General features: G+C 67.0%; 93 protein-coding genes and 1 tRNA gene (1 of these 94 running past the window's edge). 36 read left to right on the top strand and 58 right to left on the bottom strand.

Annotation, left to right across the window (positions count from 1 at the left end; translation table 11 throughout):
- From MTR65_RS07560 to MTR65_RS07550, 3 genes are all read left to right on the top strand, one after another.
- Positions 1-1,385, top strand: partial view of a TonB-dependent receptor gene (locus tag MTR65_RS07560; protein WP_243798735.1) — the 3' portion only. 772 nt of this gene lie to the left of the window's left edge; the window shows 1,385 of its 2,157 coding nt (coding positions 773-2,157); the start codon falls outside the window, past its left edge; its stop codon occupies positions 1,383-1,385.
- A gap of 102 nt (positions 1,386-1,487) precedes the next feature.
- Positions 1,488-2,441: an alpha/beta hydrolase gene (locus tag MTR65_RS07555; protein ID WP_243798733.1), complete on the top strand. Its 954-nt coding sequence runs from the start codon at positions 1,488-1,490 to the stop codon at positions 2,439-2,441.
- Between the two features lie 154 nt (positions 2,442-2,595).
- Entirely contained in the window at positions 2,596-2,919 is a 324-nt protein-coding gene (locus MTR65_RS07550) for a hypothetical protein (protein WP_243798731.1), read from the top strand.
- Between the two features lie 72 nt (positions 2,920-2,991).
- On the opposite strand, the gene MTR65_RS07545 is transcribed toward MTR65_RS07550, so the two are convergent.
- The 8 genes from MTR65_RS07545 to MTR65_RS07510 form a co-directional block, all read right to left on the bottom strand.
- Complete coding sequence (locus MTR65_RS07545) at positions 2,992-3,222, bottom strand: hypothetical protein (protein ID WP_243798729.1); 231 nt, start codon at positions 3,220-3,222, stop codon at positions 2,992-2,994.
- 67 nt (positions 3,223-3,289) lie between these two features.
- Positions 3,290-3,553, bottom strand: coding sequence for a DksA/TraR family C4-type zinc finger protein (locus MTR65_RS07540; protein WP_226633606.1), 264 nt, complete (start codon positions 3,551-3,553; stop codon positions 3,290-3,292).
- Positions 3,554-3,648: 95 nt separating this feature from the next.
- Positions 3,649-5,982: a TonB-dependent receptor gene (locus MTR65_RS07535; RefSeq protein WP_243798727.1), complete on the bottom strand. Its 2,334-nt coding sequence runs from the start codon at positions 5,980-5,982 to the stop codon at positions 3,649-3,651.
- Between the two features lie 146 nt (positions 5,983-6,128).
- Complete coding sequence (locus MTR65_RS07530) at positions 6,129-6,998, bottom strand: acyl-CoA thioesterase (RefSeq protein ID WP_327194323.1); 870 nt, start codon at positions 6,996-6,998, stop codon at positions 6,129-6,131.
- A complete protein-coding gene (locus MTR65_RS07525) occupies positions 6,988-7,383 on the bottom strand; it encodes a MerR family transcriptional regulator (protein ID WP_243798816.1) in 396 nt (131 codons plus the stop codon). The genes MTR65_RS07530 and MTR65_RS07525 overlap by 11 nt, the downstream gene beginning before the upstream one ends.
- Before the next feature lie 41 nt (positions 7,384-7,424).
- Complete coding sequence (locus MTR65_RS07520; protein WP_243798725.1) at positions 7,425-9,134, bottom strand: long-chain-fatty-acid--CoA ligase; 1,710 nt, start codon at positions 9,132-9,134, stop codon at positions 7,425-7,427.
- Positions 9,134-10,432, bottom strand: coding sequence for an OmpP1/FadL family transporter (locus MTR65_RS07515; RefSeq protein ID WP_243798721.1), 1,299 nt, complete (start codon positions 10,430-10,432; stop codon positions 9,134-9,136). The genes MTR65_RS07520 and MTR65_RS07515 overlap by 1 nt, the downstream gene beginning before the upstream one ends.
- Positions 10,433-10,491: 59 nt before the next feature.
- Positions 10,492-10,926 carry a DUF2147 domain-containing protein gene (locus MTR65_RS07510; RefSeq protein ID WP_226632761.1) on the bottom strand — a complete coding sequence of 145 codons (435 nt, stop codon included), beginning with the start codon at positions 10,924-10,926 and terminating at the stop codon, positions 10,492-10,494.
- A gap of 224 nt (positions 10,927-11,150) precedes the next feature.
- Between MTR65_RS07510 and MTR65_RS07505 the strand changes: the two genes are divergently transcribed.
- From MTR65_RS07505 to MTR65_RS07495, 3 genes are read left to right on the top strand one after another with little or no spacing between them, the layout of a single operon-like run.
- Entirely contained in the window at positions 11,151-12,287 is a 1,137-nt protein-coding gene (locus tag MTR65_RS07505; protein ID WP_243798718.1) for a thiolase family protein, read from the top strand.
- On the top strand, positions 12,284-14,608 hold the full coding sequence (locus MTR65_RS07500; RefSeq protein ID WP_243798716.1) for a 3-hydroxyacyl-CoA dehydrogenase/enoyl-CoA hydratase family protein: 2,325 nt from the start codon (positions 12,284-12,286) through the stop codon (positions 14,606-14,608). The genes MTR65_RS07505 and MTR65_RS07500 overlap by 4 nt, the downstream gene beginning before the upstream one ends.
- 52 nt (positions 14,609-14,660) lie before the next feature.
- Positions 14,661-16,451: an acyl-CoA dehydrogenase C-terminal domain-containing protein gene (locus tag MTR65_RS07495; protein WP_243798714.1), complete on the top strand. Its 1,791-nt coding sequence runs from the start codon at positions 14,661-14,663 to the stop codon at positions 16,449-16,451.
- A gap of 121 nt (positions 16,452-16,572) precedes the next feature.
- On the opposite strand, the gene mdoH is transcribed toward MTR65_RS07495, so the two are convergent.
- Genes mdoH through MTR65_RS07475 form a run of 4 tightly spaced genes read right to left on the bottom strand, consistent with a single transcriptional unit; the run spans position 16,573 to position 22,612 of the window.
- Positions 16,573-18,417 carry a glucans biosynthesis glucosyltransferase MdoH gene (mdoH, locus tag MTR65_RS07490; protein WP_243798712.1) on the bottom strand — a complete coding sequence of 615 codons (1,845 nt, stop codon included), beginning with the start codon at positions 18,415-18,417 and terminating at the stop codon, positions 16,573-16,575.
- Positions 18,414-19,988: an OpgD/OpgG family glucan biosynthesis protein gene (locus MTR65_RS07485; RefSeq protein ID WP_243798710.1), complete on the bottom strand. Its 1,575-nt coding sequence runs from the start codon at positions 19,986-19,988 to the stop codon at positions 18,414-18,416. Before MTR65_RS07485 ends, mdoH begins: the two co-directional genes overlap by 4 nt.
- 46 nt (positions 19,989-20,034) lie before the next feature.
- The gene (locus MTR65_RS07480; RefSeq protein WP_243798708.1) at positions 20,035-21,243 is read right to left on the bottom strand and encodes an efflux RND transporter periplasmic adaptor subunit; all 1,209 of its coding nucleotides are present in this window, start codon (positions 21,241-21,243) and stop codon (positions 20,035-20,037) included.
- Positions 21,236-22,612 carry a TolC family protein gene (locus MTR65_RS07475; protein ID WP_243798705.1) on the bottom strand — a complete coding sequence of 459 codons (1,377 nt, stop codon included), beginning with the start codon at positions 22,610-22,612 and terminating at the stop codon, positions 21,236-21,238. The genes MTR65_RS07480 and MTR65_RS07475 overlap by 8 nt, the downstream gene beginning before the upstream one ends.
- Before the next feature lie 161 nt (positions 22,613-22,773).
- On the opposite strand from MTR65_RS07475, the gene MTR65_RS07470 reads away from it, so the two are divergent.
- The 4 genes from MTR65_RS07470 to MTR65_RS07455 all read left to right on the top strand — a co-directional run bounded on the left by MTR65_RS07470 (position 22,774) and on the right by MTR65_RS07455 (position 26,616).
- On the top strand, positions 22,774-23,190 hold the full coding sequence (locus MTR65_RS07470) for a secondary thiamine-phosphate synthase enzyme YjbQ (protein ID WP_243798702.1): 417 nt from the start codon (positions 22,774-22,776) through the stop codon (positions 23,188-23,190).
- A 20-nt stretch (positions 23,191-23,210) separates the two neighbouring features.
- Positions 23,211-24,059, top strand: a complete 849-nt coding sequence (locus MTR65_RS07465; RefSeq protein WP_243798700.1) for a cytochrome b/b6 domain-containing protein — start codon at positions 23,211-23,213, stop codon at positions 24,057-24,059.
- Positions 24,056-24,841: a molybdopterin-dependent oxidoreductase gene (locus MTR65_RS07460; protein ID WP_243798698.1), complete on the top strand. Its 786-nt coding sequence runs from the start codon at positions 24,056-24,058 to the stop codon at positions 24,839-24,841. Before MTR65_RS07465 ends, MTR65_RS07460 begins: the two co-directional genes overlap by 4 nt.
- A gap of 260 nt (positions 24,842-25,101) precedes the next feature.
- Entirely contained in the window at positions 25,102-26,616 is a 1,515-nt protein-coding gene (locus MTR65_RS07455; protein ID WP_226632774.1) for an alanine/glycine:cation symporter family protein, read from the top strand.
- A 113-nt stretch (positions 26,617-26,729) separates the two neighbouring features.
- Here the strand turns inward: MTR65_RS07455 and MTR65_RS07450 are convergent, their stop codons facing one another.
- The 4 genes from MTR65_RS07450 to MTR65_RS07435 all read right to left on the bottom strand — a co-directional run bounded on the left by MTR65_RS07450 (position 26,730) and on the right by MTR65_RS07435 (position 30,378).
- The gene (locus tag MTR65_RS07450) at positions 26,730-26,930 is read right to left on the bottom strand and encodes a hypothetical protein (protein ID WP_226632776.1); all 201 of its coding nucleotides are present in this window, start codon (positions 26,928-26,930) and stop codon (positions 26,730-26,732) included.
- A 135-nt stretch (positions 26,931-27,065) separates the two neighbouring features.
- A complete protein-coding gene (gene wecC / locus MTR65_RS07445) occupies positions 27,066-28,385 on the bottom strand; it encodes a UDP-N-acetyl-D-mannosamine dehydrogenase (protein ID WP_243798696.1) in 1,320 nt (439 codons plus the stop codon).
- A complete protein-coding gene (gene wecB, locus MTR65_RS07440) occupies positions 28,369-29,502 on the bottom strand; it encodes a non-hydrolyzing UDP-N-acetylglucosamine 2-epimerase (RefSeq protein WP_243798693.1) in 1,134 nt (377 codons plus the stop codon). Before wecB ends, wecC begins: the two co-directional genes overlap by 17 nt.
- A gap of 249 nt (positions 29,503-29,751) precedes the next feature.
- Positions 29,752-30,378 carry a spermidine synthase gene (locus MTR65_RS07435; RefSeq protein ID WP_243798814.1) on the bottom strand — a complete coding sequence of 209 codons (627 nt, stop codon included), beginning with the start codon at positions 30,376-30,378 and terminating at the stop codon, positions 29,752-29,754.
- 331 nt (positions 30,379-30,709) lie between these two features.
- Here MTR65_RS07435 and dcd point away from each other — a divergent pair, with 331 nt between their 5' ends.
- A complete protein-coding gene (gene dcd, locus MTR65_RS07430; protein WP_226633614.1) occupies positions 30,710-31,264 on the top strand; it encodes a dCTP deaminase in 555 nt (184 codons plus the stop codon).
- Here dcd and MTR65_RS07425 read toward each other — a convergent pair.
- The 3 genes from MTR65_RS07425 to hisC form a co-directional block, all read right to left on the bottom strand.
- Positions 31,245-32,036: a transglutaminase-like domain-containing protein gene (locus MTR65_RS07425; protein ID WP_243798691.1), complete on the bottom strand. Its 792-nt coding sequence runs from the start codon at positions 32,034-32,036 to the stop codon at positions 31,245-31,247. The two genes, dcd and MTR65_RS07425, sit on opposite strands and share 20 nt — an antisense overlap.
- 69 nt (positions 32,037-32,105) lie before the next feature.
- The gene (locus tag MTR65_RS07420) at positions 32,106-33,032 is read right to left on the bottom strand and encodes a prephenate/arogenate dehydrogenase family protein (RefSeq protein ID WP_243798688.1); all 927 of its coding nucleotides are present in this window, start codon (positions 33,030-33,032) and stop codon (positions 32,106-32,108) included.
- Positions 33,029-34,147, bottom strand: coding sequence for a histidinol-phosphate transaminase (gene hisC, locus MTR65_RS07415; protein WP_243798686.1), 1,119 nt, complete (start codon positions 34,145-34,147; stop codon positions 33,029-33,031). The genes MTR65_RS07420 and hisC overlap by 4 nt, the downstream gene beginning before the upstream one ends.
- A 256-nt stretch (positions 34,148-34,403) precedes the next feature.
- On the opposite strand from hisC, the gene metX reads away from it, so the two are divergent.
- The 4 genes from metX (at position 34,404) to MTR65_RS07395 (ending at position 37,289) form a co-directional block, all read left to right on the top strand.
- Positions 34,404-35,510, top strand: a complete 1,107-nt coding sequence (gene metX / locus MTR65_RS07410; RefSeq protein WP_243798684.1) for a homoserine O-acetyltransferase MetX — start codon at positions 34,404-34,406, stop codon at positions 35,508-35,510.
- The gene (locus MTR65_RS07405) at positions 35,507-35,944 is read left to right on the top strand and encodes a GNAT family N-acetyltransferase (RefSeq protein ID WP_243798682.1); all 438 of its coding nucleotides are present in this window, start codon (positions 35,507-35,509) and stop codon (positions 35,942-35,944) included. Before metX ends, MTR65_RS07405 begins: the two co-directional genes overlap by 4 nt.
- Entirely contained in the window at positions 35,941-36,537 is a 597-nt protein-coding gene (metW, locus tag MTR65_RS07400) for a methionine biosynthesis protein MetW (protein WP_226632790.1), read from the top strand. Before MTR65_RS07405 ends, metW begins: the two co-directional genes overlap by 4 nt.
- 80 nt (positions 36,538-36,617) lie before the next feature.
- Positions 36,618-37,289: a glutathione S-transferase family protein gene (locus MTR65_RS07395; RefSeq protein ID WP_213500896.1), complete on the top strand. Its 672-nt coding sequence runs from the start codon at positions 36,618-36,620 to the stop codon at positions 37,287-37,289.
- 186 nt (positions 37,290-37,475) lie between these two features.
- Here MTR65_RS07395 and MTR65_RS07390 read toward each other — a convergent pair whose 3' ends face one another.
- The gene (locus MTR65_RS07390) at positions 37,476-38,432 is read right to left on the bottom strand and encodes an SDR family NAD(P)-dependent oxidoreductase (RefSeq protein WP_243798679.1); all 957 of its coding nucleotides are present in this window, start codon (positions 38,430-38,432) and stop codon (positions 37,476-37,478) included.
- A gap of 297 nt (positions 38,433-38,729) precedes the next feature.
- Here MTR65_RS07390 and MTR65_RS07385 point away from each other — a divergent pair.
- A tRNA-Leu gene (locus MTR65_RS07385) sits at positions 38,730-38,816 on the top strand.
- 111 nt (positions 38,817-38,927) lie between these two features.
- On the opposite strand, the gene MTR65_RS07380 is transcribed toward MTR65_RS07385, so the two are convergent.
- The 21 genes from MTR65_RS07380 to MTR65_RS07280 all read right to left on the bottom strand — a co-directional run bounded on the left by MTR65_RS07380 (position 38,928) and on the right by MTR65_RS07280 (position 67,485).
- Positions 38,928-42,527: a DUF6519 domain-containing protein gene (locus MTR65_RS07380; RefSeq protein ID WP_243798677.1), complete on the bottom strand. Its 3,600-nt coding sequence runs from the start codon at positions 42,525-42,527 to the stop codon at positions 38,928-38,930.
- Complete coding sequence (locus MTR65_RS07375; protein ID WP_243798675.1) at positions 42,524-44,977, bottom strand: YmfQ family protein; 2,454 nt, start codon at positions 44,975-44,977, stop codon at positions 42,524-42,526. Before MTR65_RS07375 ends, MTR65_RS07380 begins: the two co-directional genes overlap by 4 nt.
- Positions 44,974-47,592 (bottom strand): baseplate J/gp47 family protein, encoded by a 2,619-nt coding sequence (locus MTR65_RS07370; protein WP_243798672.1) that lies wholly within the window; start codon positions 47,590-47,592, stop codon positions 44,974-44,976. Before MTR65_RS07370 ends, MTR65_RS07375 begins: the two co-directional genes overlap by 4 nt.
- The gene (locus MTR65_RS07365; protein WP_243798670.1) at positions 47,585-50,080 is read right to left on the bottom strand and encodes a baseplate J/gp47 family protein; all 2,496 of its coding nucleotides are present in this window, start codon (positions 50,078-50,080) and stop codon (positions 47,585-47,587) included. Before MTR65_RS07365 ends, MTR65_RS07370 begins: the two co-directional genes overlap by 8 nt.
- Complete coding sequence (locus MTR65_RS07360; RefSeq protein WP_243798667.1) at positions 50,077-50,451, bottom strand: GPW/gp25 family protein; 375 nt, start codon at positions 50,449-50,451, stop codon at positions 50,077-50,079. Before MTR65_RS07360 ends, MTR65_RS07365 begins: the two co-directional genes overlap by 4 nt.
- Positions 50,448-50,783 carry a hypothetical protein gene (locus MTR65_RS07355; RefSeq protein ID WP_243798665.1) on the bottom strand — a complete coding sequence of 112 codons (336 nt, stop codon included), beginning with the start codon at positions 50,781-50,783 and terminating at the stop codon, positions 50,448-50,450. The genes MTR65_RS07360 and MTR65_RS07355 overlap by 4 nt, the downstream gene beginning before the upstream one ends.
- A 74-nt stretch (positions 50,784-50,857) precedes the next feature.
- A complete protein-coding gene (locus tag MTR65_RS07350) occupies positions 50,858-51,373 on the bottom strand; it encodes a phage baseplate assembly protein V (protein ID WP_243798662.1) in 516 nt (171 codons plus the stop codon).
- Positions 51,370-52,482, bottom strand: a complete 1,113-nt coding sequence (locus MTR65_RS07345; RefSeq protein ID WP_243798660.1) for a hypothetical protein — start codon at positions 52,480-52,482, stop codon at positions 51,370-51,372. The genes MTR65_RS07350 and MTR65_RS07345 overlap by 4 nt, the downstream gene beginning before the upstream one ends.
- Positions 52,475-52,792, bottom strand: coding sequence for a hypothetical protein (locus tag MTR65_RS07340; protein WP_243798658.1), 318 nt, complete (start codon positions 52,790-52,792; stop codon positions 52,475-52,477). Before MTR65_RS07340 ends, MTR65_RS07345 begins: the two co-directional genes overlap by 8 nt.
- Positions 52,789-53,445: a hypothetical protein gene (locus MTR65_RS07335; protein WP_243798656.1), complete on the bottom strand. Its 657-nt coding sequence runs from the start codon at positions 53,443-53,445 to the stop codon at positions 52,789-52,791. Before MTR65_RS07335 ends, MTR65_RS07340 begins: the two co-directional genes overlap by 4 nt.
- 3 nt (positions 53,446-53,448) lie before the next feature.
- Complete coding sequence (locus tag MTR65_RS07330; protein ID WP_243798653.1) at positions 53,449-56,817, bottom strand: DUF4157 domain-containing protein; 3,369 nt, start codon at positions 56,815-56,817, stop codon at positions 53,449-53,451.
- On the bottom strand, positions 56,810-57,052 hold the full coding sequence (locus tag MTR65_RS07325; RefSeq protein ID WP_243798651.1) for a hypothetical protein: 243 nt from the start codon (positions 57,050-57,052) through the stop codon (positions 56,810-56,812). Before MTR65_RS07325 ends, MTR65_RS07330 begins: the two co-directional genes overlap by 8 nt.
- Positions 57,049-58,983, bottom strand: a complete 1,935-nt coding sequence (locus MTR65_RS07320) for an ATP-binding protein (RefSeq protein WP_243798649.1) — start codon at positions 58,981-58,983, stop codon at positions 57,049-57,051. The genes MTR65_RS07325 and MTR65_RS07320 overlap by 4 nt, the downstream gene beginning before the upstream one ends.
- Positions 58,980-59,726, bottom strand: coding sequence for a Pvc16 family protein (locus MTR65_RS07315; RefSeq protein WP_243798646.1), 747 nt, complete (start codon positions 59,724-59,726; stop codon positions 58,980-58,982). Before MTR65_RS07315 ends, MTR65_RS07320 begins: the two co-directional genes overlap by 4 nt.
- Positions 59,723-60,559 carry a hypothetical protein gene (locus MTR65_RS07310; protein WP_243798644.1) on the bottom strand — a complete coding sequence of 279 codons (837 nt, stop codon included), beginning with the start codon at positions 60,557-60,559 and terminating at the stop codon, positions 59,723-59,725. Before MTR65_RS07310 ends, MTR65_RS07315 begins: the two co-directional genes overlap by 4 nt.
- A gap of 10 nt (positions 60,560-60,569) precedes the next feature.
- Entirely contained in the window at positions 60,570-61,295 is a 726-nt protein-coding gene (locus MTR65_RS07305; protein ID WP_243798642.1) for a hypothetical protein, read from the bottom strand.
- A 10-nt stretch (positions 61,296-61,305) separates the two neighbouring features.
- Complete coding sequence (locus tag MTR65_RS07300) at positions 61,306-61,827, bottom strand: phage tail protein (protein WP_226632821.1); 522 nt, start codon at positions 61,825-61,827, stop codon at positions 61,306-61,308.
- An 18-nt stretch (positions 61,828-61,845) separates the two neighbouring features.
- Entirely contained in the window at positions 61,846-63,885 is a 2,040-nt protein-coding gene (locus MTR65_RS07295) for a phage tail sheath C-terminal domain-containing protein (RefSeq protein WP_243798639.1), read from the bottom strand.
- 405 nt (positions 63,886-64,290) lie between these two features.
- On the bottom strand, positions 64,291-65,238 hold the full coding sequence (locus MTR65_RS07290; RefSeq protein WP_243798637.1) for a hypothetical protein: 948 nt from the start codon (positions 65,236-65,238) through the stop codon (positions 64,291-64,293).
- A 228-nt stretch (positions 65,239-65,466) separates the two neighbouring features.
- Positions 65,467-66,846: a purple acid phosphatase family protein gene (locus MTR65_RS07285; RefSeq protein WP_327194324.1), complete on the bottom strand. Its 1,380-nt coding sequence runs from the start codon at positions 66,844-66,846 to the stop codon at positions 65,467-65,469.
- Between the two features lie 156 nt (positions 66,847-67,002).
- The gene (locus MTR65_RS07280; RefSeq protein WP_243798633.1) at positions 67,003-67,485 is read right to left on the bottom strand and encodes a MarR family winged helix-turn-helix transcriptional regulator; all 483 of its coding nucleotides are present in this window, start codon (positions 67,483-67,485) and stop codon (positions 67,003-67,005) included.
- An 84-nt stretch (positions 67,486-67,569) separates the two neighbouring features.
- Here MTR65_RS07280 and MTR65_RS07275 point away from each other — a divergent pair, with 84 nt between their 5' ends.
- Complete coding sequence (locus MTR65_RS07275) at positions 67,570-67,893, top strand: DUF3861 domain-containing protein (protein WP_243798631.1); 324 nt, start codon at positions 67,570-67,572, stop codon at positions 67,891-67,893.
- A gap of 25 nt (positions 67,894-67,918) precedes the next feature.
- Here MTR65_RS07275 and MTR65_RS07270 read toward each other — a convergent pair whose 3' ends face one another.
- The 3 genes from MTR65_RS07270 to MTR65_RS07260 all read right to left on the bottom strand — a co-directional run bounded on the left by MTR65_RS07270 (position 67,919) and on the right by MTR65_RS07260 (position 70,856).
- A complete protein-coding gene (locus MTR65_RS07270) occupies positions 67,919-69,118 on the bottom strand; it encodes a pyridoxal phosphate-dependent aminotransferase (protein WP_243798628.1) in 1,200 nt (399 codons plus the stop codon).
- Entirely contained in the window at positions 69,100-69,810 is a 711-nt protein-coding gene (locus tag MTR65_RS07265) for a TetR/AcrR family transcriptional regulator (protein WP_243798626.1), read from the bottom strand. Before MTR65_RS07265 ends, MTR65_RS07270 begins: the two co-directional genes overlap by 19 nt.
- 89 nt (positions 69,811-69,899) lie before the next feature.
- A complete protein-coding gene (locus MTR65_RS07260; RefSeq protein ID WP_243798624.1) occupies positions 69,900-70,856 on the bottom strand; it encodes an NAD(P)-dependent oxidoreductase in 957 nt (318 codons plus the stop codon).
- A gap of 251 nt (positions 70,857-71,107) precedes the next feature.
- On the opposite strand from MTR65_RS07260, the gene MTR65_RS07255 reads away from it, so the two are divergent.
- The 3 genes from MTR65_RS07255 (at position 71,108) to MTR65_RS07245 (ending at position 73,727) form a co-directional block, all read left to right on the top strand.
- A complete protein-coding gene (locus tag MTR65_RS07255; RefSeq protein WP_226632844.1) occupies positions 71,108-71,896 on the top strand; it encodes a class II aldolase/adducin family protein in 789 nt (262 codons plus the stop codon).
- 488 nt (positions 71,897-72,384) lie between these two features.
- Positions 72,385-72,600: a hypothetical protein gene (locus MTR65_RS07250; protein WP_243798622.1), complete on the top strand. Its 216-nt coding sequence runs from the start codon at positions 72,385-72,387 to the stop codon at positions 72,598-72,600.
- 203 nt (positions 72,601-72,803) lie between these two features.
- Positions 72,804-73,727: a hypothetical protein gene (locus MTR65_RS07245; RefSeq protein WP_226632848.1), complete on the top strand. Its 924-nt coding sequence runs from the start codon at positions 72,804-72,806 to the stop codon at positions 73,725-73,727.
- 81 nt (positions 73,728-73,808) lie between these two features.
- On the opposite strand, the gene MTR65_RS07240 is transcribed toward MTR65_RS07245, so the two are convergent.
- The 4 genes from MTR65_RS07240 to MTR65_RS07225 form a co-directional block, all read right to left on the bottom strand.
- On the bottom strand, positions 73,809-79,595 hold the full coding sequence (locus MTR65_RS07240) for a beta strand repeat-containing protein (protein ID WP_243798620.1): 5,787 nt from the start codon (positions 79,593-79,595) through the stop codon (positions 73,809-73,811).
- A 512-nt stretch (positions 79,596-80,107) separates the two neighbouring features.
- Entirely contained in the window at positions 80,108-80,503 is a 396-nt protein-coding gene (locus MTR65_RS07235; protein ID WP_243798618.1) for a c-type cytochrome, read from the bottom strand.
- A gap of 5 nt (positions 80,504-80,508) precedes the next feature.
- Positions 80,509-82,125, bottom strand: coding sequence for an FAD-binding oxidoreductase (locus tag MTR65_RS07230; protein WP_243798616.1), 1,617 nt, complete (start codon positions 82,123-82,125; stop codon positions 80,509-80,511).
- Positions 82,122-82,529, bottom strand: coding sequence for a hypothetical protein (locus MTR65_RS07225; protein WP_243798614.1), 408 nt, complete (start codon positions 82,527-82,529; stop codon positions 82,122-82,124). Before MTR65_RS07225 ends, MTR65_RS07230 begins: the two co-directional genes overlap by 4 nt.
- 125 nt (positions 82,530-82,654) lie before the next feature.
- Between MTR65_RS07225 and MTR65_RS07220 the strand changes: the two genes are divergently transcribed.
- On the top strand, positions 82,655-83,293 hold the full coding sequence (locus tag MTR65_RS07220) for a TetR/AcrR family transcriptional regulator (protein WP_243798612.1): 639 nt from the start codon (positions 82,655-82,657) through the stop codon (positions 83,291-83,293).
- 11 nt (positions 83,294-83,304) lie between these two features.
- Here MTR65_RS07220 and MTR65_RS07215 read toward each other — a convergent pair whose 3' ends face one another.
- The 5 genes from MTR65_RS07215 to MTR65_RS07195 all read right to left on the bottom strand — a co-directional run bounded on the left by MTR65_RS07215 (position 83,305) and on the right by MTR65_RS07195 (position 91,546).
- Complete coding sequence (locus MTR65_RS07215) at positions 83,305-83,982, bottom strand: hypothetical protein (protein WP_243798610.1); 678 nt, start codon at positions 83,980-83,982, stop codon at positions 83,305-83,307.
- Positions 83,983-84,089: 107 nt separating this feature from the next.
- Positions 84,090-85,568, bottom strand: coding sequence for a TolC family protein (locus MTR65_RS07210; protein WP_243798608.1), 1,479 nt, complete (start codon positions 85,566-85,568; stop codon positions 84,090-84,092).
- 2 nt (positions 85,569-85,570) lie between these two features.
- Positions 85,571-86,635, bottom strand: a complete 1,065-nt coding sequence (locus MTR65_RS07205; RefSeq protein ID WP_243798606.1) for an HlyD family secretion protein — start codon at positions 86,633-86,635, stop codon at positions 85,571-85,573.
- Complete coding sequence (locus tag MTR65_RS07200; RefSeq protein ID WP_243798604.1) at positions 86,632-88,314, bottom strand: ATP-binding cassette domain-containing protein; 1,683 nt, start codon at positions 88,312-88,314, stop codon at positions 86,632-86,634. Before MTR65_RS07200 ends, MTR65_RS07205 begins: the two co-directional genes overlap by 4 nt.
- Positions 88,315-88,546: 232 nt before the next feature.
- A complete protein-coding gene (locus MTR65_RS07195) occupies positions 88,547-91,546 on the bottom strand; it encodes a TonB-dependent receptor domain-containing protein (RefSeq protein ID WP_243798602.1) in 3,000 nt (999 codons plus the stop codon).
- A gap of 164 nt (positions 91,547-91,710) precedes the next feature.
- On the opposite strand from MTR65_RS07195, the gene MTR65_RS07190 reads away from it, so the two are divergent.
- The 5 genes from MTR65_RS07190 to MTR65_RS07170 all read left to right on the top strand — a co-directional run bounded on the left by MTR65_RS07190 (position 91,711) and on the right by MTR65_RS07170 (position 97,486).
- Complete coding sequence (locus MTR65_RS07190; RefSeq protein ID WP_243798600.1) at positions 91,711-92,625, top strand: LysR family transcriptional regulator; 915 nt, start codon at positions 91,711-91,713, stop codon at positions 92,623-92,625.
- Between the two features lie 113 nt (positions 92,626-92,738).
- Positions 92,739-94,151 carry a serine hydrolase domain-containing protein gene (locus MTR65_RS07185; protein WP_243798597.1) on the top strand — a complete coding sequence of 471 codons (1,413 nt, stop codon included), beginning with the start codon at positions 92,739-92,741 and terminating at the stop codon, positions 94,149-94,151.
- Positions 94,148-95,761: an N-acyl-D-amino-acid deacylase family protein gene (locus MTR65_RS07180; protein ID WP_243798595.1), complete on the top strand. Its 1,614-nt coding sequence runs from the start codon at positions 94,148-94,150 to the stop codon at positions 95,759-95,761. The genes MTR65_RS07185 and MTR65_RS07180 overlap by 4 nt, the downstream gene beginning before the upstream one ends.
- A 68-nt stretch (positions 95,762-95,829) precedes the next feature.
- On the top strand, positions 95,830-97,122 hold the full coding sequence (locus tag MTR65_RS07175; protein ID WP_243798593.1) for an FAD-dependent oxidoreductase: 1,293 nt from the start codon (positions 95,830-95,832) through the stop codon (positions 97,120-97,122).
- A gap of 16 nt (positions 97,123-97,138) precedes the next feature.
- Entirely contained in the window at positions 97,139-97,486 is a 348-nt protein-coding gene (locus MTR65_RS07170) for a RidA family protein (protein WP_243798590.1), read from the top strand.
- Positions 97,487-97,703: 217 nt separating this feature from the next.
- Here MTR65_RS07170 and MTR65_RS07165 read toward each other — a convergent pair whose 3' ends face one another.
- From MTR65_RS07165 to MTR65_RS07150, 4 genes are all read right to left on the bottom strand, one after another.
- Positions 97,704-98,942 carry a dicarboxylate/amino acid:cation symporter gene (locus MTR65_RS07165; protein ID WP_243798588.1) on the bottom strand — a complete coding sequence of 413 codons (1,239 nt, stop codon included), beginning with the start codon at positions 98,940-98,942 and terminating at the stop codon, positions 97,704-97,706.
- A gap of 212 nt (positions 98,943-99,154) precedes the next feature.
- Entirely contained in the window at positions 99,155-101,344 is a 2,190-nt protein-coding gene (locus tag MTR65_RS07160; RefSeq protein WP_243798586.1) for a TonB-dependent receptor, read from the bottom strand.
- Positions 101,345-101,471: 127 nt separating this feature from the next.
- A complete protein-coding gene (aptA, locus tag MTR65_RS07155; protein WP_243798583.1) occupies positions 101,472-102,773 on the bottom strand; it encodes an omega-aminotransferase AptA in 1,302 nt (433 codons plus the stop codon).
- A 174-nt stretch (positions 102,774-102,947) separates the two neighbouring features.
- Positions 102,948-103,493, bottom strand: a complete 546-nt coding sequence (locus MTR65_RS07150; RefSeq protein WP_039388413.1) for a cupin domain-containing protein — start codon at positions 103,491-103,493, stop codon at positions 102,948-102,950.
- A gap of 197 nt (positions 103,494-103,690) precedes the next feature.
- Here MTR65_RS07150 and MTR65_RS07145 point away from each other — a divergent pair, with 197 nt between their 5' ends.
- The 10 genes from MTR65_RS07145 (at position 103,691) to MTR65_RS07100 (ending at position 113,080) form a co-directional block, all read left to right on the top strand.
- Positions 103,691-104,848, top strand: a complete 1,158-nt coding sequence (locus MTR65_RS07145; RefSeq protein ID WP_243798581.1) for an amine dehydrogenase large subunit — start codon at positions 103,691-103,693, stop codon at positions 104,846-104,848.
- Positions 104,845-105,414: a MauE/DoxX family redox-associated membrane protein gene (locus MTR65_RS07140; protein ID WP_243798579.1), complete on the top strand. Its 570-nt coding sequence runs from the start codon at positions 104,845-104,847 to the stop codon at positions 105,412-105,414. Before MTR65_RS07145 ends, MTR65_RS07140 begins: the two co-directional genes overlap by 4 nt.
- A 3-nt stretch (positions 105,415-105,417) precedes the next feature.
- Positions 105,418-106,029, top strand: a complete 612-nt coding sequence (gene mauD / locus MTR65_RS07135; protein ID WP_243798577.1) for a methylamine dehydrogenase accessory protein MauD — start codon at positions 105,418-105,420, stop codon at positions 106,027-106,029.
- Positions 106,030-106,057: 28 nt separating this feature from the next.
- A complete protein-coding gene (locus tag MTR65_RS07130) occupies positions 106,058-106,588 on the top strand; it encodes a methylamine dehydrogenase light chain (protein ID WP_039388406.1) in 531 nt (176 codons plus the stop codon).
- A 34-nt stretch (positions 106,589-106,622) separates the two neighbouring features.
- Positions 106,623-107,183, top strand: coding sequence for a c-type cytochrome (locus MTR65_RS07125; RefSeq protein WP_243798575.1), 561 nt, complete (start codon positions 106,623-106,625; stop codon positions 107,181-107,183).
- Positions 107,180-108,289 carry a P1 family peptidase gene (locus tag MTR65_RS07120; RefSeq protein ID WP_243798572.1) on the top strand — a complete coding sequence of 370 codons (1,110 nt, stop codon included), beginning with the start codon at positions 107,180-107,182 and terminating at the stop codon, positions 108,287-108,289. The genes MTR65_RS07125 and MTR65_RS07120 overlap by 4 nt, the downstream gene beginning before the upstream one ends.
- A 43-nt stretch (positions 108,290-108,332) precedes the next feature.
- A complete protein-coding gene (locus tag MTR65_RS07115; RefSeq protein WP_243798570.1) occupies positions 108,333-108,623 on the top strand; it encodes a hypothetical protein in 291 nt (96 codons plus the stop codon).
- Complete coding sequence (locus MTR65_RS07110) at positions 108,623-110,053, top strand: sodium:solute symporter family protein (protein WP_243798567.1); 1,431 nt, start codon at positions 108,623-108,625, stop codon at positions 110,051-110,053. The genes MTR65_RS07115 and MTR65_RS07110 overlap by 1 nt, the downstream gene beginning before the upstream one ends.
- A 24-nt stretch (positions 110,054-110,077) precedes the next feature.
- Positions 110,078-111,577 (top strand): CoA-acylating methylmalonate-semialdehyde dehydrogenase, encoded by a 1,500-nt coding sequence (locus MTR65_RS07105; protein WP_243798565.1) that lies wholly within the window; start codon positions 110,078-110,080, stop codon positions 111,575-111,577.
- Between the two features lie 99 nt (positions 111,578-111,676).
- Positions 111,677-113,080: an amidase gene (locus MTR65_RS07100; RefSeq protein ID WP_243798562.1), complete on the top strand. Its 1,404-nt coding sequence runs from the start codon at positions 111,677-111,679 to the stop codon at positions 113,078-113,080.
- Between the two features lie 61 nt (positions 113,081-113,141).
- Here MTR65_RS07100 and MTR65_RS07095 read toward each other — a convergent pair.
- A partial coding sequence (locus MTR65_RS07095; protein WP_243798559.1) for a TonB-dependent siderophore receptor occupies positions 113,142-115,343 on the bottom strand: 2,202 nt, incomplete at its 5' end.

The raw sequence follows: 115,343 nt of genomic DNA, 5'->3' as shown, positions 1-115,343 counted from the left end.
AGAAGGTGCGCGTCGATCACCTGCGCCCGAAGCTCACGCTGTCCACCAGCGAACTGCCCGAGATTCCCTCGGCCAGCTACAACTTCGCTCAGGACTACACCTATACCGACCTGCGCGACGTCTTTGGCGTCTTCAATTTCGAGTACGACTTTGCGCCCAACGCCACGATGTGGGTCAAGGCCGGTGCTCGTGACGGTTCGGAAGAGGGCATCTACGGCGGCTTCAACCTCTACGACGCCCAGACCGGTGACGGCTACCTGACCGCGCTTTACGTCCCGCGCACCGACAACAACGAGGCGGTCGAAACCGGTGCGCGCGTCACGCTCGGCAGCGCAATCACGCAGGAGATTGTGATCGGCGCCAATGCCAGCTGGCAGGTCAACCGCAACGCCTACGATTTCCGCTATGGCACCGACTTCACGGGCGTCGCCAGCAACTATTACGATGCCGTGCAGATCGATCTGCCGGACTCGGTCTATGTCGGCGGCGACCTCGACGATCCCTATCCCATCTCGAAAATCAACACCTTCTCGACCTTCGCCTCGGACACGGTGGGCTTCTGGGACGACCGCATTCTCGTCACCGGCGGCCTGCGCCTCCAGAAGCTGGAAACGAAGAGTTACTCGGCCTTCGGTGGCGAGCTCACAGGGACCCAGGAGCTCAACAAGATCACCCCGGTCGCCGGTCTCGTGGTGAAGCCCGTCGCGGGTCTTTCGCTCTACGCAAACCGGATCGAATCGCTGCAGCAGGGCCCGACTGCGGGCTTCGGCGCCAGCAACTTCGGCGAGGTCTTCCCGCCCTACGTCTCGACCCAGTACGAAGTGGGCGGCAAGCTGCAGATCGGAGCGATGTTTGCCAGCCTCGCCTGGTACCAGATCGACAAGCCCTACGGTTACACCGACGTCGATACGCTGGTCTACGCGATCGCCGGAACGCAGCGTAACCAGGGCGTGGAATTCACCCTCAACGGCGAAATCCTGCCCGGCCTGCGCCTGATCTCGGGCGTCAGCCACGTGGACGCCAAGCTTCTGGAATCCACCGATCCCAGCGCCGGAACCACGCCCAAGGGCGTGCCCGACTGGACCGCGAACGCCAATGTCGAATGGGACACGCCGCTGCCCGGCTTCACCCTGACTGGCCGCGTGACCTACACCGGCAAGCAGTGGGTCGATGTGGCGAACACGTTCAAGCTCCCGAGCTGGACCATCTTCAACGCGGGCGCACGCTACGTCTTCGCGGCGGGCGAGGTCCCCGTCACCCTGCGCTTCAACGTCGATAACATTGCCGACAAGGCGTACTGGGCCTCGGCCTACGACAGCTTCTCGTCCGCTGTCCTCCAGGGCCAGCCCCGTACCTTCAAGGCGTCGATCTCCGCCGACTTCTGATCGACCTGTCCCTCAAGCAGCGAGGCCGGTTTCCACACGGGCCTCGCTCCCTTTGTACAGGACTTGCCATCTCCTCGACCTCCACCGCCAAGGACACTTCCAATGCCCGCCACCTTCTTCCAGGACGACGATGTCGATCCCGAGATCCGCGACTGGCTCTCGCAGATGTTCGCGGCATCGGCCGCCTTGGGATCGCGACCGGGCCTGGAGGTCGCGCAGATGCGCGCCATTGCCGAGCGGCAGCGTGAACCCTGGCGTCGTGCAGGTCCCGTGATGTACGCCAGCGAAGAACTGCACGTCGGCCCCCATGCGCTGCGCGTGCGCATCCACCGTCCGGTGGCGGAGGATGTCCTGCCTGTTCTTGTCTATCTTCATGGAGGTGGCTGGTCGCTCTTCAGCATCGACACTCACGACCGGCTGATGCGCGAGTACGCCGCGCGCGCCGGGATTGCCGTGCTCGGCCTCGATTACAGGCTGGCCCCGGAAAATCCTTTCCCCGCCGCGATTGAGGACGTCGCCGAGGTTCTCGCCTGGCTCGATACGGAAGGGCCTGCCCACGGTCTTGACCCTGTCCGCTACGCGCTTGGCGGAGATAGCGCCGGTGCCAACCTGGCCTTGTGTGGAACGCTCGAACGCCGCGCTGCCGGCAAGCCGCTCCCGCGCGCGATGCTCCTCAACTACGGCGCCTTCGACCGTGCCGAGCGCCCCAGCTACGAACGCTACGGCGATGGCGAACGCTACATGCTCACCGCCCCGGAAATGGCCGATTTCTGGACCACCTATCTGGGCGCGGGAGCCGTTCAGGACCCACGCGCCCTCCCTATGCTAGCCGATCTTGGCAGGCTGGCTCCGGCCTGGCTGTGCATCGCGCAATGCGACGTCCTGCTGGACGAAAACCTGGAAATGGCCCGAAGGCTCGCCGAAGCCGGAAACCCCGTGGAAAGCCGTGTCTACGAAGGCGCGACCCACAGCTTTCTCGAAGCGGTCGCGGCCTCTTCCCTCGCCGACCGCGCGATTGCCGAGGCTTCGGAATGGCTCGCCAAGCGGCTGAAATAGAGCTGGCACCTGCGGGCCTGGGCCGGTAGGCGAATGTCGGGTCTTGGCAACCGCCCGTAGGATATCTGCCGCTCCGACAAAGCGCCCATTGTGGGCATGTAGCGTAGTGCAAGGTTGGCATTGCCTCCCTTGGCACTCACCGTATATTGCCACGATGAGCTTTTCGCGCCCGATAGAACTGCCTCGTTGGCCCGAATTTTTGTGCTTCGCAATCGCCATATGCACTGCAATTGCCGCCCTTGCCTATCTCTTCGATGCTCATTTTAGAGGCTTGATCAAACTTCGAGACTTGCCGGTTTATTGGTTGGGCTTTTTAGTCGGCGCCATCCCGATCGTGGTCTGCGGCATGTTCTTGCGCCGTCGGCGTCTCAGCAAAACGGCGGCACGGCTAGAATACGACCGAGTTTTGGCTTTCGGCTCTGCAGAGGGCAGTTGGCAGCTTTCCGTTGATCACGAAGGCGGCTTCAATGACGACTAACGTGGCTGCTGAAGGTCGTGAACGGGCGCAAAGCAGCCTCTTTCTAGCTGGTGCCGCAGTCCTGCGCTGCGCTTAGCCGGCTTCCACGAAGGCGCATTCAAGCCGCACTTCGTCGAGCAGGCTTTCGATGGCGGCGCGATGGGCATCGGTGCCACCAGGCCTGACTTCCCAGTTGCAATGCGGGTGCGTCTTTCTGTCGCGCACAATGACCTTCCCGACGGCTCGGCGCCAGGTCTGGGTGGTGCCGCCATTTTGGCGGACGAGGCGTGTTATCAGCAGGTGTTCGAGATCGGATGCCGTCATGCCCGCCGCATAGCTGTTCGTGGCGGCTATTCCAACACGGGTGCGCGCAGGCGCTCGGGCGCTGGCGTCAGCGCAATTGGCTGTCCTTGCTGCCGCGCCGGTTGATGCGGGAATGGGCGATCGTCTTGTCGCGTTGTCCCTGGCAGGCGACGCAGGTGCGCACGCCCGGCAGGGCTTCGCGCCGACGGGGAGGAATGGCCTCGCCGCATTCTTCGCAGTATTCGAGCCCCTCGCCAGCGGGCATCCGGGCGCGGGCGCCGCGCACCGCGTCGCTTACCGTGTCATCAATCTGATCCTGCACCGCGCCATCGCGCGACCATCCACCGGCCATATCCATTCCCATTCGTATCGTGAGTTAGGACGTGGGGACCCGATGCGGGCGATTCAATACATGGGATGCCCAGGCCGCGCGGCAGGGCGTGGGCGTCAGAAACGGGCGCGCAGGCCCAGGGTCCAGCGGCGGGGCGCGCCGGGGCCATAGGCGCGCGGGTCCGAGGCATCCGGGGCTTCGGCAAGGTCGACCTCGTCGACTTCGCTGAACGTGCCGAAGGTGGCGTAGTCGCTGTCAAGCAGGTTGCGCACGTTGGCAAAGAGCGAGAGGCCCGGGACCACTTCCAGGCTGGCGCGCAGGTGGACCAGGACATAGCCGGGGACACGCGGCGTGAGGTTGGCCTCGTCGCCCACCAGTCCCTGACCCGAACGGGCAAGGACATCGCCGCCGACCGAGAAGGTCCGGCTGCCCAATGCGCCTTCGTAGTCGGCGCTGAGCGTGGCGCCGTGACGCGCGATGCCGGGGAGGCGATCTCCGGGGCGGACCTCGATCTGGCCGTCTTCGTTGGCGAGGGGATGCGAGGGGCTGGACACGGCAAGCGCCTGGCGGAAGGTCGCGTCGGTAAAGGCATACCCGGCTGCGATGCGCCAGCCGCCGTTCTGCGCCTTCAGCGTCAGTTCCAGGCCCTGGCGGCGGGTCGAGCCCATGTTGCGGAAGTAGGCCCGGCCGCGCACCTCCGAGGCGACGTACTGGATGTCGTCGGTGTTGGTGGTACGCCAGCCGCTCGCCAGCCAGTCGAGGGTCCATCCGCCCTGCGCGATCTGGCCCGCCGCGCCCACCTCGAAGGTCTTGGCAACGACCTGCTTCAAGGGCGGGTCGGCGACGAAGAAGTTGGTGAGGCTGCACGGCGCGTCCTCGTCCGCGCAGGAAAGTTCGGCCGGGGTGGGCGTGCGGTTGGTCTCGGTGTAGCCCGCGCGCAGGGTGAGGGTGGGGGCCACGCGCCAGTCGAACTCGATCCCCGGGTTGAGGCGGGAGAAGTGGTGCGTGCCGTTTAGTGCGGTGCCGATACCGTCGATCAGCTCGATCCGGGCGCGGTTGTAGCGAAGGCCGATCTCGGCGCGCAAGCTGTCGGTAAGCGGCAGGCTGTCGGCGAGGAATAGGCCCCAGTAGCGGGTCGTGGCGGTGAGGCGAATAGGCGCGATGGCGCCGTCCTCCTGCACGATCTGGACGCCCAATCCCTCGACGCTGCGATCCTCGGTCAGGAGGCCGAGGGTGGTGTCCGCGCCAAAGGTGCTGGTGCTGGTGTCGTAGCTGAAGCCGAGCGCGAGGTGGTTCTCGCCTGTCCAAAAGGCGCGCTCGTCGATGATCTGGGCCAGCACGCCCATCGAGCGGGTATGGACATTGCCCCGGTTGAGAACACCATAGCCATCAACGCCCGGCACGGCAGAGATCGGCTGGCCGGCAGGGTCGGTCAGGACCCAGCTTTCCTCACCCCCATCATCGTCATCGTCGTCGTCATCGCCTCCCGCGCCTTCGAGGCAGAGCAGGGCCTCGTCGTCCTCGCACGGCTCGATGTCGGCGACATCGCCGTTGAGGGTCGAGACCTTGAGGCGCTGGCGATAGGCCGTGGCCTCGATGCGCGTTTCGGCGCCGAGGGCGACCCAGGGGTGGACGCTGATCCGGCCATAGCGGCTTTGCGAATTGTCCGGCCAGCTGAAGACAGAGCGGCGGCGCGCGGCGAGCAATTCGACAGGCGCCACGCCGTTGCCGGTGAGGTCGGTGTCGGCTGCGATGAATTTCACATGGACGCCCGCATCCGCGCCATCAAGGCCGAGGTCCGCGTAGCCGTTGACAAGATCGGACGGGCTGAAATCGCGCCAGCCACGCTCACGCCGGGACTGGAAGGCGCCGAAGTAGCTGAAGACGCCGGTTTTGCCCCCGGCCGAGAGGCTGACCGTGCGTTCGCCAAAGCTGCCGGCGGCAAGCGAGGCGTCCATACCCGGATCGGTGCGTCCGGTCGCGGTCTGCAGCACCATCGTGCCACCCAGTGCGTTGAGGCCGTAGGCGGGGCTGGGGTCGGCCAGCGTGACGCTGCGGATCGCGGCGTCCGGGATGAGGTCGAAGCCGACCGTATCGCCGAAGGGCTGGTTGAAGCGGGCGCCGTCCAAGTAGACCGCGATGCCCTGCGCCTGGCCCTGGAGCGGGGAGGCGACGAAGCCGCGGTAGACGAGATTGGGCTGCCAGGGATTGCCCTGCGCGTCCTGCAGGCTGGCGCCGGGCAGGGTGCGGGTGAGCGCGCCCAGAAGGTCCGGCGTACCGTTGCGGGTAATGTCGTCCGCGTCGAGCTGGATGGCATCGTCGAGATCGAACCGTCCGCCGGGCGCGGTGACGACGATGGTCGGGGCCTCATCGCCATAAGTCTGGGCAAGGGCTGCGGTGGCGAAGTTCGCGCACCACAGGCTCGCCGCGATCGCGGAGCATCTGCGCATGATCCTTGATCTCTCCCTGGATCGAATTCGTGGGGAGAGCCTAGGAAGGCGCGCGCGATCCTCGCAATTGGACCTAGGACCAATCTGGAGCGATATGTGGGGGCCGCAGTAGCCTTGCGCAGATTAGTCGTGCCGCCGCAGGGACTTCAGCCCTCGACCGGGCGGATGAGACCTTCCTGCGTGGCGCTGGCGACAAGCGTGCCCTTGCGGTCGAACAGGGCGCCGCGCGCATAGCCGCGGGCGTGCCCGGCCCAGGGGCTGTCCATGGTGTAGAGCAGCCAGTCGTCGACGTCAGGATCGGTGTGGAACCACATGGCGTGGTCCAGGCTCGCGGCCTGGAGGCGGGGCGAGAAGAATTGCGTTGGGTGCGGCAGCGAGGTCGTGCGCAGCAGCGCGAAGTCGCTGATATAGGCCAGCAGCACGCGCTGCAGCGCCGGGTCGGCTTGCATCGGGCTTGCCATGCGCACCCAGTAGTGCTGCGCGGGCAGGGCCTCGTCCTCGCCCGAGCCACTGACTTCCGGCGCGACACGTACCTCGAAGGCGGCGAGCTTGACCAGCGAGCCCGACGAGATCGCCTGTCCGCTGGCGGCGAGGGCCGTCACCAGATCGGGGCAGTCCTCGGGCGCGGGCAGCTCGGGCATGGTCTGGGCGTGCGCGAAACCTGCCTCGGCGCGGTGGAAGGAACTGGCAAGGTTCAGGATCGGGCGCCCGTCCTGGATGGCAACGACGCGGCGGTGCGTGAAGCTGCCGCCGTCATAGTCGCGCAAGGTGCGGTAGATGATGGGCTTGCGCACGTCGCCTGCGCGCAGGAAGTAGGCGTGGAGCGAATGGCACTGGCGGCCGTCTTCCACGCTGTGGGCGGCGGCGCGCAGGGCCTGGGCCACCACCTGGCCGCCGAAGACGCGGCCCGGCTCTGTGTCGCTGGCCGGAACGCGGTAGAGGTCGGTGTCGAGCCGCTCGATGGTGAGCAGGTCGCCCAGCGCTGCCACGGCAAGGGACGAGGGGTTATCCAGCATCGTCGGTCTCCGTGTCCGGTCGGGCCCTGGTAATCCAGTCGCTGGCTTCCGCTTCGATCGCGACGAGTTCGCCCAGCGTCTGTTCGATCGCCTTCTTCTGCTTGCGCAGGTCCTTGATGCGCTCCTGCACTTTCTGGCGCAGGTTGCGCATCTGCTCGACGTGTTCGGGATCGACTTCGTAGAGGTCTAGGAATTCCTTGATCTCACGGATCGTGAAGCCCAGCCGCTTGCCGCGCAGGATGAGCTGCATGCGTCCGATCTCGCGCCGCGAATAGATGCGCATGGTGCCCGCACGCTGGGGCGAGATCAGGCCCTTGTCCTCGTAGAAGCGCAAGGTGCGCATGGTGACGCCCAGCTGGCTGGCCGCCTCCTGGATGCCGAGCATGTCGGGGGCGGGATCGCCGCCGGGCTGCGGCTCCAGCGCGTTCACGCAGCCTCCCCGGTTTCGCCACGGCGCGCCTTTTCCTCGGCGACGAGCTCCTTCTTGGAAAGCTTGCCGACAAGGGTCTTGGGCAGGGAGTCTCGAAATTCGATCGCGGAGGGCATCTCGATCTTGTTAAGCCGTTCGCGCAGGAATTCCAACAGTTCCTCGTCCGAAAGCGTGTCACCGGGATGCAGCGCGACGAAGGCCTTGGGGGCCTGCCCGCGATAGGGGTGAGGGATGCCGATCACGGCGGCCTCGTTCACCATCGGGTGCTCGTAGATCGCCTCCTCGATGATGCGCGGGTAGACGTTGTAGCCTCCGCACAGGATCACGTCCTTGATGCGGTCGACAAGGAACAGGTAGCCGTCCTCATCGACATAGCCAATGTCGCCGGTGCGCAGCGCGCCGTGGGTGAAGGTCTTTTCGCTTTCCTCCGGGCGGTTCCAGTAGCCGGACATGACCTGGGGGCCGCGTGCGCAGACTTCGCCCTTTTCGCCGATACCGCAGATCCGCTCCAGATTGTCGGGATCGCGGATTTCGATGGTCGTGCCGGGGAAGGCGGGCCCGCACGAGTTGTCCTTGACCTCACCCTCGAGCGGGTTGCAGGTTATGATCGGGCTGGCTTCGGAAAGGCCATAGCCTTCCACCACGCGAACGCCAGTGCGTTCCTCGAAGGTGTGGCGCACTTCCAGCGGCAGCGGCGCGCCGCCCGAGATGCACACCCGCACGCTGGAAAAGGCGCCGTGGGTCTCCTCGCCGTTCAATGCGGTGTAGAGCGTGGGCACCCCGAAGAACTGCGTTGGCTTGGTGCGCAGCGCGGTCTTGAGGAAGGACTTCATCTCGAAGCGCGGCAGGAGGATCATCTCGGCCGCGGTGTCGATGGAGTAGTTGAGCACCGTCGTCAGCGCAAAGACATGGAAGAGCGGAAGGACGCCCAGCGTGCGCTCCTGCGTCTCGGGCATGTGGCCCACGTGGGCGAGCATCTGCGCCGAATTTGCGGTGAGGTTCGCGTGGGTGAGCATTGCGCCCTTGGGCACGCCGGTGGTGCCGCCGGTGTACTGCAGGACGGCGAGGTCATCGGGATCGCGGGCGACGGGATCGGGCGCGACGCGGCGCGCGACAAGATCGTCGTAGGCGATGAAGCGCAGGTCATGTTCGGGGAAGGGCACGATGTCGCCGCGCTTGAAGAGCAGGAACGCGCCGCGCTTGAGCGAAGGCAGGGCATCGGCAAAGGAACACACGACGACGCGCTTCAGCTGGTGCTTGCCCAGAAGGTCCGCGACCTTGGGCATGGAGACCTGCAGGTCGGCGGTGACAAGGATCTCGCAGCCCGAATCCTCGACAAGGTGCGCCATCTCGCGCTCGGTATAGAGCGGGTTGAAGTTCACCACCACGCCGCCCACGCGCAGGATCGCGAAATAGAGGATCACGTAATAGGGCGTGTTGGGCAGGCACAGGCCGACCCGGGTGCCCTTGACGACGCCCAGGTCCTGCAAGCCGCGCGCCGCACGCTGCGCGCGTTCGCCGATCTCCTCGTAGGTCCATTTGCGGCCCATGAAGTCGACGGCGTGCCAGTCCCCGTGGACCTCGACAGCGTGGTCGAGCAGGTCGGTCAGCAGGCGCGGCGCGATGGGGGGCATCTCGTCCGCCGCGGGGAGGGAGGAAGTCTCTGCCAGGCGGTCCATGCCGCCCATCTGCGCCGCGCGTGTCATCAGAAGGTCATCCTTGCGCCAAGAGAGAAGACGAGGGCGGAGGCATCGGTCAAGGTGCCGTCCACCAGGATCGGGGTCTGTACGGGTGTTCCCGCGTAAGAGGCCGTGGTGCGGTCGATCGGCGCGTCCTCGAAGCTGATGTACGAGGCGGCGAAGTCCACCGTCAGGTTGCGCGTGGCCGCGTAGCTGGCACCGGCCGAGAAGTTCAGGCGGTCGCTGTCGGGCACGCGCGCATCGCGGTGGCCATCGCGCGTGGGCGTCTGCCCGTACTGGACGCCGCCGCGCACGGTGAGCTTGGGGTTGAGGGTATAGTCGAAACCGCCAGCCAGGCTCCAGATGTCGCGGTAGCCTTCGGGGATCGAGGTGTTGATGGGTGCGCCCAGGTCAATCGAGTCGAACTCGCTCCAGCCCACACGCACCGCCTGGAAGTTGAGCGTGAGATCGGGCGTCGCGCGGTAGCGAACCGAACCGATCGCCTGCCAGGGCGTGGAGAAAGTCGCGCTGGTCGCCACTTCCATGTTCTGGCCAGCGAGCGGCCCCAGCAGTCCCGAATTGGTGAGCGTGCCGTCGAGCTTGTGCTTGATCGCCGACTTGTAGGCGAGGCCGAGCGAGACAGGGCCGCGGTGCATCTGTGCGCCGACCGACCAGCCGGTGTTCCAGCCATCGCCCTTGAGGCGCTGGTGTCCATCGGGAAGCGCGGCGGAGAGGTTGGGCAGGTAGTTCGACAGTTCGGCCTTGGCGTGCTGGACGTTGAGGCCCGCGCCCAGGTGAATGCCCGGCGCCAGTTCGACCGCGATGGTCGGCTGGATGTCGATGGTGCGCAGCTCGGTCTTGTCGGCGGTGTAGCGCGCCCAGCTGTCTTCCGAATAATCGGTGGTGAAGTTGTAGGGGGCGCTGACCGCAAGGCCGAAGGCGAACTTGCCAAAGCCATAGGCAATCGCGCCAGACGGCAGGACGCCGGTATTGATCGGGTCCTTGGCGACCGGATCGCCGCCAACCGGGGCCGGCGCGGTGCCGGGGCGCACGATCAGCGTGTTCTCATCGCGCACCTTGCCGCGCGGCAGGATGGCGCTGGCGTGGAGCGAGGCTTCGCCCCCTTCCATCCCGGCAATGGAAGCCGGGTTCCACCAGATGGATTCGACGCCCGTGTCGGCCGCTTCGCCTGAAAACGCGCGGCCCTGTGCGCGCACCGACTGCTCCTGAAGATAGAAACCTTGCGCATGGGCCGTGTGTGCTGCGCCCAGAGCGCCCAGCGATACCGCCGTGCAAAGGGCGACCCGCCCTGTCATTCGTGTCATGTGTCTTCTCTCCCAAGAAGGATATTTTGTTGTCGTAAGACGTTAACGCGCGAAGGGGCCTAGTCGATCCGCGTCCAGGTCTGGGTCTTGCACAAGGGCCACACGATGCAGCCCTTGAGCTTGAGCGTGTCGGGTCCTTCAAGCGAGATCGTGGCCTTGTAGGTGCCCCCGTCTTCGGGGTTGTAGATCGAGCCCTTTTCCCACTTGTCGCCGTCCTTCTCGAAGCCGCCGATGATCTGCAGGCCCATCAGCTTGCGGTCCCGCTTGGCTTCGTCCTTGTTGTTGACGTCGCGCAGGTTCGGGTTCTTCTTCAGGTTGTCCGAGCTGACGAGGCGGCCGCAGATCGAGGCGCCGCAGCGCGAAATCTCGATCGTGCCGTTCTTCGATGGGGTGCGCCAGGTGCCGAGCGCCGAATCGGCGCTGGCCGCCTGCGCAGGTGCGGCCAGGCCAAGCCCGGCAGCAAGCGCAAGAAGCGCGGATTTGCTGGTGTGCATGCGCAATCTTTCATCCTCTCTCTTCCCACGGTCTCGACCGTGACCCGGGTTGGGAACCGGGCCACGGCCTGCCGTGTTGAGGATTTGATAGCGCAAATTTTGCTTGACGTATAGGGAAAGAATTGCACCCTTAGGGAAGACATCGACAAGATTCAGATCCGGACGTTGACGGAATCGCCGCAAGAGGGATTCGAACGAACCGGGTTCGCCTGTGGAGAGAATGCATGGATAGCGTCGTCATTGCGGGGTACGCCCGCTCCCCCTTTCACCTGGCTAACAAGGGCGCGCTGGCGCGCGTTCGTCCCGATGACCTGGCGGCGCAGGTCGTGCGCGGCCTGATCGCGAAGACCGGCGTGGAAGCCGCCGACATCGAGGATCTCATCGTCGGCTGCGCCTTTCCCGAAGGCGAACAGGGCCTCAACGTCGCGCGCCTGATCGGCCTGCTTTCGGACCTGCCGCTCTCGGTCGGCGGGATGACCGTCAACCGCTTCTGTGGCTCGTCGATGAGCGCGATCCACATCGCCATGGGCCAGATCGCCGTGGGTGCGGGCGAGGCCTTCATCTGCGCCGGGATCGAATCGATGAGCCGCGTGCCGATGATGGGCTTCAACCCGATGCCCAACCGTGCGCTCGCCGAAAAGTCGGCCGCCTACATGGGCATGGGCGAAACGGCTGAGAACGTTGCCACCAAGTACCAGATCCCGCGCGCCGAGCAGGAAGCGCTTGCCGTGGAAAGCCAGAAGCGGGCCAGCGCCGCGCGCGATGCGGGCAAGTTCGTCGATGAAATCGTGCCCATCGAGACCAGGGACGGTCTGGTCGAGCAGGACGGCACTATTCGCGGCGGCACCACCGCCGAGGATCTGGCCGGGCTCAAGCCCGCGTTCGACGCCAAGGGTTCGGTGACGGCGGGCACCTCTTCGCCGCTGACCGACGGCGCGAGCGCGGTGCTGGTTACGACCGAAAGCTACGCCAAGGCGCATGGCCTCCCGATTCTGGCCCGCATCAAGTCGGTCGCGATCTCGGGCTGCGCGCCCGAGACGATGGGGCTTGGTCCGATCCTTTCCAGCCAGAAGGCGATGGAGCGCGCCGGGATCACCGCGGCCGACCTCGACGTGGTCGAACTGAACGAGGCCTTCGCCTCGCAGGCCATCGCCTGCATCAAGGACCTGGGCCTCGATACCGCGAAAACCAATATCGACGGGGGCGCCATTGCCATCGGCCATCCGCTCGGCGCAACCGGCGCGCGCATTGTCGGCAAGGCGGCCTCGCTGCTGAAGCGTGAGGGTGGCAAGTACGCGCTCGCCAGCCAGTGCATTGGCGGCGGGCAGGGCATCGCCACGGTTCTGGAGGCGGTGGAATGACCCAGCCTATCCAGAAAGTCTGCGTGATCGGGGCTGGCACCATGGGTGCCGGTATCGCGGCGCAGGTCGCCAACGCCGGTGTCCCCGTGCTCCTGCTCGATATCGTCCCCAAGGACGGAGCCAACCGCAACGCCATTGCGCAAGGTGCCGTGGCGAAGATGCTCAAGACCGAGCCGGCTCCCTTCATGAGCAAATCGGCGGCCAAGCTTGTCGAGACCGGCAATATCGAGGACCACCTGGAGAAGGTTGCGACCTGCGACTGGATCATCGAGGCGGTGATCGAGCGGCTCGACATCAAGCAGGGCCTCTACGAAAAGCTCGAGGCGCTCAAGAAGCCGGGCACGGCGGTTTCCTCGAACACCTCGACGATCCCGCTCGCAAACCTCGTCGAGGGGCGCTCGGAGGCCTTCAAGGCCGACTTCCTCATCACCCACTTCTTCAACCCGCCGCGCTACATGCGCCTGATGGAGATCGTGACCGGCCCGGCGACCGCGTCCGATGTGGCCGCGAAGGTCGAGGAATTCGCCGATGTAAAGCTTGGCAAGACGGTGGTTGCAGCCAAGGACACCCCGGGTTTCATTGCGAACCGCATCGGCACCTTGTGGATCCAGCTTGGCCTCAACGCCGCGTTCGACATGGGGATCTCGGTGGAACTGGCCGACGCGGTGGCGGGCAAGCCGATGGGCGTTCCCAAGACCGGCATCTTCGGCCTTGTCGATCTGGTCGGCATCGACCTCATGCCGCACTTGCAGGCCAGCCTCACCTCGACGCTGGCCAAGGACGACCCCTACCAGGCCATCGCGCGCGACATTCCGCTCATCCAGAAGATGATCGCGGACGGCTACACCGGCCGCAAGGGCAAGGGCGGGTTCTACCGCCTCAACAAGGAGAAGGGCCGCCAGAAGGAGGTCATCGACCTTGCCTCGGGTGAGTACCACGCCGTCACCCGTCCAGCGGGCCCGCGCGGCGCTGCGGCCAAGGGCAACCTGCGCAAGCTGGTCGAGACCAAGGGCGGGATCGGCGAATATGCCTGGGCGATCCTGGGCGGAACGCTGGCCTATGCGGCGAGCCTCGTGCCCGAAGCGGCGGACGATGTGGTCGCCATCGATGATGCGATGAAGCTGGGCTACAACTGGAAGCAGGGCCCCTTCGAGATGATCGACGTTCTGGGCGCGGCCTATCTGGCCAAGCGCCTGGAGGAAGAGGGACAGCCGGTTCCCGAGATCCTCAAGGTGGCGGGCGAGCGCAGCTTCTACCGTGTCGAGAACGGCGTGCGTCAGCACCTTGGCCTTGACGGCGAATACCACGATATCGTGCGCCCCGAGGGCGTGCTGCGTCTGTCGGATGTGAAGCTGTCGTCCCAGCCGATCCTCAAGAACGCCTCGGCCGCGCTCTGGGATATCGGCGATGGCGTCGTCGCGCTCGAATTCACGGGCAAGATGAACGCTTTGGATGGCGAGGTGATGAAGCTCATCACCAAGGCGCTCCCGCTCGTCCAGGAGAAATACAAGGCGCTCGTGGTCTACACCGACGCCGACAATTTCTCGGCAGGGGCCAATCTGGGCCTTGCCATGTTTGCGGTGAACATCGCGGCCTATTCGGAGATCGAGAAGCTCGTGGCGGGCGGGCAGATGGCCTACAAGGGCCTGAAGTACGCCCCGTTCCCGGTCGTCGGCGCGCCGGCGGGCATGGCGCTGGGCGGGGGCTGCGAGATCCTGCTCCACTGTGATGCGGTCCAGGCCCATGCCGAACTTTACACCGGCCTTGTCGAATGCGGCGTCGGCCTTGTCCCCGGCTGGGGCGGCAACGGCGAGATGCTGCTGCGCGCACGCAACGCGGCAAAGATGCCCAAGGGCCCAATGCCGCCCGTTGCCAAGGTCTTCGAGACCGTCTCGACCGCGACTGTCTCCAAGTCGGCCGCGCAGGCCAAGGAAATGCTGTTCCTGCGCCCCGATGACGGGATCACCATGAACCGTGACCGCCTGCTCTACGATGCCAAGCAGAAGGCGCTCTCGCTGGTCGAAGGCTACACCCCGCCCGAAGCGCCCGAGTTCCGGCTCCCCGGCGATAGCGGCCGCGTCGGCCTTTCGATGGCCGCAGAAGGCTTTCACAAGCGCGGGCTTGCAACCGAGTACGACCTCGTCGTCTCGGATGCTCTGGCCCAAGTGCTGACCGGCGGCGAAGCGGATCTCGTCGATACCGTGAGCGAGCAGGAACTGCTGAAACTGGAGCGCGACGCCTTCATGAAGCTGGTGCGCGAGCCGCGTTCGATCGCCCGCGTCGAGCACATGCTCGAGACCGGCAAGCCGCTGCGCAACTGAGTGAAAATAACAGGGGGACGCGCGGCGCGTGTCCCCCGCGAGGAGAGTTGAGATGCAGGTATACGAGGCCCCCTTGCGCGACATGGCGTTCGTGCTGAACGAGCTTCACGCCGACGACGGGTTCGGCGATCTGGAGGCGCTGTCCGAATTCACGCCGGACCTGACCGGTGCCATCCTGGAAGAGGCGGCCAAGGTCGCGCAGGAAGTGCTCCTGCCCCTGAACCGCAGCGGCGACATCGAGGGCTGCACGCTGGAAAACGGCGTCGTACGCACGCCCAAGGGCTTCAAGGAAGCCTATGACATGTTCCGCGAAGGCGGCTGGTGCGCGCTTGCCTCGGACCCCGAATGGGGCGGGCAGGGCCTGCCCGAGGCGGTCAACAAGCTGACCGAGGAGATGATCTGCTCGGCCAACCTCTCTTTCAGCCTTTACCCTGGCCTGACCCACGGCGCGACGACCGCGATCGAGGGCTATGCCAGCGACGAATTGAAGCAGGCCTACCTGCCGAAGATGGTTTCCGGGGAATGGTCGGGCACCATGTGCCTGACCGAGCCCCACTGCGGCACGGACCTTGGGATGTTGCGCACCAAGGCCGTGCCGCAGGATGACGGATCCTACAAGCTCACCGGCGCGAAGATCTTCATCTCGGCGGGCGAACATGACCTGACCGAAAACATCGTCCATCTGGTTCTGGCGCGCATGCCCGATGCCCCTCCGGGCGTGAAGGGGATCAGCCTGTTCCTGGTGCCCAAGTACCTGCCCAAGGACGATGGCACGCCAGGTGCGGCCAACGGCGTCTCGGTCCAGGCGATCGAGCACAAGATGGGCCTCAAGGCGTCTGCCACCTGTCAGCTCAATTTCGAGGACAGCGTGGGCTGGCTCGTGGGCAAGCCGCACAAGGGCATGGAAGCGATGTTCACGATGATGAACACCGAGCGCGTCTCGGTCGGCATCCAGGGGCTGGGCGTGGGCGAGGCGGCCTACCAGTCGGCGGTGTGGTATGCGAAGGACCGCGTGCAGGGCCGCTCGCTCTCGGGCGTCAAGAACCCCGATGGCCCGGCCGATCCGATCATCGTCCACCCCGACGTGCGCCGCATGCTGATGACGATGCGCGCCTACAACGAGGGCAGCCGTGCGATTGGCGCCTGGGTCGCCCGCGCGCTCGATGCCGAGCGCTATTCGAGCGATCCTGAGGTCAAGGCCCGCGCGCAGGACTTCATCGCGTTGATGACCCCGGTCGTGAAGGCGCTCTTCACCGACCTTGGCCACGAGGCCGCGCATCTCGCCGTTCAGGTCTATGGCGGCCACGGCTATATCGCGGAGAGCGGGGTTGAGCAGTTCGCCCGCGATGCGCGCATCGCGATGATCTACGAGGGCACCAACGGCATTCAGGCGCTCGACCTTGTCGGGCGCAAGATGCCCGCGCACATGGGCCGGTACTTGCGTTCGTTCTTCCACCCGGTCGCCGCTTTCGTCGAGGCGAACAAGGAGGACGCGGACTTCGCAAAGATGATCGAGGGGCTGGAGAAGGCCTTCGGCGCGCTGCAACTCTCGACCGGCACGATTGCCCAGAAGGGTATGAAGGACCCCGAGGAAGCCGCCGCCGCCGCCACCGACTACCTGCGCCTGATCGGGCTGGTTGCGATGGGCTATACTTTTGCCAAGGCCGCGCTGATCGCGCGCGCCAAGCTGGCCGAGGGCGCCGAGGACGCGGCTTTCTACAAGGCCAAGATCACGACCGCGCGCTTCTTCTTCGACCGCCTGCTGCCCCAGGCGACCGCCGCGTTCCTCGCGATCAAGTCGGGCAAGAGCTCGATGATGGAATTGGAGGCCGACGCCTTCTGACACTCCAGCCGGTTCCCGCCGCAGTCCTGCGCGGCGGGATAAGGATGGGCCAACCGGTCGGGTCGCGCCAACCGAAAGGAGAACACCCGGGATTGCCTGCAAGGGCGGTCCCGGGTGTTCGTCATGGGGCGTGGTTGGTTTCCGCGCTGGTTTTCGGAGCGGCGGGCACGGGATGCGCGCGCTTCTCGGCCTGGTCGTCGATGGTGGGATCGGGGACCTTGAAAAGCCGGGTGGGCTTTTCCAGCGCACCTTGCGAGGAATGCGAGGTCAGGCTGATGAACCAGGGCGAGGCGAGCAGGCCCAGCGTCAGCGGGGAGAGCCAGATCGCGGTGACCGGATCGAGGAAGGCGGTCGCGGCGAACAGGAGGCCAAGCGCAATGTGTTCGCGAAGGTCGGGGATGATCTCGCGCACCGAGATGCGCCGCGCCTCGCGCGCCTGCGTCGACCAGCCTGCCGAGATGCCGAAGAGCAGGCCCATCAGCGCCTTGGTCTGGGTGACCATGGTGATCGGCGCGAAGAGCACGGCGAGCGGGACTTCGGCCGCCACCGAACGCAGGATCGTGCCCGTTCCGCCAAAGGCCGCGCGGCGCTTGGCATCGGAAAGCATCCAGACAAGACCCATCGCCTTGGGCCCGAACAGCAGCACAACGGTCAGCCACAGCACGCTGGGCGGCGCGGTGCCGACGAACCCGGCGCCCATCTGGCCTGCCGTCTGCGCGATGGTGACAATGAGCAGCAGCAGCCAGCCGGGGGAGGTCAGGTAGGCCGAAGCGCCCACCAGCAGGTGCAGACGGTGCGTCCAGGTGAGGCCCGAACTGGCCAGCAACTGGAGGTGCTGCAGGTTGCCCTGCATCCAGCGCCGGTCGCGGATCGCCATGTCGACGACGGTGGGGGGGAACTCTTCGTAGGAGCCGCCGATCATCACCATGTGGACCGCCCAGCCACGCCGGCGCAGAAGCGCGGATTCCAGCATGTCGTGGCTGAGGATGTGCCCGCCGAAGGGGCCCTTGCCCGCCAGTTCGGGAAGCCCGCAGCTTTCGGCAAAGGCGCGCGTGCGCACGATGGCGTTGTGGCCCCAGAAGTTCGATTCCGAACCTGACCACCACAGGAGGCCTGCCGAGGCGATGGGGCCGTAGGCTTCGCTCGCGAATTGCATCCAGCGCTGGAACAGGGTGCGCGCGTTGATGATCATGGGGACGGTCTGAAGGAGACCGATGGAAGGGCGCTCCTCCATGATCGAGGCCATGCCCACGATCGAATCCCCGCTCATCATCGAATCCGCGTCGAGCACCAGCATGCACTCGTAGGCCCCGCCGAAGCGGCGCACCCATTCGGCGATGTTGCCGGGCTTGCGCGCGATGTTCTTCTCGCGGCGGCGGTAGTAGACGTTGATCGGCGCCTCGGCGGCGACTTCCAGCCACTCGGCGTATTCGCGCTTGCCGGACAGCTCGTTGGAATCCGACAGCACGAAGAAGTCGATCCACGGCGCGCCGCCCGCCTTCTCGATGGAGCGGGCCATGGCGCGCACGCGCGCGAAGACCTCTTCGACGCTCTCGTTGTAGACTGGCATCAGCACGGCCGTACGCTTGGAGAGCGACTGCGCGGGGCTGGGGATCGCGGTGAAGCCGGGGTGCTCGCCCGAGATGAGCTTGAGGAAGCCGACCGTCGAACTGACGAAGCCGAAGGCGATCCAGGTGAACAGCGGAATGAAGAAGACCAGGAGCGCGACCTCGAAGGCATCGAGCCCGTCGCGCGAGAAGGCAAAGCGCAGCTCGCTCGAGGCGGCGAGGCCGATCACCGCGGTGAGCGTGATCAGGAGGAGGCGCTTCATCGCCATGCCCGGCGGCTGCGTCTTCACCTCGATGGAGCCCGGCGGCGGGCCATCGAGGCGCTGGATCGGCATCTCCAGCGGCGCTTCATCGGGAAGCGGGCGCGGGGGCTGCGCGGGCGGCGGGGCCATGGTCATACGTTCAAGGTCTTTATCACGGTTTCGGACAGGGCGTTTTCGCCCTGCCTCAGGAACAGGCGCAGGTCGATCGGGTTCCCCCGGCCTTGCGCGTCGCTCATGCGCACGTCGAGCTTGACGCGCCAGGTGTTCTCCTGGCCGACCACCGGGTGGACTTCGCGCGCGAGGATCGCCTCGGGCGGCGCTTCGGCGACGACCTCGACCCCGCTTGTACGGTCAAGCCCGGCCAGCGAGGGCCCTCTAAAGTCGAACACGAACTTGCGCGCGCCCGCAATCGCCGGGCCATCGGCCAGACCGGCCTTGCCCTGCCAGTCGTTGACGCACCGGGCGATGGCGCTCTGGCTGGGATCGTCGGAGGTCCAGGTGAGGCGGTAGCCGAAGGCCATCTCGTCGCCCGTGCGCACGGGCTTCGCCGGGGTCCAGAAGGCCGCGACATTGTCCTGGTTCTCGTTGTCGGTGGGCATTTCATAGAGCCGCACCGCGCCCTTGCCCCAGTCCGAGGTCGGCTCGATCCAGAGCGAGGGCCGCCTGTCGTACCAGGAGCCATCGTCCTGGTAATGGTCGAAGGTCTGGTCGCGCTGGAGCAGACCAAAGGCGGACGGATCATCGGCGGTGAAGCTGAAGGTGATCGGGTGGAGCGCGTTTTCCAGCGGACGCCAGACCTGCTCGCCGTTGCCCGCGCGGATCAGCAGGCCGTCGCTGTCGTGGACTTCCGGGCGCCAGTCGGGCCCGCGCGGCGGTCGCGGATAGGACCGGCTGGCCTGGTCGAACCAGAACATGCTCGACATCGGCGCGATGCCCAGCTGCTGGACGTCCTTGCGGAAGAACAGCTGCGCCTTCACGTCCTGGACCACGCCCGCATCGCCGCCCCCGCGCGTGTCGATGCGGTAGGCTCCCGCGACCGAGGGACTGTCGAGAAGGGCGTGGATCACGAAGTGGTCGGCGCCGGCCTGTTCGATCCAGAAGTGGGTGAAGCGGGGAAATTCCTCGCCCGAGGCCAGGCCGGTGTCGATGGCAAGACCGCGCGCCGAAATACCGAACTGGTCGCGCGATCCCGAGGTGCGGAAATAGCTGGCCCCCATGAACGAGAGCCAATCGGCGTGGCCATCGGCGGCCATCACCCGAAAGCCGGCGATGTCCGCGTCTTCCTTGCCCACGAAGAGGCTGGAATTGTCGACCACGGGCCGGGCCAGACCATCGCGCACGATGTCGATGCCCACCGCATAAGGGGAGACGGCGGTTGCGGTCGGGAAGAAGCGCACGACGTCGGCCACGGCATGGGCATCGCCGTAGGTAAGGCGCGCCAGGGTGTCGAAGTCCTGCGCCGCGCGGGGCGAGACTTCGGGCTCCACGTAGGCCGCCTTGGCAAGAGCGCGGGCACGCTTCACGAGGATATCCCACGAGAACGGCTCGGGATCGCCCAGCATGGTGGCGGGCTCGGTTGCGGCCAGCGCGGCGCGCGGGAAGGCGCCGCCTGCAAGGACCGTGGCGAGCCCCAGCAGCAGGCCGCCTGCCTCGCGGCGATTGAGCGGGAGGCGGGCAGGGGTCTTGGAAGAGGATTTGGTCAGCATAAGGCTCGTGAACTCCGGTCTGGTGCCCCCGGTTTCATGGCTTGCGTCAGGTCCCTGTTGCGGCGGGCGCCTGGGGCGCCTCGCGCCAGCCGATGATGACATCATCACCGGCCTCAAGCTGCGACGAGAACACCTCGGTGCGCCCGCCGTCGCTGCCCCCCGCGGTCACGAAAACGCGGCGCGGGTTGCCATCCTCTCCCACGAGGTAGATCGAATCGCGTCCGTCCATCGCTTCGCCCGCGTTGTCCGGGCGGAACTCCAGCGCAGCGTCGGGAACGAGCAGGACGTTGCTGCGCGGCGCCAGCGCCACCTCGACGCGCGCGGCCATGCCCGGCTCGACGCCTTGGGTTTCGCCGGTCAGACGAAAGTGCGCCACGCGCTGGCCACTTGCATCCTCGATCCGGTCGAGGACGGCGGTGTGGGTAGCATCGGGCTGGGCTTCGAGCCGCACGCTGGCCTCGGCGCCCGGCTCCAGCGCCATCGCCGCCTCGCTGGCAAGCGGCACGCGTAAGGTCAGCTGGCTGCCGGGATGGACCAGCGTGAAGAGCAGCATGTCCTGCAGCACGCTCTGGCCCTGGCTGAGATCGTGGACGACGACCTTGCCGTCGAAGGGCGCGCGGATCACACGGCCACGGGCGCGCTCCTTCTCGGCCTCGACGTCGCTTTGCGCGGCATCGCGGCGTCCTTGCGCGGCGGCAAGGCCCTCACGGGCGCGGCGGGCGTCGGCGCGGGCACCTTCCATTTCGTTGGTGGAGGGCACGCGGTGGTCGGATTCGCGCCAGACCCGCTCGAAGCGGGCCAGACGCGTCGATGTCTCCGAGACGGAGACTTCGGCGGCCGCGACATCGGCCTGCGCCGAAGCCAGGCGCGCCTCGTGGGCGGCCAGCGTCTCGTCCCCGCCGGGGGCTTCGATCCGGGCAAGGATCTGTCCGTATTTTACCATGTCGCCGGATTTCACCGGCAGATCGGCGAGGCGTCCATCGAGGCGCGCGCGGATCGGCAGTTCCTCGGCGCCGTGGACCATGCCCGCTTCGGAGAGGCGTGGAACGAAATCGCCGCTTGTGATGCTGGCGATGTAGTAGGGATCATCGTTGCCCGCGACGAAGCGCACGAAGAGCGTGGCAATCGCGATGACGGCGAGGACGAGGACGACAAAGCTGATGAGCTGGCGGCGGCCCCGGCGGGGCGCTGCGCCCAGGAACGTGTCGAGCGAGCTGTCCGAGCTCTGGGTACCGGGCGTTTCGGGATTACTCACAGACCAGCACCTCCGGGCCGTCGGCGGGAGGGGCGGGGGGATCGAGGTCGGCCTCGGACCAGCCTAACCCTTGCGCATCCCAGCTGCCGATGGTCGCCTGCGCGCGGGCCGAACGCGCGGAAATGCGCGCGTCGCTCAGTTTGCGCATGGCGTCCTCCGCGACATAGAGCGTGGCCATCGTGCCGGTGCCGGTGCGATAGGCCAGGCGCGCGTCCTCGACCGTGTCGCGAGCCCTGCTCATGGCGTCTTCCAACTTGGTCTGCCGCTCGGCCGAGAGCGCCATGCGGTCGCGGCTGGTGGCCAGTTCGTTGAGCGCGGCGTCGCGCGCTTCGCGCCACTGGCGGACCACCGCGCGCGCAGGTGTCGCGGTGTCGGTTTCGGTTGGCACGGCAGGGTCCTTCAGATCGGCCAGCGCGGCGGCGAGGTCCTCGTCGCTCACCCTGCTTTCGATCAGATGCGCGATGAGGCGGCGTTCGAGCGCGAGGAGGTCCGCGCGCCGCGCAATGTCCTCAGGGGTGGTCTCTTCGGGCGGGAGCGTGCCAATGTCGGGCACCTGTCCGGTTTCGCCGAGCTTGGCCTCCAGCGCCACGTCGCTGAGGCCGACCAGCTGCGCGAGCGCATGGCGGCTCTCCTCGTAGCGGATCTGGAGGGTGCCGATATCATCGTTGCTGGCCGCCAGCGCGGTTCCGGCAAGACCGGTGTCGACGCCCGAGACGAGGCCGGCTTCCTCGCGGAAGGCGGCGATTTCGGCATTGTCGCGGGTGGTGGCGAGGGTCTCTTCGTGCGCGTCCAGCATCTCCTGCAGCTCGCGCGTCGCGATGTAGCTGCGGGCGATCCGTGCGGCGAGGTCGGCGCGCCGGTCGGCATAGGTAAAGGCGCGGGCGGCCTCCTCGGCGGTGTCGACATCGGTGCCGCGCGTGTCGAACAGGCGCCCGATACGCGTGTCGATGCGCCGTGCGTGCGTGCGGGCGCGTTCGTTGGCGCGGCGCAGCGAGAGCGCCTGGCAGGTGAGGTCGCGGTTCTGCGCAAGGCCCGTCTCGACCAGTTCGGCGAGCAGCGGATCGCCCGCGCTGCGCCACCAGTAGAGCTCTGTCGGTTCGCGCGCGGCGGCGGGCATCGGGGCCAGCGTGGAGGCGGGCGTGGTGCGCTCGGTGGTGCCCGCGCAGGCGGACAGGGCCAGCGCGCAGGTCAGCGCAAGAGCGGCAGGAGCAAGGGAAGGGCGGGGGAAGGGGGACTTGCAGGCGTAGGGCACGATGCTGCGATAGCGAAATTGCTTTCCAAGGCAATCGCCCTTGCGGAAAAACCCCGCGATGCGCGAGGCCTGTTCGACCGACCGTGCCGGGCGTGGGGCCCGATTGCCGTGTATCAAGGTGAATGTCCCCCGAGAGCTTGCGCGCAAACACGGAACTCAGCGGTTCCGGCTCTTGGGGTTAGACACATGGAGACCGCAAATGGTTCCACCAAATGGTCAAAAATGCACGAAGCGGGGTGCTTGCAGGCGCGCGCGGGGGCAGGCACACAGGACAGATCATGAAACAGGCAAGCGACATTCTGACTTTTGCAACCGCCGGATGCGGTCTTGTCGAGATTACCCGCGAGGTGGTGGACTGGGCGCGCGGCGCGCAGGTGGAGCAGGGGCTGCTCACGCTGCTGTGCCGCCATACCTCGGCCTCGCTGCTGATCCAGGAAAACGCGGCGCCCGAAGTGCGCCCGGACATTGTCGATTGGCTGGAGCGCCTCGCCCCCGAAGGTCCCCACTACCGCCATGACGACGAGGGGCCCGATGACATGCCCGCGCACCTTCGCGCGATTCTGACCGGTGTGAACCTGCAGATCCCTATCGTGCAGGGCCGTCTCGCGCTGGGCACCTGGCAGGGCATCTACCTCGCCGAGCACCGCCGCCGCCCGCACCACCGGCAAGTCGCGGTTCATCTGATCGGGGCATAACAGGGCACAAAGGAGCAAGCGTGGCAGGCACCGAGGCACAGGACAGCGCGCAGGATGGGGGCAGGGTGATCCTGCGCCACCGCCTCTCCACGCGGCTGTGGCACGCGGTCAACGCGCTGACTTTGCTTGTCCTCCTGATGAGCGGGCTGATGATCTTCAACGCGCACCCGCGCCTCTACTGGGGCGAATACGGTGCGAACTACGATGCGCCCTGGTTCAAGGTCTCCTCGGCGCGGATTGGCGCGCGCGAGTTCGGTTTCGTGCAGATCGCCAATTCCCGCGTCGAGACAACCGGCGTGCTGGGATTGTGGGAGGATCAGGACGGACGCCTGCAACGCCGCGCCTTCCCCTACTGGATGACGTTGCCCTCGCGCTACAGCCTGGCGCTGGCGCGGATCTGGCATCTGGCCTTCGCCTGGGTGCTCGCGCTGGGGCTGCTGGGCTATCTCCTCTGGTCGCTGGTGAACGGCCATCTGAGGCGCGATCTTCATATCACGCGCCGCGAATGGCACCCGCGCACGCTCTGGCAGGACGTGAAGGCCCATGCGCGGCTGCGCTTTCCCAAGGGCGAGGCCGCGCGGTATTACTCGGTCCTGCAAAAGCTCGCCTATGCCGGTGTGCTCTTCATCCTGCTGCCGGGCATGATCGCAACCGGGCTTGCCATGTCGCCGGGCACGGACGCCTGGGCGCCGCTCCTGACCCAGGCCGTGGGCGGGCGTCAGACCGCGCGGTCGCTGCACTTTCTCTTCGCCTTCGGCCTTGTGCTCTTCTTTGGTGTGCACATGGCCATGGTGGTGCTGGCAGGCCCTCTCAAGCATCTGCGGGCCATCGTGACTGGGCGGATGCGACTTGAGGAGGGCGCGACGTGAGCCGGATCCTGCGCCCCCGTGGCGGTCTTGCCCTCTCGCGCCGGGGCCTTCTTCGTGGCGGCGCCGTGGCGGCAGGCGGCCTTGCCCTGTCCGGGTGCGATGACCTGTGGCGCGCGGACGCGGCCAAGGATGTCCTCACCCGCGCCGAGGACCTGCACCGCTGGAGCCAGCGCGCGCTTGGCGGCGAGGCACTGGCGCGCGAGTACAGCCGCGCCGACCTCTCGCCGCGTTTTCGTGCCAACGGCAGTCGGGGCGTGGCCGATGCCGCCTACCGCCGCCAGCTGGGCGAGGGTTTCGCTGGCTGGACCTTGCGCGTCGAAGGTCTGGTGGCCCGCCCGCTCGATCTCTCGCTCGCCGCGCTCAAGGACCTGCCCCAGCGCAGCCAGATCACCCGACACGACTGTGTCGAGGGGTGGAGCGCGATCGGCCAGTGGCAGGGGCCCCAGCTTGGCGGGCTGCTCCGGCTCGCCGGTGTGTCCGATAAGGCGCGCTACATCGTCTTCCACTGCGCGGACCTCTATCATGGGCGTCCCTACTATGAATCGATCGATCTGGCCGATGCCTTCCATCCCCAGACGATTCTGGCCTGGCAGATGAACGGCGCCCCGCTCGAAGAGGCGCACGGGGCGCCCTTGCGCCTGCGGGTCGAGCGCCAGCTGGGCTACAAGCACGCCAAGTTCGTCACCCGGATCGTCGCCGTGGACAGCCTCCAGGGCATCTACGGGGGCAAGGGCGGGTACTGGGAGGACGTGGGCGACTACGCCTGGTACGCCGGAATTTGAGCGCAACGGGTGATCCCGCCTGTATGGCTGCGACGGAAAATTTGGTTTATGCGCGTTTCGCATGGGGAATCGTGCGCGGGCGCGTCTTCAAACCTTCATAAACTTTCGAAAGTCGCGTAAATTGCCGCTTTGCGCTGCTGGACGGTTGCGCAAGCGGGGATGTCCTTGCACATTCGCCCGGTTCTCGCTCGATATCCGGCGGGGGTGCGCAGGCGCGTGGGCGCTGCGCACAGGGGGTTGCAGACTGGAGACTAGCACGAATGGATTCGTTGACCGTTCTGGCCGCGGCAGGGCAGGCGCCCGGTGAGCCGAGCCTGATCGACCGCATCACCAACATCTCGGATTTCATCTGGGGTGGCACCTGGAACGGGGAGGAAGTGCTCCCGTTCCCGCCCATGGTGATCGTGCTGCTGGGCATTGGCCTCTACATGATGATTGGCCTGCGCTTCTATCCGCTGCGCAAGCTGGGCAGTGCCTTTGCCGGGCTCTTTGCCAAGAGCCAGAAGGGCGAAACCGGCGAGATCAGTCCGTTCGCCGCGCTGTCGACCGCGCTTTCGGGCCAGGTTGGCACGGGCAACATGGCCGGTGTCGCCACCGCGCTCGCGCTGGGTGGCCCCGGCGCGATCTTCTGGATGTGGGTGACCGCGCTCATCGGCATGGCGCTGGCCTTCGCCGAAGGTTCGCTTGCCATCCGCTACCGTGAACGGGGCCCCGATGGCAGCTGGCGCGGCGGTCCGATGACCTACATCGTGCGCGGCCTCGGGCCCGGCTGGACCTGGCTGGCGGTGATCTTCTGTATCGGCGCGCTGTGCTCGACCATCATCACCGGCAATGTCATCCAGTCGAACGCGCTGGCCGATTCGATGAACGAGCTGTTCGGCATCGAGGAGTGGCTGGGCGGCCTGATCGCGGCCGTGCTGGTCTTCGTGGTCATCGTCGGCGGCATCAAGTCGATTGGCGCAGTGGCCGAAAAGGTCGTGCCGTTCATGGGCCTGGCCTACTTCGTGATGGCGCTCATCGCGCTCATTCTCGATGCGCAGGACATTCCCGAATCCTTCGCCCGCATCTTCAACGGCGCGTTTTCTCCGCAGTCGGCCATGGGCGGCTTTGCGGGGGCTGGCGTCCTTATCGCGCTGCGCGCTGGTGTTGCCCGCGGCCTCTTCTCGAACGAGGCCGGGCAGGGCACCACCCCGATGGCGCACGCCGTCGCCCAGACCCGCGACCCGGAAGTCCAGGGCCGCATGGCGATGATGGGCACCTTCCTCGACACCATCGTGATCTGCACCATGACCGCGCTGGTGATCCTGACCGTGGAGGGTGATTTCACCGCTGGCGGACAGGCCGTGGCGCACGCCTGGCAGTCGGATCTCACCGGCTTTGCGATGACCTCGGGCGCCTTTGCAGCCGCGTTCCCGACCCTCATCGCCGGTGTCCCGCTGGGCTCGGTGGTCGCCTCGATTGCGCTGATCATGTTCGTGTTCTCGACCATGCTGACCTTCAGCTATTACGGCGAGCGCACGATCACCTTCCTCTACGATCTGGTTCCGGGTTCCAGCGCGCGCGGCGAGAAGATCCTGCACATGCTCTGGCGCGTGATCTACTGCGTGGGCGTGGTGATCGGTGCGGCGCAGCCGCTCGAGCTGGTCTGGCGCATGGGGGACATCTCGAACGCTTCGATGGCACTGCCCAACCTTCTGGCGGTGGCGTTGCTCTCGGGCACGGTGTTCCGCATCGCCAAGGGCAAGGAAAAGCCTTCGGGCATCGATCCGTCCTGATCGAAGGCGTGCGGCGTGGGCCTTTCCCGCGCCGCACCTTTCCTCGCTTGCAAACAAAAAGGTGCGCCGCGGACAGCTCCGCAGCGCGCCTTTTCTTAGATCTGCGTGGTGGATCAGCGCCCGGGCAGACGCTCGACTGAGCCTTCGGGAGAGATGGCAAGATCGGGATGCAGGGCGGTAATCGTCTCGCTCATGCGATCGAGCGCGGACTGGACGAAAGCGGCCTCCACGAGGAACTCGCGTTCGTCGAGCAGGATGAGGGCTTCGCGAAGCAAGCCATGTGCGCGAGCGATCTTGTCTTGTGCCTGGTCCATGCAACGCCCCGATTAATTTTTTGCAAGGTTGCCGGTGACTAGGGCTTTTACCTTAGTCCTGCAAATATAAACCTAACCCATTTTGGATGAATAGGGCAGTAACAAGTTAACGGGCGTGAGATTTAATCGGAAATCCTAGAGCGCAAGTTTGAGCCTGGCGGCGTCCTCGCGCACCGCGCGTGGCTGGTCGGGCCAGATGCCACGCGTGTCGTAGACGAGCTTTTCGGTCCGTTCGGCCAGCGGGACGACCTTGAACACGTCGTGGTCGACCAGGACGATGAAGATGTCGCAGGTCTCCAGCGCCTCGTCGATGTCGATCTGCGCGACGCCGGTATCGGTGAACTCTATCGGGAGTTCCTCTGCGTAGGGCTCGACCACGTGGATGCGCGGGCCGAACTTGCGGACAAGGCGACTGGTGATGAAGCGCGCCGGGCTCTCGCGAAAGTCGTCGATGTTGGCCTTGAAGGCGAGGCCCAGGCACGCAACCTTCGCGTCCGGGTGCGCCTCGATAAGCCCTTCGGCCTTGGAGATCACATGGTGCATCTTGTGGTCGTTGACCCCGCGGGCGGTGCGGATGAGCGGCGTTTCCTCGGGCGCGCCGTGGACGATGAACCAGGGGTCGACCGCGATGCAGTGCCCGCCCACGCCCGGCCCCGGCGTCAGGATGTTGACACGCGGGTGGCGGTTGGCAAGACGGATCACTTCCCAGACATCCAGCCCCATCGCGTCCGAGACGATCGAAAGCTCGTTGGCAAAGGCGATGTTGACGTCGCGGTAGGCGTTCTCGACAAGCTTGGTCATCTCGGCCGAGCGCGCGTCGGTGGTGACGCATTCGCCCCGTACGAAGCGCTTGTAGAAGGCGAGCGCCTTGCGCGCGCAGCGCGGCGTGATGCCGCCGATCGAGCGGTCGTTGTTGGTCAGTTCCTCCAGGATGCGCCCGGGCAGCACGCGCTCGGGGCAGTAGGCGATGGAGATGTCGGGCGTCTCGTGCGTGAGGCCCGGGATCTTGAGATCGGGACGGGCCTTGGCGATGAGATCGCGCAGCTCCTCGGTTGTCCCCACAGGAGAGGTCGATTCCAGGATGACCGTGTCGCCGTGCTTGAGGACAGGCGCGATGGTGCGTCCGGCTTCCAGAACATAGGAGACATCGGGCGCGTGCTTGCCCCCCTGCGCACCGTCCTTGTGGAAGGGGGTGGGCACCGCGATCACGAAGACATCGGCGGGGGCAACCTCAGTCGAGGCGGAGAGGAGCCCGCGCGCGACCACGCCCTGGACCAGGCCGTCGAGATCGACTTCCTCGATGTGGATCTCGCCCCGGTTGATCGTGTCGACCACGCTTTGCGAGACATCGAGGCCCAGCACCTTGCAGCCCGCGCGCGCGATCACCGCGGCGGTGGGAAGGCCGATGTAGCCAAGGCCGACGACGCAGACGCTGGGCTTAGTTTCCGACTTCATGTGCAATGTGCTCCAGGATTCGGCGTGCGGCGGTTCCGTCCCCGAACGGATTGTGCGCGCGCGCCATGGCCTCGTACGATCCCCTATCGTCGAGCAGGGTTGAGATTTCGGAAACGATGCGCGCCGGCGCCGTTCCGACCAGTTTGGCCGTTCCTGCCGCAACGCCCTCGGGCCGCTCGGTCGTCTCGCGCATGACGAGGACGGGCTTGCCAAGGGCGGGGGCTTCCTCCTGCACGCCGCCCGAATCCGTCAGCATGATCTCGGCCAGGGTGAGCAGGCGGGCAAAGTGCGGATAGTCGAGCGGCTCGATCAGCGCGACATTGGCAAGGCCCGCCAGCCGCGCGTTCATGACCGCGCGCACGTTGGGGTTGAGGTGGACGGGGAAGATGACGGCGGTGTCGGGCCTTGCGGCGATCTCGCGGATGGCGCTGGCGATGCCTTCCATGCCCTCGCCGAAATTCTCGCGCCGGTGGCTGGTGACACCGATGATCCGCTTTCCTGCAAAGCGCTCTTCCAGCTTGGCGAGGCCTTGCGCCAGTTCGGGACGCGCGGCGATCTCAGCGGTAACCCAGTGCAGCGCATCGATCACGGTGTTGCCGGTCACGTGGACGCGCGCGGGATCGACGTTTTCCTTTACGAGGGCACCTTGCGCGGTGGTGGTGGGCGCGAAGTGCAGGCTGGCCAGCGACCCGATGATCTTGCGGTTCACCTCTTCGGGCCAGGGGTGGTAGATGTTGTAGGAGCGCAGGCCCGCCTCGACATGGTCGACCGGGATCTGGCGGTAGTAGGCTGCAAGGCCGCCGGCCATCGCGGTCGCCGTATCGCCCTGCACGATGACCCGGGCAGGCCGCACTGTGTCCATGACCGCACCGAGCCCGGTCAGGAGCCGGGCGGTCAGCGCATCGAGGCTCTGGTCGGGCTGCATCACGTCCAAATCATGATCAGGCACGATCCCGGCGATTTGCAGGACCTGGTCGAGCATCTGGCGATGCTGGGCCGAGACACAGACCACGCATTCGAAACGCGGGTCGGCCTTCAGCGCGTGGATGACGGGGAACAGCTTGATCGCCTCGGGGCGCGTGCCGAAGACGACGAGAATGCGGGCGGGCTGCGTCATGAGACGGGCTGTATCAGCGGAGTGTTAAGCAGGGAATAAGCATTCGCCGATTGGGGGCAAATGGATTGGTGGCGCTAGAAAGTCAAAAGGACAACGTCGCAAGAAGAATGACCAAGGGGCCATCGCCCCTTGCCCCGAAACAAGATGCCTCACGAATCTCAGCCAAGGTGGCGCAAGGAAGGTGAGGTGGACGGTTCGGGGAGCCCGAGGGCGATGGCCCTCGGACTTATTCCTTTTTGCTTTGATGACTTACGCCGCAGGCTTGCGGGCGAACCACAGGGTATGCGGGTAGGACGTGCCGCTGGGGCGCGAGCCGACGGTGCGCGCGGTCACGGTGAAGCCGGCTTCCTCCAGACGCGTGGTGAACGCAGGGTCGAACCAGGCCGACCAGACCGCCAGGATGCCGCCCGGGCGCAGCGCGCGCAGCGCGCCGGCGAGGCCCTCGGGCGAATAGAGCCCGTCATTCTGCCAGCGGGTGAGGCCTTCGGGGCCATTGTCGACGTCGAGGAGGATCGCGTCGTAACCCTCGCGCGCGGCGCCGATCAGCATGGCGACGTCATCTTCGACGACCATCACGCGCGGATCGTCGAGGCAGCCGTCGGTGAGTTCGTGCATGGGCCCGCGCGCCCAGGTGATGATCTCGGGCACGATCTCGGCCACGCACACGCCAGCATCTGCGGGCAGGGCCGAGAGCGCGGCGCGCAGGGTGAAGCCCATGCCATAGCCACCGATCAGCATCTGCACGCCCGGACGGCCCGAAAGCATGTCGCAGGTCATCACGGCCAGCGCCTCTTCCGAGGCGTTGGCCTCGGTGCTCATCAGCTCGGTGTCTTCGAGCAGGATGGTGAAGGCATCGCCGTGCTGGACGAGGCGCATCTCCACGCCCTCGGGCACGAAGGCGGTGCCCAGCAGCACGTCGTTGCTGGTGTCGATGGGGCCGGTGTCAGTGGAGTTGGTGTCGAGGGGAGCCGTGGCGGTGGTTTGGGAAAGGGCCATGCGCAATTGAGGTCCTGCCGTGTAAGCAAGAGCGCGGCGCGTCTCTCAGCCGGGACATGCCTACACGATGATGGCCCCGATCCCCTCCGGCATGGGCGAGGCGGGGGAGGATGGCAATACATGGTGGCCCAAAGGACAAATCGGCTGTGGATGGGGTGCCATGGACCAGTTCTGCTTGCTCCTTGCCGCGGCCTTGGGCATGCACGCGCGCATGGCAATTCTGAGCGACAAGTGGATTCGGCAGCAGGCCCGCGAAAACGGCATGATCGAGCCGTTCGTGGAGGCCCAGCGCCGCGATGGCTGCATCTCCTACGGGCTTTCGTCCTACGGCTACGACGCGCGCGTGGCGCCCGAGTTCAAGATCTTCACCAACGTCGATTCCGCGATCGTCGACCCCAAGGATTTTGCCAGCAACTCCTTCGTCGACCGCGAGACCGACGTCTGCGTGATCCCGCCCAACTCCTTTGCGCTGGCGCGTACGGTCGAGTATTTCCGCGTGCCCAAGGACGTGCTGGTCATCTGCCTTGGCAAGAGCACCTATGCGCGCTGCGGGATCATCGTGAACGTCACTCCGCTGGAACCGGGCTGGGAAGGCCACGTCACGCTCGAATTCTCGAACACGACGCCGCTGCCAGCGCGCATCTATGCCAACGAAGGCGCGTGCCAGTTCCTGTTCCTCAAGGGCAACGAGCCGTGCGAGACGAGCTACGCGGACCGTGCGGGCAAGTACATGGGCCAGCGCGGGGTTACGCTCCCGCGTCTGTGATGCGGCGTACGGCCACGCTCTGGCGGACAAGCTCGAGCTGGCCGTAACTGGTGAGGAACGAGGCGTCGGCGGCATCCCGCCCGATGCCGATCTTGGCCATTTCGCTGGCTCTGGCCATTCCCGTGCTATCGACCAGGTGCCAGCACCCGTTGAGGAAGACTTCGGCGACCGCGTGGAAATCGGGCGGATCGACGTCGGGCCCGTAGACGCTGGCAAAGCGCGCAGGGATGGCGCTCGCCCGGGTGAGCGCGATCATGAGGTGCGCATAGTCGCGGCACACGCCCTTGCCGGCGTGGAATGTGTCGGCAGCCGTGGTCTGCGCATCGCTCGCGCCCGGTTCGTAGGACAGCGTCGCGGCGATCCAGTCGCGAATGGCGGCGACGCGCGCGCCGCCCTGCGTGCCCGGAAAGGTCTCCTCGACGAAATCCTGAAAGGTGTCGGCTGGGCAGAAGCGCGAGGCCATGAGGTAGTCGACCGTCTCACCGGGAAGCATATGCGGCGGCGTTGCGGGCAGGGGCTCGATCTCGGTGACGAGGCGGTGGACCTCGACCTCGGCGGTGTAGCGCACGTGGAGCGGTTGGTCGGTGCGTAGCCAGATCCGCTCGCCAATGCTGGCCTGGCCCGGCACGCGGGCGAAATGGTCGCTGGGAGGAAGCTCGATATACGGCGCGCGCACCAGCTGCTCGGGGATCATCGCCGCCTCGATCTGGAGGAGGATGTCGGCCGTGCCGGACAGCGCGTAGTGAAGCTCGGTCTCGATCGCAATTGCCATGGGGCCCCTCGCGCCGCAGCGGATCTCTCACCGCTCAATGCGCGAGGGGCGCGATGGCTCCGCGGCCGGTCAGCTTTTCTTTGTCTTCTTCACGTGGTCGCTGCGTCCGAAGTCGGGGCGCGAATCGTCCTGGCCTTCCTCGATGATCGAGCGGCGGATGGCGCGGGTGCGGGTGAACTGGTCGAACAGGGCCTCGCCGTCGCCCACCCGGATTGCGCGCTGGAGCGCGGTCAGGTCCTCGGTGAAGCGCTGGAGCATGGTCAGCACCGCTTCCTTGTTGGACAGGAAGACGTCGCGCCACATCGTCGGGTCCGAGGCGGCGATACGCGTGAAGTCGCGGAAGCCGCCCGCCGAGTACTTGATGACCTCGCTCTGCGTCACGTCCTCCAGGTCCGAGGCGGTGCCCACGATGGTATAGGCGATGAGGTGGGGCAGGTGGCTGGTGACGGCAAGCACGAGATCGTGGTGCTCGGGCGACATCAGTTCCACGTTGGCGCCCAGCGTCTCCCAGAACTCCACCAGCGTGGTGAGCTTGAGGAGATCGGTGTGTTCGGGTGGGGTGACGATGCACCAGCGACCCTGGAACAGCGAGGCGAAACCGGCGTCGGGGCCGGAATTCTCGGTGCCCGCAACGGGGTGCGCGGGGATCACGATGTGATCGGGCAGAGCCTGCGCCAGGTCCGCGGCGATACGCTTCTTGGACGAACCCACGTCGCTGACGAGGCATTCGGGCGGGATCGCCTCGCGCAAGGGCCGCGCGGCCTTGCCGATTGCGCCCGGCGGCACGCAGAAGATGACGAGTTCGGCCTCGGCCACCGCTTCCTCGGCCGTGGCGCATACGGTGTGGCACAAGCTGCGCTCGGCCGCGCGGGCGCGCGTGGCGGGATCGAGGTCGTAGCCGGTGACGCGCGCTTCGGGCAGGTATTCCTGGATGGCAAGGCCGATCGAGCCGCCCTGGAGGCCAAGCCCGATGATGGCGATCTGCGAAAAGGTCATCCGGCGGCCTCCGCCATTTCGGCCAGTGCGTCGGCCATGGCGTCCATGTCCACGCGCTTGCCGATGGTGAAGCGCAGCGCCTGGGGCAGGCCCTGTCCCGGCAGCCAGCGCACGATGTAGCCGCGCTCGGCAAGGCCGTTGTAGGCGGCCTCGGCGCTGAGCGAGCCCTCGAACAGGACGAGGACGAAGTTGGCCTGGCTCGGCAGCGGGCGCAGGCCGTGATTGCCCAGAGCCTCCAGCTTGCCCACGAAGCGCGCGCGTTCCTCCAGGTTGTGCGTGAAGCTGCGCTCGATGAACGCGGTGTCGCCGAGCGCGGCCAGCGCGCTCGCCTGCGCGGTGACCGAGACGTTGAAGGGGCCGCGGATGCGGTTGAGCGTATCGATGATCGCCGGCGCCCCGGTGCCCCAGCCCACGCGCTCGCCGGCAAGGCCGAAGATCTTGGAGAAGGTGCGCGTGACAAGGACGTTCTCGTGCGTGGCGGCAAGCGCAAAGGCGCCGTCCTCGTCCTCGGCGGGGACGTATTCGCCATAGGCCTGGTCGATCACCAGCAGCACGTCGGAGGGAAGTGCAGCGTGCAGGCGCGCGATCTCGCCCTTGGGCAGGTACGAGCCGGTCGGGTTGTTCGGGTTGGCGAGGAACACCACGCGGGTCTTCTCGGTAACCCGGCCAAGCAGCGCATCGACGTCGGTGCCGTAGTCCGCATCGGGCGCGACAACGGGCACCGCGCCGCAGCGCCGTGCCGCGATGTCGTAGACCGCAAAGCCATAGCGCACGTAGATGACCTCATCGCCCGGCCCGGCATAGCCTTGCGCGGCAAGATTCAGGATCTCGTCCGAGCCGGTGCCCATGACCACGCGCGCAGCTTCAAGGCCATGGCGCGCGGCAATCGCCTCGCGCAGCGCGCGGCTGTCGGGATCGGGATAGAGCGAGGGCGGTACCGTCTCCTGGCGGGCGGCGAGGGCGGCCTCGCTCGTGCCCAGCGGGTTCTCGTTGGCTGAGAGCTTGATCAGCGGCTTGCCATCGGCTCCGGCCGACTTGCCCGGGACATAGGCATGGATCGCCTTGATCCACGGCTTGGGGGCAGGGGCGGGCTTGGACGTCGTGGTTTCGCTCATAGTGCGCGCGCCTTTACCCCAGCCATGGCGCGATTGCACCTGTCATTTCGACAAGCCCTGCGCTGTGCGCGGTGCAGGTGCGAGAAAGATGAGAGAAGTTTCAACTCTATTCGCAGCCCGAACCCTGTTTCGGGTCAAATGTTCGCATTTTTCCGCATGAAATCAGCTTCCTGCAGGGGCTTCGCAGGTGCGGCACGCAGAGTTTGACAGCGGGTGTCTAATCCGGGAAGCTGTAGCCCTGTCAAACAAAGTTTCCATGGCTACAGCACACACCATTGATCCCACCCAGGTGCTCACACTCGATGAGCCACTCACGCTCGACAGCGGCCAGACGCTGCCCGGCGTGGAAATCGCCTATGAGACTCACGGCCGCCTCAACGCGGCCAAGGACAACGCGATCCTGATCTGCCACGCGCTGACGGGCGATCACCACGTTGTCTCGGACCATCCCCTGACCGGCAAGCCGGGCTGGTGGGTGCGTATGGTGGGCCCAGGCAAGCCCATCGATACCGACCGCTATTTCATCATCTGCGCCAACGTGATCGGCTCGTGCATGGGCTCGACCGGGCCGGCCAGCCTGGCCCCTGATGGCGAGCCTTGGGCCATGCGCTTTCCGGTCATTACCATCCGCGACATGGTGCGCGGCCACGTGGCGCTGCTCGATTCGCTCGGGATCGACACACTTCACGCGGTGGTCGGAGGCTCGATGGGGGGCATGCAGACGCTCTCGCTCGCCGCCAACTTCCCCGAGCGCGCCCGCGCGGTCCTCGTCCTCGCCTCGACCGCGCGCCACTCGGCCCAGAATATCGGCTTCCACGAGCTGGGCCGACAGGCCATCATGGCCGACAATTCCTGGCGCGAGGGCGACTACTACGGGTTCGAGGATAGCCCGGAGAAGGGCCTTGCCGTCGCCCGCATGGCCGCACACATCACCTATCTGTCCGAGGAAGGGCTGACCAAGAAGTTCGGCCGCCGCCTCCAGGATCGCTCGGAAAAGACCTTCGGCTTCGATGCCGATTTCCAGATCGAATCGTACCTGCGCTACCAGGGGATCTCGTTCTCCAACCGCTTCGATGCGAATTCGTACCTCTACATCACCCGCGCAATGGATTACTTCGATCTCGCCGAGGAGCATGGCGGGCGTCTTGCCAACGCGTTCCGGCGTTCCAAGGCGCGCTTCTGCCTCGTCAGCTTCGATACCGACTGGCTCTATCCCACGTCCGCCTCGCGCACCGTGGTGCAGGCTCTCAACGCGGCCGGAAAGCCTGTCAGCTTCGTCGAACTCTCAGCCCCCTACGGGCACGATTCCTTCCTGCTCGACGTTCCCGCTCTGGACCGCGTGGTGGCCGGGTTCCTGGGATGATTGACCTTAGCGATGACCCATCGCGCCTCGACGTGGCGCGCATCCACGGCTGGCTGGCCTCCAGCTATTGGACGCCGGGCATCGCGCGGGAAAAGGTCGAGCGCCAGATCGCCGGATCGCATTGCCTTGGCGCCTATGACACCGAGAACGGGCAGCAGGTCGGCTTTGCCCGCGCAATCAGCGACCGCGCCAGCTTTGCCTGGCTGGCCGATGTTTGGGTGGACGAGGATACACGCGGGCAGGGTCTTGGCCGTACACTCGTGCGCTGGTTTCTCGACCATCCCGACTACGCCGAGGTGCGCCGCTTCGCGCTCGCCACCTGGGACGCGCACGAGGTTTACGCTCCGCTGGGCTTCGCCGCGCCGAGCCGCCCCGATCGCCTGATGGAGCGGCTCTCTCCCACCCTGAAGCAGATGCTGGAAGATACGCCATGACCGCGCTTCGCCCCGACCTTGCCGTCATTGCCGAAAACGTCGCGGCCGGATCGAGCGTGCTCGACGTGGGCTGCGGGGACGGCACGCTGCTGGCCGCGCTGCGCGATGAAAAGCACTGCGATACGCGCGGCATGGAACTCGTGCCCGCCAACGTGGGTGCCTGCGTCGCGCGGGGCCTCTCGGTGATCCAGGGCGATGCCGACCGGGACACCGTGTTCTATCCCGACAAGTCGGTCGACTATGCGATCCTCTCGCAGACCCTGCAGACGACCATGCGCCCCGACCTCGTGCTCGACGAACTGCTGCGCATCGGCGAAAAGGCCTTCGTCAGCTTTCCCAATTTCGCCTTCTGGCGCGTACGCCTCTCCCTTCTGCTGCGTGGACGCATGCCGATTACCCGCATGCTGCCGGTCGTGTGGTACCAGACGCCCAACATCCACCACGTCACCATCCAGGATTTCCGCAGGTTGCTGAAGGACAGGGGCATCACCATCGAGGGCAACTGGTTCCTCTCGGGCGATACCTCCTGCCGCACGGCCGCGGCCAACTTCCTGGCCGAGCACGCAATCTTCCTTCTTTCGCGCGCGGCCTGAGTTATCCACTCCATTCCCGGCGCGCCGCGTCCCCTTCCGGCTGGACGCCTTGGGGCGCGACGGGCAAGGATTGCACCATCATGTGGCACATCTTCCAGTTTCCCCTCTGCCCCTTCAGCCGCAAGGTTCGCCTGCTCATGGCCGAGAAGGGCATCGCCTACGAACTTCAGACCACGCGCCCCTGGGAGGGCGAGGATCGCCTGTTCCAGATGAACCCGGCCGGGCGCACGCCGGTGGTGCACGAGACGGCCAAGAACATCGTCCTCGCCGACAGCCGTGCGATCTGTGAATACTTCGAGGAGACGGTGGAGCGCGGCGCACTTATCAGCGGCACCAGCCAGCAGCGCGCCGAGATCCGCCGCCTGATCGCGATGTTCGATGAAAACTTCTTCCTCGATGTGACAGCGCCGCTGCTGCACGAGAAGATGAAGAAGCGTCTTGTCCTGCGCCAGTCGCCCGATGCGCGCCTTCTGCGCGATGCCATGCGCCTGGCGCACGACTATCTCGACTACATCGATTACCTGATCGACAACCGCCCGTGGCTGGCGGGCTCGACGATGACGCTGGCCGATCTTGCCGCGGCCGCGCAGATCTCGGTCGCCGATTACCTGGGCGGCCTTGACTGGTCGAGCCACGAGCAGGCGCGCGGCTGGTATCTCGTGATGAAGTCGCGTCCCAGTTTCCGGCCCCTGCTGAGCGAGCGCATGGAAGTGATCCAGCCGCCCAGCCACTATGGCGAAGTCGACATCTGAGAGGTGGCGCGCGTTCGGAATGAAGGCGGCAGTAGAGAGTAATTTACCAAGAGGCCATTGCCCCTTGACCCCAAAACGGGCGACCTCACCTTCCACGCGCCACCATGGCTGAGAAAGGTGAGGTCGCCCGTTTTGGGGAGCCCGAGGGCGATGGCCCTCGGAACTATCCTTCTTAAATCAGGCTAATCAGGCCGCGCTGGGGTGCTTGGCGCCGAAGCGGCCGTGCTTGCGGAACTGGGTCATCCAGCGCTCGAGGAAGAGGCCCATCGGGCGGGGCGCGACGCCCAGGTCCTCAAGACCCAGAGCGGCGCCGCTGGCCACGCTGCCTGCCTTGAGCAGCTTGTACTGGTCGGTGCTGATCGGGGTGAAGGGCAGCGCCGCGATGAGGCCGCCCAGGCCATCCGAAAGCTCGATGAAGCCGGGCTCGCGGTTCTCGGCGCGAGCGATGCGGGCGTTGAGGCCGCGCATGGTGACGACTTCGGGGCCTGCCAGCTCGAAGGTCTTGCCGCCAAACGCGAACGGGTCGCCGGCCGCGTTGGCAATGGCCGCCGCGACGTCGTCGACGAAGACCGGCTGCAGCTTGGCTTCGGGGGCGAAGATCGGCAGCACCGGCAGCGTGCTCATCATGCGGCCGAACATCATCACGAACTGGTCGTCGGGGGCGAAGATCACCGCCGGGCGCACGATGGTGGCCTCGGGGAAGGCGGCGAGGGCCGCGGCTTCGCCTTCGGCCTTGGTGCGCGCATAGGCGACGTCCGAGCCCGCATCGGCGCCAATCGCCGAGACGTGGACGAACGAGGCTGCGCCGCTGGCCTTCGCCGCGGCTGCAATGGCGCCCACGCCTTCGCCCTGAATGTCGTCGAGCTTGCCCTTGAAGGCGCCGACCAGGTTCACCACGGCATCCGAGCCGGTGAGGACGGCGGCAAGCGAGTCGGGCTTGGTGACGTCGCAGCGCGCGAACTGGACCGTGCCCAGATCACCCAGCGCCTTGATCGAGAAAGCCTTTTCAGGGTGGCGGCTGGCGATGCGCACGCGTGCGCCGCGCTCCAGCAGTTCCTGCGCGAGATGCTTGCCGACAAAGCCGCTGCCGCCAAGGATGGTGACGATCTTGCCGTAAAGCGTATCGGTGGGGCTCATGCTCATCTGCGTTCTATCCTCAAGGCCTTGGTGCCGGGCGGAGCGACGAGTCCCGCTTTGCAGCACATCGCCAAAGCCCCTGCCACAAGCACGGGAACTCGGCAACCGGCCAGTTGTTTCCGCGGCTTGCAGGAAAGTGCACCAGGCAAAGGTCCTGCAAAGCCGCACAAATCCGGCGGGTTTGAAGCGGGAGGATACAAAAAATGCATTTTCCTTTCAAACCCCTGTTGACACGAATCGCACCGCCCCTTAGAGGCGCCCTCCTACCCGGCGAGGACGACAACTTGGTCCCCTCGCCTCCGTGCCCAGATGGCGGAATTGGTAGACGCACCGTCTTCAGGTGGCGGCGCTGGCAACGGCGTGGAGGTTCGAGTCCTCTTCTGGGCACCATTCACCTTTTCGGAGGTGAAGCCAAACCGAAAAAGGCCCGGATTGCTCCGGGCCTTTTTCGTTTCCAGCTTCAGCGTCTCTCCCATGCCCTCTCTGCTCGGCTTCCCAGAGTCACGACTGGTTGTTCGGGTACAGGTTGTTGCGCAGTTCGACGTGGCGCAGCTCGGGGACTTCCAGGTAGACGCAGGGGTGGTCGTCGAGGACGCTGCCCATGTTGTCGGCGAAGACCCAGTTGTAAGGCCAATGGGTCTTGGGAACGCCTTGTGTCGTGTCCCAGGTCATCCGGATCGCGCGCGGGGCGATGGTGACATGGTTGTCCTTCACGTTCACCATGCGTCCGAAATGGCCGAACAGGCGAATGCCCTCCTTGTAGTCGAGCACGTTGTCCTTGCCCTCCTCGATCCGGTCGTCGGCGTAGTGCACGTCGTTGCGGTGGATGCGCAGGGCGTCGGCATTGCCGAAGAACATGCCGAACAGGAGCTCGGTTTTCGGGCCGGGCGGGCGCAGACGCAGCTCGTTGCCGACGACATCGACCATCCGGGCTGCCAGGCGGGCGTGGCGGCCGCCGCGGCGGTAGAGCCGAGTCCAGGTGCCGTGGCTCGTCGCCACCCGGATGCCGGTCTGGAAGTCGGCGATGGAATTGTTTGCGATCGACACCTTGCCCAGAGCCCGTCCGACGCAGGCAATCGCCTGGTTCGCAACCGAGGGGAGGGCGGCGGCGTAGGCCGCGCGCCAGGGTCGTAGCGAGGCGATCCGCTCGGCAAAGGCGGCATCGGCGATGAGCCTCCGGGCAATGCGGTGGAGGACCTTGCGAAAGCTCGCATGGTCCTTGATCGCGCTGCTCTCGCCGCTGGCTTTCAGGGCGAGTTGCCAATCGCTTGGCGCAAGCGGCGATTCGAAGCGGACGTACTGGCCGTTGGCGCTCAGCCAGACGGCGTGCAGGCCCGGCACCTGAGGGGGGGCGAGCGGGCGGGCCACGGCAATCGCGCTTGCCAGCATGTTGCGGCGGATCGTCTCGTCCAGTTGCGGGGCGCTGCGTGGTCCCAGCGAGGCGGTGAGCGTGCGCAGGTTGCCCTCGAAACTGGGCAGCAACGCGGGCTGCGCAAGGGCCTTGCCGAGCAGGCGTTCGACATAGCCGGCAAAGGCCGTTTCTGTGCGTTCGTCACGCGCGTTGGGGGGATCGGCTTCGACCAGAGCGTCCCATTCGGCCTGGGGGACCGTGCTGGTGAGACGCACGGTGTAGCGCTGGCCTTTCACCACAGGGCCGTTCCCGGAGGCCTGGGGCATCGATTCCTCCAGCGCACGGATAAGGCTGCGCGCGGCGATGGCGCTCCAGCGCGGGTCTCTTGAAAGGTGCGCGAAGTCGAAGCGCTGAGGCCGGTCCAGCGTCTCGAAGGTGTTGTCCTGGATGGTTACGCGTTCGCAATCGCTCACAAGGAGCGCGTCCTGCATGTAGCCGGTGCGGAAGGTGCATCCGCTGATCCGGGCAGAGAAATCGCGCAAGGGCTGGCCCGCAATGCGCAGGCCACAGCGCTGGGGCGAGCTGCTCGCGCCGCAGGTGAGCACGGCGTCGGTGACCTTCACGTCGCGGCATCCGGTCAGGGTGAGCGCCCCGCCACGGTGTTTGGCCTGCGCAATCCTGTCGCCAGGACTGGGCGCGGAGACGTGCAGGGCCGACAGCTCGACCGAGGCGCAGTCGACGAATTCGAGAGCGGTTTCGCTGCCCTCGACACGGATCAGGGTGCCCGGACCCGCGCCATGGAGCGTGAGGTGCCCCTTGCCGGCAAGGCGCACCGGCTTTGTTGCCGCGAAGGTGCCGCGCTGGAAGCAGATGCTGGCATCTTCCCCCTCCTTGATCGCCTCGAGCACGGCGACCCAGTCACTGCCTTCCTGGATCACGTAGGTGCTACAGCCGATCTGCCCCTGGCCTGCGAGCCGTTCGATGGCCCGCTGGACGTCGAAGGCCCCGGCAAGCGAAGGCGTGTTGGCGGGATCGAAGGCGGTTTCGTCTGCACGGGCGAGAAAGCCGGTGAAGCGGATCGGAGCATGTGTGGCATTGCCCTGTGCATCGATGCGCACCGCTTCGACCTCTTGCGCCGGTGCGTCGGGACCAAGGGACCAGGCGGCGCGCGCTACGCCTTCGGCGTCGGTCAGCACGTCGAGGGTCTGGCTGCCCGCGCCCAGTTCGCCGCCGCCTGCAATCACGCGATAGCGAATGGTCTGCCCGGCGAGCGGGGTGCTGCCCCGCACGACGCCGACACGCAGGTCCGAGGGCAGGGCAACCAAGGCGTTGGTGTGCGTATCGGCGCGCACAGACTGCCCGTCGCCGCCCAGCGCGAGCACCTGGATCTGTTCGGTCAGCGGCGCGAAGGGCGCGCGGCAATCGTCGAGGACGAGCGCGCTATCGGCAAGGGCGTAGGTGCCCAGAAGCGCGTAGCGGGTTTCCGGGCCCTGCGGCGTGACCCTTTCGAACTGGCCGGAGGACGTGGGCCATTCGATCGTCCCGTCGGCGCGGGCCGCACAGGTCCAGAAGTCTCCGCGCCGTAGCCGTGCTGCGCTGCCGCCGCCCAGTTGCACGGCCAGTCCATCGCCCAGATCGATCACCTGCGAGAGGCCGCTTGCATCAAGCGCGAGGGTCTGGGTGCCCGAACCGTCGGGGAAGGCGTCCCATAGCCGCAAGTACCAGTCGCCATCCCCGGTGATGCCTGTGTCGGCGAGCTGCGCGGGGCTGGCTTCCAGGATCACGCGGGTGTCGCTGGTGGAAGCTACACGGAAGAGGCGCTGGTCGGCGCTCGCGGTGCGGGTGCCGAGATCGTCGTGGCGCGAGACAATCTCGGCGTACTGGCCCGGTGCAAACCAGGTGCGTGGATCGCGCGCGGCGGGGCTGACCGTGATCTCGGTTCCCGAAATCTTGGTGACACGGGCCATGAGGCTCGCGTTGCGCCGGGAGAAGGTGATGCGAAGGCCCTCAAGGCCGAAACGCGGGCCATCGACATCCGGCACGGTGGCATCGGCTTCCCCTGCGTGGACCTCGATGCGGTAGAGCAGGTTCTTCAACCGCGCGTATCCGCCCTCGGGCGTCAGCGAGCAGGGATCGAGACTGGCCGGGCTCGCCTCGACCCGGAAGGCCAGTGTCCCGTTCGAGGGGGCGGTGATCGCCTGCCATGCCGGACTTTCTCCGGCCGCCGTGCAGCTTGCCGCACCGTCCTCGTCAAGCGGGAGGGGGAAGACCTGCCAGTCGACAAGGGTGCGCCCCGAAGCCTGCGCATTGCCGAGCGCGGTATCAGCCAGTGCAGGCTCCTCGACCGGATCGACGTAGCGTATCAGAGCCTTGATCGCGAGCGCGCCGCCATTGCCGACATCGGCTTCCTCCACGGGGTGCGGTTGGCTGGCGAGAGTGACCTTTTGCGGATTGTCGAGCTGCCAGCCGTCGAGCCAGCCGTGGCCTGCCCCGATGGTGATGTCCGCAAGGGACGTGGCAGAACCACCGGCCAGGAGCGCAAAGGCCGAGCTTCCTTGTGCGATCACCAAACGTCCCGGAGCGCCCAGGGTGCCCTGGGTTTCGGTCTCGATCCGCTCCAGCAGCAACCGGCCCTGCTCGTTGAGGTCGGTGTCGAGCAGCACCTGCCCCTGGTTGAGGCGCACGTCGCGCAAGGGGCGGGCCTCGCCGGTGGGGATGGTGGTGCGCGTGCTGTCGCTGCGCTGGGTCATGGCCTGTGTCCTTGTTCGGCTGAGAGGCGGGACTGGGTGTCGTCGAGAAGGGCGGCGCGGGTGGCAAAGGGCACGGAGCGATCGAAGAGCGCGGCCATGTTGCGCAGCCGTAGGCGCGATGCGGTGCGGGAAAAGGCGCCCATCTCGGCCTCGCCTTCGCCGCCCAGCGCCACTGCGTCCGGGCACAGGGCATGGAGCATGGCGAGGCCCGGGGCGTCGGCTTCGGTATCGAGGAACAAGGGGCGGGCGCCCAGGATTTCGGCGTCGCGTTCGGTTGCGGTGAGAGGAGCGCCCTTCGCCTCCGCGCGCCGGGCGAGCGCGAGATCGGGCTGGCAGCGGAACCGTCGCGGTGTCGTGGAGCCTGGCGGGACGTGGCTGTAGCGCAGGCACCCGGCTTGGCGGCGCGTGCAGTGAACGGGCTGTGTGAAAAGCGCGTTGGTGGCCTCAAGGCTGCGCACATGCGCCTCGCCCAGAACGGTGACGCCGTGCATCTCGACGGCGCAGCTGCGCGCGGCAAGGACCGGCCCGGAGGCCCCGTCGGCAAAGAGCAGGCTGTCCGCAAGGGCAAGTTGGCCCTGCGCGCTCTGGCTCCCGAAATCGAGGCGGCAGGGGCCGAGGCGTGAATGGGTGATGGCGATCTGTGTGCCGACAAGCGGGGCGCTGGTGCTGATGGCGGCGCTGCCTGGATTACGCACGGTGCAGTGGCGAAGTTCGAGACGGGTGAGGGCATCCTTGCGCAGGGCGAGGCCGCCGGTCAGCTCCAGCCCGTCGAACAGGCAGCTTCCGGCGCGCCCCTCATCTTGCGGCGCGGAGGCGGCGGACACGACGACGGGGGCCTCCAGGATCGCGCTGCGTTCGCGGCGCAGTAGGAAGCCGGCGCGGGCCGGGTCGAAGGGTGGCCCTCCCGGCACCTCGACGTGCTCGCGCCATTGGGCCGCGACGATGTTGAGCGTGCATTCGGGATGGAGCGCGATCTCGAAGCCGCTCGCGCCGCCGCTTGGCCGTTCCCGGTCGCAGCGGGTGAGGATGATCCAGCCGGTGTGGCCCGCGCCGTGGGCGGCCCATTCGGCGAGCGCCTGTTCCAGCGTGGGTACGCTGCGGCGCGGTGCCGCGGGCGGACCCGCAGGCACGGCGAGCGCATCGACGATGCGGATGAAGTGTGTCTCGTTCGTGGTATCGACCAGTTCGAAGGGGACGTCGGCAGCCCCGCGCTCGTACGGCCCGCCCCAGGCAAGCGCGCCGCGAGCGGTGCTGTGGGCAATGCGCACTTCGGCGACCTCGCTCTGGCCTGGCTCGGGCTCGGCGACGATGAGGCGGCCGGTTACGGGATCGAAGGCGCAGGCGATGGCGTGGTCCGCGCTGTGGGGCAGCGGCGCGGGATCGCCGGGAGTGAACCAACTGTGGGGGCGCGTGGATGGGGGGCGATACCCGGCCGGGGATGGCGCGGCTTCCAGGTTGGCAATCCGGATTTCGGGCGGCGGGACGGGGGTGAAATGGGTTTCGCCCTCGCGGCGCAGGTAGATCGTGAAGGGATCGCCGTCGCTGCCGAACCAGGGTTCTTCGGCTGGGGTGAAAGGTCGACCTTCGAGGGCGGCGTGGCGCCGTGCTTCGGTTTCGAGGTGCAGGGGAAGGCGGCGCAGTCGGTCGGGCAGGTCGGTCATGTCCGGACGCGCGAAACGGCCCATGTCGCGCCGGTCCGGGTTGAACAGGCACAGCCGCTCCTCGCTCTGTGCGGCGAGCTGGAAGTAGCCGGCCTGCGCGGTTCCGCCCGGAGCCCAGACACCAGCCTCGGGCACGGCGGCCAGGCGTTCGGGCGCGATCTGGGTTCCGGTAGGTGCGGGCCAGGTCGCCGTGGCGAAGCGCACGACGTGGACGCCCACGTTGCCCAGGCTCCAGCGGCCCGCAGCGGTGTCGATCGCGCGCACCTCGCTCATGCGGGGGAGGGGGTCGAAGGCGCGTCCGACCCGCGCGGCCGTCTCGCCGGACGTCAGTCGCGCGGTGCCGGGACGCGGCAGGTCGAAGTCGAGCGCGTGCTGCAGCTTGGCGAGGCGCTGGAAGTATTCGACGGCGACCGCTCCGAACCCGGTGACATCGGCGGCAAGCTGCTCCAGCGTGCGCGCCGTGCCCTTGCCGCGGTTGGTGCGCACCGCGTTGGCAATGAAGGCCCGTTCGGACAGCCCGCTCCTGTCGGGCAGCGGCGTCAGACGCGGCGTGTCGGTGAGCGCGGCGAAGTGGCCCAGGGTCCCGGGATCGGCGGTCTCGATGAACTGGTTGTCGAACAGCGCGGTGATCGCCGCATCGATCTCGATATCGCCTTCGGCCAGGATCTGGAACAGCGCCTCCAGCGCCCGCCCGCTGGCGGCATCGGTGCTGCGCAGATGGGCAGGCAGCAGGCCGAAGAGGTCCTGCAGGGCGGCGTCGATGGCGCTGGCGCTGGGGCGGGGGGTCATGACGCCATCTCCATGAAGCGGATCGTTTCGGGGGTGAGGAAGAGCAGGCTGGCCGTAACGACCTCGCCGTGTGCCGGGTCGCGGTGCGGCAGGCGTGCGGGGATGTCGGCAAGGCCGGGGACGGCCGACGGGCTGTCGAGCGTCTCGATGCGGGCCGCTGTGATGCCGGTCACCTCGTGAATCGCCGCGAGGATCGCGCTCGCGCGCAGGGGCTGGCCGAAGTCCATCGCGGCAGGGCCAAACCGGTTGGCGAGATGCGCGCGCAGGGCCTGTTCGATATCGCTGCGCCGCCAGGTCCGGGTGTCGATCCGCAAGGCCGCGACAAGCGTGACGGGCTCAGGCGCAAAGCCTGCGATCCGCAGCATCTGACCGGGGGGGGCGGCTTCGGCAAGCGCCCGGGCGAGGTCGGTTTCCAGGTCCCCGCCCGGGGTGGGGGGCTGCATCTCGGTTGTCGCCAGCGTCAGCCAGATAAAGGGGGTGATCCCATCGGAAAGCTGAGTGGCGAGCGCCTTGCCGACGCCGCGAAAGCCCCTTGCGAAGGCCTCGTAATCGTGGCGCGAGACCACCCGGCCGAGCGCGGCGGTGCTGCGCGGCGCGGCGCGGCGGATATCCTCGAGGGTCTCCGCGTCCATGCCCCCCTCGGCGGGCACCGGGTTGGAACTGGCCGCGATGCCGACCACGGGGGAGAGGATCGTGGTGATCCGGCCTGCGGCGAGGTTGCCACGTGCGCCGCCTCCATGGCGGTAGAAGGCGAGGACATTGTTGAGCCCGCTTGGCAGGGGCCCGGCGAAGCGCACCTGCGTTCCGCCGCCGGGGAGAGCCTCGAGGGTGTAGACCGTCTCGGCGGGATCGACTTCGTAGAGGCTTTCGGTCCAGGTGTAGCGCCGCCCGTCGACGCGCACCTCGATGGCAGGGGCATAGCCGCGCGCGTTGGCAGCGGAGAGGTAGGCGAGCGGGGCTTGGGCCAGGGGGAAGGCGGGCCGGGCGATCCCGCGCACGCCCGAGCCCAGAACCTCCCACTGCCCGCCTGCGGCAAGCTGGGCGTTGGAGGCGGTGACGCAATTGGCATGGAGGCCAAGGCTGGAGGCCTGGACACGTCCGCCAAGCGGAGCCTCGAAGATGACGCGCGTCTGTCCCGGCGCGATGATCTCGGCGGACTTCACGCGGGCCACCTGTGCGTGGGATTCTCCTGTCTGGGTATCGTCTCCGGTAACGATCACCAGGCGGCCGGGTGGCAGCGGATGCTCGCCCTGAAGGAGCAGACGGTCATCCTCACCGGGGCGGGGAAGCGGCTCCTCGCGCCAGGGGACGACAAGTGGGAGCCTTTGCGTTTCGATCCGTACGCTGCTTTCGCGAACCCGGCCGTTGAGGCTGGCACCGCCGGGCAGGACGCCCGAAAGGTCGAGCCCGCCTACGGTGACGCGCGTGACCCTTTGCGCGAGTGCGTAGTCGCTGCGGGCAAGTTCCTCGCTGGCCGTGATCGCGCCAAGCTGTATCTGGGGGGCGGTGCCTTTTCGGCTGTCGCCTGCGCGGGTGCTCCCCGCATCGAACAGCACGACGCGCCCGGGCAGGGCCTCGGGATAGGCGGCGTCGAGATCGAGGCGCCCGGCCTCCGGGTCGCGCTCGGGCGGAGCGGCGATGACGAAGTTCGGCCACTCCTGCCGGGCCGATGCGGTAAGGGTGCGGGGTATCCTGTCGCCTGACGGCGCATCCTTCAGCTCCATGCGCAGGGCCTTCATCGTCGGTTCGTCCTGCGGGTGGAGGAGGGCATAGTCCGGCGCGGCGGCTCCGAAGATACCCGCGCGGCGGCCCAGAACGATGATCTGGGCTTCGCCGGGTCTGGCTGCGGGGGGCACTGAATGGAGGCGGCGTGGCGGAGTGAGGGCAAGGCGCGTGCGCAGGGAAGGCGCCTCGCCGCCTGCGGCCGGCTCGATCTGTGTGACGCGGGCGAGGAGGACGCTGCTCCGGCTTCCGCCACCGTCGGCGAGCAGAACGCTGTCGCCCACCTGCACGCCCGTAGCATTGCCTTCGACGAGTGCCTCGCGGCTGGAGAGGTCAAAGCGGGGAGGTTGCGGGTGGCGCACCGGCGGGATGCTGTTCCAGGCGCGCCGGGCTTCGAGAGCCTCGTCGGTGGTGAAGATCTGCGGAGCCTCCTCCCCCTCGGGGACCGAGGCAATGCTGGTGCCAGCTGGGACCTGGAAGGGACCTTCAAGACCTGAGAACTCGTCGACGGTAAATGTCTGGACGGTCTGCGCGGCAAGGATGGGCCGGAGCTCGTAGCCCAGCATCGCGGCGTGCGCGGCCATCGCTTCGGGATCGCGGGACTGGTGGAAATTGCCGTCCTCATGCAGGCGGCGGGTGTTCCAGGCCAGGATATGAAGCGCGCCCGCCCAGCTGTCGATGAGGGCGATGGTGGGGTCTGCGGGATCCCGCGTGGTGAGGCCTGCCAGCGGACGCGTACCTGCCAGCTCGGTCGATGCGATGCGGGCAAGAAGACGCGCCCGGATGGCGCCGTGGGCGAAATGGAGCGGGTCGGCTACGGCCGGGCGAGGTGGTTCCCCCGATGTCGTGTCGCCGGTGCAGGTCGCGCAGATGCAGTCCCTGTTTTCAGACATCGCCGCCTCCCATGTCGATGCCTATACGTCCCTCTTCGGGGAAGCTGGGGTCATCGTTCAGTTGCAGGATCTCCAGTTCGCCGGGCACCAGGACGCTCTGGGCCAGTTCGCCTTGGCTTGCCCGGTCGGTGCGGTGAAGGCGGGTGACCTCCACGCTCGCAACGCCTTCCAGAGCCATGAGGAAGGCGATCAGGCGTGAGATGTAGAGCGGCTCGCCGAAGCTGAAATTGTCGGGGTGGAAGAAGCCCGTACGCCCCTCCACGCCCGAGGGGCGCAGCGCGGCGCGGACTTGCCTTGCCACCTCGCCGCGCACGAAGCCGGGGGCGGCGCAGACGTGAAGGTCGAGCCTGAGCGGGGCCATGCGCGCGGCGCGAAGGACGATGTCGAAGCCGATCAGCCGGAGGCGTTCGAGATGGGCGGCGATATCGGACTTGAGGTCTGCGTCGAGCGCTCGCCCACCGGCAAGGTCGAGCGTGATGGCAATGGTCTGCCAGGCGCCCGTCCAGCGCGCGCGCGCGCGCGCGTTGGCAACTGCGGGATGGGTGCAGGCCGCAGCCGCATAGTCGGCCTCTGTCACCGCGCGCTCCTGCGTGCGGTAGGCGCGGGGCACGTTGATGCGGATGTCCCCGGGCGTTTCGGGTTCGCGTCCGCCGGTCGCCGCCAGCGGGTTGGTGACCGCGATGTCCATGCCCGCCAGGGCTTCGGGCAGAGCGATGTGGGTGAGCGTGTCCGGTCCGATATTGCCGCGCGCACCGCCGCCGACGCGCGCCCTTGGCGCAAATGCGTGACCCGGAACGGGGGCAAGGCCGTTGATGCCATCGCCAAAGCGCAGCTGAAGGTCCCCCGAAAGGCCGGTTTCGAGAACGAAATGGCGGTCGAAGCGGTCTGAGCGCAGGAGGTCGGTGCGCGAATGCCAGGGCGCGAAGGGATCCTCCAGCGTCAGCGCGGGAACAGCCTCGCGCGCGTCTCTGTCCAGCCAGGCGGCGGCAGCGCGGGGCTCTCTGGGCGGAACGAGGATACGCGCGATGGGGCCAGCATCGAGCGTGGGGCGCCAGGGCTGCTCGGCAGGGGGCGTAGGGGGGGAAAGAGCCGGTCGCATTGTCTCCGCTTCCGCCGGGGTGAGATCGAGGCTGACCGGCGGCAGGGAGAGGCCGTGGTCGCAGAAGGCAACATTGCCCAGCACCTCGGCGCAGATCCGGTCCTGGGCACCTGAGGACGCGGCGTCGCGCCCGCGCTGGAGGACGAGGTCGAAGGGCAGGGCATCCGCCGCGTCCCACTCCACCGTGACCAGCCGGGTGGCCGGTGCCAGCACGTCGCTGACCGGGGTGACGCGGGTCAGGCGCACCACGTGGCGCTGCTCGGGCCGGGCATCTGCGCGCGCGCCGGTGGTGGGGGAGCGGGTCTCAAGGAGGATCAGGAAGTCGCCCGGGGCAAGACCTCCCGCGCCTGCGCCGCTGCCGTCAACGAGCGTGGCCGCGCAGGCCCCGCGCGGGAGGAGGCACTGCTCGTCCGACCAGGTGTGAAAGGCGATCGTGTTGCGCCAGCTCCACAAGGCCAGGGGGTGGGCGGTTTCGAACACCACGGAGGCCTTGGGGAGGACGCGCGTGGCCTTGCTTGCGGGAAGGACGACGTCCTGTTCACGGATGCGGGGGAGGAGCGGCGTCGCGGGGGGCAGTTCCTGTCCCTCGGCAATCGCGCCGCCGGGCGTGAAGGTGAAGGCCGCAAAAGTGCGCGCGCTCTCGGCCTCGCCGATGGTGTAATCCATGAGCCGCGCGTGGCGGGCAAGCGCGGCGCGGCTGCGCGCGGTGCTCAGGAACGCCTCGGTCCCGACCCAGTCGAGCCGGTAGCTGAGCTGGTCGGCGCGGGCGGCCAGCGCTTCGACGAGCGTGGTGGTGAGATCGACCGGATCGTCCTCGACGAAGCCGGGGACTAGCTCGGCCATGCGGTCGAGGATCTGGCGCCGGAAGGTCTCGTAGTCGCGGGTGCGGTAATCGAAGCGCGCGGTGCTGGGCGCGGGTGTGTCGCTGTCCGCGCAGGCGGGGAGGCAGTCGCCAGGAGCGGGGCAGTCGAGCTTGAAGTCGATATCGACACCAGACAGACGCGCATCGAGGAAGGCGGGCGGGGCCGCGCTTCCCGGGCCCGCCACGATCTCGAGCCGGTAGGTGGAAAAGTCGGTCGGCTGGTTGCCGGGCAGCGTGATCCGCCAGCGGCTGACGCTGCCAGTATCGGGATCGTGCTCGACGGGCACGGCAGGACGCGGCGGGGCAAAGCGCACGCCGCCTGTCAGGCGCAGGTTGTCCGGGGTGATGCGCCCGAGCGGGAGCGGCAGGGGTTTGACCAGCACGACTTCCAGGATCGTGGGATCGGCGGTGGTGGCGCCGGCATGAACCTCGACGTAGTCGATCCCGCTGACATCGGTGGGAGCGTCGGGGGCCAGCAGCGCGGCGCGGCGCTGTGGGTCGCAGCAGATGATGCGATCTGTCGTCATGGCAGATCCGTGCGCACGACAAGGCGCGAAACCTGCGGCCGTGCGCGCGCCGCGAAATGGACGACGATCTCCAGCACGCCCTCGGCGTCCAGAAACTGCGTGGTGAGGTCATGGAGCTTGAGCAGGTGGCCCAGTTCCTGTGCGATGGTCGCTTCGAGCGAGGCCTGCAGGGCAAGCGCGGCGGGCCCCTCACCCGCGCCGAAGACCATTTGCAGGACAGGACTGCCCAGCTCGGGGCGCATCACCCGTTCGCCGAGCCGGGTCAGGATCAGAAGTTCCAGCATGTCGCGCAGGTGCGCGTCGCTGGCATAGGCGACGGTGCGGCTGTGGCCTTCGGCATCGAAGCCATAGGGGAAGGCAAGGCGGGTCACTGCGCGATGACCCGGCTTTGCGATCCGGTGATGATCGGCGGCCCTTGGGGAACCTGCGTGGCGGAGAAGCACAGCGCCGTCAGCGGATTGATCAGCACCGGCTGGCCGCTGGCCATGACCCGGGTGGCGGCAACCAGCCACCTGGTGGTGACGCAGGGCTGGGGCGTGCCGTTGGGAAGGGTGAAAGGGCAGCCTGCGATGACGCCGGGATCGGAGAGCACGGCGACGGGCATTCCCCCCACGCTCACGCGCGGGCTGGCGGCCAGGATCTGGAGCGGCGCGCCATGGGGGCACTGGGCGCTGGTGCCTGTGTGCAGGACCGGTCCGGGCATGGGCTTCTCCTCTCCTTTGCTTTCCTGTTGGCCCCCGCTCAGCCTGTTTACGGCCGGGGCAGGGGCGCGCGGTCTCAGGTGATCGTCAGGGCGCCGTTGTTGATGATGACCGAGGGGCCGGTGAGCGAGATCATCGCGCCCTGTCCGTTGCTGAGCGTCATGCCCGCCGCGCCAATGCTGATGATGGCCCCGGTCGCGGTCTTGACCATGACCTGCTGGGTAGGGTTGTCGGACAAGGTCACTGAGGTCCCGGTGCTGGTCTGGAAATGGATGTTGGGGGTGAGAGGGGTGTGCCCGGCCATGGCGAGCACGGGAAAGCCTGCCGGATCGGGATAGAAGGCCCCGGTCCAGATCGGGTAGTCGAGATCGCCCGCCTCGAACTCGATCCAGACCATCGAGCCGAGCGCGGGCAGCGCCACCATCCCGGACTGCGCATCCCCGGCAAAGGGAAAGGCGGGCATCGCCCAGGTCGAGGGGAACAGGCCATAGCGGTCCGCAAGCTGGACCTGGATGCGCCCCTGGCTCTGCGGGTCGATGTTGTTGAGCACCGTCGCCCGGTACTTGCCGAAATAGCTGGGGCCTTCGCTCATACCGCTATCCTCTCCTGCTGGGTGACCATGCCTTCACGCGCGAGCTGGAAGGCCTGCGTCCATGTGCCCGGCGCGAGCTGGTGGGTGACCGAGCGGCAGTAGTAGTTGCCATCGTGGGCCCGGCCCGCGCCGCGCACGCCCACCAGCTTGCGCGCCTCCAGCGGCTGGCCGTAGCGCGAAAGCTCGATCGAGCCGCTGGCTGTCACCGGATCGACCAGCCCGGCTCCTGCCACCAGGCGCGAGAGGATCTCGGCCTGGTCGTTGCGCTCGCTCTCCAGCCAGCGTGTCTTCGTGGGCACGATCGGGCGCGCGGCGAGTGGGGGTTTGAGGAGCGCGACATTGGGCAGGGGGACAGGGATCGAGGCGCGCGCGATCTTGGCGTGGGCAAGCGGCACGACGGCGGCGTTGCCATCGACCGAGAAGGTCATGCTGGATAGGTTCGAGGCCCCGTCGATGTCGAGCGTCAGGGCCGGCTGGGCCACACCGATCCGCACCTGTGGCCCCCAGTAGGCGGTGTTGGTGCCGACCACGGGACCGGGCGTCACGTAGAACTCGTGGCCGGCTTTCTGGGCGAGCTCGGAGATGTAGGCGTAGTCGGTGCCCTTCTGGTGCGCGTACTTGTCGGTGGGCATCCTGATCGAGGAGAAGATGGGCGGGATCGTCACCGGGACGAGGCCGAACATGGCGTACTTGGCGATCATCATCGCGACGCGCGCGACGGGCGGCATCGCGGGAAAGGGCATGCCGGTCCATTCCACAAGGTCCATGTAGCCGGTCACGTCCTCGCCCGTGAGGGTGAGCTTGTTCTCGCCCGGACGCGTGCCCGCGACCGTGTCGAGCCGCTTGATCGGGCCATCGCTCAGGACATGATCGCGCCCGTTGAGCGAGGCGACGAGGATGACGCGCATCATCGGATCGAAGGCGCCGCCGGGCAGCAGGTCGCGCGCGATGGGCGAGGTGGAGGAGTAGGTCAGCTCGATCTGAAAGCCGGAGCGCTGGCCGCTCGCATGGGTGACCTGCGCGCCGGAGAAGGCCTCCATCACCGCGCGCGGCGCGGGGCGCACCGCGACAGGCCCCATCAGGATCTGGAGCTGGACGCCCTTAGCCACCCTCGCCTCCCGTGCGTGTGAGGGGCAGGGGAATGCCGATCTCGCGCCCCTCGGGGTGGGTCGCCGTTTCGGGACGCTCGATCCCGTTGGCATCGCAGATCCGCCAGTAGAGCAGGGGATCGCCGATGGTCTCAGCCGCAAGATGGTCGATCCGCTGGGTGCCATCGCTGCGCACGCGGCTCTCGAAGTCATAGCGGGTGGGCGCGGGGATGATCCGGCGCGCAAGGTAGGGGACGTCCTCGCCATCGGCTCCGGGAAGGAGGTGCTGGGCAAGCCCGTGGTAGCGGCTCTGTGGCGAGAATTCGGTCATGCAAGGCTCTCCAGTCCGAGGGCGGCGAGGCTCGTGCCCAAGCCCCCCACCAGCTTCTCGCGGCGCTTGAGGTGGGCAAGGAAGAGCTCGGCGGCGCGGCTGGTCATGGCCAGGTCCTCGCTGGTGAGGACCTGGAAACTGAGGGCCGCCTTGGCGCGGATCGGGTTGAGGCGCCGGTCGAAGGCCTCCTCGGTGATGGCAAAGCCGGTGATGCGCACCGGCAGGACGCGGGCCGGGCCCAGTACGAGGAGGAGCAGTTCACCGGGTGCGGGAAGCACCTCGATGAGCCCCTGGTCGGCCAGAGCCTTCGTGGCGGTGATCGTCTCGACGCGCGGGGTGAGAAAGCTCTCGAGCGCGGCGAGGTCTGCGGCAATACCGTGCTCCACGACTTCCGCGTGCCGGTCCGGGTGTTCGAGCGCGTCGGTGGCGTCGAACTCGATCTCGAGCGCGATGGTCTCGGCAGGAGGGCCGGTGCGGCGCAGTGCCTGCGCGTTGTCGCCCGGCGAGGAGCCTGCGCCCCGCGGGGCCAGCGTGCGCGAAAGGCTGTCCGGGTTGTACTGGAAGGCGTGGACGCGCTGCACTTTCGCGCCAGCCTCGTCCATGACCACGAAGCCGCCCTTGAGCACGTTGGGGGAGCGGGGATATCCGGCCATGTCCTATGCCTTCCTTGCCCGGCTGCTTTCGAGCAGATTGCGCATCATCGCCTTGGGATCGAAGCTGTCAGGGGAAACGCGGATATTCGAGAGCGAGGGCCAGGCGACGCCGCGCTCGGAATCGTAGCCCATGCGGCCGAAATCGATGCGAAGGTCCGGGCCCAGCCGCGCGTTCCAGCCGCCCACGTTCCAGCGCCACTCCCACTCCTTCCACCCGTAAGCGGCGGTGATCGTGCCGATGATGTCGACATCGAGCCCCACGCGAAAGCCGCCCTCGGCGTAGGCGTTGAAGTCGAAGGCGAACTTGCCGCCAGCATAACGCGCGCGGGCCTGCGCCACCGCTTCGGCACGCACGCTGAGGGAGGGTATCAGCTCCACGCTGGCCTTTGCGCCGACGGCGCCCAGAAGGACTTCGGCGCCGATGGTGGCGCCGAGGCGCCCGTAGACAGTGCCGAAGGCAGGCGCGCGGACCTCGCCGTGGATCTCGGCGGTGATCTGCATGTCGTCTTCAAGCGGGTAGAGCGAGCCTGCAAAGCCCGCGCGGGTCAGCATGACGGGGCCGACCCCGTACTTCACCCCCATCCCGGCGTAGAACTGCACGTAGGCAGTCACGCTCGGCACGGGGGTGGGGGCGCTGAACTTGGGTGTGCGGAACCGGAAGACCTCCTTCTCGCCCCCGCCCGGCCGGGGCCAGGCGCGCGAGAGGGCGATATCGGAGAGCTCGACCGAGCCGCCCAGCTTGATCCGCCCGTCGCGTTCGAGCGTGACGTCAAGCGCAGGGCGGATCGTGTCGGTCAGCTGGTAGGCGGCGCGCCCCTGGCCCCAGTAGCGGCCGCGTTCGTCGAAGCTGAGGTCGACGTGCCCGTCGAGCTTGCCCTGACGCAGGGCCACGCGCGCGCGGCCACTGAAGCGCCCCTCCTCATCGCCCTCGCGCCAGGAATAGTTGACGGTCATGGTCGCGCTGATCGACTTCCACTGGAACTGCGCATCGCCGGTCAGGAACAGGCGCGAGCCGGTGTAGCGCCCCGCAAGGCGCACCTGGCGCACGCGCGGCATCGGATCGGGGATGGTGACCGCACCCGAATAGGCGATGGCCCCGCCCGACCAGCGCACGCCGAGGCGCAGCTGGGCGTCGCGCACCAGCCGCGTGGTGATCGCCCCTTCGGCAAAGGGGGAGAGCACGCCGCCGCGCTCGCTAAAGCCGAGCCGCACGTCGGTTTCCGAGCGGGGCAGGGCCGAACTTGTCGCACGCACGAGGCCCGACCAGCCCTCCTGGCTGTGGTAGGTGACGCTTCCCTCGGCGGCGGTGATGCCGGGCAGGTCCTGCGCCGGGGTCAGCGTGCCGCGCGCGATGAAGTTGCCGCCCGAGACCGTGGCGGTCAGGCTCCCGTCGATCACCGGCTTGCGCGCCGGGCCGACACTGAAACCCAGGTCGCCGCGTGGCTGGAAATTGACGAGGTCGAAGGCGAGGCTGCCGCGCGTGAAGCGGAAATAGCCGGAAAGGCGCCGCATGTAGGCGCTCTTGTTGAGCGCATCGACATCGAGGTCCTGCACCAGGTCGAGCCGGTCCGGGCCAAAGCGCACCTTGAGATCGCCAAGGAAGCGGATCGAGGGGCGGATGACCCCTTCGCCCGACAGGTTGCCGCTGTCATCGAGGCTTAGCTGGGTGAGGGTGCCGGGGCTGAGGTAGGGGTAGTGGAACGGCAGGTTCCGGTTCGAAGGTGCGTGGAGGGCAAGCTTGCGGAATTCGGCCGCCTCGGCGCGGCGTTCGGCGGCTTGTCCGCCTGCCCCGTCCGCCTGCTGGGGCGCCTGCGTGACCGTGGCCACTAGCGTGATATCCTTGGCACCGGGGATGACGGGCTTGGACGCCAGTTCGGCGGTGAGCGTATCGGTGCCGCTCCGCGCGTTGCTGCGCGCGTGACGGGTGTAGGTCTTGAGCTTCATGCCCGGGATCAGGCGCCGGTCGCCGGTGCCGATATCGGTCGTCTCGCCCGCGCGGGCGTGGATGACCTCGCGGTTGCCGCCCGCCTCGAGCGAGATCGCGACGCCGCCTGCGCGGGCCTGCACGTCCTCGGCTCCCTTGACCTTGCCCGAACGCAGCGCCGTCTCGATCACGAAGGACCCGTCGCTCTCGTCGGGTTGCAGCTGGACATCGTTGAAGCGCATCTGGAAGTCGATGACCGAAAGGCGGTCCGGGGAGAGCACGCGGTCGGTTTCGGCCTTGAGGTGCTTGTAGGTCTCGCGGCCCGATTCCTGGTTCTTGTCCGAGACCAGGAGTTGCAGGTTGCCCGGCGTACTGGTGCCGCCCAGCTGCTTCTCGACGATATGGTCGATGTCGCAGCCGCCCGAGCGCAGGTTGTTCGAGGTGCGGTAGCCATCGAGGATGCGGCGCGCGGCGGTATCCTCGTAGGCGGCCTTGACGGTCGGGTCCGCGTTTTCGGCTGTGGCCGCCTCGCGGAAGGCCCGCGCCATTTCGGGCAGCGTGGTGAAGCCGTAGTTGTTGAGCCAGACGTTCTTGTACTTCTCGCCGGGTTTTTCGGCGAAAGCGGCGATGCTTTTTGCCGCGCCGTAGCTGCCGCCACCCTTGAATTTGGGCCGGAAGATCAGGCCGCCGCCGCTGGCCCTGGCCTTGTAGGCCTGCTCGACCCAGGCCCCCTTGCCTTTGACGCGGGGCATCTGGAGCGTGCCCATCTGCACGACCATGGTGGTCGCGCCCGGCCCGACCGGGTTTTCCTCCAGCACGGTGTAGGGGGCAGGGCCTTCGGCCACCGGTGTTCCGGCCGTGTCGAGCGCAGGGCCAGCGCTTTCAGGCACATCCCCGCCCGCAGCCGGGACAGCCCCTTCGGACTTGAAGATGGCGGGCGTGGCAACGCGGGTGAGGCTGCCCACGCGTCGCCCCGATGTTGCGGCGAGCGCGGCACGGTCCGCCTCGCGCTCCAGTTCGCCCGCGCGGCTGGCAGGAAGCGGGCCAAGCCCTTTCATCTGCACGCCGTCCTGCTGAAGGGTGTGCGCCAACTCGTGCGCAAGGAGAGCCCGCCCGCTAGCGCTCGAGGGCCGGTACGCGCCTTCGCCAAAGACGATGTCGTTGCCCGCGGTATAGGCGCGCGCGCCCAAGGCCCGGGCGCTGTCGTGCGCGCGGGCATCGTCGTGGATGCGCACGGCCGAGAAATCCGCCCCGAAGCTGTGCTCCAGTGAACGCTGCACGGGGGCATCGAGTGCGTGGCCACTGTCGCGCGGCGGGGCAACGCGCGGCTCGCGAGGCGCAGGAATGGTAGCCTTGCGCTGGGCGAAGACGGCGCTGCCCGGTGCGTGCGCAGGGGGCGTGGGCCGGACCTGGGGAAGGGGGTGAGGCCGAAGCGCGCTTTCAGCCATCGCGCCTCTCCAGCCGGGCCTCGATGGCACGGGCAATCTGGTCTGCAGCCTCGGACCAGGGCGACGGGCGGCCACGGGCCGGGCGCGCGGCATTCGGCCCTTTCTCCAGACGATCACGGAGCAGATCGGGAAGGGCATCGGCAAGGCGCCGTGCGTCGAGCGCGGAATCGGTCTTGATGGTGAGGCGCGCAATCGAAAGGCGTTCCAGCTGCGGACGGGGAGCCTTGCCGGTCATGCCCGCGCTCCCTGCCAGGCCAGGGTCGGGGCGGGGAGGTCCTGCTTGCGGAATTCCTCGGCAACTTCGGCCGCGATGACCTCGCGGTCTATCGGCGTAGCGCGCTCGGCGGCATGGAAGGCGGCGGAAAGCGCGATGTTGCGGATGCCGCCCCCGGTCAGTTGCAGCCGGGCCAGCGCCTCCCAGTCGCCTTCCCCGAGCGGGGCCAACGGGGCGGTCTCGGGGAAAGCGCGTTGCCACAGGCGCAGGCGCTCGGCCTGCGAGGGCATGGGGAAGGCCACGCAGAAGCGGAAGCGGCGGGTGAAAGCCTCGTCGATGGCGTGGCGCAGGTTGGTGGTGACGATGGTGAAGCCCCGGAAATTCTCCATGCGCTGGAGCAGGTCCCCGACCTCGGCGTTGACGTGGCGGTCGGTGGCGTTGCCCACGCTGCCGCGCGCGCCCCAGATCGCGTCGCCTTCGTTCCACACCATCACCGCCCCGCTGCGCTCGGCCAGCCGGAAGGCCGCGGCGACGTTCTTGGAGGTGTCGCCGATGTACTTGCTGATGAGCTGGCTGAGATCGATGAACAGGACGCGCAGATCGAGCGCGGAGGCCAGCACTTCAGCGGCCATGGACTTGCCCGTGCCCGAGGGGCCTGAGAGAAGCGCGCTGATCCCGCGCCCGCGTCCGCCCATGCGCGCGGCAAAACCCCATTCGTCCAGTACCAGGCGGGCGTGCCGCACATGCCCCTCGATCCGGCGCAAGCGCTGCTCGAGCGGCTCGGGAAGAACGATGTCGGACCAGGTGTAGGCTGGCTCCACCAGTTCCACGCCGGGCACGCTCTCGGGGCCGACCAGACGCGCGGCGCGGTGCCACAGGTGGCGGGCCGCTTCGGGTCCATCGCGCGCGGTGTCGAGAGCGGGGGCCAGCTCGCGGCACAGCGCCTCGATCTCGCTGCGGCGCAGCGCGAACTGGTGCGCGATGGCGTCAAGGCCGGGCCCCAGACGCGCGCTGCGTTGTGGCCCCAGCGCCGCCTGCCATCCGGCGAGGTCGCTCTGTCCAGTGTCCTGTCCGCGATAGGGCAGGCTGAGACCGCGGCGCGGGGCAACGGTGCTGGCTGCCCCGACCAGGACGACATGGCCCAGGACCCGGTCGGCGAAGTCGGCGATGCGCGTGTCGGGGACGCCCGGCTCGGCAAGGATGAGGAGCGCGTGTGCATCGAGGGCGGCCTCGCGGCTCCAGGCACGCGCCAGCCGCTCGCGCTGGTCGGGCTCTACGGGAATGTCTCCGGCGAGTATCCGCGCTGCGCCAAGCCCGAGCCGGGCGAGCTGGGCGGCGATGTCCCCGCACTCCGTATCGCCTGCCGGGACCAGCGGAGACAGCCCATCGGCGTCGCGTTGTGTGAGCGCGCGGGCAAGGTGCGCGCACGCGCCCTCGTCGGCCTGCGTCGCGTCGCCGGGAAGGGGGAGCATGTGAGCGGTGACCAGTGGGTCTACAGCGGGAAGATCGCAGAGCCTCTCGCCGAGCGCCGGGGCCAGGCGGACATGGGCCTCGACCGGAAGGACGCCGCCCTCGATCTCGAGGCATCCGGTCCGGCTCAAGGGCCCCGATGCGGCGAGCAGGCGCGGATCGGCCTCGCACACCGCCTCGCGCAGCAGCCAGGTGGGGACGCCGCGCGCTTCGCTGTGGGGCGAGTGGCGGCGTACCGCGTGAGCGACCCGGGCCGAGTGCCCTGCGGCAAAGAGCAGGACGAGGGCCTGCGTTTCCGCGCGCGAGAGGGCGAAGGTATCGGCCAGCGCGGCCAGCGTGGGGGCACCTGCCAGGCGCTCGAAGGCGGTGTCCATGCCCGCATGTCCCCCGCCACCTTCGACGCGTTCGAGGGCGGCAAGCGACCAGCTTTCGGCCAGCTCCTGGAACTCGTCCAGATCGAATATGGGCGGCGCGACGTTCATGCCTCGTCCTGTGCCGCGCGCGAGAGGATGACGTCGGGCGCGAAGGGGCTTTCGCTTCCGGTCGGTTCGGGGCGCCCGGAGATGCGCACCGTCTCGACCGCGAGGGGCGGCGGGTAGGCCTCCTCGATTTCGAGGAAGACGGTGGTGACCTGGTAGAGCGCGCAAGGGCGGATGGGCGACTGGAAGGCGGACCACAGCTTGGTGGAGGTGTCGATGTCGACGGGAAGCTGGGAGACGGTAATCGTCTCGGGCTGGTGGTCGGGATCGGCCAGTTGGGCCGAAGGCAGCCGGTCCAGCAGCTTTTCGGCCGGGTTGGGCGCGGCGATGCGGCCCAGCATCTGGGTGATCATCGGGCGCGGGATGATCGCATTGCGGTGGAGCGCGGACATCGCGATGCCGAGCAGGGCCTCGCGTTCGAGGTCCGCGCCGTGGGCGGCCAGCAGGTATTGCAGGTCGAGCACGAGGGGATCGCGCCGGATGCGCTGCCCGGCCGAGTTCACCACGGGCTCGTGCATGTTGCGCCAGGCGCCGTTGGGCCCGGCATGGTGCATGAAGAGGGTGAGGCTGGGACTTTCCGCAGCCTGTTGCGGCTGGCTGTTGCCGGGGGCGGACTGGGCCGGGCGGGGCGGCGGAGCCACCAGCACGGGGGGCGTGGGCAGGCCCTGGTAGGCCGCCGCGAGGCGGTCCTCGATGATCGTCTTGAGGAGGTAGGTGGTCGCCGGAATGGCGAGCTGCGCGCTCATGATCGGTCGCCCCCAAGGCGCGCGAGGTAAGCATCGAGCGCGACGACAGGCGAGGGTGAAGCGGCGGGGGCGGGGCTGGGAGGCGCGGGCGGCGCAGGGCGGTTTACCGAGATGGCGATTTCGCCGATCTCGATCACCAGCGGGCGAGGGGGCGGGGCCGCGGAACTCGCTTCGGGTGTGGGCGCGGAGGCAGGCAGGGAACTGTCCGGTGCCGGAGCCGGACGGGCTTCGACACGGCGGGCAAGGTCGATACGCAGTTCCTCGATCTCCTCGCCAAGGCGGCGTGCCGTGGCGTCGTTATCCGCGCCGTCCGGATCGGGAGGAGACGACGGAGATGGTGTTGGCTCGGCCTGTGCTGTGGATGGCTGCGCTAACTCGTCGCGGTGGCGTTGGGGGGGCTCGGCAGGTGCTGGCGCCGCCAACGGAGCGGCGGTCGGTCGGGCGGATCGCGGGACGTGCACGGGGGCGGGCGAAGGCCCCGCGTGCTCCAGGGGCGAGTGCGCGGGCGGGGCAGGTTCGGGGGGCTCGAGGGAGCCAGGCACATCGCCCGGCAGAAATCCGGGCGCGCTTGGCGATGAGGCAGGGGGGCGGGATACGGCGGGCGAAGGGGATAATGAGGCAGGGGCTTCGTGCCGGGCCGGATCTTCGGCCCGGATCAGGGAGGGGGCAGGCGTGGATGGGGCCGGGGCCTCGGGCTCGGACACTTCGTCGAGCGACACTCCGAAAGTCTGCGCGTCGTAGCTCTCGGGCTCGTAGCGCGCGCGGCGCCGGGGGACAGCTTCGCCCTCGCGTCCGGCGAGCATGCGTTCGAGGGAGGTCCAGTATCCGGCCATCGTGCGCGCCTCAGACTGCAAACGCGCGCGAGGGCGCGCTGTCCTGCCCGATCAGCGCGAGGTAGCGCCGCCGCCGGGCGGGCGGGATGGCCAGGATGGCGTCCTCCGACCAGCCATAGGCGCGGGCGAGGAGGTGGACGTCGCGCAAGAGCCGGTTGGCGAGCCGGTCCATCTCGCGCGCGACGAAGGAGGCGAGGTCGACAGAGGCGCTGAACACGTGCTGGCAGGCGCTGCAGGTCAGTTCGACCACTGGGGTTGCCAGCGGGTCGGCAGCGTCGAGTTCGCGTCCCAGGGCCTCGACCACGGCCTCGGGCACGGGCGCGTCGTGGTGATCGAGACGGCAGGTTTCGGCAAGCGCATGGCCCAGCTCGCCCCCCAGGGGCAACGCGGCCAGGTCGCTCATGCGCGGGAGGCGGAAGCGCCAGCGTTCCCCGCGGGCCTCTATGCCAACCTCCCGGTCGCGCGCGGGCGGCGTGCTTTCCAGCATGGCGCCGAGCGGGAGCGCAAATTCGCACAGCTCGGCGCAGGCGGGACAGGCGGTCTGGGCATCCATGCCGCCCCCGCCCAGTTCGGCCTGGAGCCGGACATAGCGCAAGTTGCGCCCACCCGGCGTGTCGTGGGCGGCGTCCTGCATCTCCGCGTCCAGCCCGAGCAGCCGGTCGAGCCGCCGGAAGGCCGGGGCGCTTTCGTCGCAATCCCAGCGCTGGAGGAATTCGAGATGGTTGACCGGGCCCATTGGCACGCCGTCACGGCTCGACGAAGGAGGGTTCGCTCGGCTCGGTCACCGCGTAGTCGCGTTCCCAGCCCTCGTTCTCGAGCTTGAGCTTGGTGATCGCGACCGCGTTGGCGTTGGCGTCGAGATCGGGCAGGGCCTCGTACTCGGACACCCAGCAGCGGTAGAGGTTGTAGGCCATCACCACCTGCCCCGCCTCGTTCAGCAGTTCGAGGATGATGTCCTTGCGAAAGTCGGCCAGCGAGACTTCGCCACCAGGCATCGAGCCGAAGTTCCACACCTTGTTGGCCCACTGTTCGAAGGCCTGGTCGTGGGTGACGCCCGCTTCCAGCGTGACCGGCTCGAACTCGGTCCGCCCGGGCGACTTGAAGCTGGTCGAGGGGTCTCCCCCTGAGCGGTGCTTGATGACTTCGGACGCGCGCTTGAGCAGCGAGACCTTGGAGACGCCCGCGACGTAGCGCCCGTCCCATTTCACCCGGAACTTGAAGTTCTTGTAAGGGTCCAGCCGGCGTGCGTTGACGGAGAATTGGGCCATGTTCCTGTCCTCTCCCGGTTAGGCCGACTGGCCGGTCTTCTGGCGCAGTGAGATGACGACGAATTCCGCCACCTTGAGCGGGGCGAAGCCGATCACGATGTTGACGATGCCCTGGTCCATGTCGGCCGGGCTGGTGGTGCTGGCATCGCACTGGACGAAGAAGGCCTCGCGCGGGGACACGCCCTGGAAGGCGCCCTGGCGGAACAGGCCCTGCATGAAGGAGGTGCAGGCGAGCCGCAGCTGGCCCCACAGTTCCTCGCCGTTGGGCTTGTGGACGGCCCAGCGCAGGCCTTCGGACAGGCTGCGCAGGATGTGGCTCGCGGTGCGGCGGACCGGGATGTACTTCCATTCGCTGGCCGCCGCGTTGGCGCCGTCGATGGTGCGCGCGCCGAAGTTGACGGTGCCGAACACCGGGAACTTGCGGATGCAGTTGACCGCGATCGGGTTGAGCAGCCCCTGGTCGGCATCGGAGAGCTCGACCGAGGGGCCATAGGCGCCGCTGATCACCGCGCTGGTTCCCGCAGGCGCGGTCCATACACCCAGCTCCCCGTCGGTGCGCGCAAAGAGACCGGCAATGGCGCCCGAGGGCGGGTGCGAGAGGATTGACCCCGGAGCCAGCGGATCGTCCACCCGGATATTCGGGAAGAAAGCGGCCGAATGGGTCGACTGGAAGCTGAAACCCAGCGACTTCCACGCCTCGGCAGAGCCCGTGTCGAAGGCGCTTGGCGGGGGATCGACAATCAGGAAGGCATGGTGGCGCTGGCACAGCAGCGCGGCATCGGCGTAGATCGAGCCGGCATTGCCATGGTGCGCGGCGCGCGGATCGGCGGCGCTGGGGCGGGCAAGATCGGGCAGGCACAGGAGGTTGAAGAAGGGATCGCGCTCCAGAAGTCCCGTTACCGCGGACTTGAAGACGGGCCCGTCGGGCTGGCCGGTGTCATCGCCATCGGCACCGGCGGCCACTTGCGCGGTGATGATCTGGCCCGAGGAATCGTTGCGCCGCCCAAGCCGGTAACGCGAGGCGTTCTGGCTCGCCCCGGCCGCCTTGATGTAGTCGTTGAAGAACGTGTTGCCGCCGGGAGGAGCGGCAAGCGTGATCTTGGCCTCGGCCATACGGCTGGTCGCCGTGCCATCGCCCTGCGAGGTGGTGAGATGGAGCGCGCCGCCCGCCTCGACGAGCCGGATTTCGACCTCGTGCCCCTGCATCTTGGCCGCCGCGTTGTCGCGCAGGGCCTGATTGATCGCGGCGGCAAGCCGGTTCGCCATTTCCAGCTTGCTCGCGGGCCGCGGATCGCCTGCGTTCGCGACAGTGACATCGAGGTTGGTGACGGAATCGCCCGCGGCATCGCCAGATCCTGCCGCGTTGGGGACCGCGATCGAGATGAGGATGTGCGAATCTGCGGCGAAGCTGGCCGCGCCCGGCAAGGACTTGGTCTGGTAGACCGAGCCGGTGGTGGTGGGGGCCGGACCGTCCAGGGTTTCGACGCTCAGCTTGACGAGCTTGGAGCCGGTCGCGGTGTCGTTGACGACCTGGGCGGCAAAGCGCGAGGCGGTCGAGGATGTCGAGAGGTTGCCGAAAAACTCCGAAGTTCCGCGCGCGGTGTCGACAAGGGTAAGGTTGAAGAGCTTGCGCTGCGCCGCGCTCGCGCCGCCGAGCGGAGCCGCGTCGATCCCGAAATCATCGATGGTGACGAGGATATCGCCTCCTGCGGCTCCCGAACCCAGCGCTTCAAGCGTGATGGCCGCGGTATTGGTGCCATCCTGTTCGATCTGGCTCCGGGCCTTGACCGCGCCCTTGACGGGCACGCGCATGACGAAAGCTTCGCCCCCGCCGTTGCCGAAGAAGTGCATGACCGAATAGGACAGGCTGCTTGTGGCCGCGAGCCCGCCGAACTGACGTTCGAAGTCTCCGAAGTTGCGTATGCGCACAGGTCGCAGGTCGATGCCGCTGCGGGTCGGGCCGACAAAAAGCGCCACCGAAGTCGGCGCGCCGCTGATCGTGCGTACGCCGCTGGGCAACTCGCGTGTGTAGACACCTGGATAGGTCGGCTGAAGCATCGCAGATCTCCCGTCGTTTGGGACGCCGCCTTCAACCGGTTAACACGCATCTACATGTGGCCGAATGGATCAAATGGCGCCGAATCTACTCATCGTTGTATTGGCGAATCATTGGATACATTCGTCCGAGTTCTTCGGTGGTGGATCAAGTTACAAGGCCAGTTAGGTTAATTTATTTCGTATCTCAAGTGATAGTATTCACTAGGTATTTATAAGACTTGCGTGGTTAATCTGTTTTCGGGTTGGTGTTTGCGCCGCCAAGGGGTACCATCAGGCGTTGCATGTTTCTTTCGAGGTACCCGCTGGGTGGGGTTCGACTCCCCGAGAACACGGGGAACGGGTCGTCGACTACGGCGGCCCGTTCTTGTTTGCAGCATGGGGCAGGGCGCCCGTGTGGGCCGCGTCTCAATGTGTCCAGGAGAGGCCGAGCGAACCGACAAAGTGGTGCCCATCAATGCCGCTGGCGACCTTCGTGTTGGGGATCCACAGGTCCGCGCCGGCGCTCAGGGTCAGGCCGGGCAGGGTGTCGGGCGCGGGCTTGCCGGAAAACTGCACGCCGGTCCGGAAATAGCCGAATGTATAGGTGCCGCCCTCGCGCCCGTCGTAATAGTGATCGGAGAGCCCGAGCATCAGCGGGACAGCGACGTGGACGCTCCTTGTGCCCAGATCGACATCGAAGGACGGCGTGATCGAGGGCTGGAGGTAGAGTGCATCCCGGCGGTTGGGGCGGCTGCCTTCCTGGACCGAGCGCAATGAGGGGCTCAGCTTGAAGTTCTTGAGCGGCGGGTTGTCTCCCCACAGCTTCGTATCATCGTAGGTGACGATCAGCTCGAAGTCGTTGTACGAGGCAAAGGCGCCGCTGATCGAGCCATAGCGGTAGTAGGTCGCCGACACGCTCCAGTCCTCGCCCAGTTGAAAGGCGATCCCGGCATAGACGTCGTCTTCGTAGAAGCGGTTGAAATCGTCGGGATCGACGCCTCCGGGCGTGGGTTCGATCTTGATGTTGTTCCACGTGCCCACGTGGAAGCTGACGTCCGATACAGGGCCGGTGTCAAGTTCGGGGACCGCGACGCTGAGCCGGGCAGAGGGCTGGACACTGGCCTCGGCCGCGAAGACCAGGCCGCGCGAGATATAGCTGGTGACGAGTGTCGCGCCGAGGGTGAGGGTCAGCCGGTCGACCTTGGCGTCCGCGTCGGCGTCTTCAGTGTCTTCGGAGGTTTCGGGGTCCTTGGGCACGCCGCCAGCCGCAGGGCTCTCGCTCTGCTCTGCCGTCTCCGGACTGTTTTCCTGCGCTTCGGCCGTGGTGGGGAATGCCGCGGCCAGAGTCAGCGCCGGAAGCAGGAACTGCCGCATTGCCACCTTCCGCCTTCCCGTTCGACCACTGTGTGCACAACACATCGGACGAGGCGCGCAGTTGTTCCGAGCCATTTTTGACGCCGGGACGGCGCGCGGTGTCCATAATCACACGCGCAGTGCGGGGAAGGCGAGGACGCCACGGCTCCCGCGCAGGGCAGGGCCGTGGCGACGCGAGCCCGCGAGGTGGTGGCCAGAACGCCGCCACCTCAGTGACTTGCTATGCCCCTACTTCGGCTTGGCGACGCACTTGCCGCCGTCGGGGCCGACGCTGCCGTGGCAGGTCCGCTCGGCGATGACGGGCTCGTCGATCTCGGTCAGGTGGTTGCCATCGGCGCGGCGCTCGAGCTCGAAGCCATCGTAGAGCTTGCCCGAGGCGGTGTAGGTGCGGAAGCTGATCTGGTCACCGTCGACGTCGATCACCTGGTAGAGCTCGGTCGCTTCGGCCACGCGGTCGGGCTGGTTGGGGGCACGGTCGTTGAGGCCGTACATCTTCGAGCCGGTTACCGAGACGAGGTAGACAGGGCCCTGCACCGCGCCATCGGCACGCTTCTTGGCGGAGACCTCGCGGCCTGCTTCGGAGGTCAGGCGGCTGTAGCAGTGGTCATGCCCCTGCAGCACCAGATCGACCTTGCGGCTTTCGAACACGGGCTTCCACGCGGTCTTGACCTCGCTGATGTCCTCGGGGCGCGCGCAGGTGAAGACGGGCTGGTGGAAAAGGACGACGTTCCACTTGGCCGAGCTGGAGGCCAGGGTCTCGTCGAGCCAGGCGGTCTGCTGCTCCATGGTGCCAAGGTCGATGGCCGAGGTGCCGTCAAGGACGATGAAGCGCACGCCCTGGTAGTCGACGTAGTAGGTCGTCGCCTTCGCGCCCGGCGCGCCGTTGTCGGGGAGCGCGAACTGCAGCGGCCAGTAGGGGCCCAGCTTGCGGCTCTCCGAACCATCGGGGCGGATGACATCGACGTATTCGTGATTGCCGGTGGCGGGCAGCTGCGGGACGATACCCCAGTTGTAGCCGCCCGCCTCGCCGAACTCGCCCCACTCATCGTCGTGATCAAGGTCGTCGCGCTGGGCGGCAATGTCGCCTGCAAGCAGGACCAATTCGATCCCGCCGTGGCCGTGGAAGGCCTGGCGGATGACGCGGCTGGCATAAGTCAGGATGCCGTTCTGTATGTCGCCGAGGTAGAGGAAGCGGAAGGGCTCGGCTTCGGTTGCCGCCGTGTGGAACTGGCGCCATTCCCCCCAACCGGCGCTGCCCTTGAGGCGGTAGGCGTAGACGGTGTCGGGGGTAAGGCCCTCGAAGCGGACCTGGTGGTAGAGCGCAGGGCCGTTGGCGCTGTCCTTCAACGTACCGGGAGCGCCGGTCACGGTGACGGCCTTCTCTTCCAGCGTTGGGCCATCGACGGCAACGGCAAGCTGCGCTTCGCTAGCCTCCTGCGCGGTGTCGGTACGCCAGGCGACGGCCATGCCCGTGGTCGGATCGGCGGCAGGGGTGAGGACGACACGGTCGGGCAGGTTGCGCGCGGCATAGGGCGTGCCGGCCGAGCGGGGAACCGGCTGTTCCTGGGCGGCCAGCGGCGTCAGGCCAAGGACGGCGGTACCCAGCAGAACGGGAGCGAAGCGGCGAAAGATAGGGATGGTTGGCCTCCTGGAGACGGGGCGCACGCGGGGGCGGCGCTTTCCGGGCGGGCCTTTGCGACAGCTGTATGACGTGCGGATTACACTTTGGCGCAGGATGGCATGTCGTTGAGGAATATCCGCTTTTCAGCTTTCGTCGGGTTGGGCCGGGGGAACCTCCGCCTGTGCGTTGGCAAACAGGCCGGGATGCGTGGCAAGGGTGCTTTCGATCCGGCCAAGGAGCGTCATGAGCTGGTCCTGCTCGGCCTCATCGAGGCTGGAGAAGGCAATGGCCGCGACTTCCCGGCGCTGGTCCTCGACCTTTTCGCGGGCGGTGGAGGCGCTCGGCGTCAGGAACAGGCACTGGCTGCGCCAATCGTCGGGATGGGCCCGGCGTTCGACAAGACCGCGCGTGTCGAGTTCCTTGATGGCGCGCGCAACCTGCGCCTTGTCGCGCTGGGTGCGCCGGGCAAGCTCGAGCTGTGAGACCCCCGGGCGCTGTCCGATGACACGCAGGAGCCGGGCCTGGAATGGCGTGAGCGCGAGTTCGCGCAGCGCGGGCATGTGCGCCAGATGATCCTGGAAGGACTCGGCGATGTTGCGCATGCGGTTGGCGAGTTTCTCGGTCATGGCGCAGGCATAGCATGTTGGTTGACTCGGGCAATCGAGTGTGTGAGTTGATCTATATCAACTGATAGCCGCGAAAGTCCCCGCATGCCCCATTCCTACCGCATCACCGTCGAACCGATCCCCGCGCCCGAAAGCGAGGCCGCGCCGTCCGGGCCCGTCACCTTCGAGGTGACCAACCACGACGAGATTCTCGGGCTGATCCCGCGCATCGAGGCCAAGGCCTTCCTGCCGCGCGAAGAGGCAGCAGAGTTCCTCGTGGGCGTGAAGCTCTTTTCCGAAGTCCTTTTGCGCCACCGGCGCGATCCGCTGTTCGCGCCGCTTCTGCCGCATGTCGCGGCCTTCATGAAGGCGATGAAGGCCAGTCCCTTGCGCGCAGACGCGCCGGGGGACTGCGCGCCGGACGCCTGAACGCCCGGGCGCGCCCTGGCGGGCCTTACTGGGCAGGCACCGTATTCGCACTTTCCTGAAGCGAGGCCGCGAACGCGCAGATGCGCCGCATCGCCTCGCGCAGGGTCTCGTCGGGCACGGTCAGCGCAACGCGGATCAGCGTCTTGGCATTTTCGCCGAACGATGTGCCGGGCATGATCGCCACACCCTGCTGTTCGAGCAGCCCCCACACGAAGGCCTCGGCATCAAGTCCGGTGTCGGCAACATCGAGCATGATGAACATGCCCCCTGAAACCTTGCCCGCGGTGATCGTGGGGCATTCCTTGAGTTCCTGGGTGATGACCTTCACGCGCTGGGCGTAGCTTTTCGACATGCGCTCGGCGGTGTCGAACGTGCCGCGCAGCGCCGCTTCGGTCATGTCCGCGATGAAGGGCTGGTTGCCGAACAGGATCGTCTCCGAAATCGGCAGGAGCTTGGTGCAGAACTCGGCCGGGCCGACCGCCCAGCCACTGCGAAAGCCGGTCGCGGCAAAGGTCTTGGAGATCGAGGAGACGACGATGGTGCGCTCGCGCAGCTCGGCGATCTCCAGCGGCGAGGCGAACTCGTCGTCGGTGAAGATGAGGTCCTCGTAGACCTCGTCCGAGACGATCCACAGGTCGTGCGCAATGGCGATCCGACCCAGCTGCGCAATCGTCTCCCGGTCGAGAAGCGCGCCTGTGGGATTGTGCGGCGTGTTGAGCACGAGCACGCGGCTCTCGGGCGTTACCGCCGCTTCGAGGTCGGCGGGCTGCATGATGAAGCCGTTCGCGATATCGAGGGGGACGGGTTGAACCAGCGCGCCCGGCGCGCGGATCACACCGGCGTAGGTCGCATAGTAGGGATCACCCACCAGGACCCCGTCGCCTTCGTCGACGAGCGCCGTGATGACGGCGTAGAGCGCTGTCTGCGTGCCGGGAAAGGCGAGGATGTTGTCGGTGGTGATTTCGGGCCAGAGCGGCTTGTATTTGTCGACGAGGGCGCCGAGCAGGCCGTCTTCGCCGCGTCCGTTCGAATAGTGGGTGCGGCCACGCTTCATCGATTCGTAGGTGACCTCGATCAGGGCGGGATCGACCGGGATGTCAGGCTCGCCGATGGTGAGCTCGATGATCTCCTCGCCCGCAGCCATGCGTGCGCGCCCCGCGTTGTGGACGGCCCATTTCTCGCCGCCGAGATCGGCAAGGCGGTCGGTTATTCCGGCATAGCGCATGGTGCGTTTTCCTCCTGAAGCTGGGGAGCGGGGGCATGGGGGGCAGGCCCGGCCGTGCCGAGCGCCCCTGTGGGCAGGCCGAGCAGCCGCTCGGTCGCCTCGATGGCAAGGTCGGGCAGGATCGCCCGGTTGTAGAGCCCGGAATTGAGCGAGCCCTCCATCCATAGCCCGTCGATCAGGCCGTTGATGGCAATGGCGTGGCGGCGGCACTGCGGGCCGCGGTGGGGCAGGCCGTGGTCGATGAGGACGCCTTCGACGAGGCGCTCGAGAAACTCGAGGAACTCGCGGTAGCCCTCGCGGTGGATCTCGGCGAAGAAGGGATCGTGCCGGATCTGGCCGATGAACGTGGCCCAGAGCGAGACCTTGTCCTCGGACAGATTGGGGCTGGTGAGATTGCCGAGCAGGAACTGACGCAGTTGCTGGGCAGCGGGCGGTCCGTCCTCGCCCGTGTCCGCACTTTCGCTGGCGCGCGCGGTCAGCTGGCCGATGAGGTAGGCGTAGGCGTTCTTGATCAGCTCCTCCTTGGAGCCGAAGTAGTGGCGCACCAGACCAGGCGTCACCCCGGCCTCCTCGGTGATGCGCCGCACCGTCGTCCCGTCGAGGCCATGGCGCGCGACGCAGGTCAGCGTCGCTTCCATGAGGCTCTGGCGCCGCTCGTCAAGAGCGAGGCGCTGGAAGGTCTTGCGGCTCATGCCGCGGCCGTCCTGACGGGGCGAAGCGTGGCTGTCATGCTTACTGTTATACGCACGAATAATTTATGGGCAAGCCGCAGGCAGAGCCGTCAGTACCCTTGCGCACGGTCGACCGCGAGGCTGGGGCGCTGGCCCGCGAGGACGTCGCGCGCGGACTGGAGGGCCTGCTCGCACACGATGTGGGGCGTGGTGTCGCTGGCGATATGCGGGGTGATGCGGATGCGCGGGTCCGACCAGAATGCGTGCCCGGAGGGGAGCGGCTCGGTGGCAAAGACATCGAGGCTCGCGCCCTTGAGCTGACCGCCTTCGAGGGCGGCGGTGAAATCGGCTTCGTTGAGATGCTCGCCCCGTCCGATCTGGATCAGCCAGCAGCCGGGCGCGACCTTGTCGAACAGCGGGCGGGCAAGGATGCCGTGGGTCTCGGGCGTCAGTGGCAGGACGTTGATGAGGACGTCGGCGCCGCTCGCAGCCTCGCTGATCGCCCTTTCGCCGGTGCAATAGGTGACGCCCTCGATCGGGGTGGCGGGAGGCCTGCGGCAGGCGACCGAGACCGAGAAGCCGAGCACGGCGAGCGCGCGGGTGACGGCCGCCCCCATCGAACCGTGGCCCAGAACCGCGATCTTCAGGGCGTGGGGCGGGCGTAGGGGCAGCGGGTTCCAGGCGGCCTGGGCCTGGTCGGCGGCATAGGCGGGAAAATCGCGTTCGAGGTGCAGGACCTCGTGGGCGGCGAATCCGGCCATGAGTTCGGCCTGGTAGGGATCGCGCACGCGGCAGATCGCGATGTCTTCGCTGAGCCCGTCGTGCGCGAGCAGGTCGTCCACGCCCGCGCCCACCGACATCGCCATTTCAAGGTTGGGGTAGGGTGCGAAGGCGTCCGGGCCCGGCAGCCAGCACACGGCAAAGCGGATCGCGGCGGGGTCTTCTACCTCGTCCGGATTGAGCAGGCGCACGTCCTCGTGGACCCCCTCGAAGTCGAGCTTGTAGAAGGTCTTGAGGTCGAAGGTATCGCTCAGCAGAACACCGTGGATCGTTCCGGTGGGGGCCATGTTCTCTCGTCTCTCCTGACTTGCGCGCTGCGGTTGGGCGGGCCTGTTGGGGCCCGATAACGGGCGGTGCGGTGCCGGGGCATGACGCTCCACAGGCACCTTCGACTGGAATTCGCGTGCGTTCGATGCTAGTCGAGTTATACAAGCGTATATCAATGAGTAAACCCGAACCGGATGTTTCCCGGTGCGGGATCTTCGGCTCCCCGGCGCCACGCGCACGAATGGCATCATAGGCAAGGGACGGATATTCGATGGGACGAGAGACGCAGCAGTTGGAAAAGGCGCCGGGCTCGCAAGGCGCCGGCATGAGCGAGGCCGAGTGGCAGACCCGGGTCGAGCTTGCGGCCTGCTATCGCCTGGCCGCGCACTACCGCATGACCGACATCATCTACACGCACATCACCGCGCGCGTGCCGGGGGAGGACGGGCATTTCCTCATCAACCCCTATGGCCTGATGTGGGAGGAGATCACGGCCTCCTCGTTGGTGAAGGTCGATGTCGATGGCAATAAGGTTTCCGACAGCCCCTACCGCGTGAACCCAGCCGGCTTCACCATTCACAGCGCGGTCCACCGCGGGCGCCACGATGCGGCCTGGGTGATGCACACGCACACGCGCTCGGGCGTTGCGGTCTCGTGTCTTGCCGAGGGGCTGCTCCCGACCAACCAGATCGCCCTGCAGTTCTATGGCCGCATCGGTTACCACGATTTCGAGGGCATCGCGCTCGACCTCGACGAGCGCGAGCGGGTGGTCGCGAGCCTGGGCTCCAATGTCGCACTGATCCTGCGCAACCACGGCCTTCTCACCGTGGGAGCGAGCGCAGCGCATATGTTTTCCAAGATGTTCTATCTCGACAAGGCGTGCGAGATCCAGGAGTCGGCATTGGCGATGGGGCGGCCGCTGCAAAGCGTCGACGCGGCGATCGCGCAGCGGGTTGTCAGCCAGTACGATGAACTCGACCAGGACGACAGCGAGATCGGCCTTGAATGGAAGGCGCACCTGCGTCTGCTCGAGCGGCTCGACCCGGGCTATCGCAGCTGATCGCGCAGGTGAAAGTGGCGAAAATTCGCGGTTTGGTCAGGCGGACAGGAAAGGGGGGAATGCGCTTGACAAGGCCGGGGAGCCTACATAGCCTCAAGTTGAGTTTCGCAAAAAGAAACAAATTCTTTTATAAGAAATAGGCGCCTTTCGCTCAGGTCGCGTGGCGACTTGTGGCGTCGGGAGAGGGCGGCAGCATTTAATGGAGCGCATGTCTATCTGGGCATTGCTCGGCTGTTCTGCTGTTTGGGTACAGTGGTGGTTCTGTCGTACCAACAAGAACTATAATCAGGCTCGCTGCATGTGCTTTGGCACGGCGGGCGCTATGTTCTGACGCGAGGCCCGAAGGCCTGTGCGTGTCAGGCTAACGCAAGTCCGGCCCGTGCTGGCCGTCGGGGCGTATCCGTCCGGCAATCCGTGTCTTTCCCATGGTTTGCCATCGCGCGGACGCCGACGTGCCACCGTTCCTACGGCCGGTAAGGAGCAAAGAAATGCAACGTTCGCTTACTCTTGACTGCAACGGTCTTCCTCACGCGCCGACGGTGCTGCGCATCAAGCAGGCGCTGGTCGGCAAGAAGGCCGGGAGCAGCCGTGTCGGTGTCCTCGTCGGCGCGGATTGCGATCACGCGCGGATTACCGGATCGCTGGGCAAGCTGGCCAGCCGCATCGAACTCCTCTCCGGTCCGGCCCCCAAGGCGCTCGACTGACGCTTCGTCGATTCGATTTCGAGATTTCCCGGGCATCGATTCGCGATGCCCGGCAGTACGCTGCGGGAGGCAAGGCCCGCGGCACAGCGGCTTGCGACCCGTCCAGGGCACGCCACGAGCGAGCGGCCCGGGCGCCGAGTGCAGGCCCTGAAACGGCAGAGCGCCCGCACAGGGGCCGGCAATGCTGATACAAAGGAATGAAAATGTCTGACGCAGATGGCTCCAAGGTCATTTCACGCCACGACGATCCCTCCGCGACGACCGAACGTCCCGGGTACGCGTTCGATCCCACCGATCCCTGGACGATCACGTTCCAGCAAGGCCTCAAGGCCGCCGGCCTTGAAGGCAAGGCTGTCTACGAAGTTGGCGTCGGAACCGGCACCAACGTGGCCTTCGTGCTGCGCCATTGCGGGGCCAAGGTGTTCTACGGCAGCGACCTCGATCCGCGCCTGGTGGAACTGGCCAAGCGCAACGTCGCCAACCTCGCGCCCGAGCGCGCCGACAGCTTCCAGCCCGTCGAGGGCGCGGTCAGTCTGATCGATACCGACGAGGCCCGCGCCAAGATTGCCAAGACCGACGTCGTGATCGGCTGTCTGCCGCAGGTGGGAGACCCCAATGACGAGCGTTTCGCGGCCTTTCGGGCCGAGCACGCGGTCGATCTGCCGCAGGGTGCCGACGACGAGGCCCAGGACCACATCGCCCATTATTACCCTTGGGCGATGTTTGACGAGTATCCCTACAACTCGGTGGGCCTGGGGCTGAACGAGGCCCTGCTGCGCCGCATCAAGGAGCAGGCGCCCAAGGCCGACGTGGTCATGAATTTCGGCTGCCGCATCGGCAGCGATCTCATCTTCGAGATGTTCCGTGCCAATGGGTATGAGCCCGAGAAGCTGGCCTCGCAGCTTGTCCTGCAGCATGCGGGAACCGACATCTCCTTCTTCGTGACGCTGGAAGGCGCCTTGACCGGCACCGATCTGGAGGGTGAGTTCGTCTGCCGCTTCTTCGCCGATCCGCTGGGCCACGAACCTCTCTCGGCCCGTGCGGCACAGGCGCTGCTGGACAAGGATCCCAACGTCCCGCTCTACCACGAAGTGGCCGTGATCCGGGGCACCCCCAAGGCGGATTGAGCCTGCCGCAGGCGCATTGCCGATACCAGTGCAAACGGGCGCAAGGACCTGGTCCTTGCGCCCGTTTGTGGTGTAAGAGAGTCAGAGGATGAGGATGTCCGCCTCGGACAGCGTGGTGACACCGTCGAGGAGCGCGATCTGCTGCGCTTCCCCTGCACCGCTGCCATCGGCATCGTAGTAGAGCTTGCCCGAGCCGGCATCGAAGATGAGGAAATCGTCGGCCTCGATCGCCTCGGTTCCCATCACGATTTCGCCCGCCTCGACCGCGAGTCCGAGCGCTGTGAAGACCGTGCCTTCCAGGGCGATGACATCGCCGTCCAGCGCATCAAAATCCTTGATCTTGTCGTAGGTCGTGGCATCGGCGGGCATGTTGGCAAGGACGAACATGTCCGCTCCGGCGCCCCCGGTCAGGATGTTGCGGCCCGCATTCCCGATGAGCACGTCATCGCCCGCGCCGCCATCGAGAATGTCGACCTCATCCCCTCCGATCAGGGTGTCGTTCCCTCCTTCACCATAGAGCTTGTCGCGCCCGTCGCCACCGGCAAGGACGTTGGCGCCGCCATTGCCGGTGATCTTGTTGTCGAGAGCGTTGCCGGTGGCGTCGAGATTGCCTGTCCCTGCAAGTTCGAGGTTCTCGACATGGGCGAAGAGCCCGGTGATCGAGATCTCGCTCACCACCGTGTCGGTCGTACCGCCCGAGGCGTCCTCGATGACGGTATCGCCAAGGGCATCCACATAGTAGGTGTCGTTGTCGGCGCCGCCATGCATCTCGTCGTCGCCCGATCCGCCGTTGAGCCGATCCTTGCCGTCTCCGCCGAAGAGCACGTCGTTGCCATCGAGGCCAAAGAGCTTGTCGTTGTCGCCAAACCCATTGAGGACATCGCGCCCGGACGTGCCGTCAAGGTTGTCGCGCCCGCTGGTTCCATCGATGATGGTGAAAGCCGAACCGACCGAGATGTCGAAGCTGGCCTGCGCGCGCGATCCGTCGGCCGAAAGAGCCTCGACAGTGATCGCACGGGTCACAGGTCCGCTGGTGTCGAAACCGGCGCCCACGGTTACGACCCCGGTCAGGGCGTCGATGGCAAAGTCGTCCCCGCCTGCAAGGAGCGTGTAGGTGACTGCATTGAGAGTGGCGTCGCTATCCAGAGCGCTCACCGTGATCCCGGTATAGTCCCCTTCGGAAGGTGCGGCGCCGACAAGGTTCTCGCCTGCATCGCTGTCCACGGGCGCGGTGACCGCGAACTCGTTCACGTCCGCGACCTGAATTTCGAACGTGGTATCCGCGTGTGATCCGTCGTCGGACGTCGCGCGGACGGTGATGAAGCGGCTGGCACCGTCCTCGCGATCGACGCTGCCCGCGACGAGGACTTCGCCGGTGGTCGCCGAGACGAGGAAGCGCCCGCCGTCATCGTCGAGGAGCGAGTAGGCGACCCCGTTGGTCGTGGCGTCGGCATCCTGCGCGCTGACGTGGATGCCTGTCGCGCTGCCCAGCCCGGCGTTCTCGGTCACCAGGCCGCCCGGAGCGCCGAGGGTGTCGAAGGGTGCGGAGACGTCGAACTCGTCGTCATCCGCGATGGCGATGGTGAACGTGCGGACCTCATGGCTACCGTCGCTGGAGGTGGCGCGCACGGTGACATCGAGGCTGGCCGCACTCTCGCGATCGATGAGGGCGCCGTCAGCCACCGAGAGGACGCCGCTGTCCGATGCGATCGTGAACGCGCCGCCCGCATCGTCATCAAGGCTGTAGGTGACGGTGTCGGCAAGGTCCGGGTCGCTGGCGAAGGCGGTGAGGCCGACGAATGTCCCTGCGGCGGCGCCTTCCAGAACGTGGTCGGGAGCCGTATCGGTGTCACTGATCGCCGAGATCGCGGTGTCGCTGGTGTCGGTCACAGCAATGGTGAAGTTCGCTTGCGAGGACGTGCCGTCGCTCGAGGTCGCGGCCACCGTGATCGCGCGGGAGGCGCCGCCCGCGCCCTCGCGGTCGAGTGTGAGGGCGGTGGTGACGACCCCGCTCGCCGCGTCGATCACGAAGGCCCCGTCGGCATCGTCGAGCAGGCTGTAATTCACCCAGTTGGCGGTGTCGGGATCGATGGCTCTTGCGGTGATGCCCGTGGCGGCACCGGCGGCGAGCCCCTCGGCGACGGCGTTGATCGCGCCATCAATGTCGCCCACCGGGCCGACGGGGTCGGCCACGCCCAGGATGGTGACGGTGACGAAGCCGACATCGCTGGAACTGGCGCCATCGGAAAGCAGGTAGGCGATGTTGACCGCGCTGGTTTCGCCCGCATCAAGGTAGGCATAGGCCGCCGTCAGGTCGAGTTCGAGCGCATCGCCCGCGCCGGTCACGGACAGCGTGCCGTCCCCTGCGGTGAGACCCGCCCCGATGATCATGCCGGTGCCCATGTCGTTGCCGAGCACGTCAAGGACGTGCAGGTCACCCGCGGTGACGGCGAAGATGTCGTCGTTCGCAACCAGCGGCTCGGCAGGAACGAAGCCGAGTGTTTCGATGCTGGTCGCCTCGGTCACGGCGCCATCGGCGTGGCGGGTGATGCGGAAATGGTCGAGGCCAAGGACGAGGATGGCGTAGTCCGCAGCCGTTCCGGCGAGCAGCAAGGTGTCCTGTCCGGCGCCGCCGTTGACGGTGTCCAGGCCTGCGCTGAAGCGGATGATGTCGCGTCCGCCGCCGGCCTGGATGATATCGTCGCCATCGCCGCCATCGAGCAGATCGCCGCCGCCGCCACCTTCCAGCGTATCGTTGCCCGCGCCGCCGGAGAGGTCATCGCCGCCATTGCCGCCGACGAGGCTGTCATCGCCGCCATTGCCGGAAAGGACATCTTCGCCGTCGCTGCCCGCAAGGACATCATCGCCCGGCGAGCCATTGACAAGATAGGACGTGGAGGATGCATCGGACGCGATGTTGAGGTTCAGCACGTTGCCGGCAAAGCTGTTGGGTGCGCCGGTGTCTTCGGAATGCGCGGTCTCGAAGGCCCCCTCCTGCGTCAGGGCCCAGCCGGTCCCGGTGAGGCTGTTCCCGGTGATTGCGGAGGCTTCGGTATCGTAGAGGTAGATGCCGACCGAACCCGAGGTGGAGGGTGCGGTGAGCGTATTGCCGGTGATATCGACTACTCCCGCATCGTAGGCCAGGATCCCCGTCGCGCTCCAGGTGCCGGGCGTATAGGCGAAGCCCGAGATGGTGTTGCCGGACAAGGTGGCGTCGGCATCACTGACCAGAACGATGCCGTTCTGGGCGATCAGGTCGGTAGCTCCCGCGCCCGAGATCTGCGAGCCCGTTACCGAGAGATGGAGGCCTTCGCCGCGCGCGTCGATGGCGTTTTTCTGGATGTCGAGGAGCGTCGCATCGACGACCGCAACGCTGTGGGAGGCGCCTGCGGTGCTGCGCGCCAGCACGCCGTAGCCATGTTGCGCGCCGCTCAGCACGCTGTCGCGCATGCCGGAGATCGTGCCGTCGATATAGGCGCCATCGGCATCGAGGAAGGCGATGGCGGCGAACGTCCCGCTGACAAAGCCGTTGCCTTGTCCGCGCCCTTCGATGTCGAGGCCAGTCACGACAAGATCCGCCCCGCTACCTGCGGTGATAAGGGCAAAGCTGCCGCCGTTGCTGGCAATCGCGGCGTGATCGGGCGCCTCCAGAGTGGCGCCGTCCGCGCCGGTGATGCGCAGGCTCTTGCCCTCCACCAGAACCTGCTCGCGGTAGGTGCCCGCGCTGACGAGGACTTCCTGGCCATTGCCTGCGGCATCGACGGCATCCTGGATCGTGGCGAAGGTGCCCAGAAGGGCCCCGGACCCGTCGACCAGTTGCACCGGATCGGTGAGGTCGAAGACGGTCGGCGTGGGCGTGCCGTAGCCGAAGGAGAGGATCTCGATCCCGCTCAGCACGTCGCTGCCGTCCTCGGGCGTGGTCACCCCGGTAAAGGCGGTGACGAAGCCAATGGCATCGGTGGTGACTGCAAGGCTGGCTGCACTTGCGGGTGCCCGGTAAAAGGCGGTGTCGGTGTCCTCGCCGCCGTCAAGCGTGTCCGCGCCCAGCCCCCCGAACAGCAGATCGTTGCCGCCAAGGCCGGTCAGGATGTCATCACCGCCCAGGTCTTCCGCCAGTTCGGAGGGGTAGCCCAGCGCGTCATTGGCTTCGGTGCCGGTCTGGACATCATCGGCGGCCAGACCGCGCACGAAGACGTCGAATTCGGTTGGGCTGGGAGAGGTGTTGGTGACGCTCAGCCCGGACAGGTCGAGCGTACTGGTGTCGACGCCGCTGCCGTCGTAGGCACCGGGTCGTCCTGGCGTTCCGGGCACAGTCCCGGTTTCGGCATTGGAGATGGGATCGATGAAGACCAGATAGCCCCAGCCGCTGGCGCCGGTGAGGCTGGAACCGGTGATCTCGAGGCCGGACAGGTCGGTGTAGCCCTGCACCATGAACTGGGGCTTGTCGTAGTCGCCGGTGACGTGGACGCCGTCGAGGACCACATGGCCAATAGGGCCGGTGACATCGTAACTCGCCTGGGTGAAGCCGGCGATCTGGATGGCGTTGTCCGCGCGCGGGGTGGTTCCGGCCGCGGCGCCGGTAATGGCGATGTCGCGCAAGGTGATATCGCCGGTGTACTGGAAGAAGACGATGTCGCCGGTGCCGTTGGACCCGCCAAGCGCGTTGCGCTCGAACTGCGAACCGGTGATCGCGATGGCCGCGACGGCGCCCGTGTCGTTGGCGTTGAAGCCGCTGCCCGACATGTTCGCGATATGGACGTTGGCGAGGTTGAGCCCGGCCAGTTGCGCGCTGGTGGCGACCGAGACGCCGACGGCGCCCCCATCGGCCGCGATGTTCGCAATGTCGAGCGTTCCGGACGCGGCGTCGGCCGTGACGAGGAGGGCCGTGCCCGCACCGGTGCCGATGGTGACGGCAGGTTCGCCTTCGCTCGTTTGCGCGCCGAGGAGACTGACGGCGGTGGCGACTACGAGATTTTCCGCATAGCTGCCTGCGGCGATGTCAATCGTGTCGCCATCCCCACTGGCATCGAGCGCGGCCTGGATCGACATGCCGGGGACAACATGGAAGAAGCCGTCATCGCTGCCGGTGGTTTCGATGAAGAGCGTGTCGCCCGCGATCTCGCTTGCGGCAATGGCGGCCTTGGCCTCGGCGATGCTGGCGTAGGCGCCCAGGATCGTGGTTCCGGCGAAGACCTGGACAGGGGCGGTGTCCACCGTTGCCAGCGAGAGGTCGTCGACGGCGATACCGTCCGCGACATCAATGAGCGTGAACCAGCCGTAGCGATTGCCGCCGTAGCTTGCCGCGAAGTCATCCTGGGGCGCGCCGAGCGTTTCGCTGAAGAGGAGGCTCTCGCCCGGGCCATAGACGTTCATCACGACTTCCAGAGTGCCACTGAGGCTTTCCTGGAAGACATGCTCGAAGGTGTACCAACCCGAGGAAGAGACCTCCAGGTGTGCGCCGTTCTCGAGGTCCTGGCGCGGGGCGGCACTGGAATTGTTGCTGACCCCCAGCAGCAGTGCGTCCGAACTGGTGTCCTGCGTGACGTGGAAGACGAAGTCGCGCAGATGCAGGCCATTCGCTCCGTTGGCGGCGACCGAATATTCGAAGCCTTCCCCGCTGGCCATGCCCGTGTCGAGGTAGATCGTGATGCGTGTCGCGAGGCCTGCGTCGTCTCCGGTGCGGTATCCGTCGAAACGGGTGAAGGCGGTTCCCTCCGTCGAGGGGCCGATGCGCAGGTGTGCGGAGCCCGAGGCCGAGGCGATGCCGTTGGAGAGTGAGGCCTCGTTGATGAGGTCAATGTCGCCGCCAAAGGTCAGGAAGGGGCCGGTGCCACTCTCGAAGTTCTCGAAGATGCGTGTGAGGGTCATGAGTACACCTCCCGGTTCATGTGTGCTCGGCTGGCCGTACAGGTCTGTCCGCCTTTGGCTTCTGTATCCATTTCCACCCTCCTCTTGGATCCGACCCGGATGCCCCGCCCGGTTCGGACACGCGCAGAGGCATTCCCCGACATGGCAGGGGTCGAAGACCTCCGTGTCGGGGGGGGGAGCTGTCTGTCGGTACGAACTATCTGAGCGTGGTGCCGAAGAAATACCCGGCATTGTTGGGTCGCTGCACGTTTAGTTTGCGAAATGACATGTCGTCAATTCGCGCAACTCTGCAGTGCCCGTGCAGAAGGTACCATTATGGCGTAACTATCCGTGAAAGTTGCAAGGGGCTTTTCGTAAGTGTGTGCTCCAATCGTCCAGGTTTATACCGTCCCGGCTTGGAACCTCTGTATACAATACGTCTGAATTGCGGGGGTGAGGGCGTTTTCGAGGGTGCGCGGGAGAAGTTCTGTCGCTCTCTCGGGATCGGAGCGAAAAGTGGGCGTGGTGGCGGGCTATTTCCTTACCGAGGCTGCGCTCGCCGCAAGGTAGGCGGCGATGGACCCGATATCGGCGTCGCTCACCTCGGTCTTGCGGAACATGGGCATCGGGCCTGAGCCATGGCGCACGAAGTAGAGGAGCGTTTCGGCGTCGAGGTCTTTGCGCTCCTCGAGGGCCCCGGGCAGGCTGCCCTGATAGCGCGCGGCAAGGGCCGCAGTGCCCGGGAGGTGGGCAGAGCCGTCGTCACCTGGGCCACGGCCGTGGCAGGCCGCGCAGTGGCGCGCGAAGACCGCCTTGCCACGCGCGACCTCTTGCTGGGCAGGCGGCGAGCCTTGCGCGGGCAGGGCGCTTGCCAGCGTGGCGAGCGCCAGCCCGGTGGTGGCGAGGAGCAGATGGGGGATCGTAGGCATCGCGTTCACCTTTTGCGAAAGCGTTGGGGCCAGATGCCGCCGCGTCCCGGCGCGATGATGCCGGCCGGATCGATCGCGTCCTTGAGTGTCTCGTGGAAGCGACGCAGCGCGTGGTTGTTGAAGGAATAGGTCTCGGACACCGCATCCTGGTAGATCGGGGCGGCGCGGTAGTCGCCCCAGCCATGCTCGGCGGCGACCTCGACAGCCCGGCGCATGGCCGTGTCGACCATCGCGTTGAAGGCCGGGTCGGCGCGCTTGACGGGCGGGGCAAAGACCATCTGAAAGGCGTGGGGGTGCCAGTGGAGCGGGGCGCTCGCCGCGTTGAAGTAGCTGGGCAGCTGGTCGAATTCATGCAGGGCATCGCCCATCACCCGCTGCATGCGAAAGACCTCTTCGCCCGAGCGCGCCAGTACTGGGAAGAAGCCCAGGTGCCCGTCCTCGCGCACGATCTTCCAGATGCCGAGCGAGGGAACGCCGAGCGCCCCGTGGCGGCGGATCGAACTGCGGTAGGGCTGGGCGACGTTGGCCAGTTGCTCCTTGGTGGCAGGGAGCGGGAAGTCTTCGCCCGCGATCACGGTCGCGGTGGGAATGGCGGACAGGATACGCTCGCGCGCGTGTGCGAAATTGGCGCGCGTCGTGGCCTCGGGGCCGAAGAACTGGAGGTCGACCTGCCAGGCGGGCAGTGCGGCCTCGCTGGCCGCGGCATCGAGTGCGGCGTCCGAGGCGCCGCCCTTCTTCGTGGCGAGGGCGGCGAAGGACGGATTGCCCATGAGCGCCATCAGCGGGCTGGCGTAGACCGGCTCGCCGCACAGCATCGCATCGCTCAGGATGTTGCACTGCTCGACCAGTTTCACGAAGTCGCGGCGGCGCGGCACGGTGACCAGCGCGGTGCGGTAGTGATCGGGCCGGGGATAGAGGCGAAAGCCCATCTTGGTGACGATGCCGAAGTTGCCTTGCGCGAAAAGGCCCGCGGGGTCGGGCCCGAAGCCATAGCGGTACTCCTGCCAGGTCTTCGCACCGGGCAGCGCGCCCATGCCGGTGCGCATGACCTCGCCATCGGGCAGCACGACTTCCATGCCGCAGCTGGCCCCAAAGTGGTCGCGAAAGGCGCCCATGGTGTAGCCGATGCCGCGCTCCAGGCTGTTGCCGATGGGCGAGCCCCAGCCCGGATCGGGGCAGTCGATCATGAGCTTGAGGCCGCGCTCTTCAATGGCGCGATAGAGATCGAAGTAGGAGACGCCGGGTTCGACCAGCGCAAAGGCGCGCGCCTCGTCGACTTCGAGCACCTTGTCCATGCGCTTCAGGTCCACGATCACGCTGCCGTGGACATTGGGCGAGGGACCGCCGTAACCGAAGTTCTTGCCGGTCGAAATCGGGAAGAGGGGGATGCCAAAGCGCCCCGCGATGCGCACGATGGCCGAGACCTGCGCGACGTCGGCGGGCGCGACGGCGGCCGAGGCGAGGCGCTCGCGCTGGGTGTCCCAGACTGGCGAGAAGCTGTCGCGGTAGGGCCCGAGATCCTCGTCCGAGGCGAACACCCAGTCCGCGCCTGCGGCCTGGCGCATCTCGGCCAGGGCCTCGGCGAAGCGGGTAGCGTCGAGATCGGGGGGCAGAACGCTCATGGATGGGCCTTTGTACTGGGATGGTGGGGAGCGATGCGCCAGCGCACGAGTTGCGGCAGGCGGGTGGTTTCGGGAGCGTAGCTGGCGCGCTCGACCACGCGTCGGCCCCGGCTCCAGGCCAATTGCTCGAGGACGAAAAGGGCATCGCGTCCGGTGAGGCCGGCCAGGCCGGTGCCCGGCTGGCGCCACAGCGGATCGACGAGGTCGCGCCACAGGTCCGTCACGTCGCCATCAATGGAGAAGGCGCGCAAGGCAGGCGCCATCGGCGCGCCCGCAAACGGATAGCGGCTGTCCGCAACCCACAGGTCGACCGGGCGGGTATCGGCCGCCAGTGCCCGAGCGGGCAGGCCCAGCGTGAGCGAGGCGCCTGCGCCCAGCTTGATCACATCGCGACGTTCCATCATCGCCTCTCTCCCATGGCGGCCCCGCCTTCTTGCGTGGGTCCTGAATTACACATATGTGTAAATAGGCTGCGGGCAGGCGTCAAGCCGCCGCTTCTTTCGGAGGCACGCCCTTGCTAGGAGAGACCATGTCCCAAGCCAGCGAACCTCCCACGCCCGCTCCCGGCGCAACCCCTGCCAAGCTTCTCCATGCGGCCGAGCAGATCGTGATCGAGGAAGGCGTCCATGCCCTGAGCGTACGGCATATCGCGGCGCGCGCCGGGGTGAACTCGGCGCTCATCCGCTACCATTTCGGCAATGTCGACGGGCTGCTGGCGCGCCTTGCACATCTCAACGCGGCCCGGATTGCGGACCGCCGCACAGAGCTTCTGGAGGCTTTGGTCGGGGCGGATTTCGAGGGCGCGGTGGACGCGCTGGTGGTCCCGCTCTGGGCGCCGGCGGCGCATGTGCCAGGGCAGCGGGCGATCGTGGTGCTGGACGAGATCTTCTCGCGCGCAGGCGGGGATCTGGGAAGCGAGGTCTGGGCGCTTTTCGCCGAGGGTGTGGAGAGGGTCAGTGCGGCCTTGCAGGCCTCGCTCGGCGGCGTGGACGAGGCGGCCCTGGCCTGGCGTATCCGGTTCGTGACGGCGGCCGCGCTCGACGTGCCACCGCGCGCCTCGCGGGTGGAGGCGCGCGCGAGTGAGGGCGCTTATGGCCGCGACGATCTGGTCGAACGGCTGGCGCGTTTCCGGGGCTTTGCGCAGCAGGCGCTGCGGGTCATCGACTAGGCAATCGGGTCTCAGCGGCCCTCGTGCAGCTCGACGAGTTCGTAGGCCGCACCGATCTGGTCCCAGGTCAGGCGCAGGAAGAGCGCGTCGGGACCATGGACCCAGAGCTGGGCGGGCTCCCACTCAGGATGCCAGCGCAGGGCGTAGCGGCGCGCGGCGAAGGTGCCGGCCGGAACGGTGACGCTCTCTTCGCCGAGGTAGGCGACGTCGATCGCGGTGGGCATCGCGTAGAGCCCCTCATCGCCTGCGGGCGCAACCGAGTTGGCAAGGCCGTGGACGGTGCGGAAGGTGCCCTTGTCGTCGGTCCCGCGCGACAGCGCCACGAGGGCATCGCCCACGAGCGGGTGCAGGCCGAGATAGCCAAGCTGCCCATCGAGCGGGACGCGCTGAGACATGCGGCCCGTCGCGGCGATCTCGCCCTCGCATTCAAGCTGGCCGTCTTCGCACAGGAAAAGGGTCGTGCCCGCGCGCGCGCCGTGCTTGACGACGCGGCAGAAGGCATCGCGCGGGCGCCCGTTTGCATCGAGGAGCATCGAGACATCGCGCGAGAGGCCGACATCGTCCATCTCGCAAAAGGCGCGCAAGGTCCGGCCCGCGTTTTCACCATGGTCGATCATCTCGAACCATTCGCGGCCAGTCTGCTCCTCGCCACTCAGGTAATCGATCCGGCCCTTGATGAACGTGCCCACGTGCTGTTTCCCTTCGCGCTACGGTGACGGGCGGTGTGGACGCACGTCCGGGCTCGCGCCAGCGCAGAGCGCAAAGAGTTCATGGAGCGGAACCTGACGTGCACGGCTCAGGGGATCGGGGACGGGCCCATGCCTGCCAGCCCCAGCGCCTCGCGGTCGGCGGTCGCGGCCGCGAGCTCGGCGTAGGCTGCGGCAATGCGCGCGCGCGCTTCGATCAGCTTGACCTCGGCGTCAGTCGCGGTCTCCTCGCGCTGGTTGACGAGGAAGAAGTCGCTCGATCCCAATTCGAAGCGGCGCCGCTCGGCCGAAGCCAGCTTGCGGGCCAGGTCGCGCTCGACCGAAGAGGTGTCGATCAGTTGCAGCGCGGTGTCGACGGCGATGGAAATGCCGGCGACTTCGGCCTGGATCTGCTCGCGCAGGTAGCGCTGCTTGATGCTGAGTTCGTCGATCTTGGCGTTGGTTTCGGCAAGCTTGCCCTTGGCCGCGCGGTTCTGGAGCGGGACCGAGAAGTGGACGCCCACGATCACTTCGGTCGGCGTGCGGCTGTAGCCGCCCAGACCTTCCGAGCCGATGTCCTTGGCGACCTCACCCTTGAGATCGAGGCGCGGGCGCAGGTTGTTCTCGGCCAGCGCAAGCTGGGTGCTGGCCTTGTCGATCTCCTCCATCAGGATCTGCACGTCGGGCCGTTCTTCCAGCGCGAAGTCGGTGCTCACCGTCATCGAATCGAAGGCATGGTCCTGTCCGGGCAGGCGTTCCTCGGGCACCACGACAGGATTGCCGTTGAGGTCGCGGTAGTAGAGCGAGAGCTGGTTGGCCGCGCCCCGGAAGTCCCGCTCGGCCTGCACCACCAGCGCGCGGCGCTTGACGAGGTTCTGCTCGTTCTCGGTCAGCAGGATTTCAGGCCGCGCGCCCAGTTCGACCTGGCGCGTGATGGCGCGGCTGCGGGTCTGGGCAAGGTCGAGGAGGGCCTCATAGGCGCGCAGCTTGAGCCCGGCGGCGACCCACTTCTGGTAGGCCGAGACCGCGCGGCTCTGCACGCCGATGGCGGTAGCTTCGGCCTCGAAGCGGGCGATGTCGATGTCGTTGTCGGCAAGCCGCGTCTTGGATCGCCGTGAATCGATCAGACGGTCGCGTAGCAGCGAGTAGAGCGCACCGACCTTCAGTTCGCCCGCGCGGTTGGTGTAGGCCTTGTCCTCGTAGATCGGGAACTCGCCGCGCGAATTGCGGTAGGAGCCATAGACGTAGCCGCCGTTGTCGAGCAGCGGCTGTTTGGCCTCGCCCGTGATCGAGGTGCCGTCGTAATAGCCTTCCACGCGGCTGCGCCCATCGACCGAGAAGACGAGATCGAAGGCGCCCTCGGCCGAGAGCGCGCGGGCCTCGGCTTGCCGGGTGCGATTGAGCGCGGCGATGATCTGCGGGGCCGAACGGGCCGAGGCGCGCAGCACCTCGTTGAGGGTGAGCACGGGCATCGCCGCAGGCGCCGCGGCTTCCTGGTCAGGGCCCGAGGTGGCGCTCTGGGCCCAGGCAGGCACGGGGGTTACAAGGGCGGTGGTCAGGAGCGCGGCCAGCGCAAGTCCGGGGCGCATGATCACTTCTTGTCGCTGCTCTCGGCGGAGGCCTTGGGCGCGGCCGCGTAGGGCACGGCTTCCTTCTCCTGTCCGAAGTTGAGCGGGAAGTCGTTGACCTGACGCCACAGCTCGTAGCCCACCGTCACGCGGTCACCCTGGACCCAGCCCAGGACCTTGCTGCCCTGGCGTACGAAGCGGCGGTCGGGCCAGGCGGGGGCGTCGGGCAGGGGCTCAACCAGGACGCGGAACAGGCCGTCGCCGCGCGGGGTGGGATCAACCGAGCGGACCTGTCCGTCGTAGATGCCCAGCGCAAACCAGGGCCAGCCACTGAACTGGATCACCGGGAAGCCTTCGAATTCAAGGCGGACACGGCGGCCCGGCTCGACCATCGGGATATCGCGCCCGTCGACATAGAGTTCGACCGCGCGCTCGATCTGTTCGGGCGCGATGGAGGCGAGAGTCGTGCCCGAAGAGATGAGCGCGCCCAGCGCCTGGCCGTTCAGCTGCTGGATGCGGCCACTGCGCGGTGCGGGCACGACCTGTGCGGACTGGCGGTTGAGCTGGACCTCGATCTGCTTGAGCTTGGCACGCGCCTCGGCAAGCTTGGCCTCGGCGTCGGCGACCTTGATCTGGGTCTGCTCGAAATCGCGCCGGGCAGCCAGGCCTTCGTCGTAAAGCTGGCGGGTGCGCCGCACGTCGATCGAGGCGACGGCGCGCGATTGTTCGATGGCCTGGATCTGCGCTTCGACCTGCGCTTTCTCGGCGGAGAGGCGGGTGAGGTATTCGGGGTCGACATCGACCACGCGCACCACCGGGTCGCCGGCTTCGACGTAGTCGCCGTCATGGACGAAGAACGTGTCGACCCGGCCGCTGACAAGCGAGGAAACCTGGCGCGGACGGTCGTCAGGGTCGAGCGCGGTGACTTGTCCTGGCCCTTGTGCGGTCTGCTGCCAGGGCACGAAGAGAATGGCGACGGAGAGGACAAGCCCCATCGCAATGAGCCAGGCGACGACCTTGACCACGCGCGGCGGCTTCAGGCTCGTGAGCGAGGGAAAGTGCGCGATCTGCGCCTTGTCGAGAGTCACGAGCGGACCTCCTGCGCGGCCACGTGGTGGGTCAGCCCCTGCCGTGTGTCGAAGCGCCTCTGCTCGTTCGCGCCCATCCAGTAGTAGGCATCCGGAGTGATTGCCTCGGGGCGGCCGGTGAAGAAGAGTACGGTGGTCTCTTCCTTGCGCAGCGCCTCCAGCGAAGCCTTGAGCCGTTCGGTAGGCATCATGTCGTAAAGCTGGGAGAGCAGCAGCACGCGCGGCGCGCTGAGCAGCGCGTTGGCAAGCTTGAGCTGCATGACCTCGACCGTGGTGAGCGGCGAGCCGGAACCGGCAAGCTGGGTGTCGAGGCCCTTGGGCAGGCTCGAGATACGGGTGCTGAGGCCCACGGTTTCGAGGACGCGCATCATCGCCGCCCCGTCGATCCCCTGGGGTTGGGCGAGGGCGAGGTATTCGCGGATGGTGACCTCGACGATGCTCGAGCGGTTGAGCACGGTCACCGCCGAGCGCAGCAGGTACATGTCGAAGGTGCCCATCTCGCTGCCGCCGATGGAGATAAGGCCGCGCGCAGGATGGGCGTGGCGCTTCAGGAGCATGGCGATGTGGTTCTCGACATCGGGCGCGGCGACGGCGATGACCTGCGCGCCGGCTTCCAGCGCGAAGTCGAGCTTCGTCCCCTGGATTTCCACGTTGCGCATCTGGACCGCGCCATCGCTCGGCGCGGTTCCGCTGCGGTCGATGCGCTCCTGGGGGATCGCGAAGATCAGCGAGAGTTCCTCGGAACTCGCTACCAGATCGTAGAAAGTGTCGAGGTACCAGCCCAGCTGGTAGATGCCGTAGAAGACGCCCGAGAGGATCAGCTCGGCCGCGACAAGCTGGCCGATCGAGAGCTGCCCCGCGAGGATCAGGTTGCCGCCCATGGCGAGAAGCGCGGCGCCCGCGACGGCATAGACGAGGAAGAAGCCCAGCGTCTGCGCGAAGCTGTAGCGAAAGTACTTCTTGTGCGCTCGGATGTAGTCCGCGGTGACCGCCTCGGAGCGGTCCATCGCGAAGTTGAGGTGGCGCGCGGACTTGTAGAAGCCGTTCGAGGCGCCCACCGTCTCCAGCCAGTGCGCGGCGTTGTGCTTGGCGTGGCTGACGCCGACCGCGCCCGTGATCGCACCGCGCCGCCAGAGCAGCCAGATGCCGCCGCAGGCCAGCACCAGGACCAGGTTGAAGGCCAGGAAGAAGGGGTGGTAGAAGCTCGTCACCATCAGCCCCACCGCGCCCTGCAGGACGATGGTGAAGGCGCCGATCACCAGGCTGGGCACCGACTTCTGCACGATGGCCAGGTCGAAGTAGCGGTTGAACAGGTGGCCGCGGTTCTCATCGGCAAAGAACGGGTTCTGCGCATGGACCGCGCGCACCGTGATCTCGGCCACGATGCGGGCAAAGATGCGCCGCTCGAAGATGGCAAGGAGGTAGATGCGCAAGGCGCTGAGGCCCGCCACGATCAGCAGCAGCGCGAACAGAACGCCCGAGAGAATCCACAAGGGCGCGACAAGCGCCGTGCGCGCCACGCTGTTGATGAGAAGCTGGACCGAGATCGGCGTGGCCAGCGAAAGCAGGCTGATCGCAACGGTGTATACAATCCCGACATTCACATAGCCCGAATCCGGGCCGACAATCTCCGAAAGCCACACCGCGGCCTGCCGGAACCCCAAACGCTCAGCTACCAAAATTCAATCCTCTTCGAGGGTCCGCATTTGGCGCGGAGTCTATCCCCGGGCCGCGATGAATCCAACCGGGAAAGAGAGGCAGCAAAAGAACATTACGTTCGGCAAGGATCCGGCAGTGGGCGCCGGGTCCGAAGGGATGCGGACAGCCGCCGGAAAGGTACACTTTCCGGCGGCTGTGTTTATTTGAATGGGCGCAAGTTGCGCCCGGGAGGGCTCAGGTCGAAGCGCGCATTCAGAAGCTCGCCTGGATCGATGTGTAGAAGAAGCGGCCTTCCGCGCTCGCCAGGCTCGCATCGTAGCCGTAGGTCGCATCGAGGAAGGGCGGCTTGGAATCGAGCAGGTTGCGCACACCAAAGCGCACGCGGCTGCCCGAAAGGGCCCCCTCCTGAAAGGTGTGCTGGAGGTAGGCGTTCATGGTGAACCAGTCGTCGACCTTCCAGTACGCGTTGGTCTCGTCCTGCACGACGCCGGTGTCGTAGTAGGAGCCGACGTAGCGTCCGAACAGGCCTGCGGCCCAGCCGTCCTTCTTCCAGGTCAGCGTGCCCGAGGCCTGCCACTTGGGCCGCCCGTCGCGCTCGATGAGATCACCCACGGCCTCGAGCGGGACTTCGGCGCCCAGCACCGATTGGATCTGCTGCGCCTGGGGTGAAAGGCCCTGATACGCCTTGTCGAGATAGGAGGCGTTGAACTTGATGTCGAAGCTGCCGATCGGGGTCTCGGGCGGCTGATAGTAGAGCCCGAAGTCGATGCCCGCACTGGTGCGCGTGTCGAGGTTGGTGAAGATGTCGTCGATCTGGACCATTTCGCCCAGGGGATCGAGCCCGCTGCCCTGGTAGAAGGCGATGTCATCGGCGGTGGGATCGGCGCGGTGGACGCCCGAGAGGCCGCCATTGCCCTGAAGGCGCGAGACATAGTCGAGCGCGGCGATGTTCTCCGCGCCAAAGATGCCGACGAGGTTGCGCTGCTTGATGTGCCAGTAGTCGACCGTCAGGGTCCAGCGCGGGGCCGGTGTGAAGACCGCGCCGATCGAGTAGCTGGCGTTCTTCTCCGGCTTCAGCTGGGTGTTGCCGAAGCGGCGTTCTTCCACGCGGTCGTTGCCCGCGCACGCGCCCAGGCTTGCGATGTCGCCCTTGTTCACGCTCGCCTGGCAGGCGTAGTAGTCGATCACCGTGCTGACGCGGGTGGTGACGTCGGTGTTGAGCTGTTCGAGGTTCGGCGCGCGGAAGCCCTCGGCATACGAGCCGCGGATCTGCAGCTGGTCGAAGGGATACCAGGATGCCGCGAACTTGGGACGGAACACGCTGCCCACGTCCGAATAGTGCTCGAAGCGGCCTGCCAGCTGAAGGTTGAACGCGCGCACCAGCGGCACGTCCATGTCGCGGCTGACGAGCGGGACGGCGAGTTCGGTGAAGGCCGAATAGACGTTGCGCGACCCGCTGGCATCGCCCGCCACGCTCGAGCCCATGATGTCGGACTGGTTGATCATCTCGCCGGTGACCGCATCGATGAAGTTGGTGGTTCCGTCGAGCCGGTCGTCGTAGTCCTCACTGAAGCTGGTGCGGCGCCATTCCACGCCAAGCGCAATCCCGACATCACCGCCCGGAAGCGAGAGCAGGCTGCCGTTGGAGACCTTGAAGTCGGCAAGAGCCAGCGTGGTCTTGGCGTAGCGCGAAACGTCGACGAGGAAGCTGTCGATGGTTTCGGGCGAATTGACGCTGGCATCGCCCCAGTTGGGGTTGGCGAGGTTACCGCCGTTGAACGGGTTGTATCCGCTCGCATCGGTGCGGTTGAGCGCCTGGCTGAACAGCGTGTTGGAGATGCGGTCGAAGGTCACGTCCTTGGTCGTGGCCTCGGAATAGAGCCCGGCGGTGTCCCAGTCCCAGTTGCCCCAGGCGCCGCGGAAGCCTCCCAGCAGGCGGAAGCTGTCGTTGTCGACGCGGATGTGGCGAAGGCCTGCATCGACCACGCGGTAGTTGGTCAGCGTGAGGTCGACGCCCTCTTCGGGAATGTCGAAGCCCGACACGCGGTTGGGGTTGCCGACCGCGCCCAGCGGGTTCCAATAGGCATCGCGCGAGATGTTGAAGCGGGCCGAGCTCAGGATCGAGCTCTCGCCGCGGTACTCATCGGTGCGCGCGCGGTAGTAGCTGAGTTCGGAATAGAACTCGAAGTCGCCGAAGTCGTGGGTGATGAAGGCAAAGGCGTTGCCGCGCTTGATCCCCGGCGACATCGTGCGCGAGGAATTGATGTCATAGCGCAGATCGCGCTGGAGGCTGCCATCGGCAATGCACAGGCCGTCCGACAGGGCGCCGCTGCACCCGGACATGGAGCCGGGCTGGATGTGGAACACGCCGCCCGAACTGGTGAGGCCGGGCACCGCGTTCGCGGCGGTGAACTGGCCCCAGGGCGTGCTGCTGGAACGGTTGTCGAAGCTGAGGTCGCCGGCAAAGGGCGTGTCGGCCACGAAATCCCGCCGGTCGCTGGCGCCCGCATAGTCAAGCTCGCTCGCCCAGACCTTGGTGGCCTCGTAGTAGCTGAGCGCCAGAGAGAGGTGGGTGCGCCCCTCGTTGAAGGTCCAGCCACCCTGGAGGTCGGCGGAGTACTTCATCTTGTCGGTGTTCTCGGCAAAGCCCAGCTCGCCACCCACGCGCAGGCCCTCGAAGCTGTCGTCGAGGACAGTGTTGATGACGCCCGCCACCGCGTCCGAGCCGTAGATCGCCGAGGCGCCGTCGTGGAGCACTTCCATGCGCTTGATCCCGCGCACGGGCAGGGTGTTCATGTTGACGGTCGAGACCGGAACCGAATCCTCGGTCTGCGTGCCCGGGTGCTGGACGAGGCGGCGGCCGTTCAGGAGGACCAGCGTGTTGCCCGAACCGATCGAGCGCAGGTTCACCGAGGCGACGTCGCCGCGCGCCGAGTGGACGCCGCCCGAGACCGTGTCGGTGCCGTTGAAATTCATCGTGCCGTTGGCGGGCAGGGCCTGCAGCAGGTCGGCCGCCGAGGTCGGTGCAATCGCGCTGATGTCATCGTCGCTCACCACCGAGACCGGCAGTTCGCCTGCGGTCTTGAGGTTCTTGATCTGCGAGCCGACGACGACGATCTCGTTGGCGATTGCATCGTCCGGGGCCGGTGCAGGAATGGTGTCCTGCGCGTGAGCGGCCAGCGGAAGTGCGGCAAGGCCACTGGTGATGAGCAGGCCGGCGCGCAGCCGGTGTGAACGTGCAGACAAGAGCATGGTCTATCCCCCTGGATGTTGGTTCGGGTCAGGCCGTCCGTCAGCGCTGACACAAATCTGCAACGGTGATCCGGGATTCACCGGGGATGGTCCAATGATGGCTTTTCCTTAGGGTATAACCGTTGTCTATAAGAGCGGCTGTTGTCAGGAAAAGGAGGGCGGACATGCGCTTGCGCCACATCGAGATCTTCCACGCGGTCTACGAGCAGGGCTCGATCAGCGAGGCGGCGCGCGCGCTCAACGTCTCGCAGCCGTCTGTCAGCAAGGTCCTGCGCCATGCCGAGGACCAGCTTGGCTATGAGCTCTTCCAGCGCACCCGGGGGCGTCTGGTCGCGACCGAGGCAGCGCACGAGCTCTTCGCCGAAGTGGCCGAGGTCTACAGTCGGCTCGGGCGCCTGTCGCGCGCGGCGCGCAATATCGGCGCGCGCAAGGGCGGGCATCTGCGGGTCGCGGTGCTGCCCTCACTGGGGCTCGTCGTCGCGCCGCGTGCGGTGGCGCGCCTGCGCCGCACGAACCCCGACGTGACCTTCGAAATCACCACCCTCCACAGCCGAGAGGTGGAGCGCAGCCTGTTTGAGCGTGAGTGCGACGTCGCCATCGGTTACCGGGTCGTGCGGCAGGTGCCCTTGCGGCAGGTTCCCGTGGGAAATGCGGCACTTGTCGTGGTCGCGCCCAAGGGAGAGCTGCCGCAGGGCGCGGCGCCGGTGGCGATGGAAGTGCTCGACGGGCGGGACTTCATCGGCCTTCGCGACAGCGGGCCGCTCGCTGATCTCTTCGTCAACGAGCTGACCCGGCTCGAGATCGTGCCCAACGAGATCGTGACCTCGCACACCTACTACACCGCGCTTGCCCTTGTGCGCGAAGGGCAAGGGGTGACGGTGACCGATGCTTACACCGCCGCGGCGCTCAGCGCGCCGGACCTGACCTTCCATGCGCTGGCTCCCGATGTCCGCGCGCCGATCAACGCGATCACGCTGGAGGATCCACCGGCCCTGGCCCTGATCGACCTCTTCGTGGAGGAGATGCGCGCGGTCATGGCCGAGGCGATGGAGGCAGCCCCTCCAGGTGTCGGCTTATAGACATGGGTTATGCCCCGGCCAAGAAGCCGACATTGCCTTGGCCGCATCGAGGCGGCACACCAACGCCGTGCCCTTGCCAGCCCCGCTTTGCCCTGCCTGTAAAAGGTGTTGATGTGACTGCCCTTCGTTCGTCCCGTTCCCGCATCGCTGCGCTAGCCCACGTGACCTGCGGGGCGCTGGCGCTGCTGGGAGCAGGCGGCGCGGCGGCCGAGCCCCAGGGAGAGGCCGCGATCCGCGCCGTCCTTTCCGGTGGAGCCGAAGCGGAAAGGCGCGCGCAGCCGGGATGTGTGTTCGGCGCCTTCGAGAATGGACGCATGGTGCGTCTTGTCGCGCAGGGGGAGGCCGATCTTTCCGCGCACCGTCCGCTCGATGCCGACACGCTCTTTTATGGGGCGTCGCTCAGCAAGCAGTTCACCGCGCTCGCCGCGGCGACTTTGGTGGAGCAGGGCAAGTTGTCGCTGGACGATGACGTGCGCCAGTATCTGCCCGAGCTGCCCGCCTATGCGCGTCCGGTCAGCGTGGGCATGCTGATGCACCACACCTCGGGCATCCGCGACTTCCTCGCGCTGCTGCGCCTTGCGGGCATGGAGGACGTGGGTGAGGCGAGCCGCGCGCAGGCGCTCGACCTGCTCTTCCGCCAGCAGGATACGGCCTTCATGCCGGGCAGCGCCTACAGCTATTCAAACGGGGGCTACCTGCTCCTGGCCGAGATCGTCGCGCGCGTCTCGGGCCAGTCCTTTGCCGACTATGCGCGCGAGGCGATCTTCCGCCCGGCGGGCATGCCCAACGCCTATTTCCTCGACAACGCGAACCCCGTGGCGGGGACCTTTGCCCACGGGTATCTGCCTGAGGGCGATCACTTCGTCGCGCGCGATACTTTCCCGCGCTTTTCGGGTTCGGGCGGGCTGATGCTTTCCCTGGCTGATCTGGCTGCGTGGGAGCGCGAAGTTGCGCAAGGCGGTTCTGTCTGGACACCCGCAGTCGCCGAAATCCTCCTGACGCCGGGGCGGCTGGCCGATGGTAGCGTGCTCGACGATGGCAAGGGTCTGGCCTACGGCGGCGGCCTGCATATCGGGCGCAAGGGTGGTGAGCGGATCGTCACGCATGGCGGCTCGGCGCAGGCCTTCAAGCACGCCTATCTGCGCCTCCCCGATCGCGGGCAGTCCTTTGCGCTCCTGTGCAACCGGGGTGACTGGAAGGCGAGCGCGACGCTGGAAAAGGCGCTGGACGCGGCCGGTGTACGTCGGCCCGGCATGCCCGAAATGCCCGCATCGGGCACCTACCATTCCAAGGAACTGAACGCCGACTATACGCTGGCACGCGAGGGGGAGGGCCTTGCCGTCACGATCGCCTCGCCGCTGGTGGAGAGCCCGCGCGGACTGCATTTTGCGCCCCAGGATGACGGCGCGTTCCATGCAGGTCCGATGCGGCTTGTCCCGACCCGGGACCCGGCGCGCCTGACCCTCAGCCGGGGACGTTCGGGCGAACTTGTGCTGCTGCGCGGCGATGAAAGGAAGACGCGATGAAGACACTCTCGCTGCGAAAAGCCACGCTTGGCCTGCTGGCAGGTGCCGCCGCGCTCGCACCGCTTGCTGCCATTGGTGATGGGCACGAGCCGGATGGCACCCTGACCGTGATCCGGGGCGGGACGATCTACGATGGCGCCTCCACGTCGCCCGTGACAGGCGACGTGGTGCTGCGCGGCGATGCCATCGTCTATGTCGGCCCGGCGCGCAGCGTGCCCGAAGGCGCCCGCGTCATCGATGCCACGGGCAAGATCGTGGCGCCCGGTTTCATCGATCCGCACACCCACGCCCAGCGTTTCCTGGAAAGTGCGGGGGGCGAAGGCCGTCTCAACCTGCCCTGGCTGATGCAGGGCGTGACGACGATCTTCACAGGCGTCGACGGAGGCGGGACGCCCGAGGTGAAGGCCTTCCTCGACGATGTCGAGGCGCGCACCTTCGGGACCAATGTCGCGGCTTACGTCGGCTTTGGTCCGGTGCGCCGCGCGGTGCTGGACAACGATGCCCGCGCGCCTACAGGTGAGGAACTGGAGCGCATGCAGGCGCTTGTCGCCAAGGGCATGTGCGAGGGCGCGCTCGGCCTTTCGACGGGGCTGTTCTACGCTCCGCAAAGCTTCTCGAAGACCGGTGAAGTGACCGCGCTGGCCCGCGAGGCGGCAAAGCGCGGGGGGATCTACGACACCCACCAGCGCGACGAGGCCACCTACACCATCGGCATCGAAAAGTCGGTGGAGGAGGCCATCACCATCGGGCGCGAGGCGGGCCTGCCGGTCCACTTCGCCCACATCAAGGTGCTGGGCGTCGACGTTCACGGGACTTCCGGCGCAATCATCGCGCAGATCGAGAAAGCGCGTGCGGCAGGCCAGAACGTGACCGCGGATCAATACCCTTGGGAGGCCTCGGGCACGAGCCTGCAGGCCTCGCTCCTGCCGGGCTGGGCGCAGGACGGCGGGCGCGAAGCGCTGCTGAGGCGCCTCGACGATCCGGCAACGCTGCGGCGGATCAAGGCGGAGATGACCGAGAACATGCGCCGCCGGGGCGGCCCGCACGCGCTGCTCCTGACCCACCCCGGGCACGAATGGACCGCGATGCGTCTCGATGAGATCGCCGCGCGCTGGGAGCTGGACCCGCTCGACGCCGCGGTGCGTATCATTCGCGACGGGGATCGTTCGGGCAAGCTGGTCTCCTTCAACATGGCCGAACGCGACATCGCCGCATTCATGCGCCAGCCCTGGGTCGTCACCAGTTCGGACGGCTCGGAAGGCCACCCGCGCATGTACGCGAACTTCCCGCAGAAATACGCCAAGTACGTGAAGGCCGAGCACGTGATCGACCTTGCGACCTTCATCAATTCAAGCACGGGACGGACCGCCGAGATGTTCGGGCTGACCGATCGGGGGCACTTGAAGCCAGGGTACAAGGCCGATGTCGTGGTCTTCGATCCGGACGGCTACCGGCCGGTCGCGACTTACGTTTCCCCGCGCGAACTGACGGTGGGCGTCGATGCGCTCTTCGTGAATGGCCAGCAGGCGATCCGCGAGGGCAAGCCGACGGGAATCGCGGCGGGCAAGGCCCTGCGCCACGCGCCGACACCGGGTACGTGCCCGGCCTGAGCCACGCTCTGCGCAGGACGCGCGGCAAGGCCCTTGCCGGGGCCGAACACGATAGGACGAGGTACGAGATGGACCATTCGCGATCCGCGAAGGGAGAGCCGCGCGCGCGCTCTGCGAAGGCGCCGGACGAGGACGCGCCGGTCGATGTGGCCGTGCTCGGCGCGGGCGTCGTGGGGCTGTGCACGGCCTATGCGCTGGCGCGGCGCGGGCTTCGCGTGGCGCTGGTCGAGCGTGCAGGCGAGCCGGGGCGGGGAACCTCCTTTGCCAATGGCGCGCAGCTCAGCTTTGCCTATACCGACGCGCTGGCGCAGCCTTCGCTCTGGCGCAAGATGCCGGGTATGCTGGCCGGGCTTGACCCTGCGTTTCGCGTGCGCCCCTCGCTTGATCCCGAGTTCCTGCGCTGGGGCCTCGCGTTCCTGCGCAATTGCACCGCGGCGCGGTTTTCACAGAAGACCTGGGTGGCACTGGAACTGGGCGTGGAATCGCAGGTCGCCCTTGCCGAGCTGCGCGCGCGCCACCCCTTCGCCTTCCATCACGCGCGCCCGGGCAAGATGCACCTGTTCCGTGACGGCGCGGCGCTGGCGCGAGCCGAGGAGGTGTCGCAGATGAAGCGCGAGGCCGGCTTTGAACAGCATGTCGTCGGGGCCGCACAGGCTCGGGAGATCGAACCCGCGCTCACCGAGGCGGGCGACTTCATCGGCGCGCTCTGGACGCCGGAGGAGGAAGTGGGGGATCCCTATCTCTTCTGCCGTGGCCTGCTGGAGGTGCTTACGCGCGACTACGGCGTCACCGCGCAGTTCGACTTTACCGCCGGTACGCCGATGGTGTCGCCCGACGGCGTGACGATCCCCGAGTGGGGCTCGCCGCGAACCATCCGCGCGCGCCGCATGGTGGTGTGCCTGGGCATCGATGCGCCCGCCTATCTTGCCCCGCTCGGCATTCGCGCGGCGATCCAGCCCATGAAGGGCTACAGCTTTACGGCACCGCTCGGTGCCCATGCTCCGCACGTCAGCCTCACCGACACCGCGCGCAAGATCGTGTTCTGCCGTCTGGGCGAGACCATGCGGATTGCCGGGCTGGCCGAACTCGGCGTGCACGATACGGCGGTCGATCCGGCGCGGCTGCGGGCGCTGGTCGAGGGCGCGCGCGCAGGGCTCCCCCATGCCGCGCGGTATGACGAAGCCGGAGAGGGCTGGGCAGGCCTGCGTCCGATGCGCCCGGACAGCGTGCCCGAAGTGCGGCGCGCGGGCGCGCGGATCTTCCTCAATATCGGGCACGGCATGCTGGGCTGGACTTTCGCGGCGGGCTGCGGCGAACGCGTTGCCCGGCAGGTGCTGGCCGCAACCCACGAGACACCTTGAAGGAAGGACTTTACCCATGACCACGCCGACCCGTCCCCCGCTCAGCCGCTTTCGCCGCGCGGGAGATCTCGTCTTCACCTCGGGCCAGCTGCCGCGCGGCGCCGACGGCGCAATCGTGTCCGGTGACATCACCGTCCAGACGCGCCAGGCGCTGGCGAACCTGGAAGTTGTGCTCGCGGAGGCAGGCGCGCGGCTCGACCAGGTCGTCAAGGTGACCGCCTGGCTGACCGATGCGGCGCACATGGCCGGCTTCAATGCGGTCTACCGCGAGGTCTTCGGCGACCCCTTTCCCGCCCGATCCACCGTTATCTCCGGCCTTGTTGCCGGGGATGTCGAGATCGAGGCGGTGGCCTGCCTGGCGTGACCCCACCCACCCCCAGACCGGGCAGGTCATAGAAGAAGAGGCGCTGCGTCCACGGGGATGCAGCGCCTCTTTTTTGAAGGGGGTAAGAGAGAGAATCCGAGGGCTATTGCACTCGGGCTCCCCGAACGGTCGACCTCACCTTTCGTGCGCCGCCTTGGCCCGGGGAACGTGAGGTCGCCCATCGCGGGGGCAAGGGGTGAATTGCCTGCCTTCTTCCTCAGACGTCGTCGGCCGAGATATATTCCTCGACGTCGATCTCGCCCGCCATGCGGCCTACCGCGACCGCGACGGTGGCATCGCCGGTGACGTTGGTCATCGTGCGCGCCATGTCGAGCAGGTGGTTGATGCCCGCGACGAAAGCGATGGTTTCCAGCGGAACGCCGATGGAGGAAAGAACCAGGCTCATCATCACGAGGCCAGAGCCCGGCACGCCCGCCGCGCCGATCGCGCCGAGCGTCGAGGTGAGGGCGATCATCACATAGGAAAACCAGCTCAGTTCGATGCCGTAGGCCTGCGCGCCGAACAGCGCGATGACGCCCAGGTACATCGCGGTGCCGTTCATGTTGATCGTTGCGCCCAGCGCCACGGTGAAGCTGGCGATGGAGTTGGAAACGCCGAGGTTCCGCTCGACGCAGCGCAGCGTGACGGGGAGTGCCGCGTTGGAGGATGCGGTGGAGAAGGCAACGGCCTGTGCATCGATGATGCCGCGGTAGAAATCGCGCACGGGGAGGCGCGCGATGCCCTTGAGGATCAGCGGGTAGACGATGCCAAGAATGATTGCGCAGCCCAGGTAGTTGAGCCCGACAAGCTTGGAGAGCGGCACCAGCGCCTCGAACCCGAAGGTGCCCGTTACCCAGGCGATCAGCGCGAAGACGCCCAGCGGCGTCAGCTCCATCACGAAGATCGTCATGTTCTGCATGACGACCGAGCCCGCGTTCATCGCCCTGGCAAGCGGCTTGCCCTCCTCGCCCGAGACAAGGATGGCCATGCCGAAGAGCACCGAGAAGACGATGACGGGCAGGATCGAGCCCTGCGCCATGGCCATGATCGGGTTTTCCGGCACGAGCCCCACGATCATCGCGATGAGCGACTGGTCGGGCGCTTCGGGCACCGCGCTGCCTGCGGGAAGGGCAATGGACAGCCCCTCGCCCGGCTGGGCCAGCGTGGCGAGCCCCATGCCCAGCGAGACCGAGATGAGCGCGGTGCTCATGAAGAGGAGGAGCGCGCGTCCCCCCACCTTGCCCAGGCGCCCGATGTCGCCCACCGCGGTGATCCCGGAGACCAGCGAGAAGAAGATGAGCGGCACCACCAGCATCTTGATCGCGCGGATGAAGAGATCGCCGATCCAGCGGATCGCGTTCGCCTGCTCGCCCAGCACAAGGCCTGCCGCGATGCCCAGAACAAGGGCGGCAAGGACGCGTTTCCAGAGCGGGGTCTTGAACCAGGCTTTCAGCATCGGGCGGGGGGATCCTTGTCGGTCTGCAGGAGGGGGGAAGGAAGAGGGATACCAGAAGGCGGCAAAGCCCGTGCTGCCAAGACTTGGGCAGCCCATAACCCATGTCTATCAACGCCTTTCTGCGCGTGGAACGAAGATACCCGAACGCAACAGGCCCCGCATGTCGGATCGGACATGCGGGGCCTGGGGTTGGGACGGCTGAAGGGTGCGGATCAGTAGTCGATGCTGAAGCGCACGCCGTAGCTGACCGGACGCGCGGGCTGGGCGATGTCCGCGCTGGTGAAGTAGTTGCGGGTGAGGTCGTACTCTTCGTTGAAGATGTTGCGGCCCCACAGGCTGAGCGTCCAGGGCCCGTTGGTGGGCGCCAACTGTACCTCGGCGTTGACCACGAAGTAGGCCGCGATGTCGAAGGTCTCGCCCAGCCACGAGGGGTATTCCTCGCGGAAGGAGTAGGTCGCCGATGGGGTCAGCGTGTAGTCGCCCATCGGGATCGCATAGCGCATAGAGCCGCCCAGCGAGAGGTTGGGGAAGGGGATGTCGGTGTGCGCGCGGTCGGTGTAGACGGCTTCGCCCACCAGGTTCGAGGCCGGCACATCGAGATCGAAGAACTCGAGGTAGCGTCCCTTCTTGTAGCCTACGTACTGCGTGACGGTGACGCCCTCAATGGGGGTCACGACCACTTCGAGCTCGGTACCCCAGATGCTCGACTTGGGCGCGTTGGCAAAGCGCCCGACCGCGCCGTTGTCGCCCCAGACCGCCGAGAGCACCTGCTGGTCGCGGTAGTCGTAATAGAAGAACGAGCCGTTGATCTGGAAGGTGCGCGAGGGGTTGGCCTTGAAGCCGACCTCGTAGGCGTAGAGCGTTTCAGGCGCGAAGGGCTCGATGCCGCTCTCGTTGCCGGTGTTGTAGGTGGTGAAGCCGCCCGACTTGGTGCCCTTGCTGGCCGAGGCGTAGAGCAGGAGGTCGTCGCTCGGCGTGAATTCGAAGGCGAGCTTGCCAGTCAGCGGCTTCATCGAGGTGGTGACGTCGGTCGGCGGGAGGGCCTGCGCGCCGCCGAAGGCCGAGCCGAAGCCCTGAAGCTGGCGCTTCTCGTACTCGTAGCGAAGCCCCGCGATGGCCTTGAAGCGCGGCGAGAAGGCGTATTCGAGCTGGCCGAAGCCGCTGATCGATTCCACCTTCTGCGCATAGTTCACGCGGGCATACGTGCCATAGACATCGACGAAGTCGGAGTAGTAGCGCTCGTCGAGGTTCTGCTGCGAATAGTAGGCGCCCACCACCCAGGTCAGCGGACCGGGTTGCGAATTGCTGAGGCGGACTTCCTGCGCGAACACGTCGACGTCGCTGCCGAAGAAGGTGTCCGCTTCAACGGAGGCGGAGGAGTCCCAGTCGCCGAACTGTTCGCGGTGAAGCCAGTCGTAGGCGGTCACGCTGGTCAGCGTCACGCTGCCAAAGTCGTAGGAGAGATTGCCTGAAACGCCCCAGGTCTCGTTGTCGACACCCGGCACGTCGCCCACCGAAAGTTCGGTGTCCGCCAGGAGCTGCGGCGAGAGGCCCCAGCCGGTCGCGAAGCGGTCGGTGTCGGCGGGAATGACTGGCCCCGCGCCCGCCTGCGTGGGCAGGTCGTTGAGGAGGTAGAGGCCGATGGCATCTGACTTGTCACGCCCGTAGTGGAAGTCGAGCAGGCCTGAAAAGCCGCTGCCCACAGGCTCGATGGCGAGCAGCGCGCGGCCCGCCCAGCGGTTGGCATCGCCGATGTCCTCGCCCGTGTCGCGGTTGTACTGGTAGGCGCCGCCCTGCTGCGTGGCGCCCGAGACGCGCAGGTTGATGCCCTCCGTAATCGGACCCGAGACGTAGGCCTCGCCGCGCAGCGCATCGAACCGGCCATACTCGACCATGCCGCCCGCGGTGAAGTGGTCGGTCGGCTTGTTGGTGGTGAAATTGACCGCGCCGCCCGTGGTGTTGCGTCCATAGAGCGTGCCCTGAGGCCCGCGCAGAACCTCTACCCGCGCGACGTCGAAGATGAGCCCCTGCGTCATCACTGGCACCGGGTACGCGACTTCGTTGACGTAGACGCCGACGGTGGGCGAGTTGTTCGAGGCGTAGTCCTGGAAGCCCACGCCGCGCAGGCGAAACTGCGCCGCGCCGCCGCCGAAGGCGGGCTCGATCTCGAGGCTGGGCGTCGCGTCCTGCAGCTGGTTGACGTTGGTGACGCCGCGCTGTTCCAGTTCATCGCTGCCGATGACGCTGAGCGCGATCCCTACGTCCTGCGCGTTCTGTTCACGCCGCTGCGCGGTCACGACGATGCTGCCGTCCCCGCTCTCGGATACCTGTGCATAGGCGGGCGCGCAGAGCGTGGCAGCCACGATCGCGCCGATTGCCGTCCGACCCAAATACGTCTTCATGTCAGCTCCCTTGTATTTGGTGAACGCATGATTGCGTTTCCCCCCCGTTTCAGGCCTCTCCCAAGAGCCTTCGACCGCAACCCTCTGTCTCGCGGTCGGAGGCCATAGTGGTGTTTTCGCTTTTTTATCAGTGAATTTTCGCCAGCGTGTCGGCGATGGTGACCGCGATCCGTTCGAAGTGATCGGGCGTGGCGATGAGCGGCGGCGACAGCGCGACGATGTCGCCTGTCACCCGGATCAGGACACCGGCATCGAAGCAGGCGTGGAACAGTTCCATCGCGCGCGCGCCGGGTGCGCCCTCGCGCGGGGCCAGTTCGATCCCGGCCACCAGCCCCAGGTTGCGCACGTCGATCACGTGGCGCGCATCGGAAAGGGCGTGGAAGATGTCCTCGAAGATCTCTTCGAGCGAGGCGGCGCGCTCGAACAGACCTTCTCCCTCGTAGACATCGAGCGAGGCAAGCGCGGCGGCGGCGGCCAGCGGATGGCCGGAATAAGTGTAGCCATGGAAGAATTCGATTCCTGGCGCCGCGGCCTGGGTGACAGCGTCGTAGATGTCCTGGCGCACGGCGGTGCAGCCCATGGGGACCGCCCCGTTGGTGAGGCCCTTGGCCGTGGTGATGATGTCGGGCGTGACGCCGAAACGCTGCGCTGCCGTGGCCGCGCCCAGACGCCCGAAGCCGGTGATCACCTCGTCGAAGATGAGGAGGATGCCGTGCTCCTGCGTGATCGCGCGCAGGCGTTCGAGGTAGCCCTTGGGCGGCACGAGCACCCCGGCCGAGCCCGACATCGGTTCGACCATGACCGCCGCGATGGTTTCGGCGCCGAACTCCTCGATGAAGCCGAGCAATTCATCGGCGAGGTCGGCGCCGGTGTCCGGCTGGCCGCGCGTGAAGGCGTTGTTGGCGATGTCGAGCGTGGCGGAAAGGTGGCTGAAGCCGGGCAGCAGTGGAAAGCCGCGCGCGTTGTTGGGCAGGCCGCCCACCGAAATGCCGCCGAAGCCCACGCCGTGGTAGCCGCGTTGGCGCCCGATGATGCGCTTGCGCGCCGGTTCGCCGCGGGCCTCATGGTAGGCGTAGGCGATCTTCAGTGCCGTATCGCCGGCCTCCGAGCCCGAGTTTCCGAAGAAGAAGCGGTTGATGCCCTTGGGAAAGATCGTCTCCAGCCGCTGTGCGAGCTGGAACACCCTGGGGTGGCCGAGCTGGAAAGTCGGCGCAAAGTCGAGCTCCTCGGCCTGTTCGCGGATGGCGGCAACGATAGGGCCGCGCGCATGCCCCGCATTGACGCACCACAGCCCCGAGGTGCCGTCGAGGATCTCGTTGCCCTTGGCGTCGCGGTAGTGGCAGCCGCTGGCCGAGGCGAGCAGCCGCGGTGTCGCCTTGAAACCGCGGTTGTCGGTGAAGGGCATCCAGAAATTCGCGAGGTCGTCCACAGAACTGGCATCCTATGCTTGAGCAATTGATGACAGAGTGATGGCAATTGCGCCGCTGCGACAAGTCTATTTCTTGCGTTGCAAAAAACATGCGGCAATGCACCGCAAAATAGACTTTTCTGCAATTTGGCGATCAGCATATTGAGCAAGTTGCATCAGCGCCTGGGACTTTTTCTAGAAGCTGGGCGGGGTGCAGGCGCTCACCACGATGCACGGTTCCTTGCCCGTATTGCGAAAGCGATGGGGCAGCTGACTGGAGAAGAGATAGGCATCGCCCACCTGCAGCACGCGGGTTTCGTCATCGACGGTCACTTCCAGTTTGCCCGAGATGATGACGCCCGCTTCCTCGCCTTCATGGGTGAGCATCACCCGCCCGCTTTCCGAGCCCGGCTGGTAGGTTTCGTAGAGCATCTGGATCGAGGAACTGCCGCTCTGGCCGACCTGGCGATAGCTGACGCCACCGCGTCCGATTTCCGAAAGATCGTTTCGTTTAAAGAAGATGCTTCGGTCCTCGGTCACGTCAAGGTTGAAGAATTCGCCCAGTGTCATGCCAATCGCATCGAGGATTCGCTTGAGCGATCCGACCGAGGGGTTGGTGCGTCCGCCCTCGATCAGGGAGATCGTGCTGCTGGGCACGCCGGCCAGTTTGGCCAAGGCCCTCTGGCTGATGTCCTTGCGCTCGCGCACGGCGCGCAGGCGCACGCCTACTTCGTCCTTCATGTAAGGTAACTCCCTGTTCCAGGGGCACTGGCCTTATCTGTTCTGGTGCGGCCCCAGTCGTTTTGTCTGGAATGGGACAAGCCTATGTGACGCTTTGAGGATGATCAATATTTCATATTGGTTGCAGTGCAAAAAACAGTCTTGTTACCAAACCGCCTTCGATGTGTACTCGCTGCATTCGCAGGAACGGGGGTTTCATGCACATCAAGACATCACTTCGCCTTGCATCGGCCCTGTTGGTCCTTGCACTCCCGGGTGCGGGCATGGCCGCGCAAGGCCAATTGCCGCCGCCGCTCGAAGAGGAAGTCAGCGACGTGGCGGTCATGGGCGCGCCCGGGCCGCACCGGCTGGTGCTGGCGGGCGGCTTCGGGTCGGGCGGCGCGCAGATCCGCGACGGTGAGGACGGCAAGCTCCTGGGCACCGTGTCGCTCGGTGGCCTCGCCAACATCGCCTATGCGCCCGACCAGTCGCGCATCTACGTGGCCGAGACGATCTGGACCAAGGGCAACCGGGGTACCCGTCAGGACATGATCAGTGTCTATGACGGCAGGACGCTCAACCTCCAGGAAGAGATTACCCTGCCGGGCCGGGTCTTCATGGTTCCGCGCCGCACCAATTTCTCGATCAGCACCGACGGTGCGCGCGCCTACATGTACAACTTCGACCCGTCGGCCTCGGTCAACGTGGTGGACCTTGCAAGCGGCGATGTGCAGGTGGTCGACACCCCCGGCTGCGCCCACGCCATGGCCTGGGGAAAGACCGGCTTCGCGGTCATCTGCGGCGACGGTTCGATCGGCTCGGTCGATACCGCAAAGGCGCTGGAGCTCAAGCGCTCGGCCGCGTTCTTCGATGCGGAGAACGATCCTCTCTTCGAGGAAGCCGCGATTGATCCCAAGGCGGGCAAGGGGGTGTTCCTGTCCTACACCGGGGTGATCCACGAGGTGTCGCTGGAGGACCCGAAGGAACTTGCCGCCTGGCCGATCCAGGAGGCTGCGGGGCTTGAACTGGCGCGCCCTGATGACCTGCAACTGGCCTGGCGTCCGGGCGGCGGCGTGGTTTCCGCCTGGCACCATGCCAGCAACCTGCTCTTCGTGCTGATGCACCCGGGCGAGCACTGGACGCAGAAGGAAAAGGGAACACAGCTCTGGGTTGTCGATCTGACCAAACGCGAGGTCGTGGAGCGCGTGCCGCTCAAGACCCCGGTGACCTCGGTTGAGGTCAGCCAGGATGCCGAGCCCTTGCTTTACCTGATCACCGAGGATGGTGGCCTGAAAGTCCTCAATGCGCTTGATCGCAGCGAGAAGACCTTGGTGAGCAACGTGGGATCGGTCGTGCCGGTCACTCCGATGCCATGAGCGTGCTCGACACAGGCCTTCTCCTTGCCACCGGGGCAGGGGCCCTGCGCTTCGGAACGGCGCTGCTCTTCGTGGGCGCTGCGCTTCCCAAGCTGCGCAACCGTTCGGCCTTCGCGGGCGTGGTCGCCAATTACAAGCTGCTCCCGCGCCCCCTGGTGGGCGTGGTGGCGGGGCTGCTCCCGTGGGTTGAACTGGCGCTCGCCGCAGCGCTTCTCGTCCCGCTGACGGCTTCGCTTGCGGCCTTCAGTGCGGCCCTGCTGCTCACGCTCTTTGCAGGGGCCATCGCCATCAACATCAGCCGCGGGCGTGCGCATATCGACTGCGGCTGCCGAGGCGATGAGCTGCGCCAGCCGCTGCGTGCCGGCATGGTCGTGCGCAACCTTGTCTGGGCAGCGCTTCTGACCGGCTCGGCGGGGATTGGCGGGCTCGCGCCTGCCTCCATGGCGCAGGGGCTCGCGCTCCTCGTGGCTCTTGCGGCCGGTATGCTGGGCGCGGTGCTGCTCCACATTCTCGAAATCTTCTGGGCGCTTCCGGCTCGGCGCGCCCGCCCCCAAGTCGGAGGCTGACCGATGCTTCTTGTCACCACTGCCCTTGTCCTGCTCTGGATGCTGGTCATCGCCATGGCCTTCGTGATCCTGGCGCTGGCCCGCCAGATCGGCGTCCTTCACGAACGCCTTGCCCCCGTCGGTGCGCTCGCCACCGCGCAAGGAGCCCAGGCGGGCGAGCAGGCTCCCGTCATGCCCGGCCATCTTCTGGGTGGCGGCACCATCGAGATCGGCGGCGCGCTTCCCTCAGGTTCGCTGCGCCTGCTCCTCTTCGTCGCGCCGTCCTGCCCGATCTGCAAGAAGCTCATCCCCATTGCGCTCGACGTGGCGCGCGACGAGCGTGTCGATCTCGTCTTCGTGGGGGATGAGGACCCGGACGAGCAGCGCCGCATGATTGAGCGCCATGGCCTTGCAGGCCAGACTTTCGTCAACGGGCCCGAGGTCGGCATGGCCTTCGCGGTTGCCAAGCTGCCCCACGCGATCCTGCTCGATGACGCGGGCAAGGTCGTTGCACGCGGTCTCGTCAACAGCCGCGAACACCTGGAGAGCCTGCTGGTCTCGCACGAGACCGGTCACGCCAACGTGCAGAGCTACCTGCGCGCAAGCCGCGCCCCGGCGCTGGAGGCCGCCGAGTAAGGCGCGCCCTGCAAGGAGAAATGCACCCATGAACTGGAAACTCATCGACAGCGCCAGCGAGAAGCTCTCACGCGGGCTGGCCAAGGGAACCTCGCGCCGCTCGCTTCTGGCCAAGATCGGCGGCGCGGCAAGCTTTGCCCCCTTCTTCCCGGTGCTGCCCGTGGCCCGCGCGCAGGACGCGGACGTGCCGCTCAGCAACTTTGCGCGCACCGCGCAGACCAAGGACGATACGCAGTGCAACTACTGGCGCTACTGCGCCATCGACGGCGCTCTGTGTACCTGCTGCGGGGGCGGCATCCACACCTGTCCGCCGGGCACCGAGGCTTCGCCAACGTCCTGGGTCGGCACCTGCCGCAACCCCGAGGACGGGCGCTCCTACCTCATCGCCTACCGCGATTGCTGCGGGGCCAGCATGTGCCAGACCGATTGCCATTGCGACGGGACCGAGCGCGAGATGCCCGCCTACCGCCCGATGGCCGACAACGAGATCATCTGGTGCTTCGGCACCAAGTCGATGAGTTACCACTGCTCCACGGCCGCGCTCGTCGGGCCGGTATGACGGAGGGGCTTGCGGGGGAAGAAAGGGCCTGCTCGTGACGGTTCCGGCCGTACGAATGGTGGTGCGCGCGCTGATCGGCGCGGCGCTGCTGGCGAGCGGGGCCTACGCGGCCATGGCACGAAGTCCGCAGGAGGACACCTTTCATGCCGCGCCCCCGGCCTTCCCGCGCAGCGCACGTTCGAATTTCGTGGAGCGCTGTGGGGGATGCCACGGGCTGGAAGGGCGCTCGGTCGCCCGCAACGTGCCCGATCTGGCAGGCCGCGCCGGGTTCTTCCTGTGCACGCCGCAAAGCCGATCGTTCGCAGGGCGCCTTCCCAACGTGATGTTCGCGCGCCTGTCGGACGAGGATCTGGCGGATGTTCTCAACTACGTCATGTTCGACCTGGGAGAGACAGCCACTTCGAGGCTTGCAAAACCCTATACGTCGCAGGAAGTTGCGGCCTATCGTGCAAACCCGCTTTCGGTGACTGACCTGCACGCCAAGCGCCGCGAGGTGGTGGGCGAGATGGTGGCGCGCTGCCAGGCACCGCAGGCGATGCTGGACTACAACCGACCGCGCGGCCGCATTCCCGGCCGGGTCGAGGAGATGAAATGAACCGTCGCAACGTACTCATGGGCGCCGCTGGCCTTGGAGGCCTCGCCTTCGCCGCGCCGCTTCTCGCGCAGGACAATGCCCTGCGCAGCACCGGACGCACCGGCGCGCGCAATCTGATTACCGACGTGGCCGGGCTGACGGTTGGCAACGCGCAGGACGTGAAGGTGCGGACCGGCACCACCGTGATCCTCGCCGACAAGCTCTCGACCGCCGCCATCGACGTGCGCGGCGGAGGCCCCGGCACGCGTGAGAGCCACGCTCTGGAAGGCCACAACCTTGTCCATGCCGCGAACGCCATCGTGCTTTCGGGCGGGTCCTCCTATGGCCTCGCAGCGGCCGATGGCGTGGCTGCCGTGCTGGGATCGAAGGGCATCGGCTATGGCGGCATGGCGCGTCCGGGCGTCCCGGTCTCGCCCATCGTCCCCTCGGCCATTCTCTATGACCTCGCCAATGGCGGGGACAAAGGGTGGGGCACCGAGCCGCCGTACCGCGCGCTGGGCATCGCCGCGCTCGAAGCGGTGGACGCGGACTTTGCGCTGGGCACGGCGGGTGCGGGCTATGGCGCGCAGGCGGGCGGCCTCAAGGGCGGGCTTGGCTCGGCCTCGACGCTGGTCAGCGACGGCTCCACCGTTGGCGCCATCGTTGCGGTCAACTCGATGGGCTCGACCGTGGCGCCGGGCACCCGCAACTTCTGGGCGAGCCCCTTCGAGATCGGCGATGAATTCGGCGGACTTCCTCCCAGCGCCATGTACGCCTCGCCCGAGGAGTGGGGCTATACCAAGGCGCCTGCGGCCAAGGAAAACACCACCATTGCCTGCGTCGCGACTGACCTTGATCTGACGCCTGACGAGATGAAGCGTTTTGCCATGATGGCGCAGGACGGCATGGCACGGGCCATCCGTCCGATCCATACGCCGTTTGATGGCGATGTCGTCTTCGCGATCTCGACCGGACGGGTCGAGGTGAAGGGGCCGCGTCCCGTCGCGGTCTTGCGTGCAGGCGCCGTTGCCGCCGATACGCTGGCCCGCGCCATCGCGCGCGGCGTCTTTGAAGCCAGCACGCCGCCAGGCGCTGACAGCAAGGCCTGGAAAGACCTGACGCTGTGATCTGGCGCTCCGTTTCACTCTCCCATTCGCAAAGGTCCGGCGCATGAGTGGTATCCCACCGCGCCGCGCGGCCGAGATGCCCGATGGCGCGATGCCCTGGTGGCCTCCGCTCCTGGGCATTGCCCTGCCGCTTGCGCTGGTCCTGGCCTCGGCGCTGCTGGTGCCGGCTTCGGCCGGACGGTTCCTGGGCATCTCGTGGAGCAGCTGGTGTCTTTTCGCCTGCGCGCCGCTCACCAGCCTGTGCCTGCTGATCTGCTACCGCTTCGGGGGCGCGGCGAGTGACCGCGACGATGTGCCTGGCCACGGTACGTCCTCTGAGGGGGATAGCCTGTGATGCTGGCTGTCTTCATCGCCGTCATGGCGCTTTCGCTGGGTATCGCGCTGTGGTCGCGGCGCGGGCATTCCAACCCCGATGCGCGTGAGTTCTTCGTGGCCTCCGGGCAGTTCGGGCCGATCCTGTTCTTCTTCCTCTCCGTGGGCGAGACCTATTCCATCGCCAGCATGCTGGGCTTTCCGGGCGGGGTCTATGCAGGGGGCGAGGGCTTTGTCCTGTGGTTCTTCGGCTACATCCTGATTGCCGCGCCCTGCATCTATTTTGTGGGGCCCTGGATCTGGCGGGCGGGCGCGCTCTACGGCTCGGCCACGATCCCCGACTTCTTCCGCGACCATTTCGAGAGCCGGGGGTTGGAAATCCTCATCACGCTCAGCTCCATCATCCTGCTCGTTCCCATCGGCACGATGCAGTTCCTGGGGCTGAAGCTGGTGTTTACAGGGCTTGCGCCCGAGGCCCGCTCGATCTTCCTCACCAGCCTCGCGGGGCTCCTGACCTTTGCCTATGTCGTGATCGCAGGGCTTCGCGCCTCGGCCTTCGTGGCGGTGCTCAAGGACATCCTGATGATGGCCTCGATCCTGCTGGTCGGCTTCGTGGCGCTCGCCGCCTGGAATGCCGAGCCGACGATGCCCGTCAGTCTTGCCGAGACGATCCCTGAGCCGACCCGGCCCGACCTCGTTTTCGCGATATCCACCATCGTGCTCCAGGCCGTGGGCTTCTGCATGATCCCCCAGAACTGGGCGTTCATCTTCTCGGCCAATTCGCCCCGCGCGATCCAGCGCGCGCAGATCGTCGCGCCGATCTACATGCTGATGTTCCCGCTCCTCATGATGGTGGCCTACTACGCCAAGGGGCAGGGGATCGTACCGCCCGAACCCGACTTCGTGTTCCTCTCGACCGCAATTGCGCTGCTGCCAGACTGGGTGGTGGGGCTGGTCATGGCCGCAGTTGCGCTTTCCGGGCTCGTGATCCTGAGCAGCGTGTGCCTCGCTATCGGCCCGCTCATCACCCGTAACCTGGTGCCCAGCCTTGATGGCACGGCGCAGCAGCGCTGGTCCAAGGTGGTGATTGCGGCCTTCCTGATCTTCTCGCTCGTCGGCGCAGAGACCTCGGTGCAGCTGATCGCGACGCTCAACAACGTCTTCTACTTCGGCATCGTCCAGACCTTGCCCGGACTGGTTGCGGCCATGCTCTTCCCGCGTGTCCCAGCGCGCGCGCTGATCGCGGGCATCCTTGCCGCCGATGGCGCGATGCTGGCGTTCAAGGCGGCGGGCTGGACCTTTGGTGGGCTCAACGTCGGGGTGATCGGCCTTGCGATCAATGTCGCGGTCCTCGCCCTCGTCACTCTGGCCGCGCCGCGCATCGGTGCGCGCGCGGTCATTCCGCTCCTGCGCGAGGCCCATACCGGCCGCGCGTCCTCATCCACCCCCTGATCTTCAGCGAGAACGGATTTCTCCATGCGCACAATTCCCCACTTCATCGCCGGCGCGCACAGCGCCGGGGACGGCACCGCCATGGCCGACGTCTTCGATCCCAACACCGGCACGGTGCAGGCGCAGGTGCCGCTCGGCAGCGATGCCGAGCTGGAAGCTGCCGTTGCCGCTGCCCGCGCCGCGCAGCCCGCCTGGGCCGCGCTCAACCCGCAGCGCCGCGCGCGCGTGATGTTCGCCTTCAAGGCGCTGATCGAGGCGCACATGGACGAACTGGCCGCGCTTCTCTCCAGCGAGCACGGCAAGGTCTTCGACGACAGCAAGGGCGATATCCAGCGCGGGCTCGACGTGGTCGAGTTCGCCTGCGCGACGCCGCACTTGATGAAGGGCGAATACAGCAGCGGCGTGGGGCCGGGCATCGATGTCTACTCGATGCGCCAGCCGCTGGGCATCGTGGCAGGCATCACTCCCTTCAACTTCCCCGCGATGATCCCCTTGTGGATGAGCGCCCCGGCCATTGCTGCGGGCAACGCGATGATCCTGAAGCCCTCCGAACGCGCGCCGTCCGTGCCCCTGCGCCTCGCCGAACTGGCCAAGGAAGCGGGCCTGCCCGATGGCATTCTCAACGTCGTCCACGGCGACCGCGTGATGGTGGAAGCGATCACCGATCACCCCGCGATCAAGGCGATCAGCTTCGTGGGGTCCTCCGACGTGGCGCAGGCGGTCTACGCACGCGGAACCGCACAGGGCAAGCGCGTCCAGGCGATGGGCGGCGCCAAGAACCATGGCATCGTCCTGCCCGATGCGGACATGGACCGCACCGTCTCCGACATCATGGGTGCGGCCTATGGTTCGGCGGGGGAACGCTGCATGGCGATGCCGGTCGTGGTGCCGGTTGGTGAGGCGACCGCTGACCTGCTGCGTGAAAAGCTGGTCGCGGCCATCGCGGACCTGCGCGTGGGTATCTCGAGCGACCGCGAGGCGCACTATGGCCCCGTCGTCACCGCCCAGCACAAGGCGAAGATCGAGCACTACATCGCGATGGGCGTGGACGAAGGGGCCGAGCTTGTCGTCGACGGACGCGGTTTCTCGCTCCAGGACTATGAGGAGGGCTACTTCATGGGCCCGACGCTGTTCGACCACGTGACGCCCGAAATGCAGTCCTACCGCGACGAGATCTTCGGGCCCGTCCTGCAGATGGTGCGCGCGACCACGCTGGAGGAGGCGATCAACCTTGCCAGCCGTCACGCCTATGGCAACGGGGTCGCGCTATTCACCCGCGATGGCGGCGCGGCCAGGGACTACGCGATGCAGGTCGAGGTCGGCATGGTCGGCATCAACGTGCCGATCCCGGTGCCGGTCTCCTACCACAGCTTCGGGGGCTGGAAGCGTTCGGCCTTTGGCGATCACAACCAGTACGGCGAGGAAGGCTTCCGCTTCTTCACCCGCGTCAAGACGGTGACCCAGCGCTGGCCGGGCCCGGACGCGGACAAGGGCAACGCCTTCCTGATCCCGACCACGGCCTGAGATCGGAAAGGGCCTGAGACCTGAGACGGTCTGCACACGGGAGAGGGACCAAACCAGGGGGCGGACGCCAGGAGCGCCGCCCCGCAGCGGAGCGATGCGATGAAAGAGGAACTGGCCGATCTGACAGGCGTGGAGCTGGCCGAGAGCTTTGCTGCGGGCTCGCTCTCCCCGGTGGAGGTCGCCGAGGACGTGCTGGCCCGGGCCGAGCGGCTGGAGCCGCACGTGTGCGCAACTTACGCGCTGGAGCCCGAGGCCGTGCGCGCGCAGGCGAGGGCCTCCGAAGCGCGCTGGCACAAGGGCGCGCCGCTCTCGGTGATCGACGGGATTCCCGTGACGCTCAAGGAACTGATCGCCACCAAGGGAACGCCCAAGCCCGTGGGCACGGCGGCAGGCGACATGACCCCGCAGACCCACGATGCGCCGCCCGCGCAGCGCATGCGTGAGGCGGGCGCGGTCCTTCTCGCCAAGACCACGGTGCCCGATTACGGGATGCTGTCGTCGGGCCTCTCCAGCTTTCACAAGCTGGCGCGAAATCCCTGGGACCTTTCGCGCAATCCCGGCGGGTCGAGTGCGGGGGCAGGTGCCGCCGCTGCTGCAGGGTATGGGCCCTTCCACGTGGGCACCGATATTGGCGGTTCGGTCCGGCTGCCGGCGGGGTGGTGCGGCATTTTCGCGCACAAGCCCAGCAACGGGCGTATCCCCATCGATCCGCCCTACATCGGGCGCGTCGCGGGGCCGATGACGCGCACGGTTGCCGATGCCGCGCTGATGATGACGCACCTTTCGCTGCCCGACCGGCGCGACTTCATGGACCTGCCCTACCAGGAGCTGCCCTGGCGCCAGCTTGAGGGCGACGTGGCGGGCCTTCGCATCGGCCTGATGCTGGAAGCCGGCTGCGGTTCGCCGACCGAGCCCGAAGTTGCCGAGGCCGTCACCGAGGCCGCGCGGCTGTTCGAACATGGCGGGGCCATAGTCGAACCGGTCGAACCGTTCATGACGCCGGACATGCTCGATGGCCTCGATCGCTTCTGGCGCGCGCGCTTCTACGCCGAGATGCGCGATCTGCCGCCTGAAAAGTACGACCTGATCCTGGAGTACATCCGCAAGTGGGTGGAGCCTGCCGCGCACTACGACGGCATGGAGGTCTACACCGGCTTCGACCAGATCATCCAGATGCGCGAGCGCGGGCGCGCATACAACGATTACGATCTGCTGCTCAGCCCGGTGGCCCCGATGCCCGCGTTCCCGGCCGAGCTGGCCTCGCCGGTGAACGATCCGATGCGCCCCTTCGAGCACATCGGCTTCACCGTTCCCTACAACATGACCGAACAGCCCGCGAGCTCGATCAACTGTGGCTACACCCGCGAAGGCCTGCCCATCGGGCTGCAGATCGTCGGGCGCCGCTTCGAGGACATGGCGGTCCTGCGCGCCTCGGCGTGGTACGAGAAGGCGCGCCCGGCGCAGCGGCCCTGGCCCTGTCGGCGCGAGGCCATGGCGGACTGAAGCGGAAGGTATCCCGGGGCTGGGGGGCTTGCCCCAGGATACGCCAAGTTCCTGATCCGGGTCAGAGTTTGGCCCGGAGGGTCACGCTGTAGCTGCGCGGTTCGCCATAGATGAGGCCATCGTAGAAGCCGAACTGGCGGTAGTAGGTCTTGTCGGTCAGGTTGGTGACGTTGGCCGAGATCTGGATGTTCTCGGTCGCCTGGAAGCGCGCCATGAGGTTGACCAGCGTGTAGCCCGAGACATCGAGGTTGCTGTCATCGTAGGTGCCATCGCCAAGCGGCCGGCCCGGGTTGGTCGACCATTCGGTCTTGCTCTGGGCGGTGATGCCCCCGCCGATGGTGAGCCGGTCGAGCGCGCCGGGTAGCGTGTAGCTGGTCGAGAGGCGCAACTGGCTGTGCGGGTCGCGCTGGTAGCTGAGGCCACTGACGTCCAGGTAGCTGTAACCGAAGAAGACGTTCCAGCCGGGCAGCAGCTCGCCCGAGGCGTCGAAGTCGATGCCCTTGGAGACGACACCGTCGACCGTACGGTAGATGTCGAGCCCGGTTACCTCGTTGAGTTCGCCGGTGTTCTCCGCCACATTGCTCTGCTCGTTGCGGTAGAAGGCGAGCGAGGTGTTGAGCTTGCCGCCGTAGAAGGCGCCCTTGATGCCCGCTTCGTAGCTCGAGCCAGTGACGGGCGGCAGCAGCCGGTCGTCCTCGTCGCGCAAGTTCCCCTGCGGGGTGAAGACATCGGTGTAGCTGGCATAGACCGAGAGCGTGTCGGTGACGTCGTAGACCAGCCCGGCGTAAGGGGTGAAGACGCCCTTTTCGTGGGTCGGGTCGGTGTCGGCGGTGTAGATGTTGGCAATGTCGTAGTCGCCGCCGCTGGTCTTGTAGTCGCTGATGCGCGCGCCCACGATGGCGGTCAGCCCGTCGGCGAGGGAGAAGCGCCCGGCCGCATAGCCGCCGATGTTGCGGGTGCGGTCGATGCCGCGTGCATCGGTGCGGAAGGTCTCGAAGTTGGCGTAGGAGCCGTCCCAGCTGCGCCAGTCGTCGATCGGCAGGCCCTCGGCGCGGTACTGGCAGCCCCGGAACGTGGGAACGCCGCCAATGGTGCAGTTGCCCAGGTCTCCGTCGAAGGTCCAGCTGGTGCTCTCACTCCAGAAGCCGTTGAAGCCGAACATGAGCTGGTGCTCGCGGCCGAACAGGTGCAGCGGTCCGTTCAGCGTCACGGCCACGTTGTCACGGTCCTCGGAATATTCCGAGTGCATCGCGTTGAGGTAGGCGCCGGTGCCATCCTGGTTCCAGAAGCCCGCATAGCCGCTGCCGCCCCGGTTGATCTTGGCGATCCCGAGGTTGTTGTAGGCGCTGCTGTCGGTGCGCGCGTAGCCCATCTTGACGTGCCAGTCGTTGGCGAAGCGGTGGTCGAGATTGACGAAGGCGGTGGTCGCCTTGCGGCGCGAGACGCTCCAGTCGGCGACCGGGTTGGTGCTGCGCGGCAGGTTGGCCAGCGTGCCGTCGGCAAACCAGATCGAGACGTTGGTGCCCCAGGAGGAACCCTTGTTGACCGTCCGCTCGTACTGCACCCCGGCGTTCAGCACGGTCGTGGGGGTGAGGTTGGCCGCGAAGTTGGCGAGGATTGCGCGGCGATCGGCATGTTCGCGTTCGCGGAAGGTGTCGGTGCTCTCGTCGCTGAAGACGAGGCGGCCGCGCACGTTGCCATCGGCGGTAATCGGCGCATTGAGATCGCCCATGACACGCCGCTTGTCCCAGTTGCCCAGGACCAGGCTGCCGCTGGCGCCAAGCTCGGTGCCCGGCTGCTTGCGCTGGAGGTAGATCGTTGCGGACGGATCGCCGGTACCGCCCAGCAGGCCATTTGCGCCGCGCACGATCTGGACGCTGTCGTAGAGGTCCATGTTGGTCGAGGCACCGCCGCCGCTGAAGTTCGACTGGCCGTCCACCTGCATCCCGTCGATGCGGTAGTTGCTGACGTCGAAGCCGCGCGCGCGGTAGGTCGTGCGGCCCGCGTTGTCATTCTGGTACGAGGTGATGCCCGGCGCTGTGGCCAGTACATCGTCGATGGTCTCGATCTGCTGGTCGTCGAGCAACTGGCGGGTGATGACCGTCACAGTCTGCGGTGTCTCGCGCGGGGAGATGGGCAGGCCGATGGAAATGCTGGTTTCCTCGGCGGTGTAGGACTTGGTGTCTTCGGTGCGCTGTCCGGTCACGACGATTGTCGGCGGCGCGCTCGCGCCCGGCGCCGCGTCGGCATGGGCCGCCTGGGC

The sequence above is a fragment of the Novosphingobium mangrovi genome, from assembly GCF_022818885.1.
GTDB classification, from domain to species: domain Bacteria; phylum Pseudomonadota; class Alphaproteobacteria; order Sphingomonadales; family Sphingomonadaceae; genus Novosphingobium; species Novosphingobium mangrovi.
This window is presented reverse-complemented; position numbering and strand designations above follow the sequence as displayed.

Coding starts and splice junctions, on each gene's coding strand:
- MTR65_RS07555 (WP_243798733.1), top strand. CDS start 1,488: ATGCCCGCCACCTTCTTCCAGGACGACGATGTCGATCCCGAGATCCGC.
- MTR65_RS07550 (WP_243798731.1), top strand. CDS start 2,596: ATGAGCTTTTCGCGCCCGATAGAACTGCCTCGTTGGCCCGAATTTTTG.
- MTR65_RS07545 (WP_243798729.1), bottom strand. CDS start 3,222: ATGACGGCATCCGATCTCGAACACCTGCTGATAACACGCCTCGTCCGC.
- MTR65_RS07540 (WP_226633606.1), bottom strand. CDS start 3,553: ATGGCCGGTGGATGGTCGCGCGATGGCGCGGTGCAGGATCAGATTGAT.
- MTR65_RS07535 (WP_243798727.1), bottom strand. CDS start 5,982: ATGCGCAGATGCTCCGCGATCGCGGCGAGCCTGTGGTGCGCGAACTTC.
- MTR65_RS07530 (WP_327194323.1), bottom strand. CDS start 6,998: ATGCTGGATAACCCCTCGTCCCTTGCCGTGGCAGCGCTGGGCGACCTG.
- MTR65_RS07525 (WP_243798816.1), bottom strand. CDS start 7,383: ATGCTCGGCATCCAGGAGGCGGCCAGCCAGCTGGGCGTCACCATGCGC.
- MTR65_RS07520 (WP_243798725.1), bottom strand. CDS start 9,134: ATGACACGCGCGGCGCAGATGGGCGGCATGGACCGCCTGGCAGAGACT.
- MTR65_RS07515 (WP_243798721.1), bottom strand. CDS start 10,432: ATGACACGAATGACAGGGCGGGTCGCCCTTTGCACGGCGGTATCGCTG.
- MTR65_RS07510 (WP_226632761.1), bottom strand. CDS start 10,926: ATGCACACCAGCAAATCCGCGCTTCTTGCGCTTGCTGCCGGGCTTGGC.
- MTR65_RS07505 (WP_243798718.1), top strand. CDS start 11,151: ATGGATAGCGTCGTCATTGCGGGGTACGCCCGCTCCCCCTTTCACCTG.
- MTR65_RS07500 (WP_243798716.1), top strand. CDS start 12,284: ATGACCCAGCCTATCCAGAAAGTCTGCGTGATCGGGGCTGGCACCATG.
- MTR65_RS07495 (WP_243798714.1), top strand. CDS start 14,661: ATGCAGGTATACGAGGCCCCCTTGCGCGACATGGCGTTCGTGCTGAAC.
- mdoH (WP_243798712.1), bottom strand. CDS start 18,417: ATGACCATGGCCCCGCCGCCCGCGCAGCCCCCGCGCCCGCTTCCCGAT.
- MTR65_RS07485 (WP_243798710.1), bottom strand. CDS start 19,988: ATGCTGACCAAATCCTCTTCCAAGACCCCTGCCCGCCTCCCGCTCAAT.
- MTR65_RS07470 (WP_243798702.1), top strand. CDS start 22,774: ATGAAACAGGCAAGCGACATTCTGACTTTTGCAACCGCCGGATGCGGT.
- MTR65_RS07455 (WP_226632774.1), top strand. CDS start 25,102: ATGGATTCGTTGACCGTTCTGGCCGCGGCAGGGCAGGCGCCCGGTGAG.
- MTR65_RS07450 (WP_226632776.1), bottom strand. CDS start 26,930: ATGGACCAGGCACAAGACAAGATCGCTCGCGCACATGGCTTGCTTCGC.
- wecC (WP_243798696.1), bottom strand. CDS start 28,385: ATGAAGTCGGAAACTAAGCCCAGCGTCTGCGTCGTCGGCCTTGGCTAC.
- wecB (WP_243798693.1), bottom strand. CDS start 29,502: ATGACGCAGCCCGCCCGCATTCTCGTCGTCTTCGGCACGCGCCCCGAG.
- MTR65_RS07435 (WP_243798814.1), bottom strand. CDS start 30,378: ATGCGCCTCGTCCAGCACGGCGATGCCTTCACCATCCTGCTCGAAGAC.
- dcd (WP_226633614.1), top strand. CDS start 30,710: ATGGCAATTCTGAGCGACAAGTGGATTCGGCAGCAGGCCCGCGAAAAC.
- MTR65_RS07425 (WP_243798691.1), bottom strand. CDS start 32,036: ATGGCAATTGCGATCGAGACCGAGCTTCACTACGCGCTGTCCGGCACG.
- MTR65_RS07420 (WP_243798688.1), bottom strand. CDS start 33,032: ATGACCTTTTCGCAGATCGCCATCATCGGGCTTGGCCTCCAGGGCGGC.
- hisC (WP_243798686.1), bottom strand. CDS start 34,147: ATGAGCGAAACCACGACGTCCAAGCCCGCCCCTGCCCCCAAGCCGTGG.
- metX (WP_243798684.1), top strand. CDS start 34,404: ATGGCTACAGCACACACCATTGATCCCACCCAGGTGCTCACACTCGAT.
- MTR65_RS07405 (WP_243798682.1), top strand. CDS start 35,507: ATGATTGACCTTAGCGATGACCCATCGCGCCTCGACGTGGCGCGCATC.
- metW (WP_226632790.1), top strand. CDS start 35,941: ATGACCGCGCTTCGCCCCGACCTTGCCGTCATTGCCGAAAACGTCGCG.
- MTR65_RS07395 (WP_213500896.1), top strand. CDS start 36,618: ATGTGGCACATCTTCCAGTTTCCCCTCTGCCCCTTCAGCCGCAAGGTT.
- MTR65_RS07390 (WP_243798679.1), bottom strand. CDS start 38,432: ATGAGCATGAGCCCCACCGATACGCTTTACGGCAAGATCGTCACCATC.
- MTR65_RS07380 (WP_243798677.1), bottom strand. CDS start 42,527: ATGACCCAGCGCAGCGACAGCACGCGCACCACCATCCCCACCGGCGAG.
- MTR65_RS07375 (WP_243798675.1), bottom strand. CDS start 44,977: ATGACCCCCCGCCCCAGCGCCAGCGCCATCGACGCCGCCCTGCAGGAC.
- MTR65_RS07370 (WP_243798672.1), bottom strand. CDS start 47,592: ATGTCTGAAAACAGGGACTGCATCTGCGCGACCTGCACCGGCGACACG.
- MTR65_RS07365 (WP_243798670.1), bottom strand. CDS start 50,080: ATGACGACAGATCGCATCATCTGCTGCGACCCACAGCGCCGCGCCGCG.
- MTR65_RS07355 (WP_243798665.1), bottom strand. CDS start 50,783: ATGCCCGGACCGGTCCTGCACACAGGCACCAGCGCCCAGTGCCCCCAT.
- MTR65_RS07350 (WP_243798662.1), bottom strand. CDS start 51,373: ATGAGCGAAGGCCCCAGCTATTTCGGCAAGTACCGGGCGACGGTGCTC.
- MTR65_RS07340 (WP_243798658.1), bottom strand. CDS start 52,792: ATGACCGAATTCTCGCCACAGAGCCGCTACCACGGGCTTGCCCAGCAC.
- MTR65_RS07335 (WP_243798656.1), bottom strand. CDS start 53,445: ATGGCCGGATATCCCCGCTCCCCCAACGTGCTCAAGGGCGGCTTCGTG.
- MTR65_RS07330 (WP_243798653.1), bottom strand. CDS start 56,817: ATGGCTGAAAGCGCGCTTCGGCCTCACCCCCTTCCCCAGGTCCGGCCC.
- MTR65_RS07325 (WP_243798651.1), bottom strand. CDS start 57,052: ATGACCGGCAAGGCTCCCCGTCCGCAGCTGGAACGCCTTTCGATTGCG.
- MTR65_RS07320 (WP_243798649.1), bottom strand. CDS start 58,983: ATGAACGTCGCGCCGCCCATATTCGATCTGGACGAGTTCCAGGAGCTG.
- MTR65_RS07315 (WP_243798646.1), bottom strand. CDS start 59,726: ATGAGCGCGCAGCTCGCCATTCCGGCGACCACCTACCTCCTCAAGACG.
- MTR65_RS07310 (WP_243798644.1), bottom strand. CDS start 60,559: ATGGCCGGATACTGGACCTCCCTCGAACGCATGCTCGCCGGACGCGAG.
- MTR65_RS07305 (WP_243798642.1), bottom strand. CDS start 61,295: ATGGGCCCGGTCAACCATCTCGAATTCCTCCAGCGCTGGGATTGCGAC.
- MTR65_RS07300 (WP_226632821.1), bottom strand. CDS start 61,827: ATGGCCCAATTCTCCGTCAACGCACGCCGGCTGGACCCTTACAAGAAC.
- MTR65_RS07295 (WP_243798639.1), bottom strand. CDS start 63,885: ATGCTTCAGCCGACCTATCCAGGTGTCTACACACGCGAGTTGCCCAGC.
- MTR65_RS07290 (WP_243798637.1), bottom strand. CDS start 65,238: ATGCGGCAGTTCCTGCTTCCGGCGCTGACTCTGGCCGCGGCATTCCCC.
- MTR65_RS07280 (WP_243798633.1), bottom strand. CDS start 67,485: ATGACCGAGAAACTCGCCAACCGCATGCGCAACATCGCCGAGTCCTTC.
- MTR65_RS07275 (WP_243798631.1), top strand. CDS start 67,570: ATGCCCCATTCCTACCGCATCACCGTCGAACCGATCCCCGCGCCCGAA.
- MTR65_RS07270 (WP_243798628.1), bottom strand. CDS start 69,118: ATGCGCTATGCCGGAATAACCGACCGCCTTGCCGATCTCGGCGGCGAG.
- MTR65_RS07265 (WP_243798626.1), bottom strand. CDS start 69,810: ATGAGCCGCAAGACCTTCCAGCGCCTCGCTCTTGACGAGCGGCGCCAG.
- MTR65_RS07260 (WP_243798624.1), bottom strand. CDS start 70,856: ATGGCCCCCACCGGAACGATCCACGGTGTTCTGCTGAGCGATACCTTC.
- MTR65_RS07255 (WP_226632844.1), top strand. CDS start 71,108: ATGGGACGAGAGACGCAGCAGTTGGAAAAGGCGCCGGGCTCGCAAGGC.
- MTR65_RS07250 (WP_243798622.1), top strand. CDS start 72,385: ATGCAACGTTCGCTTACTCTTGACTGCAACGGTCTTCCTCACGCGCCG.
- MTR65_RS07245 (WP_226632848.1), top strand. CDS start 72,804: ATGTCTGACGCAGATGGCTCCAAGGTCATTTCACGCCACGACGATCCC.
- MTR65_RS07240 (WP_243798620.1), bottom strand. CDS start 79,595: ATGACCCTCACACGCATCTTCGAGAACTTCGAGAGTGGCACCGGCCCC.
- MTR65_RS07235 (WP_243798618.1), bottom strand. CDS start 80,503: ATGCCTACGATCCCCCATCTGCTCCTCGCCACCACCGGGCTGGCGCTC.
- MTR65_RS07230 (WP_243798616.1), bottom strand. CDS start 82,125: ATGAGCGTTCTGCCCCCCGATCTCGACGCTACCCGCTTCGCCGAGGCC.
- MTR65_RS07225 (WP_243798614.1), bottom strand. CDS start 82,529: ATGATGGAACGTCGCGATGTGATCAAGCTGGGCGCAGGCGCCTCGCTC.
- MTR65_RS07220 (WP_243798612.1), top strand. CDS start 82,655: ATGTCCCAAGCCAGCGAACCTCCCACGCCCGCTCCCGGCGCAACCCCT.
- MTR65_RS07210 (WP_243798608.1), bottom strand. CDS start 85,568: ATGCGCCCCGGACTTGCGCTGGCCGCGCTCCTGACCACCGCCCTTGTA.
- MTR65_RS07195 (WP_243798602.1), bottom strand. CDS start 91,546: ATGCTCTTGTCTGCACGTTCACACCGGCTGCGCGCCGGCCTGCTCATC.
- MTR65_RS07190 (WP_243798600.1), top strand. CDS start 91,711: ATGCGCTTGCGCCACATCGAGATCTTCCACGCGGTCTACGAGCAGGGC.
- MTR65_RS07180 (WP_243798595.1), top strand. CDS start 94,148: ATGAAGACACTCTCGCTGCGAAAAGCCACGCTTGGCCTGCTGGCAGGT.
- MTR65_RS07175 (WP_243798593.1), top strand. CDS start 95,830: ATGGACCATTCGCGATCCGCGAAGGGAGAGCCGCGCGCGCGCTCTGCG.
- MTR65_RS07170 (WP_243798590.1), top strand. CDS start 97,139: ATGACCACGCCGACCCGTCCCCCGCTCAGCCGCTTTCGCCGCGCGGGA.
- MTR65_RS07165 (WP_243798588.1), bottom strand. CDS start 98,942: ATGCTGAAAGCCTGGTTCAAGACCCCGCTCTGGAAACGCGTCCTTGCC.
- MTR65_RS07160 (WP_243798586.1), bottom strand. CDS start 101,344: ATGAAGACGTATTTGGGTCGGACGGCAATCGGCGCGATCGTGGCTGCC.
- MTR65_RS07150 (WP_039388413.1), bottom strand. CDS start 103,493: ATGAAGGACGAAGTAGGCGTGCGCCTGCGCGCCGTGCGCGAGCGCAAG.
- MTR65_RS07145 (WP_243798581.1), top strand. CDS start 103,691: ATGCACATCAAGACATCACTTCGCCTTGCATCGGCCCTGTTGGTCCTT.
- MTR65_RS07140 (WP_243798579.1), top strand. CDS start 104,845: ATGAGCGTGCTCGACACAGGCCTTCTCCTTGCCACCGGGGCAGGGGCC.
- mauD (WP_243798577.1), top strand. CDS start 105,418: ATGCTTCTTGTCACCACTGCCCTTGTCCTGCTCTGGATGCTGGTCATC.
- MTR65_RS07130 (WP_039388406.1), top strand. CDS start 106,058: ATGAACTGGAAACTCATCGACAGCGCCAGCGAGAAGCTCTCACGCGGG.
- MTR65_RS07120 (WP_243798572.1), top strand. CDS start 107,180: ATGAACCGTCGCAACGTACTCATGGGCGCCGCTGGCCTTGGAGGCCTC.
- MTR65_RS07115 (WP_243798570.1), top strand. CDS start 108,333: ATGAGTGGTATCCCACCGCGCCGCGCGGCCGAGATGCCCGATGGCGCG.
- MTR65_RS07110 (WP_243798567.1), top strand. CDS start 108,623: ATGCTGGCTGTCTTCATCGCCGTCATGGCGCTTTCGCTGGGTATCGCG.
- MTR65_RS07105 (WP_243798565.1), top strand. CDS start 110,078: ATGCGCACAATTCCCCACTTCATCGCCGGCGCGCACAGCGCCGGGGAC.
- MTR65_RS07100 (WP_243798562.1), top strand. CDS start 111,677: ATGAAAGAGGAACTGGCCGATCTGACAGGCGTGGAGCTGGCCGAGAGC.